Here is a 110,993-nt window from a genome sequence, read left to right on the forward strand (position 1 = left end):
GCGGAGATCGAGCGACTCGGCCTGCCGCAGGTACGCCGCGGGGTCCGCCGTACTCAGACCTGTCTCCAGCTTCAGCAACGCGCGGATCGTGGTGGTCAGGTCACCGCACGCCGTCAACGCGCCCCGGTCCGCGAACAACTCGGTCGCGAGCGACCAGCGGCGATGTGTCTCGAGGTACTGCGACGGGGTCCGCGCGTCGGCCGCTGCCGCGTCGAGCAGCCGGTCGACGGCCAGATACGCACCGCTGTCGGCCTGCCACAGGAGGCGATGCGCCAGCTCGTGCCCGATCACCGCGGTCAGCTCGTCCTCGTCGAGCCGGTCGAGCAACGCCCCCTGGAACAGGATCACGGCCTTGCCGGCCTGGTGCAGGTACGCCGCGTTGGGCTCGCCGCTGACCTGGAAGTAGTCGATGTCCGGATCCAGCTCCAGCGCCGCGGCTGCCCGCTGCCCGGCCCGAAACACCGCCGGATGTGCGTCGGCCTCCAGGCGATAGGCGTTCCGCAGGAGCAGCTCGTCGAGTGAGCCCTCCGGACCGCCGTGCAACGCCGTCCACGCGCGCTCGTCCACCTGGCGGACGACCGCCAAGACGGACCGGTGATACGCGAGCGCTGACAACATGCCCGCCACCATAACCACCCCGACCGACGAAAACCGATCCCGCCTTCTGCCGTACGAGGTGCGGCTACCCGGCGTACGCCCCGTCTGCGGCGCTATCGGTCGATGGGACGGCAGACGCCGTTGGCCGCGGCACTGGCTGCCAGCGCCGCTGCTGCCGGACTGGCCGGCGCGGTGTCCTGGACGGACTGGTGCCGGCCGATCGGCACCACCATCGGCGTACCCGCGACCGGATCGGGCACGACCTTGACGGCCAGCCCGAACACGTCCTGCACCACGTCCTCGGTGATCACCCGCGACGGGTTGCCCTCGGCAACGATTGCGCCGTCCTTCATCGCGATCAGGTGATCGCCGAACCGGCACGCCTGGTTCAGGTCGTGCAGCACCAGCACGATGGTCCGGTGCTGCGACCGGTTCAGGTCGACCAGCAGGTCGAGCACCTCGAACTGGTGCGTCAGGTCGAGGAACGTCGTCGGCTCGTCGAGCAGCAGGATGTCGGTCTCCTGCGCGAGCGCCATCGCGATCCACACCCGCTGCCGCTGCCCGCCGGACAGCTCGTCGATCGGCCGGTCGGCGATCGACAGCACGTCGGTCGAGGTCATCGCGGCCGCCACCGCCTCGTCGTCGGAGCGCGACCATTGCCGGATCCACCGGGTCCGCGGGTACCGCCCGCGGCCGACCAGGTCCGCGACCGTGATCCCCTCCGGCGCGGTCGGCGACTGCGGCAGCAGGCCGAGCTTGGTCGCCACCTGCCGGGTCGGGATCTGCTGGATGCTCTTCCCGTCGAGCAACACAGTCCCGCGCGAGGGCTTCAGCAGCCGCGCCAGCGTCTTCAGCAGCGTCGACTTGCCGCACGCGTTGGCGCCGACGATGACCGTGATCTTCCCGGTCGGGATGCGCACCGACAGGTCGTGGATGATCTCCCGCTGGTCGTAGCCGACCGCAAGACCGTCGGCGGCCAAGCTGTGCTGGATCAGGGGTTCCACGGACTTCTCCTCCATCTCAGCCACCACTCCCGACTCGGTTCGCCCGCGCCAGCAGGAACATCAGGTACGGCGCGCCCACCACACCCGTCACCACACCGACCGGCAGCTGGGTGTCTCCGAACGCGTGCTGCGCGACCAGGTCCGACAGGCCGACAACCAGTGCGCCGAGCAGACCGGACGCGATCATCGCCGGCCCCGGCGACCGGGTCAGCCGCCGCGCGATCGGCGGTGCGACGAACGCCACGAACCCGATCGGCCCGGCCGCCGCCGTCGCCACCGCGGCCAGCAGGACGGCGACCACGATCAGCCCGAGCCGCGCCCACTCCACCCGCAGGCCCAGCCCGTACGCCGTCTCGTCCCCGAGCTGCAGGATCCGCAGCTGCCGGACCAGGAACACCATCGCCGGCAGCAGGATGACGAACGTGACCGCCAGCGACCGTACGTTCGACCAGTCGCGCCCGTTCAGGCTTCCGGTCAGCCAGATCAGCGCCTGCTGCGCGATCTCCACCCGGGCCTTGGTCAGCAGGTACGACGTGATGCTGGTGGCGATCGCACCGATGCCGATCCCGATCAGGATCAACCGGTAGCTCGACACTCCGTGCCGCCACGCCAGCACGTACATGATGAACGCGGTCAGCACCGCGCCGACGATCGCGAACGCGGACACCGCGACTCCGGTCAGCCCGAGGGTGACGATCGCGAACACCGCGAACGCGCCGGCGCCGTACGTGACGCCGATGATGTCCGGGCTCGCCAGCGGGTTCCGCGCGATGCTCTGGAAGATCGCGCCGGACAGGCCCAGCGCCGTACCGACCAGCAGTCCGGTCAGCGCTCTGGGCAGCCGCAGCCGGTTGACGATGAACTCGGTCGCCCGGTCGCCGCCGCCGAACAGCGTCTTCACCACGTCGACCACCGGGATCTTGAAGTCCCCCAGCGACAGCGAGACGCAGAACGTCGCGAACGCCACGACCGCCAGGATGGCGATGGTGATCAGTGAACGGGTCTGCCGCGCGGTCCGCGCCCGGGCGATGACGTGAACCGCTTCGGCCGTCACAGGTCGGCCAGCTTCCGGCGGCGGACCAGCGCGATGAAGAACGGGGCGCCGATGACCGCGGTCACGATGCCGACCTGCAGCTCGCCCGGCTGCGCAACGACCCGGCCGATCACGTCGGAGCCGAGCAACAGGATCGGGGCGAGCAGGGCCGAGTACGGCAGGATCCAGCGGTAGTCCGGACCCGTCACGAGCCGTGCGACGTGCGGGATGGTCAGCCCGACGAACCCGATCGGCCCGGCTGCCGCGGTCGCCGCGCCACACAGCAGGACGACGACCACCGCGACGAACGCGCGGGCCAGCCCTACCCGCTGACCGAGTGACTTGGCCACGTCGTCCCCCAGCGACAACGCGTTCAGCACCCGCCCGCAGAACAGCGCCAGCACGATCCCGATCAGGATGAACGGCGCCACCTGGGCCGCGATGTCGGAGCCGCGGCCGGCGAACGACCCGACCGACCAGAACCGGAACTGGTCGAACGTGTCGACGTCGCCGATCAGCAACGCCGTCGTCAGCGACCCGAGCATCGCGGTCAGCGCCGCACCGGCGAGCGCCAGCTTGACCGGCGTCGCACCCTCCCGGCCGAGCGATCCGAGCAGGTACACCGCGACCGACGCCGCGGCCGCGCCGAGGAAGGCGAGCCAGACGTACGACGTCAGCGTCGACAACCCGAACCAGTAGATGCCCCCGACAACGAACAGCGCGGCGCCACCGTTCACGCCGAGGATGCCCGGATCGGCCAGCGGGTTCCGCGTCACGCCCTGCATCAACGTCCCGGACAGGCCGAGGGCGGCACCGACCAGGAGGCCGATCAGTGTCCGCGGGACCCGCAGCGACCGCACGATCACGTGGTCGGTGTCGGCCTCGTCGTAGTGGCGCAGTGCGTCGACGACCGTGGACAGCGGGATCTGCTTGGAGCCGATCGCGATGCTGAGCAGCGACACCACGACCAGGAGGGCGACGCAGCCGGCCAGCCCGAGGACCAGCGTGGTCCGCCGGGCCCGGCGCGGGCGTGACGGCGCAGCGGTCTCCGGGCCGGCGTCGACCGTGGCAGAGGGCGGGGGCATTGGACTTTCGGGATCCTCTTAGGTAAGGCTAACCTCTAGACGCCTCAGAATAACCCGACCGTCCACGGGTCCGCATCCGAGGTCCCCTGCCAAGTTGATGGAGAAACCACAGCATGACGACTGTGCTCGAGCGGCCGATCGTGTTCGACTCGCTCCTGGCCACCGTGGCGGCCGTTGACGATTTGAGCCCGCATCTGCGCCGCGTGACGTTCGTCGCACCGCGGATCGCAGAGGCCGTCACCGCCGGCCCGGACCAGCGCATCAAGGTCCTGCTGGCTCCCCCGAACGGCAGTGCGATCACGCTGCCCTCCGGAGCTGAGTGGTACACCGAGTGGTGCGCCCAGCCGGTCGACGAGCGTTTCATCATGCGGACCTATACCGTGCGGGCTCTCCGGCCAGAGGTGGCAGAACTGGACGTCGAGTTCGTGCTGCACGGAGTGAACGGCCCCGCGTCGGCCTGGGTCACTGAGGCCGAGGTGGGCGACCAGGTGGGCCTGTTGCTGCCGTTCGCGGTCGACAGGACCAGCACCAAGGGCTTGCTGCACTCCGGCGTCGACTATGTCCCGCCGGCGACCAGTGTGCGCCAGGTCCTGGTCGCGGACGAGACCGCGTTGCCGGCGGTCGCCGGCATCCTCGAGGAACTCCCGGCCGGAGTACACGCCACGGTCTTCATCGCCGTACCGGATGCTGCGGACATCCGCCCGCTGACCGGCGCGGCCGACGTCACCTGGGTGACCGACGGATCGCTGGTGGAGACAGTGAAGTCGGCAGCGCTGCCGTTCGACCTCGACTACGCCTGGGTCGCCGGTGAGTCCTCGATGATCAAAGAGGTCCGCCGGCACCTCGTGAACGCAGTCGGGATGCCCAAGAGCGCCATCTCCTTCCAGGGCTACTGGAAGCGCGGCGAAGCGCACTGCTGAGGGATCCGGGAGAGCTGGAGGGCAGAGTTTCCAGCCCTCCCGGAAGACTTGCTAGGACGGGTTCTCCGCGTGGGTCAGCGTCTCCCACGCGACGAACAGGTTGTTGGAGCCGGCCGGCCGGCGGGACTCGGTCAGCGCCTGGGTGTTCGTCATCGCGATGCCGAGGCGGGTGTGCAGCGCGTTGTAGCCGACCTCGGTGATCGGCCCGAGACCGCGGTGCAGCGTCCCCTGGCACAGCCACGACGGCACCGGCTCCAGGTTGCGCTCCCACTTGGACTGGAAGCCCAGCGCCTGGCGCAGCCGCTCACCGAACTCCGGGTACATGTCGATGCCCTGGATCCGCGCCGTCTCCAGTACGTGGGAGATCGACGAGATGCCGTAGCCGGTGTGCGTGAAGTCGCGGCAGGTCTCCTGAGTCAACCCTGTCACGAACGTCCCCTGGCCCTGCCAGTAGCTGACGATCTTGTCGCGGGTGTTGAGGTTCTGGCTCGGCACTGTCTTCGGCAACGCGCCGTCGGACTCCAGGTAGACGTACGCCGGGACGCGCAGCCGGTACAGCGCGATCGCCTTGTCGTAGATCGCCTTGTCCTCGAGGAACACCCCGATGCCCTGCAAGGCCTCGGTCATGCTCAGCTCCCAGTTCCCGTTGGAGTTCGAGCCATTGATGATCTCGGGGACGTACACGTTGCGGAGCATGGTGGCGAACCGGCCGGCGTTCGGCCAGTTGCCGTACACGTGCTTGATGATCTCCGCGGCCTTCGGCCACGACGACGCCGACCATGCGGTCTGCAGCGGCGCGTTGCTGTTGGTGTGGTCCTGGACGGTCGCGGACCACGCATCCATCAGCTGGATCGACTTCTGGGCGTACCGGTCGTCGCGGGTGAGGTACCAGAGCAGTGCGTCGGTGTACGCCGCGATGGCGTCCTCACGCTCGTCGGTGCAGCCGTAGTTCGGGTTCGAGTACGGACCGCATTCCACGACCGCGCGTGGTTTCGGCGTCCGGGACAGGGACGCGTACGCACTGTTCTTGGCCTGGTTGAAGGCATCGGTCCACGGCTGCGCGCCGGCCTGCACCTTGGCGCGGACGAAGTCGAGCTGGGCCACACTCACGCCCACCCCGGGATGGGTGAACGCCGCGGGCGCGTCGACGGCTTGGGATGAGGCGACAGCCGGAGTCGTGAGGGTCCCGGCAACCAGCGCGGTACAAGCCGCGGCCAGGACGAAGGGCATCTTTCGCATGGGCGGTGTCCTGTCTTCGGGGGCGGTAGGACAGCGGTTTCCACGGCAGTTTCACGACGCCCGGCAGCCGGGTCAAGACCCCGCCGGTACCGGAACTTCTTCTGGAACACAGCGCATTTCTGTCCCATTTTCCATGGAACAAAGGGCGTTCGTGTCCCGCTAGTGACCGAGCTGGCTGGTGATCCGGTCGACGATCACGCTCGTCGCGTACCGCGTCGTCCCCGGCGGTTCGACGTCCGACCAGCCGCCGGTGTACTTGCGGGCGACCGCCTGCTCCAGGGCCAGCTCCGGATCCGGGACCAGGTCGTCGATCCGGCCGCGCAGCTCGACGTAGTACGTCGGCCGCGCCGGGTCGACGACCACCAGCGAGATCCGCGGGTCGCGCCGCAGGTTCCGCAATTTCTGCCGCCCGTCGACGAGGCTGATGCGGACCCGCTCGCCGTCCCAGAGGAACCACAACGGCGTCACCTGCGGCTCGCCGGACCGGCCGATGGTGCCGACCATCGCGACAGCTTTCGACGACAGCAGGTCGTGGAACACCGCCGGGATCTCTGCCGAACCGCTCACCTGCGCGCTCACCGGAAGGCGAGTTCCGCGGCGTGCAGGCCGGCGGCCTCCAGGAGGGCGGCGGCGGTGACCGCGCCGATGCCGTTCAGCGGCTGGGCGCGGACGACCGCGCGGGCGGCGGCGCCGTCGAAGATCATCGTGAGCTGGACCGCCAGCGTCGCCGGGTCCTCCGCGCCGGCCTTCACCAGCTCGCGGTGGAAGAAGTCGGTGAGCTGTTGCTTGAAGTGCCGCGCGACCACCGACCCCGGGTGCTCGGGATTCTTCAGCTCCACCGCCGTACTCACGTACGGGCATCCGAGGTAATTGCCGCCAGCAACCATATCGTCCTGCCGCTCGAACACGGCCAGGATCCGCTCCCGCGGCGACCGATCGTCCTCCGGCCCCGGCTGCAACAGCGCCTGGTACGCCGGTCCGCGGCTGGCCAGGCTCTCCGCGATCAGCTCGTCCTTCGACCGGAACAACTGGTACATCGACTTCTTCGACACCCCGGCCGCCTTGCACAGCGCATCCACGCCGATGTTGACGCCGTCGCGGTAGAAGAGTTCCCCCGCGGCGTCCAGCAGCCGCTCGCGGGGTGTCGCCGAAGTACTCATGCACTGAAGCGTACCGGCTCGATTTGAATTCGGAAACCGATCGGTTTACGGTGGCTGAAACAGATCGGTTTCCAGCTTTCAGGAGTTCTCATGACCACACTCGAAGGCGCCGTCGTCCTGGTCACCGGCGGGCAGCGCGGGATCGGCAAGGCGATCGTCGACGACCTGCTCACCCGCGGCGCGGCCAAGGTCTACGCGACCGCCCGCGATCCGCGCCCGAGCACCGACCCGCGGGTCGTCCCGCTGCCGCTCGAGGTCACCGACCAGGCCTCGATCGACGCGCTCGCCGCGGCCGCACAAGACGTCACGGTGCTGATCAACAACGCCGGCGCGAGCTCGCCGAACAGCTACCTCGATGCCTCGATCGAAGACGTCCGCGCGGTCTTCGACGCGAACTTCTTCGGCCCGCTGCAGCTCACCCGCGCGTTCGTCCCGATCATCGAGCGCAACGGCGGCGGCCACATCCTGAACGCCCACTCGGCCCTGTCCTGGGTCGCCCGGCACGGCGCGTACTCCGCGACCAAGGCCGCGTTCTGGCTGCAGACCAACGCGATCCGTCTCGAACTGCTCGACCGCGGCATCGGCGTGACCGGCCTGCACATGGGCTATGTCGACACCGACATGGTGACCGCCGTGACCGCGCCGAAGTCGCGCCCCGAGGACATCGCCAAGCACGCGCTCGACGGCATCGAGTCCGGCGCGTTCGAGGTCCTCGCCGACGACACGGCTCGCGGCGCCAAGGCCGCCACGGCGCTGGACCTGACCGCCGTGTATCCCGAGCTAGCCCGCTGACCTGAAGACGTCGCGGTCGCGGGTGTACCCCCATGACACCCGCGCTTCGTCGTGGCCGGCCGGCCCTTCACCAGGCCGGCCTTGGCGAGCAGCATCGAGCCGGTGCAGACAGAACCGATCCACCGCAGCGACGGCGCCAGCTCGGCGATCCGTTGCGTCGTCCCGCCCCGACGCGGTTCCGGCCAACCTCTCGGCGCACGGTTCGGACCGCTGAGCGCTTATCGCTCGCACTCGGGGTGACCGAGCAGCTACATCTGGTGGAGACGCCCCCGCCGCCCCGGAGGTCCTCCCATGCGACCTGCTACCGCTGTTGCCCTGCTCCCGCTGTTCGCCGGCCTCACTCTCACCGGCGCTACTTTCACCGGCGCTCCGACCCAGGCCGCGGCAGTCACCGGCTGCGACGCGGCATCGGCCGGCTTCACGCCGGTGCTGCAACTGGATCTGCCCGAACGCGCGAACTACCTGAACACCACCCCGCCGTACAGCCTCGACCGGACCGCGGAGATCGGCACCGGCTTCGACCGTGTCGGGTACTGCCTTGAGCTGAACGGGCCGGACGGCCCGCAGTGGGTGTGGACCGCGATGGAACCGTTCAGCGCCGACGCCCGGCGGATCGGTCTGCCGACCAGGCCGGGCGAGATCGTGCGGCAGCGCGTCGGCGATCTCGACGTGAGCTCCAACGTGCCCGGCGTGACCCAGGGCACCGGCCAGTCCGGCTACCTGGAGATGTGGCCGAACCAGTACGCGAAGACCGCCAGCGCCCAAGTCGCCAACGGATCGGCCACGACGTACGACGCCGACGACAGCCCGACCACGCCGCTCGGCTACGGCTCGTTCCAGGTGTCGCAGGTCGGTGCGACGCGACCGTCGGGTGTGCCCGCGAAGCCGGTGTTCGCGATCAACACCTTCACCCAGTCGGACACCAGCCTGCTGTCGCTCGGCATCGGTGCTCGGCCGACCGCTGACCCGGACTGGACGTTCGCCGGCAACGCGGCGCAGTACACACAGCGCCGGCTGACGGCGTACGTCCGCAAGTCACTCGTCAGCCTCACGCAGGCTCCTCAGGACCGGCAACTGGTACCGCGCGACGCCAACAATCGCGCGACGGTGCCAGTTGCCGGACGCATGGCGGATCCGCGCGTCCAGAGCGTGCAGCTGACGGTGACCGGCAACGGCGAGACGGAGGTCTACACGTCTGCGTCACGGGACTTCCGCTTCACGCCGCGGATCAAGGCCGGACTGCACGAGTACACGTTCGAGCTGAAGGCCCTTGGCCGGGTCGTCGCACGACGCGAAGGCATCGTCGCCGGTGACGTGTACGTCGTCCACGGGCAGTCCAACGCCGAGGCGTCGATGTACAACGGGGCCGCGAGTGGCGAGGAATCGCCGTACCTGCGGAGTTTCGGCAGCCCTGTCTCCGATCCGTCGATCTCGGCGGCGGACCGAGTCTGGAACTACGCGACCGGCGACGTGTCGCGGCAGTCGGGCTCGGTCGGGCAGTGGGCGATCCGGATGGGTCGGCAGCTCGTCGACAAGTACAAGGTTCCGATCGCGCTGATCAACGGAGCGCACGGCGGGCAGCCGATCAGCTTCTTCCAGCGCAACGACGCGAACCCGGACGACATCACCACCAACTACGGCCGGCTCCGGCAGCGCCTGGTGGCCGCGGGCGTCATCGGCCACATCCGCGGCGTGCTCTGGTACCAGGGCGAGTCCGACAACGACAACGCGGCGGTGCACGTCAGCGGCTTCACGGCGCTTCTCCAGGACTGGCGCACCGATTTCGGTCCGACGCCGAGGTACTACGTCTACCAGGTGCGCACGTCGCCGTGCGGCAACTCGACGAGCACCAACCTGCGCGAGGCACAGCGCGAGATGGGTGACACTCTCGGCGTCACCGTCCTGTCGACCACGGGCCTGTCCGGTCACGACGGCTGCCACTACGCGTACGCCGGCGGGTACCGCGACATGGGCGACCACACGTACGCCGTCCTCGCGCGCGACCTGTACGGCGGGCCGTCAGCCGGAGTAGCTCCGCCGAACCCACGCACTGTCACGGCCAGCGGCTCACAGCTGATCGTCCAGCTTCGGTCCACCGATCCGCTCAGTGTGGAGGACGGCGTCGCTGCTGACTTCCGGGTGGACGGCGCGGTGGTCACGGTGACGTCGGTCGCCTACCAGTCGGGTCAGCTGGTCCTCCAGTTGTCAGGTCCGCCAACCGGAGCGACCAGCCTCACCTACCAGGCCCACCTGCGCGCCGGACCGTGGATCACGAACGCCGTCGGCGCGGGTCTGCTGACCTTCACGCTGCCGATCACCTGATTGGTCTGATGCCGACGTACCGTAGATGGCATGTCAGTCACAGGGGGACCGCCTTCCACCCGCGAGGAGGAGGTGGAAGAGCGGGTCGGGCCTTATCGGTTGATCCGGCGGCTCGGTCAGGGTGGCATGGGCGTCGTGTACCTCGCCGAGGGCGCCGAGCACCAAGAGGTCGCGCTGAAGGTCCTGCGGCCGCATGTTGCCCACGACCCGATCGCCCGCGCACGGTTGCAGCGTGAGGCGACCACGCTGCAGAAGGTGAACCACCCTGGTGTGGCCGGCATCCTCGACCATGACCTGGACGGCGAGCAGCCCTACCTGGTGACCCGCTTCGTCCCTGGCCGGCCACTGGACGAACAGGTGGACGAGCGCGGGCCGCTGACCCCGCGCAAGTGGCTGCCGCTGGCCGGGTGCCTGGCCGAGTCGCTGCAGGCGATCCACGCGGTCGGGGTGATCCACCGCGACCTCAAGCCCGGCAACGTGATGATGTGCAACGGCAAGCCGGTGATGATCGACTTCGGCATCGCCCAGGCCGCCGACGACCTGCGACTCACCCAGACCGGTCTGGTGATCGGTACGCCGGGTTACCTGGCGCCTGAGCTCATCGAGGGCGAGATGGTGTCGGAGTCCGCCGACTGGTGGGGCTGGGCGGCCACGGTCGCGTTCGCCGCGACCGGACGCCGCCCGTTCGGCAAGGGACCGTTCGAGGCCGTGCTGGCCCGGGTGCATTCCGGCCAGGCCGATCTGGACGGGCTGGACCCACGGCTGAAGCCCTTGCTCGCCGCGGCGCTCTCACCGAACAAGGCCGACCGGCCGACGCAGCAAGAGGTCATGACCGGTCTCAACCGGTACGCCGAGGGACGCGACGCGCTCCCCCCGCGTGAAACGCCGACCGTGGCCGCCGTACCGCCGACCAGGCTGGTTACCAAGGTCATGCCGACGGAGGAGCCTGCCGCCGCGGAGCCGGCAGGGCCGACGCCGACCGAGGTGGCGCAGCTGGTTCCGCCGGTGATCCCGCCGCTGTCCGCGTTCACTCCGATCCGGGACAAGCTCCGGGACGCCGCCGCGAAGAAGCCCGTCGCGGAGGCGCCGCCTGTGCAGCAGTACGGTCCGGCTTCTTACGTGGCCGCGCCGTACCAAGCTGGTGCGCCCTACCAGCAGCCGGTGCAGCCTTCTCAGCCTGCGCATCCGGTGCCAGTGCAGCCGACGCATCCGGAGAAGCCCGTCAAGGCTCCGCCGACCGGTCGCCGTACGGCGGTCATCGTCGGCTTCATGCTCGCGCTGACCGGCCTCGTCGCTCTGACGCCAGGACTCGGCACAGTCGTCGCGATCCTGTTGCTGGTGCTGGCCCGGACGGTCGACCGCTCGAGCACGGCGCTGATGCGTCGCCGTCAGGTCCGTGGCCGGTCCGGTCGGTCGGACGGCGTGGTCGCGTTTGCCGCCAGCCCTCTGCAGCTCGCCATCGCAGCCCTGATCACACTGCCCTGCTTGATCCTCCCGCTGCTGACAGCGGCGGTTGTCGGCGGCATCGTCACCGGCGTCGCCGCCTCGACGTACGGGCTCGACTGGCAGCCGCTGTCCGCCGTCGGGTTCGGCAGCGCGGCCCTGACCGCACTGTTCTGCTGCTGGTGGGGTCCGGGCGGTAGCTCGTTGCGCCGCGGCGCTCACATCACGGCACGCAACATCTTCCGGCCGCACTGGCTGTCCGCACTCGTCGCCGTCGTCCTGCTGGCCATCGGCGGCTTCACGTTCTACCAGGCGACACAGGGCGCCGGCGCCGACTGGGCGCGTTCGCCGATCCAGACGCCGAACATCCAGCGTCCGACCTTCGGTGACCTGCGGAACGCGCCGTTCATCCGCGACCTCCCCATCATCGGCAACTGACGACGGGGAGGTCTCCGGCTCGTCTCAGAGCTGGATGATCTGGCTGCGCTCCGGGCCGACGCCGATGGCGGAGATCCGGGCGCCGCTGAGCGACTCGACGGCGCGGACGTACGTCTGCGCCTCCTTGGGCAGCTCGTCGAACGTGCGGCAGCCCGAGATGTCGTCCGACCAGCCGTCGAACTCCTCGTAGATCGGCGTCGCGTGGTGGAAGTCGGTCTGGGTCATCGGCATCTCGTCGTGCCGGACGCCGTTCACGTCGTACGCGACGCAGACCGGGATCCGCTCGCGGCCGGTCAGGGTGTCCACCTTGGTGAGGACGAAGTCGGACACGCCGTTCACGCGCGCGGCGTACCGGGCGATGACCGAGTCGTACCACCCGCAGCGGCGCGGGCGGCCGGTGGTGACACCGAACTCGCCGCCCTGGGTCCGCAGCCACTCACCGTCGGCATCCAGCAGCTCGGTCGGGAACGGGCCCTCGCCGACCCGCGTGGTGTACGCCTTCACGACCGCGATCACGCGGTCGATCCGGGTCGGCGGGATGCCGGTGCCGGTGCAGGCGCCGGCGGAGATCGCGTTCGAGGAGGTGACGAACGGGTACGTGCCGTGGTCGACGTCGAGCAGCGTGGCCTGACCCGCCTCCATCAGCACGGTCTTGCCGTCGTCGAGTGCCTTGTTCAGCAGCAGGCTGGTGTCGGCGACCATCGGCTTCAGCCGGTCGGCGTACCCGAGCAGCTCGTCGAGGACCTCGCGGATCTCGACCGCGCGCCGGTTGTACACCTTCACCAGCAGCTGGTTCTTCTGCTCCAGCGCGCCGGTGACCTTCTGCTCGAGGATCTTCTCGTCGTACAGGTCCTGGATCCGGATGCCGATCCGGTTCATCTTGTCGGCGTACGTCGGGCCGATACCGCGGCCCGTCGTCCCGATCCGCCGGCTGCCCAGGAAGCGCTCGGTGACCTTGTCGAGCGTCCGGTTGTACGGCGGGATCACGTGCGCGCTCGCGCTCACCACCAGGCGCGACGTGTCCAGCCCGCGCGCCTGCAGCGCCTCGAGCTCCTCGAACAGCACGCCGAGGTCGACCACGACCCCGTTGCCGATCACCGGAGTCACACCCGGTGTCAGGATGCCGCTCGGAAGCAGGTGCAGCGCGTACTTCTCGGACCCGATCACCACCGTGTGCCCGGCGTTGTTGCCGCCGTTGAACTTGACCACGTAGTCGATGACCTCGCCCGTGTTACCGAGCAGATCGGTCGCTTTACCCTTGCCCTCATCGCCCCACTGGGCGCCGACGAGCACGATTGCGGGCATCTCAGCCCTCCTCTTTCACGCGCCGGCCTCACACCCCGTGGCGGCCCGCGCTGGAAACGGTGAAGCCCGGAGACGTTCACCGGACATTCATCCGGCGACGCATCCAGGCTCTTGCGACCAAAGCCTACCGGACACCGGCGCACTCGTTTCGGGCCTGTCCACAACCTCCAAGCGATCGTTTCAAGTCTCTGTTTCATCAGGTGACGGGTTGCCAATTTGCGTGATCGCGTGCACACTCTTAGTCAGCGGCCCGCCGAAACTGCCGCAGGGGACGGTTCCGGCGGGCCGCTTCCTCTTTTACTCGAGGCCCTCCGGGCTCGAGGCCAGCCACTCCTTCACCCGCCGGTCCGCCTCTTCGCGCGAGACGTCCTCGACCTTCGTCAGGATCGCCCACCGGTGCCCGAACGGGTCGATCACGGTGCCGAACCGGTCACCGGTCATGAAGGTCTGCACCGCCTCGACCGACGTGGCGCCGGCCTCGATCGCCTTCGCGTACGTCGCGTCCACGTCCGGCACGTAGTGCACCAGCGACGAGTGCACCCACTCGCCGTTCGGCGCCCGCAGTCCGATCTGCGGCATCTGGTCGCTGAGCTGCAGCATCGAATTGCCGAACCTGAGCTCGGCCTGTCCGACCCGCCCGTCCGGCATGTCCTGCCGGCTGACCACCTCGGCCCCGAACACCTCACGGTAGAACTCGATCGCCTTCGGGCCGTCGGAGACAGCCAGGTACGGGGTCAGCGAGTGATAACCGTCGGGGATGGGGTTTACCGTGTTCGTCGTCATGACGCTCAGTCAATCCGCTGCACGCCGCACGGTCTTGGAAGAAAGCGACAGCCCGCTGTGACCCAGCCACCCGACAGTGAGAAGGGCATCCTGCATCCGCAGGAGCAGGCCCGGCACCGCTCGCTGAGCCGGCTCGCGCCAGGGCCCGAGGCCGGGCGCTTCGTGGAGTGGTACTGGATCGTCGAGTGGGACCTGGACGAGCCGTACACGGCCGAAGTCCTGCCGTTCCCGAGTGTGAACGTGACGTTCGAGCAGCCGGGTGGCGCGTTCGTGCACGGTGTGTGCACCCGCAAGTTCGAGCGGGAGCTGCGCGGGCGGGGACGTGCCTTCGGGGTCAAGTTCTGGGCCGGCGGCTTCGGGGCGATCACCGGGCTCGACGTCGGGTCGTTCCGCGACGAGGTGCTGCCGCTGACCGCGGTGTTCCCGGACGGCGACCGGCTCGCGGATCTGATGTTCGAGTGCGAGTCCGACGTCCGGCGGCGTGCGGTGTTCGAGGCATTCCTGCGTGATCACCTGGCGCCGCCCGACCCGTCGTACGAGCTGGTCCGGGAGATCGTCACCACGATGGCCGCGGATCGCACGCTGGCCCGCGTGGACGAGATCACCGAGCGCTTCGACGTACCGATCCGAACGCTGCAGCGGCTGTTCCGCCGGTACGTCGGTGTCGGCCCGAAATGGGTGCTCCGGCGCTACCGACTGCACGACGGCGCGGAGCTGCTGGCCCAGGGCGAGGTCGCCGAGCTCGCGGAGCTGTCCGCATCGCTCGGCTACTTCGACCAGGCCCACTTCTCCAACGAGTTCAAGCAACAGATCGGCCTCACGCCGGCCGAGTACGCATCGCGCGCCGCGGCCGAGCGGCAGATCACCTATCGCTGACGGAACCCAGGTAGGAAATGAGGGTCAAGGCCACATCTTCGTGATCCGGCCTCCTGCATGCACGTGCCAAAAACCGACGCCGACGCGACGGGTGGCGGCAAGCATCGCGTTTTCGGCATTGACAAAACGCCGAGCCATCTCGTCCAGATCAAGATTCCCTGAAGCGAGGCAGAAGAGATGGCCCGCGTCCAAGGCACTCAGCTCGCGCTCCCGGTAACGGATTCTCTTGTCCTTGGTGAGCAGCAGCCAGCCGCGAGAGCAGCCTTCTGCGATCCACTCCTCGTCTGGAATCCGTGTCGCGTCGTCCTGGTAGAAGTCCGCGATCAGGTGGATGATCCAGCCTGATTCACGAAGTCGCGCGGCGGATGCTTTCCCAAGGCTGCGGTCGAAGAAGTATTCAGGCTGCTTGGCGGAGCACATCTTCGACCACGTCCGCAGGCAGGTCGTACTCCTCCGCAACGACACTGATCGGTTCCCCGGTGCGCCACAACGAGACCAGCGCGTCGACAGGGACCTTGCTCTTCGCGAGCACCGGCGCGCCCCAGCCAAAACTTGGGTCGATGACGACTTCGGCCCGCGCCGGATACTGCGGCAGACGTAGACGTGCCGGGTTTCCCTGTGCGTCCCAGCTGATGTACCTCAGGTACTCGGCGATGACCTCCGGGATGGCGATCTGGTCGTCCCGCGCATGGATGACCGACTCGTCCGCTACCCGGACAAACAGGCCAACCCCATCGGTCGCGATCCGTTCACGTGCCAACGCGTACGGATCCTGGAACTCGGAACGCACCAGGTCGGCAGCCCGCCGGATGTCGGGCATCGAAAAGCCCAGCTCACGCAGAGTCCGCAGAACAAAGGCTTCGACGACGCCCACGAACGGCACCCGCGGCCAGCCACGTCGCTCAGGATGAACGGCATGTACCAGTGATGGTCGCGAGCCGTCGGCGAGCCAAGCATCCAGAGTCGATTCGGGCATCTTGAGGGTCCTGGCCGCTTCGCGTGCGGTGAGGAGTGGTGTCGTGTAGATATCCGTCATTGACTTTCTCCTCTCCGATCCGCGGCCGATGGCACGTTCGAGAACGCTCTGTGATGAAGTCTCCCAGACCTCACCGACAAAACTCGTGCGGCTCAGCGGAGCGCCCGGTCAGGTACCGCTGAGCTTCACCGCGACCGCCATCGTCGTTGCCGTCAGCGCCGCACCCAGTGCGACGGCGAAGCCGTACTGGGTGCGGTGGCCGTCGACGACCCAGCCCGCGAAGGCGGAGCCCAGGGCGATGCCTGCCGCGCCGCCCGAGTTCAGCCAGGTGAAAGCCTGGGTCAGGACGGCGGAGTCGACGGTCGACTCGGTCAGCACCGCCGACAACGTTTGGAACGGCGCGATCGCGAGGCCCGGGAGCGCCAGCGCGACCGCCGTCATCAGCGGACCGTGCGCCGCGATCAGGGGCAAGCAGCTGAGAGACAGCCAGACGAAGGCGACGACAAACTGCGTCTCCGGAGCGGTCCGCCAACGCCTGGCACCGTACAGGAGTCCGGCGAAAAGGCTCACCAAGCTGGTGATGCTGTAGAGCGGCCCGGCCAGCCCCGGCGTACCTCGGGAGACTGCGAAGGCGGTGACGGAGACCTGCATGCTGCCGAAGAACAGGCCGATGCCGATGTTCGTACCCACCAGGCCTACGAATCGCTTGTGCAGCAGGCGTTTCGAGCTGCTGTGTCCACCACGTGCTGTCGGCGGTGGCGCCGTACCGCGTTGTGCTGCGAGCAGGAAGCCGCCTGCCAACAGCAGACTGGCCGCGAGGGTAGAGCCGGTCGCCGGACCAGTGGACGAGCTCACCAGGCCGATCAGCACCGGGCCGACCATGAAGGCGACGCCAACGCTGAGCGACTCCAGTGCGAACGCCGTCGCCAGGAGTGGCGTGTCCCGGAGCGCATGCGACCACCGGGCACCGGTCTGCGCGCTGACCTGCGGTAGCGCACCGCCGGCCAGCACTCCAGCTGCGATCAAGGCCGCGAGCGGTGCACCCGACAGTGTCAGGACGATCAGGAGCGCGACCGCCGCCGCGTGGGCGAGCAGCGTGACCGGCAACATGCGGGTCTGACCGAAACGGTCGATGAGCCGGGCGACCTGCGGCCCGGCGACCGCCTCGGCGACGGCGAAGCCGCCGGTGACGCTACCGGCCGCGGCGTACGAGCCGGTCGATCCGTGGACCAGCCAGACGATGCCGAGACCGGTCATCGCGATCCCGATCCGGGCCGGGGCCGCTGCGAGATAGAACTTCCACGCGCCAGGAGTACGCAGTACCTCTGCGTAGGTGTTGGCAGGCGCGTCGATCCGTCCGGTGAGAGCCGGCACGGGGTGACCTTCCGCTGCCCGATGGGGCGGGGACCCGACCGTGGGCGTCCAGCTTCACCGGTCTGTCCGTCCGCCTAGAACCGTCCATGTTCGGCAAGAAGCGGGGACGCTCGCCGCCTGCCGGCACTGTCAACGGGCAGAAACCTCGAAAGCTTCAAGTTGACCGGAACAGTCTACCGTCCCGGAGCACCGGCACGCTGCGGCTCTCGTCGACCTCCGCCGCGACCGCGACGTCCTCCGGAAAGCCGTACTGCGTGAGCTCGCGGCCGCCGGCGCACTCGTGCAGCATCCGGGGCAGCTCGTCTGCGACCGCCTCGTACGCCGCGGCCGCCGCCCTCGCCTCCGGCGACAGATCGTCGCGCTGCAGGGCGCTCAGGAAGCCACCCGCACCCCAGAGGTCCTCTACTGCCGGCCTGAGCGAGCCGTCCTTCCAGCGCTCGCCCGCCGCGATCGCCACGACCTTCGCCGCCGGGCGCTCGGTGAGCTGCTTCGTGACCCACGCGGCGGCCGCGGTCCGGTTACGCAGCGACACCGCGATCACCGTCGCGCCGGTCTCGCTGAGCTGTTCCGAGATCGTCGAACCGTTCGGCGACGGGAGGACCAGCTTGGTGATTCCCGTCACGCGCCTGATCGACCCTGGCGACAGGCTGACGCCGTCCGGCCCGGCCGCGGACCGCCCGACCGCGAGTGTCGCGCTGTTCTGCTCGGCGTACACGACCGCCGTCTCGTCACGCCACCGGTACGGGTACACGTCGATGCCGAGATCGGCTGCCACCGTCACCGCCGTCGTGAACGACAGCACGTCGACGACCGCGACGATGTCCCCGGCAACGACCTCTGCTCCGACCGGTCCCCAGTCGAACCCGACGCCGAATCCGTCCTGTGCGTAAGGGCTGGTCACCCGGCAGATCATTCCGCCGGACAACCAACCCCACAAGCAGGTTTCAGGCCAGCACGTCGGCGGCGGTCGGCGACGAGTCCCGCAGGAACGTGGCGCAGCGCTCGGCCTCGTCCTTCTCGTCGATGAGCGCCGCGGCCTTCCCGAGCGCGGCCAGCGCGCGCAGGAACCCGCGGTTCGGCTCGTGCTCCCACGGGACCGGGCCGTGGCCCTTCCAGCCGTTCCGCCGGAGCAGGTCCAGCGCGCGGTGGTAGCCGGTCCGCGCGTAGGCGTATCCCTCGATCGTGCGCCCGTCCGCCAGCGCGCCCTCGGCCAGCACGGCCCAGGCGAGCGACGACGTCGGGTACTTCGCGGCCACGTCCGCGGGAGCGGCCCCGTCGGCGAGTTCCGCCGCGGCCGGGTCGACCGGTAGTAGTGTCTCGGGTGGACCGGACAGCAGATTGTTCAATTCCATAAGCACATCTTCGCCGATCACGCATCCGTACCGGCACGTGACCGTCTGGCGAAATCCGTTGACCGTTCACCCGACGGCCACGGATGCTTGAGACCCTGCGTCAACCGCCGTGGTTCCCAGCTACGGCCGGAAGGAGGCACCGGATGAGCGTCATCGTCCTGAACGCGTCGTACGAACCGCTGCACACCGTCTCGATCCAGCACGCCATCCGGATGCTGGTCCGTGAGGTCGCAGTGGTGGAAGAGGCGCACGGAGAGCGAACCATCGGCCCGTTTCCGGTCCCCCGAGTCCTCCGCCTGGTCCGTTACGTCGTGACGCACTGGCGCTACGCGGCCGGCCGGATGAAGTACAGCAAGCACGGCGTCCTGCGGCGGGACAAGTTCCGGTGCGCGTACTGCGGCCTGGAGAACGCCGACACCATGGACCACGTCCAACCCAGGTCCAGGGGCGGCCGCACCGAGTGGCTGAACGCGGTCGCCGCCCACGCCTCGTGCAACGAGCGCAAAGGCAACCGCACCCCGTCCGAGGCCGGCATGCCCCTCCTCTGGCAACCCTGGGTACCAACCCGCGCGGAGCTCGTCATAGACACATGACGGGCCTTTTTTATGCCCGGAGTTCTCCACAGATCTGAAATCGCCGGCTCCGGGACGACCGGATCGCGGCACTTTCTGAGGCATGAATCCTCAGCTTGCCGTGATGGCGTCGATCCGGGGTGGCGTGTTCACCCGGGCCGACGCGCGTGCCTGCGGTTACCCCGACGCTGATATCGACTCCCTGCTCGACTCCGGCTCCTGGCGCCGGATCCGGCGGGGCACCTATGCCGCCCATCGCTCCCTCATGCTGGTCACCGACGAGGTCGTCTACCTGCGCCGGATCCACCAGGTCCTCCGGACCAGTGGGCCCAACGTCTTCGCGAGCCATCAGTCGGCCGCGGCGCTGCATGCTCTCCCCGTCTGGGGTCTCGACCTGACGCGCGTCCACGTGACCGCGCCGGACGGTCGCTCCGGCCGGCTGCGAGGCGTCCACCGGCACATCCGCGACCCAGTGGGACCCGGCCTCCAGTTGTGGAACAAGCTGCGTCTGGTCTCACCGGCCCGCGCGATCGCCGAGGTCGCCGCGACCGCACCAGCGGAGCCGGCGGTCGTGCTCGCCGACGCCGCGATGTATGCCGGACTCGTCGACCGGCGCAGGCTGAGCCACGCGGTGAGCAATCTCGATCACGGCAGCAGACGTGCCCTGCAGGTCCTCGGCCGGCTCACCGGATCGGCCTCGATCGCGGAGTCCCGGCTGCGCTTCATCCTCGGCGGCGCGGGGCTCCCGACTCCCAGCCCGTCACCGCCCCCGGACACCGAACCAGCAGATCCCGACGTCTCCGCAGCCCAAAGCCTCTGGTTTCCCGACGAGCGCACCGTCGTCGAGTTCGAGCCGCGTTTCCCCTTCTGGTGCGAGGAATTCGAGCCCTCCACCGAAGAGCCGCTCCCCGAGCCGATCGCCGCCGATCCCGACGGACCGCAACCCGTCGAGCACTGCTGGATCTCCTGGACCGACCTCACCGACCCGCCGACCGTGGCCGACCGCATCCGCACCACGTTCGCCCGGGCCGCCCGCCGGACCGGAATCCGTCCCTTCACCCTCGCCCGGATGTGACGAAGGGCCCACCGCCCGACCGCGGTGAGCCCTTCGCAGCCCCCTACAGGAGGACCAGATGATGTCAGGCGTTCAGCGACGTGCCCGTCGAGCGAAGGTCCTCGCACGCCTCGCCGACGCGCTTCGCCATACCCTCTTCAGCCGCCTTGCCCCACGCACGCGGGTCGTAGGCCTTCTTGTTGCCGACCTCGCCGTCGACCTTCAGCACACCGTCGTAGTTGGTGAACATGTGCGCCGCCGCCGGCCGGGTGAACGCGTACTGCGTGTCGGTGTCGACGTTCATCTTGATGACGCCGTTGTCGACCGCGGCCCGGATCTCCTCCAGCGTCGAGCCGGACCCGCCGTGGAACACCAGATCGAACGGGCGCTCTTTGCCGACCTTGGCGCCGACCGCGTCCTGGATCTCCGCGAGGATCTCCGGCCGCAGCTTGACCGCACCCGGCTTGTAGACGCCGTGGACGTTGCCGAAGGTCAGCGCGGTCAGGTAGCGGCCGTTCTCGCCGACACCGAGCGCCTCGACCGTGGCCAGACCGTCCTCGACGGTGGTGTAGAGCTTGTCGTTGATCTCGTTGGCGACACCGTCCTCCTCGCCGCCGACGACGCCGACCTCGATCTCCAGGACGATCTTCGCCGCGGCCGTCTTGGCCAGCAGGTCCTTGGCGATCTCCAGGTTCTCGGTCAGCGGCACCGCCGAGCCGTCCCACATGTGCGACTGGAACAGCGGGTTCTCACCGCGCGCGACGCGCTCGGCGGAGATCTCCAGCAGCGGCCGGACGAAGCCGTCGAGCTTGTCCTTCGGGCAGTGGTCGGTGTGCAGCGCGATGTTCACCGGGTAGCCCTTGGCGACCTCGTGCGCGTAGGCCGCCAGCGCGACGGCGCCGGAAACCATGTTCTTGACGGTCGGACCGGACAGGTACTCCGCACCGCCGGTGGAGACCTGGATGATGCCGTCCGAGCCCGCCTCGGCGAATCCGCGGATCGCGGCGTTCAGCGTCTGCGAGGAGCTGACATTGATGGCCGGGTAGGCGAAGCGGTTCTGCTTGGCCTTGTCCAGCATCTCGGCGTAGACCTCAGGGGTTGCAATAGGCATGTCTCGCGGTACTCCTCACAACACAGTTCTTGTGGGTTCGGCTTAGGGCGTGTCCTAAGTATTGCCGCCGGGTGCTTCGTCGGATCCGGCGGCCCACCTGCTGAACCGGCCCGGTGGCCGGGGAGCGATCGGCAGGGATGTAGACCAGTTCGTGAACAGGACCGATCCAGTTCGTTGCGTCCGGATGTCCTCCAGGGGCGAAGGACGCTCCGGGACTGGTCAGGCGGACCCGGTTCGCGGGCCGCGGGGAGTCAGGGCCATGTGCAGCCGGTAGCGGTCGGCGCGGTAGGCCGACCAGGACAGTTCGACGACCTTGCGGCCGGCGAAGGTGGTGCGCTCGAGGACCAGCAGGGGTGCCCGCCGGGCCACACCGAGCACCCGGGCGACGTGACCGTCGGCGTTGTCCGCCCGAACGGTCTGCTCACCGGAGGTGACGACGACGTCGTACTCGCTGGCGAAGACGTCGTAGAGAGTGCCGAGCTCACGGCCGAGCAGGCCGGGGAAGAGCGCGGACGGGTAGTAACCGACCTCGTAGGCCATCGGCGACGCGTCGGCTGTGCGGAGCCGCTCGACCCGGATCACCTTGGTGCCCTTCGCGACCCGCAGGCCCTTGGCGGTCTCCTCGGAGGCCTCGATCTCGCTCGCCGACAGCACCACGGTCCCCGGCTCGAGCCCGCGGGCCCGCATCTCCCGGGAGAACGAGGTGAGATGCAGCTGCGAGTCGACCTGGGGACCGGTGACGAAAGTGCCCTTGCCGTGCACCCGCTCCAGCGCACCGGACTCGACCAGGTCGCTGATCGCCTGCCGGACGGTCACCCGGGAGACGTTCAGTTTGTCCACCAGGGCCCGTTCGGAGGGGATCGGGTCCCCGGGATGCAGCTCGACGTCGATCAGCCGTTCCAGCACCGATCGGACCTGGGCCCGCTTCGTCGCCACCATGGAATCTCGATCCTCCAGACCTGGGCGGGCCTCGGGGGTGCCCCGGAGCGCCGCTCACTGCTATCGTGCGCAGCATACCTGTTAAGACCAGATAGGACCAGTGATCGCAGTGGTGTCTGTCCCCGCCCAGGAAACCCGGATGGCGGCCGAGATCGCCGAGCAGCCGGCCGCGCTCGCGGCGACGTTCGAGCACGTTCTGCCGCTGCGGCACGACATCACCCGGCTGGCCGCCGGGCGCCGGAACGTGATCTTCGTGGCCCGCGGCTCCTCCGACAACGCGGGCGTCTACGGCCGCTACCTGACCGAGATCCACGCCGGCCGGCAGGCGTCCCTGGCGGCGCCGTCGGTGGCCACGCTGTACGGCGCGAACCTCGACCTCTCGAACTCGCTGGTCGTCGCGGTCAGCCAGTCCGGCGCGACCCAGGAGATCGTCGACACGGCCGAGTGGGCCAAGCGCAACGGCGCGGCGATCGTCGGCATCACGAACGACGGCAACAGCCCGCTGGCGTCGACGGCCGACGTCGCCCTGATCACCCAGGCGGGCCAGGAGCTCGCTGTACCGGCCACCAAGACGTACACGACCCAGCTGGCCGCGATCACGGTCGCCGTGGACGCGCTGGCACCGCGGCCGGGGACGCTCGACGCCGACATCGCCCGGGTCCCGGACGCCGCGACCAAGATGCTGTCCGGCTCGGTCGACGCGGCCGCGGACCTGCTGGCGGGGGCGCACGACGTGCTCGCGAGCGCTCGCGGGCTGACGTTCGGGACGACGCTCGAGGTCGCGCTGAAGCTCGAGGAGACCTGCCTGCAGCCGGTCCGCGGACTCTCGTACGCCGACCTGAAGCACGGCCCGATCGCGGTCGTCGACGCCGACCTGGTGACGATCCTGGTCGCCGCCGGCGACGGACCCGCCCTGTCCGGTATGACCGAGCTGGCCGGCATCGTCCGCGAGAAGGGCAGCAAGATCCTCGGCATCGGCGGCGACCCCACGTTCGCCTCCCGCTGCGACGTGAACCTCGCCGGCCCCGACCTGCCCGAGACCCTGGCCCCGCTCGCCCTGGTCATCCCGGCTCAGCGCGCCATCGAGCTTCTGGCCCGCAAACTCGGCCTCGACCCCGACGCCCCGCGGGGCCTCCGCAAGGTCACCCAGACCGACTGAACAAAGTGCTCACTCGGTGAGCACTTTGGCTGGAAGTGTGGTGGTCATCGACCGGGGACACCTGAGAGAGGACCACCACGATGTTTCGAGGACTTGCCACCGTCAGCTTCTACGCGAGCGACGTGAAGGCGGCGCGGCGTTGGTACGAGGAGCTGCTGGGGATCGAGGCGTACTACGCGGTGCCGAGCGCGGAGCAGCCGGCGTACGTCGAGTTCCGGTTCGGGGATTTCCAGTGCGAGCTGGGAATCATCGATGCGAAGTACGCGCCGCACGCGGTCGGGCCGACGGCGGCGGGGGCGATCGTCAACTGGCATGTGGACGACCTGGAGGGCACGCTCGCGCGGCTGCTCGAGCTCGGCGCGACGCTCAACGAAGGAATCGTTGAGCGAGGCAACAACACGGGGTTCCGCACCGCGTCGGTCGTGGATCCGTTCGGCAACCTGATCGGCGTCATGACCAACCCGCACTACCTGCGGATCCTCGAAGAACTGAAGGGCTGAGGTTCAGAAGTCGATGCGCATCACGGCGCGGCGTCTGCCCGGACGGCTCGCCTCGGAGTAGCCGGCGTCGGCGAACGTGGCGAGCGTGCCGACGTACCCGCCGTCGACGAGGTCCGGGTAGCCCTCGACGGCGCGGGCGCCGCGGTCCCGGGCGAAGTCGGCCGCGGCACGGGCGAGGGCGCGGCTGATCCCACGGCGCCGGTAGCCGACGCGGGTGACGAAGCAGGTGACCGCCCAGATCGTCCGATCGGTCTTGTCCTCGGTCCGGTCCTGCCACGGGACGCGGAAGTCGCGGAGCAGCCTCGGGTGGTCTGCGCGGGGTGCGACCGCGCACCAGCCGACGGGTTCGCCGTCCAGGTAGGCGATCAGGCCGCTCGTTGTTTCGGCGTTCGGGTTTCCGCAGGCGGTCTGGTCGCGGAGCCGAGCGGCGAGTTCCTCGGCACCCTCCGAAGCCCACGACTCCTTGGGCAACATGCGAAACCGCTGACACCAGCAGCGCGCGCTGTCACCCCGCTCACCGAAAACCGCCCGGAGGTCTGAAGCGGCCGCCTGATTGGCCGGGACGATCTTGAGTTGTTCCGCGCCGACCGGCTCACGTGGCCCTGCCGAGCGAGGCGGGCGAGCCCGTGTGGACGCCGCAGCGTCGGACGCCCGCTTCACTTGGCGGGACTGCGGGTCGAAGGTGAGCTGGACGTCGACGGCGTCGCCGGCATCGAGGCCTTGGGGTTTGCGGACCGCGTCCTTGAGTGGGAGCAGATAGCCGCCGTCCTTCGGCCACAGCGATGTCTTCCACTCGGTGGTGCCGATGCGGGCGCGGATGGGCAGCATGCCCCAGCCGTAGCTGGCCGACAGCGCGACGGCACGCAGTGCTTCGCCGTCCTCCTCAGGCACGGAGACGAAGTAGTACGGCGCCGGTCCGCGCCATTCGATGACTTCGCCGGTGAAGAACTGGTCCATGGCCCGATGCTAGGCCCGGTTCCGGACACCTCACTTCCGGTTTGAGGTCAGAAGTGGCCGCGGTGTGTGAGGGCGGTCGTGATCTGCTGGGCCGCCTGCTGCAGGTGTGGAAGGAACTCCTCGCACAGCGACGTCGAGGTCGAGCGGGACGCATGGGCGGAGACGTTGAGGGCGGCGATGACGCGGCCGCGGGAGTCGCGGATCGGGGCGGCGATGGAGCGCAGGCCCAGTTCGAGCTCCTGGTCGACGAGGGCATAGCCGTCGGCGCGTGCCTGGATGACGGCGGCGCGGAGGTCCTCGGGAGCGGTGAGCGTGCGGTCGGTGAGCGACTCGGCTTGCAGCGTGGCGAGGTACGCCGTGAGGGCGCCGTCGGGCAGGCCGGCGAGCAGGACGCGGCCCATCGAGGTCGGGTACGCCGGCAGACGGGCGCCGACGCCGAGCGCGACGGTCATGATCCGGCTGGTCGGTACGCGGGCGACGTACACGATGTCCGGGAGGTCGAGCGTCGCGATCGAGCACGACTCGCGGGTCTTGGCGCTCAGCTCGTCCATGAACGGGCCGGCGAGTTCGCCGAGGTCGAGTGAGGACAGGTACGCCCAGCCGAGGGCGAGGACGCGTGGGGTGAGGGAGAAGCGGCGGTTTTCGCTGCGAACATAACCGAGCTCTTCCAGGGTGAGCAGGATCCGGCGGGCCGTCGCCGGAGTGATGCCGACCGCGCGGGCCACCTCGCTCAGCGTCAGGGACGGCGCCGCGGCGGAGAACGCGCGGATCACCGCGAGGCCTCGCTCCAGACCCTGCAGAAACGTGCCTGTAGACGCGTCACCCGGCATCGGCTAGCCTGCTTTTCGTTGAAAGAAGAACTATTCGCTCAGCGAAATCCTAGCGGAGCTGCCGATGCCACGTCCAGCCGAGCCCGAGGCGACAGCACCCAGGGGTGGGTTCGTCCACACGTTCCTGCCCGGGCGGGTGGTGTTCGGCGCCGGCTCGCTCCACCGGGTCGCGGCTGAGGTCGAGGCGCTCGGCGTACGGCGGGCGCTCGTGGTGGCGACGAACTCCGCGCGGGACGCGGCCGACGTGGTCGAACAGCAACTGGGCAGCCGCTTCGCCGGACGGATCGACGGCGTGGCACAACACGTCCCGACCGAGGTGGCCGAAGCCGCACGAGCCAAGGCCCAGGAGATCGGAGCGGACGCGATCGTCGCCATCGGCGGCGGCTCGGCCATCGGTCTCGCCAAGGCGATCGCTCTCACAGCAACCAGCACCGCCGAGGCGGCCGGTGGGGGCGTGGTGGTTGTGGCGGTGCCTACTACTTATGCGGGGTCTGAGATGACGCCGGTGTGGGGCGAGACCGCTGGGGGCAGTAAGACAGGACTGATGAGCGCGTGCTGCCTCGCGTGGTCGTTTACGACCCGGTTCTGAGTCGAGGGCTGCCGTTGAAGGTGACGGCGGCGAGTGTGGCTAATGCGGTCGCGCACTGTGTGGAGGCGGTCTGGACGCCTAGGGCCGATCCGATCACGGAGATGATCGCGGTTGAAGGGCTGCGGGCGTTGAGCAGCGGGTTGCGTGACGTGCTGGTCGAGGCCGACGACTTGGGTGCTCGGGAGAGGCTTCTGTACGGCGCCTGCTTGGCTGGATCTGCGCTGGCGACCGCCGGCACCGGGCTGCATCACAAGCTGTGCCATTTGCTTGGCGGCACCTACAACCTGCCGCACGCGGAGACGCACGCGGCCGTCCTCCCGCAGGTCACCCGGGTCAACGCTTCCTCAGTCCCCCGAGCCACAGCGCGACTGGAAGCCGCCCTGGGCACCGCGGACCTGGCGCAGGGCCTGTTCGACCTGTTCCAGGCAGCTGGCGTGCCCACGAGCTTGCGGGAGCTGGGGCTGACCGAGGCGCACGTCGCGGAAGCGGCCGCGAAGTTCAAGCCGACGGACAACCCGGTCCCGGTGACCGAGGACCTCGTGCGGGACGTCCTGACCCGCGCCTGGTCCGGTACTCGACCTTGATGAACGAGGAGATCGGATGGATCTGCAAGGCGACGACCTGACCGCTGCCGTGGTGGCCAGCTTCGACGACAGTCCGAGCGACCGCTACAAGGAGGTGATGGGCGCCTTGGTGCGCCACCTGCACGCGTTCGCCCGCGAGGTCGACCTCACCGAGGACGAGTACTTCACCGCGATCGACTTCCTCACCCGGACCGGCCAGATCTCGACCGGCACACGGCAGGAGTTCGTCCTGCTGGCCGACGTACTCGGGCTGTCGATGCTCACCGTGGGGCTGGGGAACCGGAAGCCGCCCGAGGCCACGCAATCCACTGTGTTCGGTCCGTTCTTCGTCGAGGGCTCCCCCGAGGCGCAGCTCGGCGACGACATCTCGAACGGCGCCCCCGGACAGCCGTGCCTGGTGAGCGGGCGTGTCCTCGACACGAAGGGCGAGCCGATCCCGGGAGCACTCGTCGAGACCTGGCAGGCCGACGAGGACGGCTTCTACGACGTGCAGAAGGATCTGGACGCGCCACAGAACCGCGCGCACCTCACAACCGATGCCGATGGCAACTACCGGTTCTGGGCCGTGAGGCCGGTCGCCTACCCGATCCCCGACGACGGACCGGTCGGCGAGCTGCTCCGGGCCGGCGGTCGCGGCCCGATGCGTCCCGCCCACATCCACTTCATGGTCACAGCGCCTGGCTACGCCCGGCTCATCACGCACGTCTTCGCGGCCGGCGACGAGTACCTCGACACCGACGCGGTCTTCGGTGTCAAGCAGTCGCTGATCGCGGACTTCACCGAACACACCGACGACGGCAAGACCTACTACGCCGTTCAGTACGACCTCGTGCTCGCCGCCACCGAGGAGACGCAGCAGTGATCACCACAGACGTCCTGATCGTCGGCAGCGGTCCCGCCGGCGGAGCCGCCTCGCTGTTCCTGTCGACGTACGGCATCGACAACATCGTCCTCACCCGGTACGGCTGGACCGCGAACACGCCCCGCGCGCACATCACCAACCAGCGCACGGTCGAGCTGATGCGCGACATGGGCATCGAGGACCAGGTCGTCGACAAGGGCACCGCCCACGACCTGATGGGGCAGACCGCGTTCTGCACGAGTCTCGCCGGAGAGGAGATCGGCCGGATCCGCACCTGGGGCACGCATCCGCGGCGCCTGGCCGACTACACGGAGGCGAGTCCGTGCCTGCCGATGGACCTCCCCCAGACGCTGTTCGAGCCGATCCTGGTCAGTACGGCGGCCAGTCGCGGCGCGCGGCTGCGCTTCAACACCGAGTACGAGAGCCTGGAGCAGGACGACGACGGCGTCACCGCCACGGTCCGGGACCGGTTGAGCGGTACGACGTACCAGATCCGCGCGAAGTACCTGATCGGAGCGGACGGCGGGCGGAGCAAGGTGGCCCAGGACATCGAGTTGCCGATGGCCGGCGCGATGGACATCGAGGGCTCGATGAACATCGTGTTCGAAGCGGACCTGAGCCGGTACGTCGCCCATCGGCCGAGCGTCCTGTACTGGGTGCTGCAGCCCGGCGCGCAGATCGGCGGCATCGGCGCGGGCCTGGTCCGCATGGTCCGCCCCTGGAACGAGTGGCTGATCGTCTGGGGCTACGACATCTTCCAGCCCGCCCCCGTGGTCGACGAGGCGATGGCGACCGAGATCGTGCACAACCTCGTCGGCGACGACACCATCGACGTGAAGCTGAAGAGTACGTCGGTGTGGAGCGTCAACCACATGTACGCCGAGAGGACGTCCAAGGACCGGGTGTTCTGTATGGGCGACGCGATCCACCGGCACCCGCCGAGCAACGGCCTCGGCTCCAACACCTCGATCCAGGACGCGTACAACCTGGCCTGGAAGCTCGCGCTGGTCCTCAACGGGCAGGCAGCGCCGAAGCTCCTCGAGAGCTACAACGACGAGCGAGCACCGATCGCACAGCAGATCGTTGACCGTGCCAACAAGAGCCGCACCCAGTTCGGGCAGATCTTCCGCGCGCTGGGGATGACGCCGGACGCCCCGGCCGGCCGCACGATCGACTCCCGCAAGGACGACACCCCGGCCGCGGCGGAGCAGCGCGAGGAACTGCGGAAGGCGATCGAGCTGAAGGACTACGAGTTCAACGCGCACGGCGTCGAGCTCGGGCAGCGCTACCGGTCGTCCGCGGTCGTCGACGACGGGACGCCGGAGCCGCCGTACGAGCGGGACCACGAGCTGTACTACCACCCGACGACATGGCCCGGCGCGCGGATCCCGCACTGCTGGCTGACGCGCGGATCGGACACCGTGAGCACGCTGGACGTGGTCGGAAAGGGCCGGTTCACATTGGTCACGGGCATCGGCGGCGACGCCTGGGTGAAGGCGGCGCAGTCGGTGTCCGAACAACTCGGCGTACCGATCGAGCCGGTCGTGATCGGGCCCGGCCGGGAACTCGACGACCTGTACGGCGACTGGGCGCGGGTGCGCGAGATCCCGGACGAGGGGTGTCTGCTCGTCCGGCCCGACGCGCACATCGCGTACCGCGCGTTCGACCAGCCCGATGACCCGACCGAAGCGCTGCAACAGGCCGTCAGCCAGCTGCTAGGCCGCTGACGTCGCGTCCGCGCGGAGGATCCGGTCGAGGATGGCCGAGATCTCCGCTGTCTCGGCGTCCAGCAGCGTGATCAGCGCGACCCGCGAGGTCTCCGAGCGCGCCTCCAGAGCCGCCGCGCTCAAGGCGCGCACGGTGCCCAGCTCGTGTATCAGTTCGTCCCACAGAGCGTTCATCAGCAAACCCCCATGATTCCCGTCGCAAAGGCAGTGCGACGAGAAGGCCTCACTTCTGTCTCACCGAGAACAACGGGCGCAAGCGCAAGGAGGTTACGGACTCGTCAATAACTTCCAGCTGTGGGCCGGAACCGCCGGTGTGTCGTCGAGCGGGAAGCGCTGCTCCGCGTCCGACACGTTCAGCAGGAGCAGGACCCAGTCGTCACCGTGCCGGCTCCGCAGCGCGATGGTCTCGTTGATCAGGTGCTCGACGGTCGTCCGGGCGCGGGTGAGCCACGCGTTCCGCCGCCGTAGGCCGATCAGCTCCTGGTGCAGGCGGTAGGTCGGCAGCCCGTACGGCGCGAGCTCGTCCGGCGATCCCGGGAACGCCGGGCGGATCGCGTCGTCGCCGCCGGCGCGGTCCTCCTTCAGCCCGCGGAACGCCTGCTCGTCGCCGGAGTAGATGCTCGGGACGCCGCCCACGACGAACAGGATCGCCAGCGCGTGACCGAGGTGGCGCTCGTCCTCGAGCCGGGTCGCGAGCCGGGTCACGTCGTGGTTGCCGACGAACGTCTGCGGGACGAACGTGTCGAGCAGCGCGTTGTGCCGGCCGAGGGCGTACGAGAGCTCGAAGAAGTTGCGATCGTTGAGCGAGCTCCAGATCGCCTTCCAGAGCTCGTACTGCGTGACGGAGTCGAGGCCGCTCTGTTCGACGTACGCGGCGTAGTCACCGTGGATGACCTCGCCGAAGTACCAGGTGTCGCGGTCCCGCGGCAGCGCAGCACGCCAGAACCCGGGCGGTACGGCGTACGCGGCATCCAGGCGCCAGGCGTCGACGCCACGGTCGTTCCAGAACCGGAGGACGTCGCCGACATAGGAAGCGACGTCGGGGTTCCCGTGGTCCAGCGCGACCAGATGCTCGTGCCCTTCGAACACGTCGCCACCGCGGAACCACTCCGGATGCGCGAACGACCGCGCGACGTGGTTGAAGACGCCGTCGAGCGCGATCCGCAGACCACGGGCGTGCGCGGCGTCCACCAGGCGGTCGAAGTCGGCCTCGTCACCGAGCCTCGGATCGATACGGAAGTGGTCGACGGTGTCGTAGCCGTGCGTCTCCGAGGCGAAGACCGGGCCCAGGAGCAGGCCCGAGCAGCCGAGCTCGATCACGTAGTCGAGCCAGTTCTCCAGCTGCGGCAGACGGTGGACGACAGCCGGCTGGGCGACGGACTCGGCCGCGGTGAAACCGAGCGGATAGACCTGCCACCAGATCGCGTGATCAGCCCACATGTTGACCGAAGGTGTGGTGGCGGATCCACGCGTGCATCGCGATGGCGGCCGCGGCGCCGGCGTTGATCGAGCGGGTGGAGCCGAACTGGGCGATCGAGAGGACCGCCGTGCAGATCTGGTGCGCCTCGTCCGTCAGCCCGGGACCCTCTTGACCGAAGAGCAGGACGCAGGCACGGGGCAGGTCGTAGGTTTCCAGCGGGACGGAGCCCGGCAGGTTGTCGATGCCGATGACCGGGAGTTGGTTCACAGCGGCGTACGACGCCAGGTCGGCGAGGGTCGGATGATGGCGGACGTGCTGGTAGCGGTCGGTGACCATCGCGCCGCGGCGATTCCACTTCCGGTTGCCGACGATGTGTACCTCGGCGGCCAGGAACGCGTTCGCGGTCCGGACGACCGAGCCGATGTTCAGGTCGTGCTGCCAGTTCTCGATCGCGACGTGGAACGGGTTCCGCTGCCGGTCGAGGTCCGCCACGATCGCGTCGAGCTTCCAGTACCGGTACCTGTCGACGACGTTGCGCCGATCGCCGGCCGCCAGCAGTTCCGGGTCCAGCCGCGGGTCGTCCGGCCAGTCGCCCTCCCACGGGCCCACGCCGACCTCGTTCGGGCCCACCATGTCCGCTCCCCGTAGGTCGCTGCTCAGCTCATGCACAGGTCGGGACGCTACCCTGTCCGCGTGCTTGCTCTCGTCGCGATGCTGATGCCCAACTGGATGGACCCGGAGTACCTGCTGCACTGGCTGGGTGACTGGGCCCTCTGGGGCACGCTGCTGGTGGTGTTCATCGAGTGCGGGCTGCTCTTCCCGATCCTGCCTGGCGACTCGCTGCTGTTCGCGGTCGGCCTGTTCATCGCACAGGGCAGCATCGACGTACCGCTCTGGCTGGCCTGCGTGTTGCTGACCGTCGCCGCATTCCTCGGCAATGTGTCCGGCTACTACATCGGCCGGGTGCTGGGGACGTCACTGTTCCGGAATCCGAACGCCCGGTTCCTGAAACCGAAGTACATCGAGCAAACGCATGAGTTCTTCGCGCGGTACGGCCCCCGCGCGCTGGTGATGGCCCGGTTCGTGCCGATCGTCCGGACGTTCATCACCGTCGTGGCCGGCGCCGGACGGATGGACGCGAAGAAGTTCTTCCTCTGGACCGGGATCGGCGCGGTGCTCTGGGCCTGCGGTATCACGCTGCTCGGGCACGCGCTCGGCAACGTGAAGTTCATCCACGACCACCTGGAGTCGGCGCTGATCCTGCTGGTGCTGGTCTCGCTGGTCCCGATGGTCGTCGAGTACCTCCTGGCGCGCCGCCGCAACCGCAACGGTCAGGCCGGCGACGCGCCGAAGCACGCCGCCCCCAAGCACCCGATCAGCAACGGTCAGTGACCGAACGGGAAGTGCGGGTCTGACCAGACCCAGTCGGCGCTGAGCAGCGACAGGTCGGCGATCTCGACCGGACCGGTCGGCAGCGGGCCGACCACCTGACCGGAGCCGAGCGAACAAGCCACCCGGATCCGGTCTGCCGCCTGGTACCAGACCAGCGCCCCCCGTGGCGCCGCCCCTTCACGGAGCAAGGCATGGTGGTCGAGCCAACGAACCGCGTCGGCCGCGTCGTGCCAGCCGCTGTCGTGCGCGTAGCCGAACGCCATCCGCTGGAACTTCAGCGGCCAGTCCAGCCACGCTGCGGAGCCAACTCGCTCCAGTTGCCAGTTCAGCGCCGCTTCGGTGTCCCGCGGGTTCGCGACCCGCGAGACGTCACGCCCCTCCACAGCAAGCTCCCCCCAGGCCATAGGTGTCCTCCCCCGATCCCCCGTCCTCGGCCTGCTTGCCGCGGCATGTTCACAGCGTGCTGGATCCGTATACAGCCGCCGTACATTCAGCCGGCAGCGACAGCGGCCTCTGACCCGGTCAGCAGCCGCCGGCACTCGGACGCGGCGGCGTCGTTCCCCGCCTGCTGCCACACCCGCGCGGCGCGTTCGAGGGTACGGCGAGCGTTGTCCAGGCTGCCCGTGGACAGATAGAGCTCGCCGAGGTGCTGTGCCGCGTCGCCCTCCACGCTCCGGTCGCCCAGGCGGTGACCGAGGTCGATCGCGTCCAGCAGGGTCTTCCGGGCCGCCGCCACCTCGCCACGCTCCATCAGCGCCCGTCCGAGCAGCGCCCGGGTGTACGCCGCGCAGTGGTCGTCGCCCATCCCGTCGAAGATCGCGAGCGCCTTGCGCAACTGCCGGACCGCCTCGTCGTGCCGTCCCTGGTTGACCCGGAGCGCCGCGATCCGGCGGCGCACCTTGGCCTCCCGGTGGGCGTCGGCCCGCCGGACGGCGATCAGGAACGCCTGGGCCAGGTACCGGCGGGCGGTGACGAGGTCGCCGCGGACCAGGTAGACGTTCGCGGCGGCGGTCCGCGCCAGCGCCTCGGCGTTCGCGTTGCCGACCTCGACGAACGCCTCGATCGCCTTCTCGTACTGCTCCAGGCCGCGCTCGCGTTCGCCGCGTTCCCGCAGCCAGGTGCCGAGGCCGACGGCGACGACTCCTTCACCGAGCCGGTCGCCGACCTCGGCGAACGCCTGCGCTGCCGCGTCGAAGTGCCGGCGCGCGTTCTCCCAGTCGTCCTGGTAGAGGGCCAGTTGGCCGAGGTTGCGGTGCATGATCGCCGCGCCGCGCCGATCCCCGCAGGCGATCGCGCTGAGCAGCCCTTGCTGGTGCGAGCCGTTCCAGTCGTCGAACCCGGCCCGGAGGTCGAGATACGGGCCCCAGGCGGCCGCGATCCGCCAGGCGTGCTCGTGCAATCCGTTCTGCGCCGCGGCACGGATCGCCGGCACGAAGGTGCTGCGCTCGCTGTCGAACCAGGCGATCGCGTCGGTCTCGGTGAACGGCGACGGATCGGGCGCGGTCAGCGGACCGGTGTGCTCCAGGACGCCGAAGTACTCGAAGGACAGCGCGTTGTTGGCCCGCCGGATCTTGTTCAGGATCGCGTCGACCACCGCCTCGACGTCCCGCACCGCCTGCGCCTTCTGCTCGTCGTCGCCGACGCCGAGCGCGTGCAGCCGGAGCAGGTCGTGGACGCGGTAGCGCGCCGTACCGCGGTGGTCCACCGAGCTGATCCGGACCAGGTTGACCTCGATCAGCCGGTCCAGGCTGCGCCGTACGGCGGCCGGCGAGGCGACGGACTCGAGCGCACGCGCGGAGAAGACCCCCACGGCGAAGTGGCCGATCAGCCGGTACAGCCGGGCCTCCTCGGGGCTCAGCGCGTCGTAGCTGAGGTCCGCGCTCGACCGTACGGCGAGCTCGCCGATGCTCAGCTCGTCGAGCCGCGAAGTCTCGTCCCGCAACCGCCGCGCCAGCTCCCGCGCGCTCAGGTCCGGCCGCTGCGCCAGCCGGCTGCCGACGATCCGGATCGCCAGCGGCAGGTTCGCGCACGCGGACAGGATCTCCTCGGCCTCGGGTGACGACGGGTCGATCCGGCCCGATCCGGCGACCGACGACAGCAGCAGCGCGGCCTCCCGGTCGTCGAACGTGTCCAGCGGCGTACTGTCCGCGCCGGCCAGGTCGATCAGCCGGTTGCGGCTCGTCACGACCACTGCCGACGCGCCGGTACCGGGCATCAGCGGCGTCACCTGACCCGCGGTGGCCACGTCGTCGAGGAGGATCAGCACCCGCCGGCTCGCCAGCTCGGACCGCAGCATCGCCGACCGCCGCTCCGGGTCGGTCGGGATCGCGTAGTCGGGCAGGTTGAGGCTGAGCAGCAGATCGGTCAGCGCGGCGGCCGGATCGCGCGGCTGCGTCGCGCCGTGCATGTCCAGATAAATCTGCCCGTCCGGGAAGTGCTCACGGACCAGATGGCCGAGCCGGACGGCCAGCGAAGTCTTCCCGGTCCCCGGTGCGCCGGAGATGACGGCGATCGGCGGCCGCACCGGATCCCGGCCGCAGACCAGGTCCCGCAGCTTCTCCAACTGGTCCTGCCGGCCGCTGAAGTCAGCCAGGTCGAGCGGGAGCTGGCTCGGCGGCCGCAGTGGATCGGTCAGCTCGGGCGCGGCCATCGGACCGGGCTGGACGCTTGGTTCCGGGCGGTCCGCCGTAGCGTCGGCGGGGACGCCCGGGTTGGGCCAGTTGGCCGAGCGGCCCTTCTCGGCGCGGGCGCCGGCAGCCTCCAGCTCCGGACCGGGCTTGATGTCCAGCTCGTCGGCGAGCGTCTGCACCGCCTTCGCGTACGCCGCGCGCGCCTCGCCCACCCGGCCGGCCGCCACCAGCGCGTCGACGAGCCGCCGCCAGAGCTGCTCGTCGTACGGGTCCTCGGTGAGGCGGGCGCTGAGCAGTACGGCGGCACCGCCGGCGTCGCCGTACTCGAGCCGGAGATCCAGCAGGCTGTCGACGAGGCCGCGGTGCTGCGCCTCGAGCCGGGAGATCGTGCCCTCCCACGCGGCGGGCATCGGCAGGTCCTCGAGCGGACGGCCCTGCCACAGCGAGTAGGCACGGGACAGGACCCGCATCGCCTGCCGGCCGTCACCCACGTCCCGCAGGTGACCGCCCTCGGCGAGCAGGGACTCGAACAGGCTGGCGTCGAGCTCGTCGACGCCGACCTCGATGCTGTACCCGGCGGCCGACGTGTCGATCGGCGCCGGCAGCCCGGCCTCCTGCAGCACACTGCGCAGGGCGCGGACGTACGTGCGGATGTTCGCTGTGGCCGACCGCGGCGGGTTGTTCTCCCAGAGCGCGTCCGCGATCAGATCGGTCGAGACGAACCGGTTGGGGTGCAGCAGCAGCGTGGCGAGCAGCTGACGCGGTTTGGCGGCCTTGAGCGGCTGGCCCTGGACATGGACGAGCCGCAGAGGTCCGAGGATCCCGTACCTCAGACTGTCCACTCGTTCGACCTCTCCACTCTGGAAACCGCCCTATCGTGGCATCCGCCTGTACCCGCCGGGAAGGCCGATGTACGCCGGATGTATCTCGGTGCGGCACTGTTGACACAGGTACCGGGGGGAGGGCAGGCCCGGAGGTGGCGACTTGACCGCCGTCACACCGGGCCTGGCACTGGGAGAGAGTCCGGGGTCGGGGGTCCTGGACTACGGGGACCGGTGCCTACTGGCCACCGGTGAATGGCGGCTGACCGTCCTGTGGCGCGGGGGAACCCGCAGGCGGCCCGCCCACCGGTGGCTCTCCGTGGTACTGCCCCGGGTACTGGCCGGGCTGACCCTGGTACGGCGGCTGCTGCTGCGGCTGCTGGTACCCGCCCGGGATCTGCTGCTGCGGGTAGCCCTGCTGGTAGTTGCCCTGGTCACCCGGCATCTGCGGGTGGATCTGCCCCGACGACGGCGCCCCCGGCTGCATCTGCGGCGGCGCCTGCTCACCGGCGACCGACCCGATGGTGCCGAACGAGACCTGCGGCACCGCGCGCACCTGCTCGTCCTTGACCTCGAAGTAGCCGGCCTTCTCGAACTTGAAGCCGCTCGCGATCAGGTTCGACGGGAACGCCTCGATCCGGGTGTTGTAGTCGCCGACGTTCGCGTTGTAGAACCGGCGGCCGGCCGCGATCCGGTCTTCGGTGTCGGTCAGCTCGCGCTGCAGGCCGAGGAAGTTCTGGTTCGACTGCAGCTGCGGGTAGGCCTCCACCGAGATCATCATCTGACGCAGCGCGCCGGACAGCTCACCCTCCGCCGCCGCCCGCTGCTCGGGGGTCGTGTTCTGCACGTTCACCGCCTGGGTGCGCAGCCGGGCGACCTCCTCGAACACGTGCCGCTCGTGCGCGGCGTACGCGCGAACGGTCTCGACCAGGTTCGGGATCAGGTCGTACCGGCGGTGCAACTCGACGTCGATCTGCCGCCACGACTCCTGGATCAGGTTCCGTTGCTTGACGAACCGGTTGTACGACGTGATCAGCATGATCGCCGCAACGACGATCACCGCGACGATCACGATGATGACCCAAACCATGACGAGCTCCCGAGAGTTGGCAGTACTGACAGCGCTGACAGCGACTCTACGGCCAGCCGGGTCCGCCCGGTGGTTACCGCAGGCGGGGGTCGACGCCGGCGTAGTCGCGCCAGACGTACGGCGGAACGTTCAGCACGACCTGCTCGAGCAGCGCGAGCCGGTTCAGCACCTCGGTCGGGTCGTGCGCGCCGCTGTCCCAGCCGACCAGCGAGTTGCCCTCGACCCGCCAGCCGATCTCGCCGCGGGCGAGCAGCATCTCCATCATCCGCGGCGTCACCACCGCGTGCCCGAACCGTTCGTCGTCGGCCTTGACCCGGAACGCCCGGTTGAACTGCTCGCTCTCGAATTGGAGGTCGCGGAACCCGAGCGCGTTCGCGACCGCGCCGCCGAAGATCCCCTCGTGCGTCACCTCGAGGTGCGGCAGCGCGCCCGGCAGCTGCAGCACGACCACGCCGAAGTTGTGGGTGGTCGTCCGGCGCTGGCCTTTCCCGTTCGTGGTGTGGGTCTGGTAGCTGTAGTCGAAGGCAACCATCTGGTGCCCGTTGTAAGGCCCGGACAGCACGTTCTTGACGCGCCAGTTGTCCCCGGTGCGGAACGGTGTACCGGCCCATTGCCCGGCCAGCGAGTGGTTGGCCGGGACGTACGACCAGCCGTGCTGGGCGGCGAAACCGGCGAACAGCTCCCGGCGCTTCTTCGCGCGGTAGTAGTTGAACCAGGCAAGGCCGACGCCGACGACGATCGCCAGCAGGACGATCAGCAGGGTGCTGCTCTGCATCAGCCGAGCCCCAGGTCCTCGAGACCGAACACCGACCGGTACTCCAGACCCTCCGCCTCGACCCGCTCCTGCGCCCCGGTCGACCGGTCCACGATCACCGCGACCGCGACGACCTCGGCACCGGCCGCACGCAACGCCTCGACGGCGGTCAACACCGATCCGCCCGTCGTCGACGTGTCCTCGACCGCCAGCACCCGCCGGCCCGTCACGTCCGGCCCCTCGATCCGCCGCTGCAGACCGTGCGTCTTCTCGGCCTTGCGGACGACGAACGCGTCGAGCGTCCGGCCCTGCTGGGCGGCTGCGTGCAGCATCGACATCGCGACCGGGTCCGCGCCGAGCGTCAGCCCGCCGACCGCGTCGTACTCCAGGTCCTTGGTCAGCTCGAGCATCGCCGGGCCGATCAGCGGCGCCGCGGCGGCGTCGAGGGTGATCCGGCGCAGGTCGACGTAGTAGTCGGCTTCCTTGCCCGACGCCAGCGTCACCCGGCCGTGCACGATCGCCTTGCTCTTGACCTGCTCCAGCAGTCCGTCCCGGTCGTAGCTCATGAGCCTTGAGCTTAGATCACCGGCGGGGCGCACCTACTTCTTGCTCACGCGCACCAGTTGGCGGTCAGGTCGCGGGGCGAGGCGTCGAGTTCGTAGGTGTAGACGGCGTCCTGGGTCTCGACGACGACCTGGTCGCCCTTCTCGAGCTCGAGCAGCTTGCGGAACGGCGAGCCGTGCGTGACGCGGTGTCCGGCGATTTCGGCGCCCGCGACTGATCGCGCAGCGAGCTCTCGGCCTTGTCCATCTGCCGGTTCGCGGTGATCCCCGTCCCGAAGTACTGCCAGCCGACCCAGCCGAGCAGCCCGGCCCCGGCCACGAGGAACACGATTCCGAGTCCCCTGACTACTCCCCGCATACGCCCAAGTATGCAGTTCGGCTGCAAAGGCTGTGCACGACGTGTCGATGGACGCCGATGGTTGCCCCGGACGACGATGTGGGCATGAAGGCGCTCGTGAAGGCCGAGGCGAAGCCAGGCCTGTGGTTGCAGGACGTACCGGAGCCGAAGATCGAGGCCGACGAGGTCCTGATCAAGGTGCTCCGGACCGGGTTGTGCGGCACCGACCTGCACATCCAGAGCTGGGACCACTGGGCGCAGAAGAACGTGCCGGTGCCGATGGTCACCGGGCACGAGTTCTGCGGCGAGGTGGTCGAGATCGGCGTCGGGGTCCGCGACGTCGCGGTCGGCGACCTGGTCAGCGGCGAGGGGCACCTGGTGTGCGGCCGCTGCCGCAACTGCCGCGCCGGACGCCGGCACCTGTGCATCAAGACCCGCGGCCTCGGCGTCCATGTGCCGGGCGCGTTCGCGGAGTACGTCGCGCTGCCGGCCACGAACGCGTGGGTGCACAAGGACGACAACGGCACCGTCGACCTCGACGTCGCCGCGATCTTCGATCCGTTCGGCAACGCCGTCCACACGGCGCTGTCGTTCCCGCTCGTCGGCGAGGACGTGCTGATCACCGGCGCCGGTCCGATCGGGGTGATGGCCGCCGCGGTCGCGCTGCACGCCGGCGCCCGGAACGTGGTGATCACCGACCTGTCGGAGTACCGCCTCGACCTGGCCCGCAAGATCGGCGTGACCCGCGCGGTGAACGTGGCCGAGCAGTCCATCGCGCAGGCCCAGCAGGGCCTCGGAATGCGCGAGGGCTTCGACGTCGGGATGGAGATGTCCGGGCAGCCGGCCGCGCTGCGGGACATGATCGCGAACATGAACCACGGCGGGAAGATCGCGATGCTCGGCCTGCCGTCGGACGAGATCGCGATCGACTGGGGCACGGTGGTGCTGAACATGCTGACCATCAAGGGCATCTACGGCCGGGAGATGTTCGAGACCTGGTACTCGATGTCGGTGATGCTGGAGCGCGGGCTCGACCTGACGCCGGTGATCACGCACCGGTTCGGGTACGGCGACTTCGAGCGCGCCTTCGACGTTGCGCGCCAGGGGCAGTGCGGCAAGGTGATCATGGACTGGACGGCTGAGACGCTGGAGGAGAAGCACTGATGTTCGGGCGGATGCGGGACGACCTGTTGGCGACCATCGGCGACATCCGGGACGCCGGGCTGTACAAGTCCGAGCGGGTGATCACCTCACCCCAGCAGGCCTTGATCTCTGTTGCTACCGGCAACGAGGTGCTGAACTTCTGCGCCAACAACTACCTGGGCCTGTCCGACCACCCGGAGGTGGTCGCCGCCGCCAAGGAAGCCCTCGACCGGTGGGGCTTCGGCCTGTCCTCGGTGCGCTTCATCTGCGGCACGCAGCAGATCCACAAGGACCTGGAAGCTGCCCTGAGCACCTTCCTCGGCACCGAGGACACCATCCTCTACAGCTCCTGCTTCGACGCCAACGGCGGCCTGTTCGAGACCTTGCTCGGCGCCGAGGACGCGATCATCTCCGACGAGCTGAACCACGCCAGCATCATCGACGGCATCCGCCTGTCGAAGGCCCGCCGGTACCGGTACAAGAACCGCGACATGGCCGACCTGGAAGCCCAGCTGAAGGACGCCGCCGACGCGCGCTACCGGCTGATCGCCACCGACGGCGTGTTCTCGATGGACGGGTACGTCGCGCCGCTCGACGAGATCTGCGACCTGGCCGAGCGGTACGACGCGCTGGTGATGGTCGACGACTCGCACGCGGTCGGTTTCGTCGGCCCGGACGGCGCCGGTACGCCGTCGCTGTTCGGCGTGAAGGACCGCGTCGACATCGTCACCGGCACTCTCGGCAAGGCCCTCGGCGGCGCGTCCGGCGGCTACGTGTCCGCCCGCCGCGAGATCGTCGAGCTGCTGCGCCAGCGCTCCCGTCCGTACCTGTTCTCGAACTCGCTGGCGCCGGCGGTCACCGCGGCGTCGCTGAAGGCGCTCGAGCTGATCGGCGGGTCGAGCGACCTGCGCGACAAGCTCGCGGCCAACACCAAGCTCTTCCGGACCAAGATGACCGAGGCCGGTTTCGACGTCCTCCCCGGCGACCACCCGATCTCCCCGGTGATGATCGGCGACGCCGCCGAAGCCGGGCGGCTGGCGGACAAGCTGCTCGACCTCGGGATCTACGTGATCGGGTTCTCGTATCCCGTCGTACCGCAGGGCAAGGCACGCATCCGCGTCCAGTTGTCGGCGGCTCACTCCACCCAGGACGTCGAAACCGCGATCGCGGCGTTCATCGAGGCTCGGGACGCCCTCGCAGGCTGACTCAGTCCAACGGGGGCTCCGGTGGCCGCAAGGCCTGCTCGAGGTCGGCGGCCACCGCGTCCAGGCCCTGCGACACCAGGACCGGGACGGCGGATGTCAGCAGGCCGTCGATGCGTGCCCGCGCCGTTCGTACGGCGTCGCGCAGCGACCGGGCGCGGTTCTGCGCGGCATCGTCCGGGGCCGACGGCTCGAGCGCGGTCAGCTTGTCCTCCAGCGCGGTGATCCGGCTCGCTGCGATGTTCCAGCCGCCGGTCACTTCTGCCGGTGAGCCCAGCCGGCGGAGTTCGGGGATGAGACTGCGGGAGAACCACGCCACCTCGCCCTCGGCGGATGCGAGGTCGGCCCGCCAGAACTTGGCACGGCGGCGCGACCGCACCAGCAGCGGAACTCCGATGACGAGCGCGAGCACGACGACCGCCCCGAGCACCCACCACAGCCACGAAGGCGGGCCACTCGACTCGGACGACGACGGCTGCACGGACGGCGAGACCGTCGGGGCCTGCGTGGCCGCTGTCCGGGCCGGCGAGGTGGGCGGCGCCGTCTGCGTCGGCGAGGTTCGCGGCGCCGTCTGCGTCGGCGAGGTTCGCGGCGCCGTCTGCGTCGGCGAGGTGCGCGGCGCCGTCTGCGTCGGCGTCGGGGCCACCACGATCACCGACGACTCGGCGGGGGTCGGCTCTGCCTGCGCCGGCGCGGACGTCCGGGTGGGAGCAGGCGGGGACGGCGTCTCGGTGTCGTCCGGCGTACGGGTTCCCGGCGCCGGCGTCCGACTGGATTCCGCGGACGCCGGCGTGCGGGTCGGTTCCGGGACCGTCGCCGTGGGGGACGGCAGCCCGCTGGCCGTGCGCGTCACCGTCGGAGAGGGCAGGCTGACTCCTCCGTTCCCTCCACAGGAACCGAGGAGCACGGCCGCCAACGCCACCCCGACGATCCGCACCGTCAGCGGCAACGAGCCGGCGCTGCCGGATCCCGCTCGCCTGGCCACCGCGTCCCCGCCCGCGTTCGGCTAACCGGCCGCAGAGGCAGCGCCCGCGGCGCGGGCGTCGCGTTCGATCTCGGCGGCGTCGGCCTTGATCTGCTTCGCCTCGGTCTTCTTCGCGTGCTTCATCGATTCTTCGATCTTGGCGCCCATGTCGGACACGCCGACGACCACCAGCCCGGCCTGGCCGGCGTCGAGGCTCTCGCCGAGCTCCTTCAGGTCGCTCCGGCTCATGCCCGCGGAGGCATGTCCCGCGACCGCGCCCAGGACGGCTCCGCCCGCGGTCGTGGCCGCGAGCAACCCGCCGCCGATCGCCGCGAACGGAAACAGCGCGACGACCAGGCCGGTGGCCAGACCCACGCCGCCACCCAGGACTCCGCCGGCCCGGGTCGGTGTCTCGTGCTTCTTGGTGATCTTGACCTTGCCGTCCTCGCGACGCTCGATGACGGCGGCGTCGTACGCGTCGATCAGGTTGGCTTTGGTGTGCAGCTCCTTGACGAGCTGGTAATCCGCCTCTGCGTCGGCGACGTCGTCGTACACCCCGACGTAGGCCATGAAGGTGTCAAAGGCCATGACTCCTGCTCCCTCGTTCGCTCGGGTCTTTCAGGAGCAAGATCGCACCCGCGGTGACCGCTCGGAATCATCCGCGAGGGGCGAGATCCGCGGGAACCGAAGGATTCAGGGGCCGGGGCGCGAAGGACAGCCGTCGCCGCTAGGGTTGTCCGGTTCGCACTGGGTGAGGAGCTTTATGCGCCAGATGCTGGCCGTTGTCGGGGTGCTGTGTTCGACGTGCTTGACGTGTGTGGCCGGATGCGGGGCCGATGACGGGACGGGGGCGACGGCGCCGTCGCCGGCGTTGTCGAGTGGGCCTTCGGTGACTCCGTCGGCGCCGGGCGGGGCTTATGCGCCGCCGACTCCGGCGCGGAGTGTCCCGGTCGTGCGGTCGTCGTCGCCGGCGATGACGGTCGCCGCCGCCGGTGCGAAGTACCTGCAGATCACCCGGGCGTACAACGTGGCGCTCGAGCGGTTCGAGAAGGCCGCGAACGAGAACATGTCCCTCGAGACGTTGCAGAACAGGGCCAAGGCGGTGGCCGCGGCGAACCTCGCGGAGTACACCGCGCTGCGGTCGACAGTCTGGCCGGCCCGGGTCTCGACGCAGATGCGGGCCCTGGCGAAGGCGGACGCGGCCGCGCGCCCGCACTGGCTCGAGGTCGCGGCCAGCGAGAGCAAGTCGGAGATGGCGGACCACCTGAAGCTCGCGACGGCCGCGGGCGGCAAGGCCCCGTCCGCGCAGATCCGCCGGCTTCTCGGCCTCCCGAAGTACGACGAGAAGGACTACAGCTGAAGTTGTCGGCGCCGTACGCGAAGATGCGTGCATGGCGGTGATGAGCGGGCGGGCGATCAACAGGGCGACGTTGGCGCGGCAGCTTCTGCTGGACAGGGAAGCGGTGCCGGCCGTCGACGTGGTCGGCCGGCTGGTGGGGATGCAGGGCCAGGAGGCCAAGCATCCGTACGTCGGGTTGTGGTCGCGGATCGACGGGTTCGAGGAGTCCGAGCTGGATCGCGCCGTCCAGGAGCGGGACGTCGTGCGGGGCACGCTGTTCCGCGGGACGCTGCATCTGGTGACCGCAGCGGACTACCTGCGGTTCCGTGTGACGGTCGCGCCGGTGCTCGAGGCCGGCTTGAAGGTGCTCGGCGATCGTGGCGCCGGGCTGGAGCCGGCGAAGGTCGTTGCCGCGGCGGAGAAGCTGCTCGCGAAGGAGCCGCTGACGTTCACCGAGGTGCGGGACGCGTTGCAGCAGCAGTTCCCGGACGTGAACGAGCGGGCACTCGGGTTCTGCACGCGGATGCTGGTGCCCTTGGTGGTGTACCCAACGGATGTCCGCTGGTCCTGGGCGGCGAACTCCAAGTTCACGCCGGCCGAGGAGTGGATCGGGAAGAAGCTGCACCGCCGCGCCCAGACCAAGGAACTCGTCACGCGGTACCTGCAGGCCTTCGGACCGGCCACCCCCGCGGACTTCCAGACCTGGTCGGGACTGCAGAAGGCGAAGCCGCTGTTCGACGAGCTGGAGCTCGAGACCTTCACGGACGAGGCGGGCAAGACGCTGTACGACGTACCCGACGCGCCCCGCCCCGATCCGGAGACGCCGGCGCCGGTGCGGTTCCTGCCGGAGTTCGACAACGTGCTGCTGTCGCACGCGAAACGCGAGCGGATCATCGCCGACGAGCACAAGCCGGCCGTGTTCACGAAGAACCTCCGGGTCAAGGCGACGTACACCGTCGACGGTCTGGTCGCCGGGCTGTGGACGACCGAGAAGAAGCGTGGTGTGGCCACTCTCACGCTGGCGCCGTTCGGCCGGACGCTGAAGAAGACGCAGGCCGAGCTGGAGCGGGAGGGCGCCGGGCTGGTCCGCTTCCTGGAGCCCGATGCCAAGTCCTACGCAGTGGTTACTACCGGTTAATGAGGTTGTTGTCACACGTCGGATGACTGGGCCAGAAACCCTTTGCCGGGTGGAATGGGTGGATGAGCACAGTCCCCTCCATCACTCTGGACAACGGCGTCGAGATTCCGCAGCTGGGCCTGGGGGTCTGGCAGGTCGAGGACTCGATCGTCACCGACGTCGTGACGACGGCGTTCGAGACCGGCTACCGGCACATCGACACCGCCGCGATCTACGGGAACGAGGAAGGCGTCGGCCGCGCGATCGCCGCGTCGGACATCCCGCGTGACGAGTTGTTCATCACCACCAAGCTGTGGAACTCCGACCAGGGGTACGACAGCACGCTGAAGGCGTTCGACCAGAGCCTGGCCAAGCTCGGCCTCGAGTACGTCGACCTGTACCTGATCCACTGGCAGTCGCTGCAGCGGGACCTGTACGTCGACACCTGGAAGGCCTTCGAGCAGCTGTACGCCGACAAGCGGGTCCGCGCGATCGGCGTGTCGAACTTCCACGAGCCCGCGCTGCGGCGGATCTTCGAGGAGACCACGATCCGTCCGGCGGTGAACCAGATCGAGCTGCACCCGGCGCTGCCGCAGGACGAGCTGCGCGCGTTCAACGCCGAGAACGACATCGTCACGCAGGCGTGGAGCCCGCTGGCCTCCGGCGAGCTGATCGGCAACCCGGTGCTGAAGACGATCGGCGACAAGTACGGCAAGTCCCCGGCCCAGGTGATGATCCGCTGGCACCTGCAGCTCGGCAACGTGGTGATCCCGAAGACCGTCACGCCGAGCCGGATCAGGGAGAACTTCGAGGTCTTCGACTTCCGGCTGGACAACGACGACATGGCCGCGATCGCGGACCTGGAGACCGGCGTCCGGACCGGCGGCGACCCGGACGTCTTCGGCTAGGACCTAAACCAGTTCCAGGAAGCGGGCGAGGACCGGGGAGCGGTTGTCCGGGGACCAGGCTACGGAGAGTTGCCAGGGTGGCAGGTCGTCGGACAACTCGCGGTACGCGACTGCGTCGGGGTTGGACGGCGGCGTCGGGCCGATCAGCAGCGAGACGCCGAGTCCGGCCGCGACCAGCGACACGATCGTCTGGACGTCGACCGCTTCCTGCTCGATCCGCGGCGTGAAGCCGGCGGCGCGGCAGTACCCGACGATCGTGTCGTGCACGACCGGCCCGCTCGGCCGCGCATAGAAGACGAACGGCTCCTCCGCGAGGTCGGCCAGCCGCAGCCGCTTGCGCCGCGCCAGCCGGTGCTGTGCCGGCAACGCGACCACCAACGCGTCCTCGGCAACCACCCGCGACGTCAGCTTCGGCGCGAGCTGAACGACGGCGCTCGCACCGGCGGGCGTGCTGGGCCGTAGCAGCCCCACGTCGATCCGCCCGTCGCGCAGCGCCTCGGTCTGCCGCAGGGTCGTCCACGACTCCAGGTCGAGCACCACCTCCGGGTACGCCTGCCGGAAGGCGCCCAGCAGCCGCGGCAGCACCTCGAACGTCGCGGACTGCACGAACCGCAGCCGCAACGTCCCGAGCTCACCGCGCTGCGTCCGCTGCGCCGCCCGGACCGCCTCCTCGGACCGCCGCAGCAGGTCCCGTGCATCGGCCAGGAACGTCTCCCCCGCGGACGTCAGCACGAACCGGCGCTTCACCCGGGCGAACAGCTCCACGCCCAGACCGTGCTCGAGCGCCGCGATCTGCCGGCTCAACGACGGCTGGGTGAGGTGCAGCCGCGTCGCCGCCCGCCCGACGTTCATCTCCTCGGCCACCACCACGAACGACCTGAGCTGCCGCAGTTCCATGACACCAATCATGCACCACACACATCAACTCTGCGCAGAACTTTCATTGGACGTATCAACGTGCGCTTCCTACTGTCGAAGGCAGAGGAAAGGAACACCGATGTACGTCTTCCCGACAGAAGTCATCAAGAAGGTTCACGACGAAGTCCACTCGGCCTGGCCCAACGCCCCGGTCGTCCCGCACCGCCCGCCCCGCCACCCGCTGCGCGAGTTGCTGCGGCCGCTGCGAGCAGTACGCCGCCACGCCAGGTCGCGTCCGGCCGCGGACGCTTGCCACCCCACCCCGTGTCTCACAGATGTTGCGAGCTGAGCATGTACATCCCATATACCGTCCTCAAGACGATGCACGAGCAGACCCACTCCGCCATGCCAACTGCTCCGCTGCGTCCCTTCGTCCCGAAACGCCACCCGATCCGCGACGCCGTACGCCGTTGGCGCGAGCGGCGCGTGCCGGCGCCGCCGGCTGTCGCGCTGAAGCTCGTCCCGACCGACCTGTGCGAAGCTGAGGTTCGTGATCGAGGTACGACGGCTGCGGGTGTTGCGCGCGCTTGCTGACCACGGGACTGTGACCGCGGCCGCCGAGGTGCTGCACCTGACGCCCTCGGCGGTCTCACAGCAACTCGCCGCGCTGGAGTCCGAGGTCGGTCAGGAGCTGCTCGAGCGCCGCGGCCGCCGGGTGGCGATCACCTCGGCGGGCCGCCTGCTGCTGGCCCACACCGATACCATCCTCGCCGAGGTCGAGCGGGCCGAGGACGCGATGCGACTGCACGCGAACGGCGCCAACGGCGAGGTCCGCGTGGTCGCGTTCGCGACCGCGATCACGCTGCTGGTAGCACCGGCGCTGACCCGGCTCCGCGAGACCAGCCCCGGCCTCGACCTGGTCGTCCGCGACGCCGAGGGCCACCAGGGCATCACCCACCTGCTCGACGGCGACGCCGACCTCGCGATCGCGGTCGAGCACCGCGGCTCACCGCGTCCCGACGACCGCCGCCTGGCCCGGATCCCCTTGTACGCCGAGCCGTTCGTCGCCGTCCTGCCGCCGGCGCATCCGGCCGCGGACCGGGACCCGCTCGAGCTGAGCATGCTCGCCCACGACGACTGGGTGATGACCGCGCCCGGCAACCCGATCCGCGACGTCGTCCTGCTCGCCTGTGAGCAGGCGGGCTTCCAGCCGCGGATCGTCCACCAGTCCGACGACTTCCGCGCCGTCGCCGCCCTGGTCGCGGCCGGCGGCGGCGTCTCCCTCGTCCCGCGCCTCGCCGTACCGGAGTCGACGCTCGCGCTCACCCGCCCCCTCACCGAGCCCGCCCCGACGCGCCGCGTCTACGCCGCGGTCCGCGCCAGCCGCGCCGACCACCCCCTGATCACCGCCACCCTCGCCGTCCTCACCGAGGTCGCCGAGAAGCTCTGACTCACTTCTCGGCGATCGCGACCTCGTGGTTGGGCACCGCGATCCGCAACTCGGGCGCGGCCGCGCCTCCCGGAACCGTGATCGTCCCGCGGCTGACCCAGGAGGTGACGTTGGTGACCATCGTGGTCACCACCCGCCGGGACGCGACCGACTGCGCAGGCATCCCCAGGTTCGAAGGGCACCGGCGAACGAGGAAACAGCCGTAGGTGAAGGTCGATCCGTTGAACACCCGAGCGCCGGACGGCGCGACGAACACCGTGACGTGCATCGGTGTCGACCGGCCCGTCGTCCGGCAGATGGCGCTGCCGCCGCCGAGAATGCCCAAACCGGGATGCTTGTACAGCCCTGGCCAGAGGTAGTCGACCTCGCCGGCGAGGAACCCCGGTACGACGGTGCCGGCCGGAATGCCACGGAACAGCCAAGTGCTTCCGGTCCTCAGGCTCGCCGCCGAGATGCCGCATCCGTACTCGGCGCCGAGGAGCGGTTGCGACGCGTACGCGTCTCCCAGGTAGCGCCACAGCGTCGAGTTCCCGCCGGCGGTGTACCGGTCGACGTCCCAGTACCGCCGGGTGCTGTCGGTGAAGGTGATCCGCCGGTACGACGCGTTCGCGCCGAAGCTGGCCACATTGACGCCGCGCTTGATCGCCTGACTGATCGATGCCCGCATCCGCAACGAGTAGTACTCGTCGTGCCCGGGCAGGAAGATGGTCCCGGCCCGGGCGGCCAGCTGACCGCCGTACACGTCGAGGTCGTTGTCGGTCCAGTAGGTGACGTCCAGCCCCATCGATTCCGCCCACAGGATCAGCCCCTGCTCCAGCGGCAGGAACTGGCCCGACCCCTGCCCCTCGGCGTACGGACGGTCGAACGTCAGCCGGCCGGAACCCGTCGTCGCGCTGCTGTAGAAGCTCCGGCCGCCGTACCAGTTGTAGGCCTCCCACGTCGTGGTGGCCTGCTGGATGAGCAGGCTGTGTTTGCGGCCCGTGTCGTCGCGCACCGTCAGCGGCGCGTAGGCGGCGTACCTGCCGTCGCTCACCTTGATCAGGTAGGTGCCCGGGATCCAGTTCCGGTCGATCGGGATGGTCAATGTCTTCGACCAGTTCGCCGCGGACGCCATCCGCAGCGGGTGACCGTTGGCCGTCCCACCGATCGTCGGAGCGGGCTGCACCACAGTGGGTACGCCGTCGCGACGCCAGACCTCACGCCCGCCGAGCCCTTGGTAGTACCCGATCCGGTAGGCCACCACGCTGACCGGCCGGCCGGACGTGACCTTCAGGTCGACCGTGGCGCCACAGGTCGCGGAGACCTTGGTCAGGTACGCCGCCAGTGGCCCGTTCATCGTGGTGGGGATGACCCACGCGCCGGTGCCCGGTTTCGCGTTCTCGGCGACCGTCGTCGGCCAGGCGGTCGGGCATCCGGCCGGTCGTACCGGGAACGAGCCGGCAAGGATCGTCGGCATCGGTGCGGGCGGTGCGATCAGCGCGAGGCTTCCGGTCCCCGCCATCAGTTGCAGGCCGGTGGACGCGGTGGCGGTCATCCCGAGCCGGAAGATCCCGCCGTACTTGGACAGCACGGCGCCGTAGATCGGGATCGCCAGCCGGTCGCCGCCGCGCACGCTGAGCTGCGAGCGCGGCCTCCAGGTCGCGTAACCGCTCGCGAGCGTCAACGTCCCGTTGACGCTCGTCAGCGTTCCCCGGACTCCGGTGGGCAGCTTCATCCGGACGAACGCCAGGACGCCCGGGCGGCCGACCGTGCCCGCGTACGTGAGCGTGCTCCGCTGCGCCGGGATCGGGTTGCTCGCCGTGATCCGGACGTTCGCCGGGCGGATCAGCGTGCCGGTGCCCGCGGACAGCGCGGCTCCGGTGGTCCCGATCGCCCGGAAACTCAGCGTCCACGGCCCCCCGCTCGGGAGCAGCACGCCGTAGAACGGAATCGAGAAGCGGGCGCCGACGGCGACGGTCAGCGTCCTGGCCGGACGCCATTGCAGCACGCCCGGCGACACCGTGCGCACCGCGCCGTTGACCGACGTGATCCGGCCGCCGGACCCCGGCGGAATCGAGACGAGGACGTAGCGCAGGGTCCCCGCCCGGGTCACCGTGGCCCGATAGCTCAAGGTCGTCGTACCGTTCGATGCCGTGGCCGCCGAGATCGCGACATTGGCCACCACCGCCGCAGTTGCCGGCGGAGCGACCGTCAGCGGTGCCGACGCGAGCGAGAGCGCCACCGTCGCCACGACATGCTTGCGCAGTCTGTTCATCATGCCTCCCCCGCCGGCACCTGCCCGCCCACCCCAGGCGCCCCCCAGGTGCCGACAGACAGCAAGATCCCACGCGCAAGCGTTTCCGCCTAGGGGCGTTGGACCCTTGCTGCGGTCAGGAGCGGCGGCGGCCGTCCAGGCCGACGGTGGAGACGCGGGCGATCAGAGCTCGGGGGGTGAAGCGGGCGGCGAGGACCAGCAGCTTGTAGCGGCGGCTCGGGATCGAGATCGCCTTGCCGCGCATCAGGTCCTTCCAGGCCTCGTCGACCAGGTCGGCCGCGTCGAGCCACAGGAACGACGGGATGAGCGACTTGTCCATCCCCATCCGCTCGTGGAACTCGGTGTGCACGAAGCCGGGGCACAGCGCCATCACCGCGACGCCCTGGGCGTGCAGGCCGGTCGCCAGGCCGGCCGAGAAGCTCGTCACCCAGGCCTTGTGCGCGCTGTAGATGTTGCGCTGCAGGAATCCGGCCACCGAGGATACGTTGACCACCGCGCCCGAGCCGCGCTCGATCATCGGCTGGACGGCGGCGTGGGTCAGCCGCATCACGACGCGGACCAGCAGGTCGAACTGCTTCTCCGCGACCTCGATCGGGGTCTCCCAGAACGGCTTCTTCTGCCCGAAACCGGCGTTGTTCACCAGCACCTCGATCGGCCCGGTGCGGAAGCGCTCCTCGACCCGCGCCAGGTCGGCCGCGTCGGTCAGGTCGGCGGCCAGCACTTCGCACTCGACACCGTGCAGTCGCGTGATCTCGGCAGCGACCTCCTTGAGGTGCGCCTCGTCCCGCGACACCAGCACCAGGTCGTAGCCCTCCCGCGCCAGCTTGTCCGCGAACGCCCGGCCGATCCCGGTCGCCGGCCCGGTGACGAGGGCAGTCGGCCTCTTGGGCATGGGTGGTGTCCTCCCGTCGATGACGCCCCCAGTGTGTCACCTACGCTGGCCTGATGCTGGCGGACATCGACACCTGGGTGCTGGATCTCGACAACACCTTGTACCAGCCGCAGGTCGGTCTGGCCGACCAGATGAACGTCCGGATCCGCGCCTACCTCGCCAACCTGTTCGGCACCGGCGAAACCGAGGCGCTCCGGCTGCAGAAGCAGCTTGTGGCCGACCACGGCACGACCCTGCGCGGCCTGATGAACACGCGTTCGATCGACCCGCACGACTACCTCGCGTGGGAGCACACGATCGACTACTCGGTCCTCGGCCCCGATCCGGTGCTGGCGGAGGTGCTCGGCGGGCTGCGCGGCCGACGGTACGTGTACACGAACGGGTCGGCGTACCACGCGGACCAGGTGCTCGGACGGCTCGGGCTGACCGGCTGCATCGACGGCGTCTTCGACATCCTCGCGGCCGAGCTGATCCCGAAACCGTACGCCGAGAGCCTGGACGCGTTCCTGTCGTCCTTCGGGATCGACCCGGCCCGCGCCGCGATGTTCGACGACCTCGAGGTGAACCTGACCGAACCGCACGAGCGCGGGATGACGACCGTCTGGGTGACCGGCGGGACGCCGTCCGGGCAGTTGGCGGCGCGGCGCTGGCGAACCAGTGATCTGCCGGGGTTCCTGCGCGCAAACATCTGATGAATTGCCATCGTGACTTGGGAGTGCAGGACTGCTGCAGGCGCGATGTGCCAGAAATGGTCTGATGACTTACGCTTCGTGAGGAGGTGAGGGGATGGCTGCTACGGATAAGGCGCTGGCCGGGTTGCGGCAGATGATCGCGTCCGGGGAGCTCGGGCCGGGGGCGAAGTTCCCGCCGGAGCCCGAGTTGTGCGACCACCTGGGGGTGTCCCGGAGCTCGCTGCGGGAGGCCGTGCGGTCGCTCGGCGCGCTCGGCGTGATCGAGTCCCGGCACGGGTCGGGCACGTACGTCTCGGCCCTGGACCCGGCGGCGATCATCAGCAGGTTCTCGCTGTCGGTCGAGCTGATCCCGCTTGAAGGCGTCCTCGAACTGCTCGAGGTACGCCGCGTGCTCGAGTCGCATGCCACCGCCGCCGCGGCGGCCCGGCAGGACCCGGAGCTGGCCCAGCGGCTGGGCGCGATCCTCGACCGGCTCGAGTCGACCACCGACGCGACCGAGATCCAGCACCTGGACGCCGAGTTCCACGGCGCGATCTGCACCGCCGGCGGGAACTCGACCGTCACCGCGCTCACCGGCGTGATCCGCGGCCGCGGCGGGCACTACCGGATCTTCGAGCCGGGCGCGGACTTCGACGCGATCAAGCGGACCAGCGACCGCGGCCACCGGGCGATCCTGGATGCGATCACCACTCGCGATCCCGCGGCTGCCGCGACCGCCGCCTCCGCCCACATCGCGCAGACCGAACTCTGGCTCCGCGCCCTGCGCCCCGATCCCCAACCGGAACTGCCGTGAACTGGACCTTGAGGCCCGCGACGCACGAGGACCTCGAAGAGCTCGCCGAACTCCGCGCCGTCGTCATGCGCCCGGACCTGGAACGCCTCGGCCGGTACGACGAACACCGCGTCCGGCAGCGCCTGCGCGACGCCTACGCGCCCGAGCACACCCGGATCATCGAGGTCGACGGCGAATTCGCGGGCTCCGTCAGCGTCCGCCCGGCGACCGCCGACGTCCGGTGGCTCGAGCACTTCTACCTGAACCCGCGCCACCAGGGCCGGGGCCTCGGCACCGCCGTTCTGCGAACCGTGCTCAGCACCGCCGACGCGGATCGTGCGACCGTCAGGCTGAACGTTCTCCAAGGCAGCCCGGCCCGCAAGCTGTACGAGCGGCACGGGTTCATCGTCGAGGACGAGGATCCAATCGACGTCTTCATGGTCCGGAAATTTCTCTGACCTGTCGAGATCTTGCGCACCGGCCGTCGGCTGCATAACCTCCAGACACTTCGTCCGGAGGGGATCCGCCAATGTCCCGTTCACGCCTGCTCGCGGTCGCGCTGACCACCGCGCTCCTCGGTGCCACACTCACCATCCAGCCGGCCGCTGCTGCCCCGGCCGCACACATCACCCGGGCCGGGCTCGACCCGGCGCTCGTGGCCGGCCGCGGCGCCGACGTACCGTTCGTCGAGCAGGAGGCGGAGAACGCCGCCTTCACCGGCGAGAAGATCGGCCCGGGGCGGGACGCGTACACGCTGCCGGCCGAGGCCTCCGGGCGCACCGCCGTACGGCTGCAGCCCAAGCAGTACGTCGAGTTCACGCTGACGCAGCCCGCGAACGCGTTCACCCTGCGGTACAGCATCCCGGACGCACCGGCCGGCGGCGGGATCACGGCACCGCTGGACGTGACCGTCAACGGGAAGCGCAAGCACACCATGACGCTGACCTCGCAGTACGCCTGGCTGTACGGGATGTATCCGTTCTCGAACGACCCGAACGTCGACCCGATCCCGGGCTGGTGGAAGCCGGAGCCGGACCCGGTCGCGAAGCCGTTCCGGCCGAACCACTTCTACGACGAGCAGCGCGTGCTGCTGGACCGGACGTACCGGGCCGGTGACCGCGTCCGGTTCGCCGTACCGCGGACCACGCCCGCCGCGTGGACCGTCCTCGACGTCGCGGACTTCGAGCTGGTCGATGCTCCGTTGAAGCAGCCCGACAAGTCCCTCGACGTCCGGCTGTTCGGCGCCGACCCGACCGGCCGGCGGGACGCCGCGCCAGCGATCGAACGCACCATCGCGGCTGCCCAGCGGATCGGCTGGTCGGTGTTCATCCCCGCCGGCACGTTCCAGGTGAACCGGCACATCGTCGTCGACCGGGTGACGGTCCGCGGCGCCGGGAACTGGTGGACGATCATCAAGGGCCGCGTCCTGCCGCTCGCGCAGCCGGCGCCGGACAAGTCCGTGCACAGCGCGCCCGGCTTCTACGGCAAGTACGCCGCGGACGGCGGGAGCACCGGCGTACACCTGTCGGACTTCGCGATCGAGAGCGACGTCCGCGAACGCATCGACACCGACCAGGTGAACGGGATCGGCGGCGCGATCGGCGGCGGCTCCACGATCGAGAACCTGTACCTGCACCACACCAAGGTCGGCATCTGGCTCGACGGGCCGATGGACGGCCTGCTGATCCGCAACAACGTCGTCACCGACGCGATCGCCGACGGCATGAACCTGCACCTCGGGGTGTCGAACGTCCGAGCCACCAACAACTTCGTCCGCAACAGCGGCGACGACGGGCTCGCGATGTGGTCGGAGGCCAACGCCGCCGGGCTGGCGAACCACAACAACGTCTACGACCACAACACCGTGCAGACGCCGGTCCTGGCGAACAACATCGCGATCTACGGCGGCCGCGACAACGCCGTCACCGACAACCTGGTCGCCGATCCGATCCGCGAGGGCAGCACGTTGCACGCCGGCTCGCGGTTCGGCGCGACGCCGTTCGAGGGCACGCTGACCTTCGCCCGCAACACCACGGTTCGGGGCGGCCCGCGCGATCTCAACTGGGACATCGGTCTCGGCGCGATCTGGCTGTACGCGTTGCAGTCCACGATGTCCGCCTCGATCGAGATCACCGACAGCTCGTTCCTGGACTCGACGTACAACGCGATGATGTTCGTCGTCGACTGGCCGGTGAAGGACGACTACGCGATCACCGGGGTCGCCGTCCGCAACATCAAGGTCGACGGCACGGGGACCAACGTGGTCAACGCCCGGGTCGGCGGCTGGGCGACGTTCGAGAACGTCGACGCCCGCAACGTCGGGGCGCCGTTCGTGAACAACTGCGGCACGTTCCACTTCGACGGCCCGCCGGAGTTCGACGTCCGGCTCCTCGGCGGGAACGACGGCGGCTGGACCGGCGCGACCTGGTGCGAAGACCGGCCGGCCGTCGTACCACCGCCGCCACCGTCCCCGTGGAACTGAACACGCAGCGGAGGCCTGCACCAACGCCGTCGCCGTACCTCCGGACCCCCAGGCCATCACAATGACCCGATGCCTGCGCGCTCCGGCGTGACTCCTTCCGGATCCGCGGATTGTGATGGCCTGGGGGTCCGGAACGCTGCCGCGAGGACGACCGCGCCGACGAGGACGATGCCTGCCGCGACGAGAGCGGCGACGTGCATCGCGTGCACGAAGGTGTCGTTCGCGACCTGTACCAGGTCCGGCCGGTGCAGGACACCGGCCGCGTGCCGGGTCGCCTCGGCCGACGTACCGATCGCTTCCGAATTCGGCAGGCCGGTCAGCTCCGGAGCGATCCGGTGCTGGTACGTCGACGACACGACGGTCCCGAGGACGGCGACGCCGAGCACGCTGCCGACCTGGCGCAGCGCGTTGCTGACCGCGGAACCTGCGCCGATCCGGTCCATCGGGAGCGTCGCCATCACCGCCGCGGTCGTCGGCGCGACGGTCAGGCCGATCGCGAGACCGGCCAGCCCGCCGATGATCCCGATCACCACGAGGGACGTGCCGACGTCGTACGTGAGGTTGAGCGCGAAGCAGGCCGCGAGCGTGAGGACCGCCGTCCCCGAGACCTTGGCGACGCCGAAACGGGCCGCCAGCCGGGCGCCGAGCGGTGCGCCGACGATCACGCCCATTGCCCCGGGCAACGACATCAGGCCGGCGTCCAACGCGCTCATGCCGCGCGTGCCCTGCAGGTAGAACGCCAGGTAGAAGCTCTGCCCGGTGAGCGTCAGGAAGACCGCGGCGAGCGAGAAGTTGCCCGCCGCGAACCGGCGGTTGCGGAACAGTCGCGGGTCGAAGCTCGGCTCGTGCTCACGCGCCTCGGAGAACAGGAAGCCGGCGAGCAGCACCAGGCCCGCACCGATACTCGCCCAGACCTGCCAGCGGTCCCAGCCGCCTTGGTGACCGCCCTCGATCAAGCCGTACGACAGGCCGAGCAGCCCGAGCGTGGACAGGCCGAGGCCGAGCGGATCGAGCCGGCGGCGCTGCGGGCTGCGCGGGTTCGGCAGGACGACGGCCGCGCCGATCAGGCCGAACACGACGATCGGCAGGTTGATCGTGAAGACCGAGCCCCACCAGAAGTGGTCGATCAGCACGCCGCCGAGGACCGGCCCGACGGCGACGCCGACACCGGCCGAGGACGACCAGATCGCGATCGCGCCGGCCCGGCGCTCGGGCGGGAAGGTCCAGCCGATGATCGCCATCGAGGTGGGCATGATCAGCGCGCCGCCGAGACCCATGGTCGCGCGGGCGAGGATCAGGCCGACCGGATCGGTGGCCCAGGCGGCCCAGGCCGAGGCGATGCCGAAGATCAGCAGGCCGAGCATCAGGATCGTCCGGTGGCCGTAGCGGTCGCCGAGGGCGCCGGCCAGGAACAGGGCGGTGGCGAACAACAGCGAGTAGATGCCGACGGCCCACTGCAGTTGGCCGGGCGTGGCGCCGAGGCCCTGCACGGGGTCGGCGAGGCGTTCGAGAGCGATACCGAGGACGGTCGAGTCGATCCAGATCAGGACGGCCGAGACGACCAGGATCGCGAGGATGCGGCGCTGGTGGAGTGGACCTTGCGGGGGGTCGATCGCAGACACGAAGTCTCCTATGATTGACAGGACCCTGACGAGGTTTCCCATCGTCATAGATTGACAGGTTCCTGTCAATCTCTTTTTCGGCAGAATGTGGTGCATGGACGTCAATGACGAGACCGGGTGTGTGACTTTCCTGGTGCGGCACGCCTGGCTGAGCATGCGGTCCGCGCTCGCGGTCGCGCTCGACGAGCACGGGCTGTCGGTCCAGCAGTACGGCACGCTGCTCTGCGTCCGGGAGTCGCCGGGACTCACCGTGGCCGAGGTCGGCCGCGTGGTCGGGACGACGCGGCAGTCCGCCAACGAGCTGATCGCCGGGATGGAGCGCGCCGACCTGGTCGAACGGCGGCCGAACCCGAAGGACCGGCGTACCCAACAGGTCCACCTCACCGTCGGGGGCGAACGCCGGCTGGCCGAGGCGGCCCCGGCGATCCGCAAGGTCGAGGAGGACCTCGAGGCCTCCTTCACCGCGACCGACCGCGCCACCGCGCGCGCCTGGCTTGCGCACATGGTCACCGCGGTCGAGGGTTAGGCGATGCGCGGACATGCTGAGCGGTTGGACGGTCTCGGTACGACGATCTTCGCGGAGATGTCCGCGCTGGCGCTGGCGACCGGGTCGGTCAACCTCGGGCAGGGCTTCCCGGACCGGGACGGCCCGGACTCACTGCTCGAGGACGCGATCGCCGCGATCCGCGCGGGCGCGAACCAGTACGCGCCGGCGCGCGGCGTGCCTGCTCTGCGGCAGGCGATCGCCGACCACCAGACGCGCTTCTACGACCTGACGTACGACCCGGACACGCAGGTCCTGGTCACCACCGGCGCGACGGAAGCGGTCGCCGCCGCACTGCTCGCGTTCGTCGAGCCGGGCGACGAGGTGATCGCCCTGGAGCCGTACTACGACTCCTACGCGGCCGGCATCGCGTTCGCCGGCGGCCGACGCGTACCGGTGACGCTGCGCGCGCCGTCGTACCGGCTGGACCTCGACGAGCTGCGCGCCGCGGTCACGCCGCGGACGAAGGTGCTGCTGATCAACTCACCGCACAACCCGACCGGCACGGTCCTCACCGACGACGAACTGCGCGGCATCCGCGACGTCGCGGTCGAGCACGACCTGGTCGTCATCACCGACGAGGTCTACGAACACCTGGTGTACGACGGGGCGCACCGGCCGCTGGCGTCGTACGACGGGATGGCGGAGCGGACCGTGTCGATCAGCAGCGCCGGAAAGACGTTCGCGGTCACCGGCTGGAAGATCGGGTGGGTGACCGGATCGCCTTCGGTGGTGACCGCGGTGACTACCGCCAAACAGTTCCTCACCTTCACCTCCGGCTCCCCCTTCCAGCCCGCCGTCGCCAATGCACTTGCCCTGGGCAACGACTACTACGACGCGCTGCGCGCCGACCTGCGCGCCCGCCGCGACCTGCTGGCCGACGGCCTGGCCGACCTCGGCTTCGAGGTCCACCGCCCGGCCGGCACCTACTTCGTCACCACCGACATCCGCCCCCTCGGCCACACCGACGGCATCGAGTTCTGCCGCATGCTCCCCGAACGAGCCGGCGTCGTCGCCATCCCCCACCAGGTCTTCTACGACAACACCGAATCCGGCCGCCCCCTGGTCCGCTGGGCCTTCTGCAAACAACCCGAGGTTCTCGAGGAAGCCCTCGACCGCTTGCAGAAGCTCAGGGAATGAACCTGGCGACGGTTTCGGGGTCCTGGCGTCAGCGGTGGGTGAACCAGAGTCTCGTGGGTCGCTGGAGCATCAGGAAAAGCAGGGTCGCGTGGATGGCGAGACCGAGCAGGCTGGCCGGGAGGGCCATGATCCCGCCCGCGATGCCCATGGCGGCGACGGCGATCAGCACGTACCGTGCCCAGGCGCGGCGCTTGCGGAGGTAGAGCCCGGGGACCAGGTAGACGACCGCGCAGACGAGGGTGGCCGCGACCGCGACCGGTGTGTTGCCCTGAGAGCCGGTGAGCACTTCGGAGATCTGGTCGCCGGCCGATGTGAGCGTGAGAGCCGCCAGCAGCAGGCACAGCGCGCCGAGCCCGATCGCGATGACCGACGCGACGGTGACGTGCTTCGGCGTCGCCGTCTGGTAGCCGTACGTATCCGGAGCGGAACCGAACAACCCGCTGTACGGACCCGGCCCGTCCCGCACCGGCTCGTCACCACGCTGCCCAGTCATCCAACGTCCTTCCACGACCCCTGCTCCGATCCTCCCAGATCGGCCAAACAACGCCGCCGAGCCGGGCCGGTCCGCACGACCGGCCCGGCTCGGGCGGCGAGCCTCAGGAGGTGGTGCGCCTGCGGAGCAGACTGGTGGCGCCGATGGCGACACCGAACACGGCCAGGCCGGCGAGCAGACGGATCCAGCTGCGGTCGCCTTCACCGGTGGCCCCGGCCAGCTTGAGCGAGTACGCCGTCGCGCCGGTCGCACCCTCGGGAGCACCGAACGGCATCGACTCGGTCTTGGCGCGGTCTGCGGCAGCGGAGAGCAGGCTGTAGCGGCGGCCGAAGTCGACTGCGGTGTCGGCGCCGTTCTTGGTCAGCACCTTCGCACCTTCCTTCGAGAGCCGGCCGGCGCCGTCGGGGACGGCGGGCGCTTGTTCGGTGGCAGTGTTGAGGCCCTCCGACAGCTTGCCCGACCCCTCGGCCGCGGCGCCGATGCCGGTCGCCAGGTCCTTGGAGCCCTGCGCCAGCTGGTCCGAGCCCGTCTTGGCCTGGCCGACGCCGTCGGCCAGCTTGCCCGTACCGCCGGCCAGCAGGCCGAGCCCTCTGTCGAGCTGACCGGTGCCGTTCACCAGCACGCCGACACCCGCCTTGAGCTTGCCGGTCCCGGTGGACAGCGCACCGGCGCCCGTGTCGAGTTGGTCAGCGCCGTCCGACAGCTGGTTGAGGCCGGCCAGCAGCGTCTTGCCACCCGCCTGGATCTGTCCGACACCGGTCTGCAGCCCGTTGACCCCACCACGCAGGGTCTTGCTGGCCGGCGTGTCCTTCGAGGTGCCGACGCCGCCCTGGACGCTGGCCACCACACCGGACACCAGCTTGGCCACGCCGGCATCCAGCGCCACGAGGCCCTGCATCAGACCAGGCTCCGAGTCCGGACAGCCCGAGACCCGGTTGTCGAGCCCGCACTGCAGCTGCGCGATCCCTGGTACGGCGCGCTGGGTCAGCCGGCCCTTCAGGTAAGCGAGCGCAACCTGCAGCTTGGCGGAATCCGGCAGCGGCTTGTCCAGATCGGGCACGGGGTCGCCCATCGAGCCCATCTGGGCGATCACCGAGTCGAGGATCATCTTCTTCACCGGGTTGGTCTCCGGCCCCACATTCGACGCCCCGGCCGGACCGTTCAGCACCGCGGCAGCAGCGCCGTAGCAAGCCTCGCTGTACTTTCCTTCCGGCTTGCCGTTGCTGACCGCATCGAGCGCATCCGCCGCGCAGTACACGCCACCGCGCATCTTGTCGATTCCCGGACCAGCGGCGGCGAGCTGCTTCTTCAGGCTCTCCAGTCCGCCGAGCAGCGTTCCCTCGGTTCCGACCGAGCCGATCCCGGCGCGGAGCTGCGCCACGCCGTCGTGCAGGGGTTTCGCCTTGCCGGGCAGCTGGCCGATGCCGCCGTACATCTGACCGAGCCCGTCCTCGACGCTCTTCAGGCCGCCGCTGACCTGGTTCAGCCCGTCGATCAGGGCCGGAGCCTTGCCGGTCGCCTCGTCCAGGCCGGAGGCGAGCTTGCCGGTGCCGGTCTTCAGCTTGCCGGCACCCGCGGCGAGATCCTTCGCGCCTTTCTGCAGTTGGCCCGCGCCCTTGTCCAGCTTGTTCGCGCCCTTGGCGGCCTCGCCGGTCTTCGTGCGCAGGACAGAGGCGCCCGACTCGAGCTCGGCCATGCCGCCGGCCAGCTGCGACGCACCGCTGGAGAGCTTCGTGGCACCAGGCGCGGCCTGGTTGGCGAGGCCTTCGTTCAGAGTCTTCGCACCGGCGTTCAGCTGGAGCAGGCCGGTGAGCAGCTTCTGCGCGCCGTCCCGCAGCCGGATCAGGTTCGAGTCGAGCGTCGTGCCGCCCTCGACCAGGTCGGCGCCCTTCGCCGCGCCGCTCTCGTATCCAGTGACCGCGGTCTTGAACGCCGGGCTCTCCAGCGGGCTGACCGGCAACGCGGTCAGCTCGGCCTCGGGGACGATCGCGTCCTTGACCTCGGCCGACCAGCCGAACTCCGCGGTCGCTGCGCCGACGGGCGGGAACAGCGTCGCGGTGAAGCTCAGCTTCGTACCGCCCTTGCCGTCGCCGGCCTTGTTCGCCTCGGCCGAGGTGACATCGCCGAACTCGGGCGGCAGCACCGTGGTGAGCTGACCGACCATCGGAATGACGACGTCGGCCTGTTCGACGACCTGCTTGCCGTACCCGTCGGTGATCGTCACCGACTCGGTCTTGGCCGAGGTGTTCTCCACGACGTAGTGCGCCTCCAGCCGGCCCTTCTTGCCGACGACGTCACCGGGCTTGGACAGCTTCTTGCCGTTCAGGGTGTAGGTGACGGCGACCTTGATCGGCAGCTTCTTCTTGTCGAAGTCGCTGACGGTGCGAATCCGCTGCTCGCCGTCCACCGACAGGTCGACGGCCATCTTGCCGTCCTTGACCGCGAAGCCGCCGAAGCTGTCCAGGTTGCGCAGGCTGTCGGTCGACACCGGGTTGGCGACCTTCACCTTTCCGGTGCCGACGAAGGCGAGCTGCTCGTAGATACGGGCGCCTTCGACCTTGCCGCTGGGGTCGAGCCTGGCCTGCACCGTCTCGGTGTTGGTGACCGTGACGGGTCCGGCCGAGAGTGCGCTCGAGGTGGCCAGCGCCTGGGACGTCGACAGGACGAAAGCGGACGGGACGGCGACGGCGACAGCCAGTCCCCGGGTGATGCGTCGGGCGGTCACGCACGGTCTCCTTCGGTCGAGGCAAACTCACGGGTGTCGTCGGCAGGAACCCAGGCGTCTTCTTCGGCCGGCTCGTCGGGCGGAACCTCGGATCGCTCGGCCGGGGGCGCCGGCTGCGGCCGCCGCAGCGACGTCGCCAGGAACCCGATCCCGGCCGCCAGCAGTACGCCGGTGGCCGCCGACGGCGACTGGGCCAGGAAGGCCGGACTGTCCGCGGTGTAAGTCTCCTCGTACACGGCGACCATCGCGGCCGCGCCGAGCAGCAGCGTCCACAACGGGATCTTTTCGCCCGAACCGGCCGTGAACGCCACGCAGACGGCTACCACGGCGACGGCCGCGACGGCCCGTCCGGATGCCGAGTCCGGCAGATAGAGCGCCCGGACGGCGAATCCGAGCCAGGCGATGAACAACCCGATCAAGAAGCCGGTCGCGCGCATCGCCGGAGTGCGATCCTGCACCAGCCCCACCACACCCCCCAGGGCCCCGCCGACCAGCGCCACGTGCTGTGTGTTCAGACCGAGAGCTTCTCCGACCAGACACAACAGACCCGCGACGACGGCCAGCAGCGCACCGGATAGCAAGGTACTGCGCTGCATTGAGTCCTCCACTCACTGCCGGACTCCGGGGACCCCCCGCCGGAAAATCCAAGTTTCAGGTACCTGAACTACTGTTCAGTACTCAGCTGACGGACGTTCCTACCAAGCAGTAACCCTTGGTTTCAAGAGCGGAGAGATACCGACTGTTCACAGCCGGAAGTTCAAGTGTTTGAAGGCATTCCCGGCCGATACAAAACCGGGCCCGAGATCCCGCAAAACTCCCTTGCCGGGTCGCGTCCGTGGGATCGGTAGTGCACTGCCGGCCACGCGGACTACTTCTTCCGCAAGGAGCTCTCAGCCGAAGAGCGGGGCCAGGTGTGGCAACGGGAGGAAGTGGACCGTGGTGCCGGTGGTGCCGTCCGTGGGGATCGGCTCGAGGTCGGTCACGGGGACGCCGAGCTCGTAGCGCTGGGTCCACGAACCGTTGGTCCGCCGGTTGGTGTGCACCAGCCACTCGCTCGAAGCAGCCACGACGGACATGCCGCGGCGCGGGTGACCGTCCGGAAGCAGCGGCGCCTGCGGATCCTCGAAGAAACGCAGGTCCTTGGTCGCCATGATCGGCTTCTTCACGACTTTGCCGTGCTCGTCGACGCGGGTGTCCGTGCCGCGCCCGTAGTCGGTGACCGCGATCGACCCGTCAGCGTGCAGCTCGACCGAGCACTCCGGGCGGCTCCCCGTCGACTCGGCTTCGTCGCCGGGGTACGCGAGCACCTCCAGCAGCAGGTGGAGCACTCCGCCCGGCGCGTACAGCTCGGGCTTCGCGCGAACCAGCTCCAGGTGCTCGTGATCGACCGAAGCAGCCCAGTCGTGGGTGGTGTTGATCCAGTCGGCGCGCGAAGTCACCCGGCCATTCTCCCCGACCGACGCACGGAAGCCGAAGGGCCCGGTCGTGAATGACCGGGCCCCAGCCAACCGCTCAGACAGTGACGTCCAGCGCGTCCTTCGACTCGTTGAGGGTGACCTTGACGGTCTCGCCGTCGCGGATCGAGCCGTTCAGCAGGCCGCGGGCGAGCTCGTCGCCGATCGCGGACTGCACCAGGCGGCGCAGCGGGCGGGCGCCGTACACCGGGTCGTACCCGGTCATCGCCAGCCACTCCATCGCGCCCTCGTCGACCGCGAGCGTGATCCGCCGGTCGGTCAGACGGCGCTGCAGCGCGTTGATCTGCAGCCCGACGATCTGCGTCAGCTCCTCGCTGCCGAGCGCGTCGAACAGCACGATCTCGTCCAGCCGGTTGATGAACTCCGGCTTGAACGACTGCCGCACGGTGGCCATCACCTGGTCGCGCTTGATCTTGTCGTCGAGCGTGACGTCGGCCAGGTACGCCGACCCCAGGTTGCTGGTCAGGATCAGGATCACGTTGCGGAAGTCGACCGTGCGGCCCTGGCCGTCGGTCAGCCGACCGTCGTCGAGCACCTGCAGCAGGATGTCGAAGACCTCGGGGTGCGCCTTCTCCACCTCGTCGAGCAGGATCACCGAGTACGGACGGCGGCGGACCGCCTCGGTCAGCTGGCCGCCCTCCTCGTAGCCGACGTAGCCGGGCGGGGCGCCGACCAGCCGCGCGACGCTGTGCTTCTCGCCGTACTCCGACATGTCGATGCGGACCATCGCCCGCTCGTCGTCGAACAGGAAGTCCGCGAGCGCCTTCGCCAGCTCGGTCTTACCCACACCGGTCGGGCCGAGGAACAGGAACGAACCCGTCGGCCGGTCCGGGTCGGAGATGCCCGCGCGCGCCCGCCGGACGGCGTCGCTGACGGCCTTGACCGCCTCACGCTGACCGATCAGCCGGCGGCCGAGCTCGTCCTCCATCCGGAGCAGCTTGCCGGTCTCGCCCTCGAGCAGCCGGCCGGTCGGGATCCCGGTCCACATCGCGATCACCTCGGCGATCTCGGTCGGGCCGACCTCCTCGTTGACCATCGCTTCGGGGCCTTCGGCAACCTCTTCCTCGGCGTCGGCCTCCTCGAGCTCCTTGCTGAGCTGCGGGATCTCGCCGTACAGCAGCCGGGACGCGGTCTCCAGGTCGCCGTCGCGCTGGGCGCGCTCGGCCTGGCCGCGCAGCTCGTCGATGCGCTCCTTGATCTCACCGACCCGGTTCAGGCCGGTCTTCTCCCGCTCCCAGCGGGCCTCGAGCGCGCGCAGCTCCTCCTCGCGGTCGGCGAGGTCGGCGCGCAGCCGCTCCAGCCGCTCCTGCGACGAGGCGTCGTCCTCGCGGGACAGCGCGAGCTCCTCCATCTTCAGCCGGTCCACGGTCCGGCGCAGCGAGTCGATCTCGACCGGGGACGAGTCGATCTCCATCCGCAGCCGGGACGCGGCCTCGTCGACCAGGTCGATCGCCTTGTCGGGCAGCTGGCGACCGGTGATGTACCGGTTGGACAGCGTCGCCGCGGCGACCAGCGCGGAGTCGGAGATCGCGACCTTGTGGTGCGCCTCGTAACGCTCCTTCAGGCCGCGCAGGATCGCGATCGAGTCCTCGACCGACGGCTCGCCGACGAACACCTGCTGGAAACGACGCTCCAGCGCCGGGTCCTTCTCGATCCGCGTGCGGTACTCGTCCAGGGTCGTCGCACCGATCATCCGCAGCTCGCCGCGGGCCAGCATCGGCTTCAGCATGTTGCCGGCGTCCATCGCGCCCTCGCCGCTCGCACCGGCGCCGACGACGGTGTGCAGCTCGTCGATGAACGTGATGATCTGACCATCGGATTCCTTGATCTCGGTCAGCACGGCCTTCAGCCGCTCCTCGAACTCACCGCGGTACTTCGCGCCCGCGACCATCGCTCCGAGGTCCAGGCTGATCAGCCGGCGGCCACGCAGCGACTCGGGCACGTCACCGGCCACGATCCGCTGGGCCAGCCCCTCGACGACGGCCGTCTTGCCGACGCCGGGCTCACCGATCAGGACAGGGTTGTTCTTGGTCCGGCGGGACAGCACCTGGACCACGCGGCGGATCTCGGAGTCCCGGCCGATCACCGGGTCGAGCTTCCCGTCCCTGGCGCGCTCGGTCAGGTCGACGCCGTACTTCTCCAGCGTCTTCGTGGTGCCCTCGGCCTCCGGCGAGGTGATCCGGCGGTTGCCGCGCATCTGGTCGAACGCCTGCAGCAGCGCGTCGGCGGTCACGCCGAGCGCGGTCTTCGCGGCGCCCTCCACGGTCGCCAGCGCGATCAGCAGGTGCTCGGTGGAGACATACTCGTCCCCGAGCCCGAGGGCCCGCTGCTCCGCCTGGTTCAGCACGTCACCGGTCTTCCCCGACAGGCTCGGAGCCTGCACGCTGCCACCGCTCGCCTTCGGGAGCCGGCTCAGCTGCTCGGCAGTCTTCCGGCGGACGGCGTCCAGGTCGCCCCCGGCCGCCTCGAGCAGACCGATCGTCGTGCCCTCGGGCTGCGCGAGCAACGCGGACAGCAGGTGAATCGGTTCCACGGTCGGGTTGCCCGCCGCGGAGGTCTGACGGATCGCGACCGACAGGGTTTCCCGGGCCAGCGTCGTCAACCGCTGAACATCCATCTGGTTCCAGCCTTTCAAGTTCCAGCAACAACAGTCACTGGGTACAACCTATCCAAAGTTGAGTGCATTCCACTCAACTCTGAAAAAGCTGGGGGAAATCTCAGGGTCCTCCGAGCACGACGAACCCCGCCCGGTCCGCGGGGACAGGACGGGGGTCGGCGGCCGGCCGCTCAGGCCGGCGGAGCGTCCTCCGATACGCCGAGGTCTCCCCCCACCCCGGTCGGGCGGACGATCAGCACGTCACATCCGGCCCGTTTGGTCACCTCGGTGGCGACCGTGCCGAGCAGCCGGTCGATCAGGGAGCGGTCCTGGATCGCGCCCAGCACGATCAGGTCGGCCGACCGCTCCTCGGCGGTGGTGAGCAGCGCCATGGCGGGCTCGCCATCGACCAGCAACGCCGCCGCGACACTCGCGCCCTCGTCCCGGGCGGTGACGGTCGCCGCCTGCAGCGCCTGTCCGGCCGCCGCCCGGCCGAGCACCTGCCCGAGCCGCGCGTCACCGCCGAGCGTCGCCATGTTCCGGGCCTCGGTACGGCGAGGAAGCTCGCTGAACGCGCACACGACGACCAGGTCCGCGTCGTCGCGGACGGCCAGCCAGGCGGCCCGGGCGATCACCTGATCCGCCAGGCCGGAACCGTCCGTGCCGGCGACGATGGTGTGGTAGTCCTTCATGCTCATCGCGGACCTCCTCAGTGCCCGGCGGCCGGCAGGTAGCCGACCTCGTCGACGTCACGGACGATCGGCGGCTCCTTGATCCAGAGCATGACGGCCGCGGCGAGCCCGAGACACACCCCGGCGAACCGGATCGCGTTGTTCGGGTTCTCGCCGAGCACGCCGGAGTAGATCGCACCGAAGGTGACTGACTGGATCAGCATCGGGATCACGATCATCATATTGATGATCCCCATGTAGACGCCGTACCGGGTGGACGGGATCATCCGGACGGCCATGATGTAGGGCACACCCATGATCGAGGCCCAGGCGATGCCGAGGCCGATGATCGGCACGAACAACAGGTACTTGTTCGTCACCGACGGGAAGACCAGCAGCCCGACGGCCGCCAGCAGCAGGCAGAAGCAGTGCACGAGCTTCGCCCCGCGCTTGCGGGCGAAGGCGACCAGGCTGAACGCCACGCTGAAGGTGACGATGTTGTACCAGCCGTTCACCAGGCCGGTCCAGGCGACCGCGTCCTCCTTGCCCTCAGGAGTCGGCGGGAACACCGACTTCGCGATCGACAGCGCGACGAACTGCCAGTAGCAGACCATCCCGTACCACTGAAACAGGTAGACCAGTCCGAGTTTGCGCAGCTCCGGCGGCATCTCGACGATCGCCTCGCCGATCTCCTTCAGGGCCGGGCCGAAGCCGCCCTTCTTCGCCCGCAGCTGGGCGAGTTCCGCCTCGGTCGGCGGGATCTCGGGGGTCCGCAGCACGGAGACCAGCACCGACCCGATCGAGCAGACGGCGCCGAGCATGAAGGATCCGAGCACCCAGTACGGGATGCCGGCCTCGGTGCCACCTTCGATCAGCTGCTGGAACACGTACAGCGACACGTTCGCCAGCGTGATGCCCAGGCCGGTGAAGAACGACTGCGCCAGGAATCCCTTGCCCAGCTGGGACGGCGGCAGCTTGTCCGCGATGAACGCCCGGTACGGCTCCATCGCGGTGTTGTTGCTCGCGTCGAGCAGCCACAGCAACAGGACCGCCATCCAGACTGCGGTGACGAACGGGAACAGGAACAGACACACGCTGCAGCCGATCGCGCCGAGCACGAAGAACGGCTTGCGCCGGCCCCAGCGCGGGCTCCAGGTCCGGTCCGACAGCGCGCCGATCAAGGGCTGGATGAGCAGGCCGGTGATCGGCCCGGCGAGGTTCAGGATCGGCAGGTCGGCCGGATCCGCCCCAAGGAATTCGTACACCGGGTTCACGGCGGTCTGCTGCATGCCGAAGCTGTACTGGATGCCGAAGAAGCCCAGGTTCATCACCAGGATCTGCGGCATCGTCATCAAGGGCTTCTGCCGGACGATGGCCGTGTGCTGCAGGTCGGTCCGGCCTTCGACCGTGGTCATGCCACTGCTCCGTGCCCGTTGGCGCTCACCAGATAGGCCTGCAGCCGGGTGAGCTCGCGCTCCCAGCCCTCCCCGTGCCAACCGGCCACGTCGGGCTCGTACGGCCCCTGGATGACCCGGACCAGCGTGCCGTCCCGCCCGGTCTTCGAGAACTCGACCCGCAACTCGAGCGGTACGTCGGGATCGATCCCCGGATCGCCCGTGATCCGCTCGCGGGACACGAACACGTCGGGCTCGAAGTACTCGGTGTAGACGCCGTCGGTGCCGACCCGCGTCCCCGGATCGCTGTCGCGCACCTTGACGTGGTGGTGGCGGCCGCCGAGCCGCAGGTCGCCGCTGACCGAATTCAGTTCCACGTGCCAGCCGGGCGAACCACGCCAGCGCGCGAGTTCGGCCGGCTCGGTCCAGGCCTTGAAGACCTGGGCACGGGGGAAGTCGAACTGGCGCTCCACCGTGACGATGACATTGGCAGTCACAGCTCCTCCTCGGGAGAGTACGGTAAAAGCGTTTTCATCCGGAGTGTGACATCCATCACTTGCGTCGACAAGGGCGTGTCGACTTGACGGCCAAAGGCGTTATTTTCTGATGCTTTCCCGGGCGTTACGCTGGAAAGAACTGCGATGCAAGCGTTTTCACAAGGAGGAGTTCGTGAGCCCGGACCGGCCCAGCATCCTCGACGTCGCCGCGCGTGCGGGAGTGTCCCCCGCGACGGTGTCCAGGTCGCTGCGCGGGCTGGCGAAGGTCGCCCCGCAGACCCGCCGCCGGGTCCTCGACGCCGCCGCCGAACTCTCGTACGTCGCCTCGCCGCAGGCGGCCGGACTGGCCTCCGGGCGCACCGGCGCCGTCGCCGTGGTGGTCCCGTTCATCACCCGCTGGTTCTTCAGCACGGTCGTCGCCGGCGTCACCGACGCGCTCCGGGAGTCCGGGTACGACACCGTGCTCTACCACCTCGGCGGCGCGGACCACCGGGACCGGTTCTTCGAGCAGATGCCGCTCGCCCGGAAGGTCGACGGCATCCTGTCGCTGTCGATGCCGCTGACCGAGGACCACACCCTGGCACTGCGCGCCCTCGACCTGCCGCTGGTCAGCGTGGGCTCGCACATCCCGGGCTCGCCGTCGGTGCGCATCGACGAGGTCGCGGCCGCGCGGACGGCGGTCAACCACCTGCTGAACCAAGGTCACGAGCGGATCGGCTTCATCGCCGGCACCCCCGACGACCCGCGGTTCGGTTTCGCGTCCTCCGAGCTCCGGCGCCAGGGCTACGAGTCCGCGCTGAGCGCGGCCGGCCTCACCCAGGACCCCGAGCTCGTCGCGAGCGGACCCCATGGGCTCGATGGCGGATCGGCCGCGATGACCCAGCTCCTCACCGGCTCCGTGCTGCCGACCGCCGTTTTCGCGGAGTACGACGAGTTGGCGCTGGGAGCCTTGTGGGCGTTACGGCGTGCGGGAATGCACGTGCCCGAAGCGATGTCGATCGTGGGCATCGACGACCACGAAATGGCTCCGCTCGTCGAACTCACCACGGTCGCGCAGGACGCACACGAGCAGGGCAGCGTCGCCGCACACCTGCTCCTCCAGGCGCTCGGCGCACCGGCCGCCGACCTGGCCGGCACCGACCTCGTGCTGCCCACCCGGCTGGTCCTGCGCAGCAGCACCGCGCCGCCGCGACAGTTCCGCTGACCGCTACCTGGTTCGTCAGCTGAACTCGGAGGCGCGGATGCGGTACACCTGCAGGTTCAGGTCGTAGTACTTGTCGGTCTCGCCGACCCACTCCATCCCGAGGCGGCGTGCGGTGGCGATCGCGCGCTGGTTGGCCGGTCGCGCGACCGCGAACAGCTCGTCGACCTCGCCGCCACTGAACGCCCAGCGCATCAGCGCGCGGCTGGCCTCGGTCGCATATCCGTGACCCCAGGCGCTCGGCCGCAGCTGCCAGCCGATCTCGAGATCCTCCTCGTACGGCGGCAGCAGCCGGATCAGCAACGCGCCGACGACCTCGTGGTCGGTCCGGCGCTCGACCGCCCAGCGGCCCGCCGGGACGACGAAGTTCGGCTGGGCCTCGATCCAGGACTGCAGGATCATTCGCATGGTCGCGGTGTCCGGCACCTTGTCGATGGCCGGTGACAACCAGGGCGCCACGTCCGCGGAACCGAAAATCTCCAGCGCGGCGTCGGCGTCGTCTTCCTCCCAGTCCCGGATCAGCAGCCGGTCCGTCTCCAGCTTCAGGGTCACCCCGCCAGGGTATGCGGTGTGCGATCGGGCACAAGAGCACGAAGAGAGCCGCAGGGCGGTCCTGGAACGGACCACCCTGCGGGGGCCGAGGGCGCTGGGGGGATAGCGCACCCTCGACTCGTGGAGGCGTCGTGGGGGAACGTCGACCTCCACCTGGCCGGAGGATCCGAGGAGTGGGTTTCGGAGAACCTCCGGCGGCTTGGTGGGCGGGGGATCAGCGCGAGCCGAGTTCCAGAGGCTGGGTGCGGATCCACCGGGTCGTGGTCTGCTGCCGGCCCATGGCGATCACGTCGCCGGCGGGACCGGCAGAGAAGACCCGGCTGGCGGCGGGACGCCGGGAGGCGCCGACACCGCGCTGGACCTCTGCCAGTAGCTGGTTGACCCGCGTGCGCAGGTCCTCCACTTCGGACTGTAGCGCGAGAATGTGCCGAATGCCCGCCAGGTTGACACCTTCTTCCTGGCTGAGGTGCTGCACGTAGCGCAGCTTCGCCACGTCGTACGCCGAGTAGCGCCGGCCGCGGCCGGACGCCCGGCTCGGCACCACCAGGCCGAGCCGGTCGTACTGGCGCAACGTCTGCGGGTGCATACCGGCCAGCTGGGCTGCCACCGAGATCACATAGATCGGGGTGCGGTCGTCCCAGGTCGGCACCTGGCTGAACGGGATGCCCATCACGAACTCCCGAACAACCCGGCCCGCAGGTCAGGCTGGTCCGACGCGGAGCTGAACTCCTGCAGCTTCTCCTTCTGCTCGTCGGTCAGCTCGTGCGGCACCTGCACCTCGAGGGTGAGCAGCAGGTCGCCCTTGGTCCCGTCCCGCCGGACCGATCCCTTGCCGCGAACGCGCAGCTTGCTGCCGTTCGCCGTACCGGCCGGGATCCGGACGGTGACGGGCATGCCGTCCAGGGTCGGAACCTTGATCTCGGCACCCAGCGCCGCCTCGGTGAAGCTCACCGGGACGTTCAGCGTCAGGTGCTCGCCCTGCCGGCCGAAGATCCGGTGCGGCTTGACGTGCACGGTGACGTAGAGGTCGCCCGCGGGGCCACCCCGTTCGCCGGCCGCGCCCTTGCCCTTCAGCCGGATCCGCTGACCGTCCTGCACGCCCGCGGGGATGCGGACCTGCATGGTCTTGCTCGACGTACCGCGGCCGGAGCCGTGGCAGGTCTCGCACGGCTGGTCGACGACCAGGCCGCGCCCCTTGCACTCGGTGCACGGCTCGGTCATCGCGAAGACGCCGCCCTGCACCGAGGTCTGCATACCGGTGCCCTCGCACTTGAGGCAGACCTTCGGGACGGTGCCGTACTTCGCGCCGGTCCCGCGACACGTCGGGCACGGCTCGTCGCTGGTCATCCGGAGCCCGACCGTGACACCGTTCACGGCCTCGGCGAACTCGATCGTCGCCTCGGTCTCGATGTCCTGACCGCGCCGCGGACGGGCGGTGGTGCTGGTCGTGGTCCGGCCGCCACCGCCGAACATACCGCCGAGGATGTCGCCGAGCCCGCCGCCGGCACCCTGGCCGCCGCGGTTGAACAGGTCGCCGACGTTGAAGTCGAAGCCGCCGCCCTGACCGCTGCCGCCCGGCATCCGGAAGCCGCCGCTGCCGAACAGCCGCCGCGCCTCGTCGTACTCCTTGCGCTTCTTCGGGTCACCGACGACGTCGTACGCCTCGGAGACCTCCTTGAACTTGGCCTCCGCCTTGGTGTCCCCGGCGTTGGAGTCCGGGTGGTACTGCCGGGCCAGCTTGCGGTACGCCTTCTTGATCTCGTCGGCCTCGGCGGTCTTGGAGACGCCGAGAACCTTGTAGAAGTCCTTCTCGATCCAGTCCTTCGTGCTCATCCGACGCCTCCCCTCCCGTCGTGGTCGTTACTCCGCGGACCGTTCCGCGTCTTCATCTGTGGTCTCCACCGGTACCTCGGCCTTGGCGGCGTCGGCCGGTAGTTGTTCGGTCGGCTCCGACACGGCCACCCGGGCCGCCCGGAGGATCCGCTCACCGTGCCGGTAGCCCGGTTGCATGATCATCGTCGCGGTCGGGCCGTCGACCTCGTCGGAGTAGTTGTGCAGCAGGGCCTCGTGGATCCGCGGGTCGAAGGGGTCGCCCTTCTCGCCGTACTTCACCAGGCCGAGCTTCTCGGTGACCCGCTCCAGCGATTCGGCGACCGCCTTGAACGCGCCGTCCAGTTCACCCGCGTCGCGGGCCCGGCCGATGTCGTCCAGGATTCCGAGCAGCTCGGTCAGCACGGTGCCGATGACGAGCTCCCGGGACGCTTCCCGCTCCCGGTCGACGCGGCGCTTGTAGTTCACGTACTCGGCCTGCAGTCGCTGCAGGTCCGCCGTACGCTCCGCGAGCGCCTCGGTCAGCAGGGCCTCCTGGGCGGACGGGCCGATCAGGTCCGACGGGTCGCGCGGCGGCTGTCCGGCCGGGCCGGCCGCCGCGGGCGCCGCGGACTGCTCCGCAGGCTCCCGCAGCTTGCCGGTCTCCGGGTCGATCCGGCGCTTGTCGCGGATGACGGGCTCCCCGTCACCGAACTCGCTGCCAGTCGGTCGATCCGTCACTTGTCCTCCGTCTTGTCCTGCGGCCGGTCCTCGTCCACGATCTCGGCGTCGACGACGTCGTCGTCGTTGCTGCTGCTCGAGCTCGCGTCCTCGGAGGTGGCGCCGTCGGCCGAGCCGCCGGCGGCCTGGGCGTTCGCGTACATCGCGGCGCCCATCTTCTGGCTGGACTGGGCGAGCTTCTCCGAGGCGGCCTTGATCGCCTCGGCGTCGTCACCCTCGAGCGCCTTCTTCAGCTCGGCGACGCCGTCCTTGACCTCGGTCTTGACGTCGTCGGGGACCTTGTCCTCGTTCTCCTGCAGGAACTTCTCGGTCTGGTAGACGAGGCTCTCCGCCTGGTTGCGGCTCTCCACCGCCTCGCGGCGCTTGCGGTCCTCCTCGGCGTACTGCTCGGCGTCGCGGACCATCTGGTCGATGTCGGTCTTCGGCAGCGCGGAGCCGCCGGTCACCGTCATCCGCTGCTCCTTGCCGGTGGCCAGGTCCTTGGCGTTCACGTGCACGATGCCGTTCGCGTCGATGTCGAAGGTGACCTCGATCTGCGGCACGTTCCGCGGCGCCGGCGGCAGGCCGGTCAGCTCGAAGTTGCCGAGCGACTTGTTGTCGCGGGCCATCTCGCGCTCGCCCTGGTAGACCTGGATCATCACCGACGGCTGGTTGTCCTCGGCCGTGGTGAAGATCTCCGAGCCCTTGGTCGGGATCGTGGTGTTGCGCTCGATGATCTTGGTGAACACGCCGCCCTTGGTCTCGATACCGAGGCTCAGCGGGGTCACGTCGAGCAGCAGGACGTCCTTGACCTCACCCTTCAGCACACCGGCCTGCAGGGAGGCGCCGACCGCGACGACCTCGTCCGGGTTCACACCCTTGTACGCGTCCTTGCCTGCGGTGAGCTCCTTGACCAGGTCGGCCACCGCGGGCATCCGGGTCGAACCGCCGACCAGGATCACGTGGTCGATCTTCGACACGTCGATGCCGGCGTCCTTGATGACGGCCTTGAACGGGGCGCGGGCGCGCTCGAGCAGGTCGCTGGTCATCTTCTGGAACTCGGCCCGGGAGAGCTTCTCCTCCAGGTGCAGCGGGCCGGACTCGGTCAGGCTCAGGTACGGCAGGTGGATCGTCGTCTCGGCGGTGCTGGACAGCTCGATCTTGGCCTTCTCGGCGGCCTCGTTGAGGCGCTGCATGGCCATCTTGTCGCCGGACAGGTCGGTGCCGTTCTTGTTCTTGAACTGGGTCACCAGCCACTTGACGATCCGGTTGTCCCAGTCGTCACCACCGAGGTGGTTGTCACCGCTGGTCGCCTTCACTTCGAAGACGCCGTCACCGATCTCCAGCAGGGAGACGTCGAAGGTACCGCCGCCGAGGTCGAAGACCAGGATGGTCTGCTCGGCTCCCTTGTCCAGGCCGTAGGCGAGCGCGGCCGCGGTCGGCTCGTTGACGATCCGGTGCACCTTCAGGCCCGCGATCTCGCCGGCCTCCTTGGTCGCCTGGCGCTGCGCGTCGGAGAAGTAGGCCGGCACGGTGATGACCGCGTCGGTGACCTGCTCCCCGAGGTACGCCTCGGCGTCCCGCTTCAGCTTCTGCAGCACGAACGCGCTGATCTGCTGCGGGGTGAACTTCTTGCCGTCGATGTCCACGCTCCAGGCCTCGCCCATGTGGCGCTTGACCGAGCGGATGGTGCGGTCGACGTTCGTGGTGGCCTGGCGCTTGGCCACCTCGCCGACCAGGACCTCGCCGTTCTTGGCGAAAGCCACCACCGAGGGCGTCGTGCGCGCTCCCTCGGCGTTGGGGATGACGGTGGGCTCGCCACCTTCCAGTACGGCGATGACGGAGTTCGTCGTACCGAGATCGATACCGACCGCGCGGGCCATGCTTTACCTCCACAGAGTTGAGTGATGCAGACTCAATGTTGCCGTTCGTCCGCCTCGGTTTCAAATCCGTGACTGAACAAACTTGAGTTCACTGGACTCAACATTGCACACCCGTCAGGTCATTCCCAAGGGCGGCCCCCGATTTCGGGGTCCCGGCCAGGGTGGGGCCAGGGCCGGGCCCCAGGAAGACCCTCCCGAAGCAAACGTTTACCGTGCGATCCTGATCACTGTGAAGCTTCGCCCGATGACCGCCGCCGACGTCGCCGCGGTCCTCGCGCTGAACGCCACCGCCGAAGGTCTCGTCGAGCCCCTGGGCGCCGACCGCCTGGACTGGCTCCGGCTGATCGCCGCGCACGCCGTCGTGGTCGACCTGGACGGCGCCCCGGCCGGCTTCGTGCTCACGTTCACGCCCGGTTCGGCCTACGACGGGCTCGCCTTCGAGGCGTTCACGCAGATCTACGCCGACCGCTTCCTGTACGTCGAGCGGATCGTGATCGCCGCCGAGCACCGCCGCCAGGGCATCGCCTCGACGGTGTACCGCGCGATCGAGCGCTCTGCCCGGCCCTTCGACCGCACCGTCGCCGCGGCCCCGACCGGCACTCCGGCGTACGCGTTCCACACCGCGCGCGGTTACGAGGAGGTCGGCAAGCAGCGCCTGCCCGACAGCACCACGACGGCGCTGCTGTCGAAGGACCTCGCCGCCTGAGCCGCTAGCCTCGATGTGATGAGCCTCGCGATCGATGTCTCGTCCGGCAACAACCGCACGATCGTCAAGGGCATCGTCGGCCTGGCCGTGGCCGCGGCGATCTGCCTGGTCCTGGCGGTCCTGGCCGGCGGCGGCGTCCGGATCACGTTCCTGGTCCTCGCCGTGATCCTGCTCGCCGTCGCCGGCCTCCCCGCGCTGAAGCTGCGGACGCTGCTCCGGCCCAGGCGCATCCTGTTCGACCCCAACGGCCTGCGGTACCAGGACCCGGCCGGGCCCTGGGCCTGTGCGTGGAGCGAGCTCGCCGCCCTCGTCGTACAGACGTCGGGCCACCAGGTCCGCAACGCGCAGACGCAGCTGGTGCAGGCCTATGGCCCGACGATCAACCTGCTCCTGGTGCCGGCCGGTCCGGAGTTCGCCAACCGGCACCCCGAGCTCGCCGGCCGCCGGGACGCGGACGGTCAGTTCGCGATCCCGCTCGGCCCGAACCCCGAGCTCGTCCCGGCGCTGGACGAGGCGGCCCGACAGTTCGCCCCGCCCGGCCTCTACCAGGGCGTGCGCTGATCAGAGCTGGCGTACGTCGAGGAGTGAGCGGACCGGGAGGTCGTGCCGGAGCCGTGGATCGGTGAGCGCGTCGACGATGCAGGCCGCGCCGACCCAGTGCGCGCCGCAGTCCTCCACCAGCGCCCGCGCCGCCCGCGCCGTCGCCCCGGTGTCGACCCAGTCGTCGACCATCAGCACGCGATCCCCGGCCCCGATCAGCTTCCGCCGGAACCCGAACACCACGTGCCGGTCCTGGTAGTCGGGCGCCGTCGTACGCCGTACCCACCGATCACTGTCGACCGACGAGCCCGCGCGCTTCCGCATCTCCACGAACCCGACCCCGAGCGCGGCCGCCGTCAACGCCCCGACCAGCGACCCCCGCGACACCGGCCCGAGCACCACCGTCGGCTCCACGTCGTACAGCCCCGCGAGCGCCGGCCCGATCTCCCGCAACAACTCCGCGTCCCGCCACCACCCGGTGACGTCCGCACAACTACTTCAGACGCCCCGATCCGTCTGCCACCGAAACGCGCCCCGAAGCCGTGCTCTCGTGTCCATGTCTCCAGAGTGCCTTGTCCGTGGGCTTGGCGCATGTGGTTTGCGGACCGCCATCCCATCACAGGTGCGATCCCGGCGCCCCCGCACGGGAAATGGGCCAGGCGGCCGCCGGTTGTGATGGCCTGGCGGTCCGGCTGTGGACAACGACCGACGCCGTCCGGACCTTTCCGCCAGCATGAACACATGCCTCAGGTCGTTGACGTACTGCTCCGAAGGGAGGGCATGGCGACGTTCGGGGAACTGCGCGCAGTGGTCTCCGGCCGTTCGATTCGCGCGGCTCTGTCCGCCGGATCGATCCGCCGGATCGCGAAGGGCGTCTACGCCTTGCCGGCAGCGCCCGACCCGATCGCCGCCGCACGTGCCCAAGGTGGGTTGGTCTCGCATGTCAGCGCCGCTGTGCTGCACGGGTTCGATGTGCTGAAGCTACCGGACAAGCCACAGGTCACAGTCCCCCGCGGGCAGCACCGGCGGCTGAGCCCGCTGAACTGCGAGCTGCACTGGGCCGACGACGTCCCAGCCGACGGCCCGTGCACGAGCAGACTTCAGACGGTCCTCGACTGCGCACGAACGTTGCCGTTCGCGTCCGGCCTGACGATCGCGGACTCCGCGCTCCGCGGACGCCTGCTGGACCGATCCCGGCTCATGGCCGCCGCCGCCGCCCTGACCGGCCCCGGTTGCCGGCGGGCGCGACGGGTCGCCGCGGCCGCTGACGGACGGGCCGAGTCGCCACTCGAGTCTGCGCTCCGTGCGATCCTGATCGAGGCAGGCATCCCCGGGTTCGAGCCACAGGTCGTGGTGCGCGACGGTGGCTTCTCGGCGCGGATCGATCTGGCCAACGCGGCCCTGATGATCGCCCTCGAGGCCGACAGCTTCGCCCACCACGGCACCCGCCTCGCGCTCACCCGGGACTGCCGGAGGCACGTCAGCCTCACCGTGCGGGGCTGGCAGCTCTTGCGGTTCTCCTGGGAGGACGTGATGTTCGACCCCACGTGGGTCGTCCACGCGATCCGCGCTGCCGTTGCCGGATCCGCAGGCCATCACAATGTTTCGCTTGCGCCCACCGGCACGCTCGCAGCCGCCGAGCGGACGCATTTGTGATGGCCTGGCGGTCCGCCTACACCGGCCGACCGCCGATGAAGGTCTGGCTGACCAGCGGGACGGCGGGGCGGTAGGCGAGGTGCAGGTAGGACGGGGCGTCGAGGACGGCCAGGTCGGCTCGGGCGCCGGGGGTCAGGTGGCCGACGTCGGTGCGGCGGAGGGAGGCGGCGCCGCCGGCGGTGGCGGACCAGAGGGCCTCGGCGGGGGTCATGTGCATTTCGCGGACGGCCAGGGCGATGCAGAACGGCATCGAGGACGAATAGCCGGAGCCGGGGTTGCAGTCGGTGGCGAGGGCCACGGTGACGCCGGCGTCGAGGAGACGGCGGGCGTCGGGGTACGGCGACCTGGTGGAGAACTCGATCGCCGGGAGCAGACCGGCGACGACGCCGCTCGAGGCGAGCGCGTCGACGTCCGCGGCGGTGAGATAGGTGCAGTGATCCGCCGAGGCGGCGCCGACCTCGGCGGCGAGCTGGACGCCCGGGCCCTCGCCGAGCTGGTTGGCGTGCACCCGAGCCTGCAGGCCCCGCGCCAGCCCGGCCCGGAGGATCGCCCGTCCTTGGTCCGCGTCGAACGCTCCCCGCTCCACGAAAACGTCGACCCACGTCGAGTGCTCGGCCGCGGCGTCGAGCATCGGCCCGGTCACCAGCGCCACGTACCCCGCCGGGTCGTCGGCGTAGTCGGCCGGTACGACGTGGGCGCCGAGGTACGTCGTGTCGTCGGTGAACTGCCGCGCGATCCGCAGCGCCCGCGCCTCGTCGGCGACCGTCAGCCCGTAGCCGGACTTGATCTCGACGGTGGTCGTGCCCTGGCGGCGCATTTCGGTCACCAGACGGGCCACGTTCGCGGTCAGCTGCTCGTCAGTGGCCTCGCGGGTCGCCGCCACCGTGGTCCGGATCCCGCCGGCCGAGTACGGCGTACCGGTCATCCGCGCCGCGAACTCCTCGGCGCGATCGCCTGCGAACACCAGGTGTGAGTGCGAGTCGACGAAGCCCGGGATCACCGCCCGGCCGCCGAGGTCGATCGTTGCGTCGGCCGCCGGGGCCGTGGTTCGCCCGCCGGTCCAGGCGACCGTGCTGCCGTCGATCACCAGCGCCGCGTCGTGAAGCTCACCGAGCGGGCCGCCGTGCGTGGGGTCGTTGGTGACCAACGAGGTGATGCCGGTCAGGAGCAGCGAGGTCATCGGGTCACCGCGGCGATCGAGGCGGCCAACCGCGCGGGGACGTCCAGACGACTGTGCTTGCCGTTGGCAACCACATGGTTGCCCGAGACGATCACATCCGAAACATCCGCGGCAGCTGCGGCGAAGACCGCGGTTTCCACTGAATCGCCGGTGCCTGCGGTGCGGACGGTGTCCGTGCGGACGGCGACGAGATCGGCGCGGGCGCCGGGAGCGATGACGCCCGCGTCCTCGAAGCCGATCGAGCGGTGGCCGTCCGTCGTCGCTGCTCTGAGGAGCTCGGCCGCCGACCAGTGACCGCGCTCCTGCGAGGCGAGGCGTTCGTCCAACTCGACGGCGCGCATCTCCTCGAACAGGTCGATCACCGCGTGACTGTCGGACCCGAGCGTCAACGCCGACCCCGCGTCCCGCAGCGCCACCGACGGCCCGATTCCGTCCGCGAGATCGCGCTCGGTGGTCGGGCAGAAGCAGGAGTACGTCGCGGAGCTGCCGAGCAGACCGATGTCGACCGGCGTCAGATGGGTCGCGTGCACCGCGCTCGTCCGTCCGCTGAGGAAGCCGGTCTCGTCGAGGATCTGCGCCGGCGTCCGGCCGTACGCCTCGAGACAGGCCGCGTTCTCGGCGACCTGCTCGGACAGGTGGATGTGCAGCGGTACGTCGGGGAACGCCGACGCGACCGCGCCGAGTTGGTCGTGCGGTACGCCGCGCACCGAATGCGCCGCCGCGCCGATCACGACGTCCTCTGCGCCCTTGAGCTGCGCGACCCGGGCGGCCCAGGCGGTCGCGTCGCCGTCGCTGAAGCGTTGCTGGACCTCGTTGAGCGGCTGGTCGATTCCGCCGGCGACGTAGCAGGTGTCGAGCAGCGCGATCCGGAGGCCGGCATCCCGGGCGGCCTCGATCAGCGCCGTACCCATGGCGTTGGGGTCGTCGTAGCGGCCGCCGCCGGGGGCGTGGTGCAGATAGTGGAACTCTCCGACCGCGGTGATGCCGGCGAGCAGCATTTCGGCGTACACGGCGCGGGCGAGCTCGTAGTACGTGTCGGGAGTGAGCGCGGCGGCGACGGAGTACATCTGGTCGCGCCAGGTCCAGAACGTGCCACGCTCCGCCTGCGTGCGGCCGCGGAGCGCGCGGTGGAACGCATGGCTGTGGCAGTTCGCGAGACCGGGGATCACCAGGCCGTGCAGCACCTGCGCGTCGCCGGGGTCCACAGCGGTCTCCACCGTCGCGAACCGGCCGTTCTCGACGGTCACCAGGACGCGCGCTGCGAGGCCGGTGGGGAGCAGAGCGGTCGAGCACCAGTACGACGTCACGTGGCGAGGTCCTTCAGTACGGCGGCCAGCGCGTCGACGCCGGCCAGGCAGTCGTCCAGCTCGGCGAACTCGGCCGGCGAATGCGAGACGCCGGTCGGGTTGCGCACGAACAGCATCGCGGTCGGGATCCCCGCGTCCGAGAACACGCCCGCGTCGTGCCCGGCGCCGGTCGGCAGCACCGGGGCGCCGTCGAGCACGTTCACCAGGCGGTCCCGCAGGCCGGCCGGGAAGTCCACGATCGGCGACACCGACTCGGGCGTCACCTCGAGGGTGGTGCCGTCCCGCTCGGCGCGCTCGGTCGCCTGCTTGGTGATTGCTGCGAGCAATGATTCGAGGGTGGCGGTGTCGGCGGCCCGGGCGTCCAGCCAGGCGGTGACCCGCGACGGTACGGCGTTGGTGCCGTTGGGCTCCACCGACAGGCGGCCGAAGGTCGCGCGGGCACCGGCGAGCCGGGCCTGTTTGTTCGCGGCGAGGGCCGTCATCGCGTACGTCAGCATGGGGTCGTGCCGGTCCTCCATCAGCGTGGTGCCGGCGTGGTTGGCCTCACCACCGAACGTGAACCGGTACCGCCCGTGCGGCCAGATCGAGCTGGCCACACCCACCGGCGCGGTCAGCCCTCTGCCTTGCTCCACATGCAGCTCGACGAAGGTCCCCATCCGCTTCAGCAGCGGCGACGGCCCGACCCCGGCCGGATCGATCCCGGCCTTCTCCAAAGCCTCGGCGAGCCCGACGCCGGCGCGGTCCTTCAAGGCCAGCGCCTTCTCAGTCGGCAGCACCCCGGCCGCGACCCGAGACCCCAGACAGGGCATCCCGAACCGCGACCCTTCTTCCTCCACGAAGGCCCCCACCCCGATGGGGACCGCAGGCTCGAACCCCTCCGCCCGCAACCGATCCACAGCCGCCAGCGCCGACACCACCCCCAGAGGCCCGTCAAAAGCTCCACCGTCAATCACCGAATCCAGATGACTACCGGTCACCACACCCGGGCGGAGCGCCGACTGTTCGGGCGGCTGCCACCAGGCGATCAGGTTGCCGATGCCGTCGGATTCGACGGTGAGGTTGCGGGCGGCGCACTGGTCGAGGAACCAGTGCGTCGCCTCGCGTTCGGTGGGGGTCCAGCCGCCGCGGGTGTAGCCGCCGGTGTCGGGGTCGCGGCCGATGGCGGACTGGTCGGCCCAGAGGGATTCGAAGCTCAAGACAGTGGGTTCTTCGCCAGCCAGTCCTTGGCGACCGCGTCCGCGCTCTCCTTGCCGGCGTCGATCCGCTTGACCAGGTCGGTCAGCGCGTCGGTGGTCAGTTTGGCGTCGACGGCGTTCAGCGTCGCCACGATGTCGTCGGACTTGTGGTCGGTCCGGATCAACGGAACGATGTTGTTCGGCGGCAGGATGTTCTCCGGGTCGTCCAACTGGACGAAGCCCTGCTCCTTGATCACCGACTGGGTGGTGAACAGGTTCGTCACCTGGATCTGGTTGTCCTCCAGCGCCTTGATGCTCAGCGGGCCGCCCGCGTCCAGCGTCTTGTACTCCTTGAACTCGACGCCGTACTTCTCCTTCAGACCCTTCAGACCCGCCGACCGGACCTTGAACTCCGAGCTGCCGCCCGCGATCAGGTTCTTGTCCTTCAGGTCACCCAGCGACTTCAGGCCGTACTTGTCCGCGGTCGCCTTGGTGACCACGATCGTGTCCTCGTCGGCGGCCGGCGACTTGTCCAGCACCTCGAGCCCGGGCGTGAGCGCCTTCTTCAGCGCCTCGTACGCCTTGTCCGGGTCGGTCTCGGTGGAGTTCTTGTCGAAGTACGCCAGCGCGGCGCCGGTGTACTCCGGCACCAGATCGACGGACCCGTCCTTGATCGCGGCCATGTAGGTCTCGCGGTTGCCGATGTTCGGCTTCTTCTTCACCTCGATGCCCTTGGCGGCCAGGGCCTGGCCGTAGATCTCCGCCAGCAGCTGGCTCTCGGAGAAGTCGGCGGACCCGACGGTGATGCTGCTCACTTTCGACGGCGCGGGCGAGGACCCCGCGTTGTCGTTGCCGAGCTGGTCGCCCCCACCCCCGCAACCGGCCAGGCCGAGCACCGCCACCCCGGCGATCGCAGTACGGATGAGTGTGGATCTCAACACGAGAGCCTCCAGTGTTCTCGTTCAGCCACCGGCCGGTGCCGATGGATGTGTCTCAAGTTCATCAGGTACCCCGGACAGTTCAGCCGATCTTGAGCCCGGGTGAGACGGTGATCCGTCCGATCAGCGCGAACAGCGCGTCGAGCAGCAGCGCCAGCAGCGCCACCAGCAGCGCGCCGGTGAACATCTGCGGGAAGTCGCGCAGCTTCAGCCCGTCGATGACGTACCGTCCGAGGCCGCCGAGCGACACCAGCGCCGCGATGGTCGCGGTCGACACGATCTGCAGGGTCGCGCTGCGGATCCCGGAGATGATCAGCGGCATCGCGATCGGGATCTCCACCTTGGTCAGGATCTCCTGTCCGGTCATCCCCATCCCCCGGGCGGCGTCGATCGTGGCCGGATCGACACCCGAGATCCCGGCGTACGTCGACGCGAGGATCGGCGGGATACCGAGCGCGACCAACGCGATCAGCACCGGCAGGAACCCGATCTGGTCGGTCAGCAGCACCGCCAGCATCAGCAGCCCCAGGCTCGGCAGCGCCCGCGCCGCGTTGCCGGTGTTGATGGCCAGGAACGCGCCGCGCCGGGTGTGCCCGATCCGCAGCCCGATCGGCAGCCCGATCGCGGTCGACAGACCGAGCGCGGCAAACGTGTACCAGAGGTGTTCGATGATGCGCGCCCAGATACCTTCGGGGCCGGACCAGTTGTACGAGTCGGTCAGGTACTCCCACATGTCAGGCCACCTCTCCCACCGGGGTTGCGATGCGGGCCCACGGGGTCAGCACCCGCTGCAGCGTCACGAGGACGAGGTCGGCGAGCAGCGCCAAGGCCAGCGACAGCACGACGCCAACCACGACCGGGGTCAGGAAGTCCTTCTGGAAGCCGAGCGTGAACAGCTCCCCCAGGCCGCCGATCCCGATCACCGCGCCGACGCTCACCATCGAGATGTTCGCGACCGTGACGACGCGCAGCCCGGTGAAGATGACCGGTACGGCGATCGGCAGGTCGATCGCGACCAGCCGGTGCAGCGCGCCGTACCCGACCGCGATCGCGGACTGCCGGACGTCGGGCGGCACGGAGCGGAGTCCGTCGATCACGTTCCGGATCAGCAGCGACACCGTGTAGATGGTCAGTGCCACGATGATGTTCACCGTGGACAGCACCTTGGTGCCGAGGATCGCGGGCAGCACGATGAACAGCGCGATCGACGGCAGCGAGTAGAGGATGCCGCCGAACGCGATCAGCGGGTTCGCCAGCCACGAGTAGCGCGTCGCCACGTACCCGAGCGGCACCGCGATGATCAGCCCGAGGATCACCGGAATGATCGCCAGGTACAGGTGCTCGACCAGCTGGTCCCAGATCAGCCCGAGGTTGTCCGCTATCCAGCTCATGAGCGGAGCGCCTCGGCGACCGTGCCCTGGTCGATGACGCCGATGGCCTTCCCGTCCTCGTCCACGCAGACACCGTTGCCGGTCGGCGAGGTGAGTACGGCGTCCAGTGCCGCGCGCAACGAGTCGCCGCGCTTGAACACCGCCCCGAGCGGCAGCAACTCCTGCGACCCGTTGCGCCATCCGAGCGGTACGCCGTCCTGCAGCGCGAGCTCGTCCGGCAACGGCCGCACCGGCAGCTCTTCGGGGTGCACGAACGTCAGCGCCCGGTAACCGCGGTCCCGCCCGACGAAGTCCCGGACGAACTCGTCGGCCGGGTGGGCGAGCAGCTCGGCCGGCGGCGCGAACTGGGCCAGCTTGCCGCCGACCCGCATCACCGCGATGGTGTCGCCGAGCTTGATCGCCTCGTCGATGTCGTGGGTGACGAACACGATCGTCTTGCCGATGTCGCGCTGCAGCCGGAGCAACTCCTCCTGCAGCTGGTTGCGCACGATCGGGTCGACGGCGCTGAACGGCTCGTCCATCAGCATGATCGCCGGGTCGGCCGCCAGCGCGCGGGCGACGCCGACTCGTTGCTGCTGGCCACCGGACAGCTGTGCCGGATACCGCTCGGCGAGCTTGAGGTCCAGGCCGACGCGTTCGAGCAGCTCCATCGCCGTACCGTGCGCCTTGCGCTTGTCCCAGCCGAGCAGCTTGGGCACGGTCGCGACGTTCTCCACGACGGTCTTGTGCGGGAACAGGCCGGCGTTCTGGATCACGTACCCGATACCGCGCCGCAGGGCGACCGGGTCATGGGAGTTGATGTCCTCGCCGTCGATCGAGATGGTCCCGCCGGTCCGCTCGATCGTGCGGTTGATCATCCGCAGCGACGTGGTCTTCCCGCAGCCGGACGGGCCGACGAACACGGTGATCTGGTTGCTCGGGATCCGCAGGGACAACGCGTCGACGGCGACGGTGCCGTCCGGATACCGCTTGGTGACGTCCTCGAACTCGATCATGGCGCCCCTTCGCGCTCGTTGGTCGCCCAGTTGACCCTAGCGGAACGAAAGACCGAATCCACGCGGTAGCGCGGTCTCTCACCCTGTGGGAAAGTGCACCGTAGCACTACAGATTGCCACGGTCGCAGACAGTTAGCTCTCGCGCATCGGAACCCGGACACCGCGCTCGTCCGCGACCTCGACGGCCTTGTCATAGCCCGCGTCGACGTGCCGGATGACGCCCATCGCCGGGTCGTTGGTGAGCACCCGCTCCAGCTTCTGCCGGGCCAGGTCGGTGCCGTCGGCAACCGATACCTGGCCGGCGTGGATGGACCGGCCGATGCCGACGCCGCCGCCGTGGTGGATCGACACCCAGGACGCGCCGCTGGCCACGTTCACCATCGCGTTCAGCAACGGCCAGTCCGCGATCGCGTCCGAGCCGTCCAGCATGCCTTCGGTCTCCCGGTACGGCGACGCGACGCTGCCGGTGTCCAGGTGGTCGCGACCGATCACGATCGGCGCCTCGAGGTCTCCGGAGGCCACCATGTCGTTGAACCGGACGCCGGCCTTGTCGCGCTCACCCTGGCCGAGCCAGCAGATCCGGGCCGGCAGGCCCTGGAACGCGACCCGCTCGCCGGCCATCTTGATCCACCGGCCGAGGTGCTCGTTGTCCGGGAACAGGTCCAGGATCGCCTGGTCGGTCTTCGCGATGTCGGCCGGGTTGCCGGACAGCGCCGCCCACCGGAACGGGCCCTTTCCTTCACAGAACAACGGCCGGATGTAGGCCGGCACGAAGCCGGGGAACTCGAAGGCGCGGCTGTAGCCCGCCTTCCGGGCCTCGTCGCGGATCGAGTTGCCGTAGTCGAAGACCTCGGCGCCCGCGTCCTGGAAGCCGACCATCGCCGCGACGTGTCGCGCCATCGAGGCCTGCGCGCGCTCGGTGAAGCCCTTCGGGTCCTTCTCACGGGCGGTCGCCCAGTCCGCGAAGTCGATGCCCACCGGCAGGTACATCAACGGGTCGTGCGCCGAGGTCTGGTCGGTGACGATGTCGATCGGCGCCCCCAGTTCGAGCAGCTCGGGAACGATCACCGCGGCGTTGCCGAGGACACCGATCGACAGCGGCCGGCGCGCCTTCTTGGCCTCTTCCGCCAGCCGCAACGCCTCGTCCAGGGAGGACGCCCGGACGTCGAGGTAGCGGTGCTCGATGCGGCGCTGGATGCGCGACTCGTCGACGTCGATGCAGATCGCCACGCCGTCGTTCATCGTGACCGCCAGGGGCTGCGCGCCACCCATGCCGCCAAGACCGGCGGTCAGCGTGATCGTCCCGGCGAGCGAGCCGCCGAACTTCTTCTCCGCGACCGCGCCGAACGTCTCGTACGTGCCCTGCAGGATGCCCTGCGTGCCGATGTAGATCCACGACCCGGCCGTCATCTGGCCGTACATCGTGAGGCCCATCGCCTCGAGCTTGCGGAACTCCTCCCAGGTCGCCCAGTCGCCGACCAGGTTCGAGTTCGCGATCAGCACCCGCGGCGCCCACTCGTGCGTCTGCATCACGCCGACCGGGCGGCCGGACTGGACCAGCATCGTCTCGTCGTCCTTCAGCGTGGTCAGCGTGCGCACCATCGCGTCGAACGAGTTCCAGTCCCGGGCGGCCTTGCCGGAGCCGCCGTACACGACGAGTTCGTCCGGGTGTTCGGCGACCTCCGGGTCGAGGTTGTTCTGCAGCATCCGCAGCGCGGCCTCCTGCTGCCAGCCGCGGGCGGTGAGCGTGGTGCCGCGGGGTGCGCGGACGGGACGTGGTCCGGACATGGGTGATCCAGCCTCTCTAGGACAGCGGGCCGGTGACGGCCTCGGCGGCGGTGACATAGGTGCCGTCGGCAACAAGCCGGACGGAGTGCTCGAGCTCGGGCGCGAGGAAGCGGTCGGTGTCCGGCCCTTCGACGTGCTCCCGGAGGGCTGCTCTGGCCGCAGCCGTGGCCGGGGCGGGCGTCAACGGCGCACGCAGGTCGAGCGCCCGCGCGGCGGTGAGGATCTCGATCGCCAGCACCCGCTGCAGGCCGTCGACGGCCCGGCGCAGCTTGCGCGCGGCGGACCAGCCCATCGAGACGTGGTCCTCCTGCATCGCGCTGCTCGGGATCGAGTCGACGCTGGCCGGGACCGCCAGGCGCTTCAGCTCGGAGACGATCGCGGCCTGCGTGTACTGCGCGATCATGTGACCGCTGTCCACGCCCGGGTCGTCGGCCAGGAACGCGTTCAGCCCATGGTTGCGGGCGACGTCCAGGAACCGGTCGGTACGGCGTTCGCTGATGCTTGCCAGGTCCGCGACGGCGATCGCGAGGAAGTCGAGCACGTATCCGACCGGGGCGCCGTGGAAGTTGCCGTTGGACTCGACCCGGCCGTCCGGGAGCACGACGGGGTTGTCGATCGCGGCGGCGAGCTCACGGCCCGCGACGGTCGCCGCGTGCGCCGCGGTGTCGCGGGCGGCGCCGTGGACCTGGGGCGAACACCGCAGGGAGTAGGCGTCCTGCACCCGGTTGCAGTCCGGGCCGCGGTGGCTGGCGACGATCGCGCTGTCCTTGAGGATCGCGCGCAGGTTGGCGGCGGCCTTCGCCTGACCGGGATGGGGCCTCAGGGCTTGCAGGTCCTCGGCGAAGACCCGGTCGGTGCCCAGCTGCGCTTCGACGCTCATCGCAGCGGCCAGGTCGGCGGTCTTGAACAGCCGGTCGAGGTCGGCGAGCGCGAGCAGCAGCATGCCGAGCATGCCGTCGGTGCCGTTGATCAGCGCGAGGCCTTCCTTCTCGGCCAGCACGACCGGCCGCAGGCCGTGCGCCTGCAGCGCTTCACCGGCGTCGCGAAGGTTGCCGTCGGCGTCGCGGACGGTGCCTTCACCCATGATGGCGAGGGCCACATGGGACAGCGGTGCGAGGTCGCCCGAGCAGCCGAGGCTGCCGTACTCGTGGACCACCGGAGTCAGGTGCGCGTTCAGCAGACCGGCGTACGCCTGGGCGGTCTCGACCTTCACGCCGGTGCGGCCGGTGGCGAGCGTCGACAGCCGCAGCAGCGCCAGTGCCCGGACGACCTCGGTCTCCACCTCGGGGCCCGAGCCGGCCGCGTGCGAGCGGATCAGGCTGCGCTGCAGCTGCGTCCGGAGCTCCGGCGCGATGTGCCGCGTCGCGAGTGCGCCGAATCCCGTCGAGACGCCGTAGTGCGGGGTGTCCGCGTGGGCCAGCGCCTCGATCGCGGCGCGTGACTTCGCGATCTCCTCGAGTGCCTGGTCGTCGATCCGTACCTGCGCGCCGGACCGCGCGACCGCGACCACTTCGGCCGGGGTCAGCGGTCCGGTGCCGACATTCACTGTGTGTTCCACCCGAACATTGCACCGCGCGGGAACGATCCCGGACAGCAGCGCCGCAGACTTTCCGTCTCGGATCTGAGACAGCATTCGCGACCCTCGGTAGCCGTAGAGTCCTGCCATGGTGTTCGAGATCCGGACGGCGCGGCCGGAGGATGCGGTGGGGGTCGCCCGGGTCTGGGCAGCGGTGATGCCGCAACTGGTGAAGACCGCGCGCGCGATCGAGTTGCAGCTGCGGCACGCCCACAGCCAAGAGGTGCTGATCGCCGTCGACGGCCCGGACGTGGTCGGGTACGCGAACATCTACCTGCCGCCGCCGGACGCGGAGGCGCCGCGGGTGCGGGTCACGAACCAGGTGCCGCCGGAGTACCGCAGACGCGGGATCGGGAGCGCGTTGACCGACGCGATCACGGCCCGGGCCACCGAGCTCGGCGCCGCGCGATTGCTGGTGGTCGTGGCCGACGACGAGGACTCCCAGGCGTTCGCGACGAAGCGCGGATTCGTGATCGGCCGCCGGATGTCGCACTCCGCCGCCGACCTGACCACCGCGCGCGAGCCACTCGCTCCGCCGGAGGGATTGCGCGTGGCGACGTACGACGCGTTGGACCCGCGGCAGCTGTACGACGCCGAGGTCCAGGTCCGCGACGACGACCCGAGCGGACTGTCCGGCGGACCGGCGTACGAGGAATGGGTGCGGACGTCGTGGGACAACCCGGACATCCGGTACGACCTGAGCATCGCTGTCCTCGACGGGGACCAGGTGTTGTCGTTCGTGACCACGACCGCGGACCCGGACCGGCGAGTGATCTGGTCGAACCTGACCGGCACGATCCCCTCGGCGCGCGGCCGTGGGCTGGCGAAGGTGGTGAAGTCCGTGGCGCTGACCCGCGCGCGGGATGCCGGGTTCACGGTCGCGTCGACCGGGAACGACGCGGCGAACGAGCCGATGCTCGCGGTGAATCGCTGGCTCGGCTACCGGGAGACCTCGGGCGCCTGGACCGCGGAGAAGGCGCTGTGAAGCGGCTCGCGATGTCGCTGACGTTCTTCCTGGTGCTGTCGCTGGTCATCGGCTACCTGGTGTCCGGGCCCGCGTTCATGGACTGGGGTGTGGCCGGCGGGCTGTTCGCGGTCGCGATCGCCGGTGAGGGCTTCCGGTTCTGGTTGCGCCGGAACCGGGCGAAGAAGCGGGACTCGTCGAGCGTGTGAGGTTACGCTGCCGTTGTGAGCGGCAACGTTCCCGCGTCGACCCGCACGTTGCGTGTGCTGACGTTCCTGGCCACCCAGCCGGGTCCGGTACCGATGGAGCGCATCGCGTCCGCGGTCGGGCTGCCGCGCTCGTCGACGTACCACTTGCTGCGGGCAATGATCGACGAGGGATTCGTCGTCCACCTGCCCGAGGAGAAGCGGTACGGGCTCGGCGTGGCGGCCTTCGAGATCGGGTCCGCCTACCTGCGGCATGACCCGTTGGAGCGGTTGGCGCGGCCGTTGCTCGCGCAACTGGTGCACGAGGTCGGGCAGACGGCGCATCTCGGCGTACTGCACGGGCGGGAGCTGGTTTACCTTCTGAAAGAGCAGCCGCCGCGGCCCGTCACGCTGGTCACCGACGTCGGCGTACGGCTGCCTGCCACGCTCACCGCATCCGGCCGGGCGCTGCTGGCGGAGCTGCCGCCGGCCCAGGTACGGGCGCTCTTCCCCACCCCTGAGTCCTTCGTCCGCCGCACCGACCTCGGCCCGCAATCCCTCACCCAACTCCGCCGTCTCCTCGCCGACGAGAAACGCCAGGGCTATGCGGTCGAGGACTCCTTCATCACCCCCGGCGTCGCGTCCGTCGCCAGCGCCGCCGTGGACCACGCCGGCCATCCCGTCGCCGCCATCAGCGTCACGTTCCGCACCGACACCGTCCCCACCACGGAACGCCCCGGCCTGGCCCACAAAGTCCGCCAGGCCGCCAAGGCACTCACCCGACGGCTGCACGGGTAAGCAAGACAGAGGACCCTCCGATCCACCTGGATCGGAGGGTTCTATCTGAGGGCTACCAGGACGACTTGGTGATGCCAGGGAGTTCGCCTCGGTGGGCCATGGTGCGGAAGCGGATTCGGGAGATGCCTGCCTTGCCGATGTAGCCGCGGGGGCGGCCGTCGACGGCGTCGCGGTTGCGGATTCGGACGGGGCTGGCGTCTCGGGGGAGCTTCTGGAGCCTGAGTTGAGCTTCGGCGCGCGCGGGCGCGCTGGAGTGCGGATCGGCGAGGATCGCCTTCAGGGTGGACCGGCGCTCGGAGTAGTGGGCGGCGGTGCGGCGGCGGTGGTCGTTGCGGGCGATCTTCGCCGTCGTCGCCATCAGCGCTCTTCGCGGAAGTCGACGTGCTCGCGCAGCGTCGGGTCGTACTTGCGGATCACCAGCCGGTCGGGATTGTTCCGGCGGTTCTTCCGCGTTACATAGGTGAAGCCGGTGCCCGCCGTGCTGCGGAGCTTGATGATCGGGCGGAGGTCGTTGCGCTTGGCCATGCTGTCCTTTCTCTTACTCAGCTGAACGCCGGCCGGGTGGCGGCTATTCCGCCCGCCAGGGTAGTTTGCACTGGTTATCGTTTTCAACAAGACGGGAGAGTCGATGCTGCCGGTGACCTTGGTGACAGGCCTCGACGACGGGTTCCGCGGCGCCGTGGCGGGCAATCTGCTGGCCGCCGCCGGGCCGTCCGGCGTCCTCGTGGAGTACGACGTGAGCAGCCTGAGCAGCGGCGACGTCGTGCGGACGGCCCGGACCGCCGCCGGGGTGATCGACCGCGAGGTGATCACGATGGAGCACCCGTGCGTCTCCTGTGCGATGCGCGGCTCGCTGGTGCAACTGCTGGCGAGCATCGCCGCCGTCGAGCGGTACGGCGTCGCGATCGTCAACGTGCCCGCGGCCGGCGACACGCACGCGATCGCGGCCGAGATCGACCGCGACACCGACCTGCTCGTCGACGCCGTCGTCAGCACCGTCGACACAGCCACCGTGACGACCGACCTCACCGGCGACCAGCTGATCCGGGAGCGGGGCGTCCCGACCGCGGCCGAGGACGGTCGCGCGATCGCCGAGGTCGTCGTACGGCAACTGGAGTCCGCGAACGCCGCAGTCCTGAGCACCGACGACGACACGGTCCGGGACCTGCTGCGGGCGATCAACCAGCAACTGCTGGTCAGGACCACGACAACCGGCCTGATCGGCCTCCACCGCACGGTCCCCGCCGTCGAACCGGGCTCGATTGCAGCCCCGACGGAGCGAACCTTCATCTGGCAGTCGGCCCGGCCCTTCCACCCCGAGCGGCTGTACGACGCCCTCGAGGACCTGGTCGCCGGCACGGTCCGTGGCCGCGGGACGCTCTGGATCGCGACGCAGCACCGCAACCGGCTGAGCTGGGACAGCTTCGGCACGAACATCTCGATCGGCGTCCTCGGCCCCTGGCTCGCCGACCTCCCGGCCGATCGCTGGGCGAGCGTCGGGCAGCAGCACCAGACCCGCTCAGCCCTCGAGTGGCACCCCGAGCACGGCGATCGCGCGTCGTACCTGTCCTTCACCGGCGCCGATCTGGACGCCCGGGAATTACAGGAGCGCCTCGACGGTTGTGTCCTGCGTGCGGACGAAGCGGTCCACCCCCTGACCGATCCGTTCGCCCCCTACTTGGAAGGAAGTACCGCAGCATGAAGAAGGACATCCACCCCGACTACCGCCGGGTCGTCTTCCGGGACAAGTCCGGCAACTTCAGCTTCCTCACCGGTTCGACCCGCGAGAGCAACGAGACCGTCGTCTGGGAGGACGGGAACACCTATCCCGTCGTCGACGTCGAGATCTCGTCCGCGAGCCACCCGTTCTACACGGGCCAGCAGCGCGTGATGGACACCCAGGGCCGCGTGGAGAAGTTCAAGAGGCGCTACGGCCAGTCGTAAACCCTGGCAACACCACCAGCCCGTCACCCCCACCGAGGGTGACGGGCTGTTTGCTTGCCACTCAAGCAGCAGCCGTCGCCTTGTGGCAGAACGCCTGCAGCCAGCGGCCATCCGAGCGAACGTAGACCTGGCTGATCCACTCTTCGATCTCGTACGGCGTCGCGTCCCAGGTGCCGGAGCTCGCCTTCCGGGCGGTGAGGACGACGGTGTCGCCCACCCGGGCGAGCCGCTGGCCGCCGACAGTGGTCATCGTGTGATGCTGCAGCCGGCCTGACGCGATCCAGCCGATGATGTCGGCCTTGGAGGTGACTCCGGTGCCGTCGACGGCCACCCAGTCGTCGGTCCAGCAGCTCGCGATCAGCTCGGCGTCGTTGCCGATCAGCACCGCGTCCGACGACGCTGCCTCGGCGCGTACTTCGTCCTCGACTGTCATGCACCCGATTCTCACCCGGCCGGAGCGCGCGGGCGCGGCGCCTGCTCTACAGGTCTGGGGAGGATTTGCTGCCCGATTCGGCACGCGATCCTCCCTACGCCGGACGTGTCTCGGATGCGAGACGGCGGATCGGCGGCGGTGCTGTCGGACAGCGGGTGGGCGGATCACACTGTGCGCATGGAACCGGTGGAGCTCACGGGCGCCGGGCTGTCGCCGTTGGAGGCGGTCGCGCTCGGTCAGCGGCGTACGGCGGTGCGGCTGAGTGACGACGCCCGGAAGCGGATGTACGAGTCCGCGCAGGTGGTCGTCGACGTGGCCGGACGGCGGCCGGTGTACGGGCGGACCACCGGCGTCGGGGCGAACCGCGACGTGCTGACGTCCGACCCGGAGCACGGCGCCCGGCTGCTCGGATCGCACTCCACGACCGGTACGACGTCGTACCCGAAGGACGTCGTCCGCCTGGGGCTGCTGATCCGGGTCAACCAGCTCGCGGCGGGTGGATCCGGGCTCGAACCGGCAGTCGCCGACGCGATCGTCGACCTGCTCAACGACGACGATCTGCCGGACCTGCACCGCGGCGGCGCGATCGGGACCGGCGACCTCGGCCCGCTCGCCGAACTCGGACTCGCGCTCGGCGACGTCATCGACGGAACCAGCGCGCTCCCGCTGCTGTCGAGCAACGCGCTCACGCTGGCCGAGTGCTGCCTCGCGTACGTCGAGGCGTCCACGCTGATCAACGTCGTACCGCTGGTCGGCGCCCTGTCCCATGTCGCCCTGCGCGGCAACGCCGAGGTGTACGACGTCCGGGTGCACGAGGCCCGTCCGCAGCCCGGCCAGGTCCGGGTCGCGCGCCGGATGCGCGAGCTGCTCGACGACCTGCCGATCACTCCCGCGCGGGTCCAGGACCCGTTCGGGCTCAGAGCGTTTGCGCAGGTGCTCGGCCCGGCCGTCGACCATTCCGATGCCCTCGGCAACAGTGTGCGGATCGACATCAACGCTGCCGCGGAGAACCCGTTGGTGGCCGGCGACACCGTGCTGCACAACGGCAACTGGCACGCGATGCCGATCGCACTCGCGCTGGACTCGCTGCGGCTCAGCCTGCACAGCGTCGCGACGCTGTCGACGACCCGGGTGGCGAACCTGGTCGACCCGGACTACACCGGTCTCAGCCGGTTCCTCGCCAGCGGGGCGGAGGCGAGCTCGGGCGTGATGATGATCGAGTACGTCGCGCACGACGCACTCGCCGCGGTCCGCTCGGCCGCGCAGCCCGCGACCCTCGGTACGGCGACCCTGTCCCGCGGTGCCGAGCTGCACGCCAGCTTCGCCCCGCAGGCCGCCGTACTCACCAAGCAGCTCCTCGACGCCCTCCGCGAGGTCATCGCCAGCGAACTCGTCACGGCCGTCCGCGCGATCCGCCTGGCCGGCCTGACCCCGGACGACCTCGCCCCGGCCGCCGTCGGCCCTTGGCTGGCGGACGCGTTGGCAGCACTCCCGGGGGATCTGGCCGACCGATCCCTCCGAGAGGACCTGGAGATCGCTCGCGGTCTCCTCACCCAGTGGGGCGACCGCCAGGTCGAGCACCCGGCCGAGTCCGGCTAGCTGGCCGTCGGGGATCCTCAGAGCCGGTTGTAAGCCTTCAGGGTGCGGAGGGCGCCGACGGTCACGCTGCCGCGGTATTCGAGGGTCGCGGCCGGGCCCGGCGGCTCCCAGGTGATGGCCCAGCCCCCATCGTCCTGCTGGTCCTCGATCAGGCGGTCGAGGTGGGCCTCGAGTTGGGCTTCGGTGAAGAGTGGGCGCCAGAAGCTGTCCGGCGTCGGCGCGAACTGCAGCGGCGTCACGCCGTACGTCGGGTCGGCCGCGTCGGCACGGAACCACTGGAGCTTGGGCAGCCAGTCGCGCACGCGATCGAGGTCCACGTCGGGGGTGTGTTCGAGGAATTCCAGCGCCTCGTGCAGGCCGTGCGCGTCCTCCGGGAACCCGTTCGCCAGCTCGGCGGCGCACCAGGCGCCGGCGCGATCACGCCACGGGTGCTCGACGCCGAGCTTGTGCAGCCGGCCGACCAGGCCCGCGGTCGGGTTGATGCCGGGCTGGTAGGTCCACTCGGTGATGTGCTCGGCGCGCGGGTAGCCCTCGACTGCCGGACCGCACAGCGGCACCGCGCCGTCGGGGGTCGCGACCGAGTCGAGCCAGTCCACCGCCCGCTGGATCATGTCCTCGTCCCGCGCACCGGCCGCGAGCATCGTGTCGAACGCGACCTCCACGTCCAGCGGCAGGCTGTCCGGACACCGCTTGTCCGGCTCCAGCCCCTGCCCGAAGCCGCCGTCGGCGTTCTGGAACCCGCGCAGCGCGTCGACCACCCCCTGCGGGTCAGCCCCTTCGAACACCGAGGCGAAGAGCCGCCGCTCGAGCACCCGAGCGTCGCGCCGTACGAAGTCCCGTCCTGCCGTGAAGATGTCCATGCCCCCACCTTGACCCATCCGCACCGGCAGGTCTTGAACGAATCGGACGTCAGGGTTCGAAGCGGTAGCCCATGCCGGGCTCGGTGAGCAGGTGTTTGGGGCGGGCCGGGTCGGGTTCGAGTTTGCGGCGGAGCTGGCCCATGTAGAAGCGGAGGTTGCCGCCGGCCGTCTCGTAGCCGGGACCCCAGACCTCGGTGAGGAGCTGGCGCTGGGACATCAGCTTGCCGGGGTTGCGGACCAGAACTTCGAGCAGGTGCCACTCGGTGGGAGTGAGGCGGATGTCCTCGCCGTTCTCCAGGGTGACGCGCTTCGCGGCCAGATCGACGACGGCGCCGCCGACCGTGACGACCGGCTGGTCCTGGGCGACGTTGCTGCGGCGGAGTACGGCGCGCATCCGGGCCAGTAACTCGTCGATCCCGAAGGGTTTCGTCACGTAGTCGTCGGCGCCGGCGTCCAGCGCCTCGACCTTGTCGGTCTGGTCGGTCCGCCCGGACAGCACCAGGATCGGCGCGTCGGTCCAGCCGCGCAGCCCGCGGATCACGTCGACGCCGTCGAAGTCCGGCAGTCCGAGGTCGAGAATCACCAGCTCCGGCGGATGCTGCGCGGCGACCTTCAGCGCCGACGTACCGGTGCCGGCCAGGTGCACTTCGTACCCGCGTGCCTTCAGGTTGATCTGCAGCGCCCGCACGATCTGCGGCTCGTCGTCAACCACCAATACCCGAGTCACCTTGCTCCGATCGTTCACGGCTGCCGGGGACCGGCACGTCAGCCGGGGCAGTCGGGATGGCGACCACCATGGTCAGTCCACCACCTGGCGTGTCCTCGGGCTGCAAGGTGCCGTGCATCGCCTCGGCGAGTCCCCGCGCGAGCGCCAGACCGAGTCCGACGCCGACCGTGTTGTCGGTGTCGCCGAGCCGCTGGAACGGCGCGAACACCCGGTCCCGGTCCGCCCGCGGGATGCCCGGCCCGCGGTCGACCACGCGGACCTCGACGGTGTCGCCGAGCGCGCTCCCGGTGATCAGCGGCGCCCGGCCGGGCGGCGAGTAGCGGATCGCGTTCGCCAGCAGGTTCGCCACCACGCGCTCGAGCAGCGCCGGGTCCGCCTCGACCAGCGGCAGCGTGTCGGGGACGTCGACGGTCACCTGGTCCGCGTCGTCGCCCAGCTCGGACAGCACGCCGGGGAGGATCTCGTCGAGCGCCATCGGCCGGGGGAAGACCGGGAGGACGCCGGCCTGCAGCCGGCTCAGGTCGAGCAGGTTGTCGACCAGCCGCGACAACCGGTCGAGCGACTCGTCCGCGGTCTCCAGCAGCTCCGCCCGCTCGGACTCGCTCCACTCGACGTCGTCGCTGCGCAGCGAAGTCACCGACGCCTTCGCCGACGCCAACGGGGATCGCAGGTCGTGGCCGACGGCCCGCAGGAGCGCCGTACGCAGCTTGTCGGCCTCGGCCAGCGGCTTCGCCTCGGCGGCCGCCTCGCTCAACCGGGCCCGATCGACGAGGGCTGCCGCATGTGCCGCGAACGCCCCGACCAGCCGCCGCTCGTCAGCCTCCAACTGGTGGCCCTGCAGCACCAGCACCAGGTCGTCGCGGGCCGGGATCTCCGCGTCGGCCTCCTCCGGCCGGGTGCACGTGAGGGTCCCGGCCGAGGCCAAAGGGCGCCAGACTTCGGTCAGCTCGTCGTCGTCCACGCGCTCCATCAGGCACGCCCCGGTCATCCCGAACGCCTCCCGGACCCGCTCCAGCAGGGCCGGCAGCGCGGTCTCGCCTCGCAGTACCGATCCGGCCAAGGTCGCCAGCGTCTCCGACTCCGCGGCCGCCCGGGCCGCCTGCCGGGTACGACGGGCGGCGCGGTCGACGACCGAGCTGACCATCGCGGCGACCATCACGAAGATCGCCAGCGCGAGGGCGTTGTTCACCTCGGCGATCGTGAACGTCCGGGTCGGCGGCGTGAAGAAGTAGTTGAGGACCAGTGAACCGCCGATCGCGGTGACCATCGCCGGCCACATGCCGCCGACCAGCGCGACCACGACCACCGCGAACAGGAACGCCAGCACGTTGCTCGTCAGGTTCAGCGTGTCGCCGCCGAGGCCGAGCAACAGCGCCAGCAGCGGCGGCAGGACGACGGACAGCACGAAACCCTGGATCTTGCGGCGCCGGGAGAGCGCGCCGCGCTGCCGCGGCAGCCGCCCGCGGCCCATCTGCGAATGGGTGACGATGTGTACGTCGATGTCGCCGGAATCGCGGATCGTGGTGGCACCGATCCCGGGGCCGGTGAACAGCGAACCGAGCCGGGACCGGCGACTGCCGCCGAGCACCAACTGGGTGGCGTTCTCCGCCCGCGCGAAGGTGAGCAGCGCGGCCGGGATGTCGTCGCCGACCACCTGGTGGTAGGTCCCGCCGATCTTCTCGACGAGGTTGCGCTGTTCGGCGAGCTTGGTCGGGTTCGCGCCGGTCAGGCCGTCGGAGCGCGCGACGTGCACCGCGAGGACGTCGCCGCCGGCGGACCGGGCGGCGATCCGGGCGGCACGCCGGATCAGCGTCTCGCCCTCGGGTCCACCGGTGAGCGCGACCACGACCCGCTCCCGGGTGTCCCAGGTCGAGTCGATGTCGTGCTGGGCGCGGTACTGCTGCAGGCCGGCGTCGACCCGGTCGGCGAGCCACAGCAGCGCCAGCTCCCGCAGCGCGGACAGGTTGCCGACCCGGAAGTAGTTGCCCAGGGCAGCGTCCACCTTGTCGGCCGCATAGACGTTGCCGTGCGCCATCCGCCGGCGCAGCGCCTCCGGGGTCATGTCGACGAGCTCGATCTGGTCCGCGGCCCGCACCACGCGGTCCGGAACCGTCTCCTGCTGCGGTACGCCGGTGATCTTCTCGACCACGTCGTTGATCGACTCGAGGTGCTGGATGTTCAGCGTCGAGATCACGTCGATCCCGGCGTTCAGCAGCTCCTCGATGTCCTGCCAGCGCTTCTCGTTGCGGCTGCCCGGCACGTTGGTGTGCGCCATCTCGTCGATCAGCGCGACCTCCGGCCGCCGGGCCAGCACCGCGTCGAGGTCCATCTCGGTGAAGCTGGCGCCGCGGTGGTCCAGGATCCGCCGCGGCACCGTCTCCATAGTGCCGAGCATCTCTTCGGTGTACCTGCGGCCGTGGGTCTCCACCAGCCCGACCACGACGTCGGTCCCCCGGGCATGCCGGCGACGCCCCTCGCCCAGCATCTTGTAGGTCTTCCCAACGCCGGGCGCGGCCCCCAGATAGATCCGCAGATGCCCGCGGCCGCTCCTGCTCATACGTCCATGCTCTCAGAGTGCGGCGAGCGCGCTGTTGAGCTTCACCACGTTCACGCGAGGCTCACCCAGGAAGCCCAGGGTGCGACCCTCCGTGCTCTCCTTCACGAGCTCCTGCACCTTCTCCACCGGCAGGCCCCGCTCCCGCGCGACGCGGTTGACCTGCAGGGCGGCGTACGCCGGGCTGATGTGCGGGTCGAGCCCGCTGCCGCTGGCCGTGACCGCATCCGGCGGGACCTGGGACGGGGCGACGCCCTCCAACGCCGCGACCGCCTGACGCCGCTCGTCGACCGCGGCGACCAGGTCCGCGTTGTTCGGACCGAGGTTCGACCCGCCGCTGGCGGCCGCGTCGTAATCGCTCGCGGACGGGCGGGTCTGGAACCACTTCGGGTCGGCGACCATGATCGGCTGCCCGTCGGCGTCCTTCTTGCCGCTGTCCATGGTGTACGCCTGGCCGATCAGGTCCGAGCCGACGGCCTTGCCGTCGACCTTGACGATCGACCCGTTCGCGTTCCCGTGGAACAGCACCTGCGAGACGCCGGTCATCACCAGCGGATAGGCGAGGCCGAGCACCGCGGTGAACACCAGCAGGGCGCGGATCGCGACCCCGAACTGCCGCACCGAGCCCGGGAGATTGCTTGCCATTACCAACTACCTTTCAGCGGAGACCGGGGATCAGCGAGATCACCAGGTCGAGGAGCTTGATGCCGATGAACGGGCTGACCAGGCCACCGACGCCGTAGACCAGCAGGTTGCGGCGCAGCATGGCCGACGCGGACGACGGCTTGTACTGCACACCGCGCAGCGCCAGCGGCACCAGGCCGACGATGATTAGGGCGTTGAACACGATCGCGGACACGATCGCCGACTGCGGCGAGTGCAGCCCCATGATGTTCAGCTTGTCCAGCCCGGGATACGCGGCCGCGAAGAGCGCCGGCAGGATCGCGAAGTACTTCGCCACGTCGTTGGCGATCGAGAACGTGGTCAGCGAACCGCGGGTGATCAGCAACTGCTTGCCGATCTCGACGATCTCGATCAGCTTGGTCGGGTTCGAGTCGAGGTCGACCATGTTGCCGGCCTCCTTCGCGGCCGACGTCCCGGTGTTCATCGCGACGCCGACATCGGCCTGCGCCAGCGCCGGGGCGTCGTTGGTGCCGTCGCCGGTCATCGCGACCAGGCGACCGCCCTCCTGCTCCTTCTTGATCAGCGCCATCTTGTCCTCGGGCGTCGCCTCGGCCAGGAAGTCGTCGACCCCGGCCTCGTCGGCGATCGCCTTCGCGGTCAGCGCGTTGTCGCCGGTGATCATCACGGTCCGGATGCCCATCGCGCGCATCTGGTCGAACCGCTCCCGCATACCCTCCTTGACGACGTCCTTCAGGTGGATCACGCCCAGCGCGCGCGCCGCCCCGTCGATGCTCTCGGCAACGACCAGCGGTGTGCCGCCGGAGGCCGAGATCCCGTCGACGATCTCGCCGAGCCGCCCGTCCGTCGTACCGCCGTGGTGGCCGATCCAGTTGTTCACCGCGCCCGCGGCGCCCTTGCGAACCTGCCGCCCGTCGACGTCGACGCCGCTCATCCGGGTCTGCGCGGTGAACTCCACAAAGGTTGCGTGCGGCAACTCGCCGGTGTGGCGTTCGCGCAGCCCGTAGCCCGTTTTCGCGAGTACGACGATCGACCGGCCCTCCGGCGTCTCGTCGGCGAGGCTGGACAGCTGCGCCGCGTCGGCCAGCTCGGTGTCGGTCACGCCCTCGACCGGGATGAACTCGGCCGCCTGCCGGTTGCCCAGCGTGATGGTGCCGGTCTTGTCCAGCAGCAGGGTGTTCACGTCCCCCGCCGCCTCGACCGCACGGCCGGACATCGCCAGCACGTTGCGCTGCACCAGCCGGTCCATACCCGCGATACCGATCGCGGACAGCAGCGCGCCGATCGTGGTCGGGATCAGGCAGACCAGCAAGGCCACCAGGATCACCAGGCTCAGGTTCGTGTGCGCGTAGTTCGCGAAGGTCGGCAGCGTCACGGTCGCGATCAGGAACACGATCGTCAGGCTGGCCAGCAGGATGTTCAGCGCGATCTCGTTCGGCGTCTTCTGCCGTGACGCGCCCTCGACGAGCGCGATCATCCGATCGATGAAGCTCTCACCGGGCCGGGTCGTGATCTTCACGACGATCCGGTCCGAGAGCACCTTCGTACCGCCGGTGACCGCGCTCCGGTCGCCGCCGGATTCGCGGATGACGGGCGCCGACTCGCCGGTGATCGCCGACTCGTCGACCGACGCGACACCCTCGACGACGTCACCGTCGCCGGGGATGATCTGGCCGGCCTCGACCACCACCAGGTCGCCGAGTCCCAGCTGGGTGGCCGGTACCTGTTCCTCGCCGCCGTCCGCGGTCAGGCGGCGCGCGGTGGTCTCGGTCTTGGCCCGGCGCAGCGTCTCGGCCTGGGCCTTGCCGCGGCCTTCCGCGACCGCCTCCGCGAGGTTCGCGAAGATCACGGTCAGCCAGAGCCAGACCACGATCCACCAGACGAACACGCTGGAATCGGTGACGGCGAAGATCGTCGACGCGACCGCGCCGACCTCGACCACGAACATCACCGGGTTCCGCACCATCACCCGCGGGTCGAGCTTGCGCAGCGCGTCCGGCAGCGAGGTGAGCAGCATCTTCGGGTCGAACAGGCCTGAAGCTGCCTTCTTCGCGGCCGCCGGTGTCGCGACGGGCGGCCTGGGTGGGGTGGTCAGGGTGGTCACAGTCCCTCCGCGAGGGGTCCAAGAGTCAGAGCGGGGAAGTAGGTCAGGCCGGTCACGATCACGACGACGCCGACGAGCATCGTCACGAAGAGGGCCTTGTGGGTGGGCAGCGTGCCCTGGGTCACCGGCACCGGCTGCTGCCGGGCGAGCGACCCGGCCAGGGCCAGCGCCAGCACGATCGGTACGAACCGGCCGAGAAGCATCACCAGGCCGAGCGCGGTGTTGTAGAACGGGATGTTCCCGCTCAGGCCGGCGAACGCGCTGCCGTTGTTGTTACCGGCCGACGTGAACGCGTACAGCACCTCGGAGAATCCGTGCGGGCTGTCGGTGTTGAGGATCGAGGCCCGCGCGGCCGCGAGTCCCATCGCGAGCGACGCGCCGACCAGGACGACGGTCGGCGTCGCCAGGATGTACATCGAGACCAGCTTCATCTCGCGGGCGGTGATCTTCTTCTTCAGGTACTCCGGGGTGCGCCCGACCATCAGACCCGCGACGAACACGGTGAGGATCGCCAGGATCAGCATCCCGTACAACCCGGTCCCGGTGCCGCCGGGCGACACCTCGCCGAGCATCATGTGGAACAGCGCCGTCCCGCCGCCGAGAGGCGTGAACGAGTCGTGCATCGAGTTCACCGCGCCGGTCGACGTACCGGTCGTCGAGGTCGCGAACAGCGCCGACGCCCACTCGCCGAACCGGGTCTCCTTGCCCTCCATCGCGGCGCCGGCGGCCTGGGTCGCCGTACCCGCTCCCTGGGTCTCGAAGAACGTCGCGGAGAAGGTGAAGGCGGCCCAGAGCGTGCCCATCACGCCGAGGATCGCGTACCCCTGCCGCTTGTCCTTCACCATCAGGCCGAAGGTCCGGGTGATGCACACCGGGATGACCAGCAGCAGGAAGATCTCGAACAGGTTCGACAGCGGGTTCGGGTTCTCGAACGGGTGCGCGGAGTTGGCGTTGTAGAAGCCACCGCCGTTCGTGCCGAGCTCCTTGATGACCTCCTGGCTGGCCACCGGGCCGCCCGGGAGGTGCTGGCCCTGGCCGACCACCGAGGTGACCTCGTGCCCGCCGGAGAAGTTCTGGACGACACCCATGGCGACCAGCACCAGGGTGCCGACGACCGCGATCGGCAGCAGGATCCGCAGCGTGGTCCGGGTCAGGTCGACCCAGAAGTTGCCGAGCCGGTCGGTCTTCGCGCGGGCGAAGCCGCGGATCAGCGCGACCGCGACGACCATGCCGACGGCTGCCGACAGGAAGTTCTGGACGGCGAGACCGGCGAACTGGACCAGGTGGCCGAGGACCGCCTCGGGCACGTAGTTCTGCCAGTTGGTGTTCGAGACGAAGGACGCGGCGGTGTTGAACGCCAGTCCGGACTCGACGTTCGGCAAGCCGAGCGACAGTGGCAGCCAGTGCTGGAGGCGCTGGAGCAGGTACAGCAGGACGACGCTGACCGCGGAGAACGCGAGCAGCGACCGGGCGTACACGGCCCACGTCTGGTCGGCCTTCGAGTCGACGCCGAACAGCTTGTACGTCGCCCGCTCCACCCGCAGGTCCTTGTCGGAGGTGTAGACGCGAGCCATGTACCCGCCCAGCGGCCGGTAGACCGCCGCCAGGCACAGGATCAGGAGGCCGACCTGCAACAGGCCGGCCGCGGTGTCGGACATCAGAACCTCTCGGGGAAGATCAGGGCGGCGATCAGATAGAGGACCAGAGCAGCGGCCACGACCAGGCCCGCGATGTTCTCGGCGCTCACAATTTCTCCACTCCGCGCAGCGCGGACCAGACGGCCGCGAACACGACGACGATGAGTGCGAGGTAGACGACGTCACCCATGACGGCGACACCTCACGACGAATGTGCTCATGAGCTCAACTGGACACCGCTAGCTGCCCGGTCAGGAGGGTTCTCGCAGGGCTCTCACACCCGCTGACACAGCTCTCACAGGCTTCTCACATACTTACGCCTGGCATTCCCACCGACAGACAAGGGAAGAACACGCACGTGACTGAACTGGACACCCCCGCCACCGCCGAGCAGTTCTTCTCCGCGGAGACCCGGACCGCGCTCGCCGAGGCGAGCCGCAAGCTCGCCGAGCGGCTCCAGGCACACACCGACGCCCTGCTCGCGATGACGGGCGACGAGGACCACACCACGCTGTTCGAGCACAACGCCGCGCTCGAGGGCGTGGTCGAGGACTGGAACGACGCGGTCTTCGAACACACCGGTACGGCGCCGCTGCTGCTGGACGACGCGGTCGACGACGAGGACGAGGAGGTCGAGCAGGACCAGGTGATCAGCGTCGTCTCGCGGTTCGACCTGCGCGTGGTCGACCTGGACGCGCTGCTGGAGGCCGGTCGCGCCGCGCAGGAGCGGCACCCGGCCGAGCTGGACGAGTCCGGCGACCGGGAGCCGGTCGACTCCGCCGAGCAGGCGATCTACGAGATCAGCCGCGAGGTCGGCGAGGCCTGGTTCGAGCTGCCCGGTATCGAGATGGTCGCCGGCGCCCGGGCGTACGTCGTACCCGAGCCGCCGTTCGAACCGCTCGACGCGGACGCCGAGGACGTCGTCACCGAACTGATCGCCCCGAACGGCGTGGCCACCCACGCCGAGACCTGGGCCTAGACCTGGGCCTAGACCAGCAGTTCACCGTCCAGCACCGTGACGGCCCGGCCCTTCAGGTAGACGCGGTCGCCTGACGGCACGACCTGGACGACACCGCCTCGGGCGGACGCCTGGTAGCCCACCAGTTCGTCCCGCCCGAGGCGCTCGGCCCAGTACGGCGCCAGGCTCGTGTGCGCACTCCCCGTCACCGGATCCTCCGGGATCCCGCTCGCGGGCGCGAAGAAGCGCGACACGAAGTCGTACTCCGTCCCCTGCGCGGTCACGATCAGTCCGCGCAGGTTCTCGCGCTGGGTGATCCCGGCGATCGCGTCGTGGTCGGGCACGACCGCGAGCACCGTCGCCTCGTCCTGGACGACGACCAGCAGGTCACGGAGTTCGCCGGTGACGTAGACCCGCTGCGGCTCGACCGCCAGCGCAGCGGCCAGCCCCTCCGGCACCGGCTCCTCGATCGGCCGGTTCACCGGGAAGTCCAGCGTGATCCCGTCGGCGGCGACGTCCGCCACCAGGACTCCGCTCAGCGTCGCGAACGAGGTCTTCCCGGACACCTTCCCGTCCGCGGCCAGCACGTGGGCGGTCGCCAACGTCGCGTGCCCGCAGAGCACCACTTCCTTGGTCGGCGTGAACCAGCGCAGGTCCCACTCCGCCCCGGCGCCCGCCGACGGCCGGACGAACGCGGTCTCCGCGTGCTTCATCTCGGCGGCCACGGACCGCATCCAGCCCTCGTCGGGCCAGTCCCCGGCCTCGAGCACACAGACCCCGGCCGGGTTCCCGGTGAAGGGCCGGTCGGCGAACGCATCAACCACGCGGATCCTCATACCCCGACGCTAACGATTCCGGCGGGATCCGTTCCATAACCACTTTTCGGTCGAGTGGCCTTGAACCGCATCGCCGATCCAGGCGTATCGAAGGGTGTCCCGCACACACCTATCGAGGGGGAAGTGTCATGTCACTGCGCTCGAAAGGCCGGCCACTCGCGGTCGCGACGGCGCTGGTCAGCGGTCTTGCGCTGATCGCCCCGGCCACGGCCGACGCGCACCGGTCGCATTCACCGCTCGTCGTACAGCAGGTGAACCTCGTGTCCGACCAGGCCGGCAAAGCCGCACTCCAGGACGCCGACCTCGTCAACCCGTGGGGTCTGTCGCTCGGCGCGACCACCCCACTGTGGTCGTCGAACAACGGTACGTCGTCATCCACGCTCTACTCGTCCGCACCAGGTGCCAACACCGCGACCAAAGTGCCTACCGTCCGGGTGACCATGCCGGCGCCGACCGGGCAGGTGTCGAACCCGGGCACCGGCTTCGTGCTCAGCAACGGCACCACCAGCGCGCCGGCCCGGTTCATCTTCGCCACCGAAACCGGTCAGATCGCCGCCTGGAGCCCGCAGGTCGACGCGTTGATCGGCCCGGCGGAGATCAAAGCCACGACGCCCGGGGCGGTCTACAAGGGGCTGGCGCTCGCGACAACCAGATCAGGGGACCGGTTGTACGCCGCCAACTTCGCGCAGAAGCGGATCGACGTGTTCGACAGCTCGTTCCACCCGGTGAAGCTGCCGCGCTGGGCGTTCCGCGACGCACGGCTGCCCCGGGGCTACGCACCGTTCAACGTGCAAACGCTGAACGGGCGGATCTTCGTCGCCTACGCGCTGCTCGACCCCAAGACGAACGACGAGATCGCCGGCCCGGGCCGGGGGTTCGTCGACGTCTACACGGTCGGCGGCCGGCTGATCACCCGCGTCGCGTCCCGCGGCACACTGAACGCTCCGTGGGGTCTCGCGCTGGCCCCCGCCGCCTGGGGCCTGCCGGCCGGCACGCTGTTCGTCGGCAACTTCGGCGACGGGCACATCAGCGTGTTCCGCCCGTCGTACGGCCGTTATCACTTCGCCGGCCAACTGCGCGGCAGCAACGGCAAAACGCTGGCGATCGACGGCCTCTGGGCTCTGCTTCAAGGCACCGCCACGACCGGGGGCACCAACGTCCTGTGGTTCTCCGCAGGCCCCGACGACGAGTCGCACGGTCTCCTCGGTCAACTCAGGCGTTGAGAGACTTCTCGAACCAGAGGTGGGCGTAGGGCTCGGCGTTGAAGGCCGGAACCTCCTGGTAACCAGCTGACCGGTAGAGCGCGATGGCTTCGGTCAGGTTGTGATTGGTCTCCAGACGTACGGCGGGTGCGTGGTGCGCAGCCGCCGTACGTTCGAGCTCGGCCAGCAGGCGGCGGCCGAGCCCGAGGCCCCGTGCGTCCGGCGACACCCACATGCGCTTGATCTCGGCCGGTTCGTCGCCGTGCAGCTTGAGTGCACCGCAGCCGACCGGCTCTCCGTGAAGTGTTGCCAGCAGCAACGAACCGGCCGGCGGTGTGAGCTCGGCGTTGTCCGCCGAGATGCTGCGCGCCGGGTCGAAGCCGGCGTCGAACCGTCGCCCGAGCTCGGCGAAGTACTCTGTCAAGCAGTACTGCGCCGCCGGCAGCCGCGGGTCCACCAGCTCCACCCTCACCATCGACGCCGTCAGCAGCCGCGTGACGTCGTCCATCGCCGCGATCAACCGCTCCCGCTGGCCCTCGCTCAAGGGCTCCAGAATCGCGGCGGCGAGCTCGTCGGAGCGTGCGTCCAGCACCCGCCGCTCGGCAAGGCCGCCGGAGGTCAACCGCGCCATCCGGACCCGCCCATCCGTCACGCCGGGCTCGACCCGGACCAGTCCGGCGCGTTCGAGCGACCGCAGCAACCGGCTCACGTACCCGGAGTCGAGATCGAGCCGGGCGCGCAACGAACGCACGTCACACCCGTCCGGCCCGATCTCCCACAGCAGCCGGTCCTCCCCGAGCGGCCGGCCGCGCGCGAGGTAGTCCTCCTGCAGGGCGCCGACCCGCTGGGTCACCAACCGGTTGAACCGCCGTACCTCCGTCACACCCATTCTCTGACTTTAGTCAGGTATTTCTTCGGACGACAGCTTGGGTCGCCCGCACGCGGCCGTCGGTCAGTGCAGCGGTCAGGTTCTCGAGACGCTCTCGGAAGTCGGGAACGAACGCCTGCAGACCGAGCGGGGCGGGCGGGAGCGACTGGATCGTTTGCATCACGGGTGCGATCGTGTCGGTCAGGTCCGCCCAGTGCTCGACGGTGAGCCCCGCGGTTTCGAGCACCTTGCGCAACTCGTCCGCCGCGGCGAGGTGGGAGTGCTCGGCTCCGTCCGCCCACGGCATCGGGTAGTCGATCTCGCGCCCGTCGCCGGCCGTGATGTCCCACAGCGCCAGGCGACCGCCGATCCGCAGAACGCGCCGCGCTTCGCGGTAGAGACGACGCTTGTCGGCCACGTTCATCTGGACGTGCTGGCTGAACACGACGTCGAACTTCGAATCGTCGTACGGCAGCGCGGTCACGTCTGCCTGGCGTACGGCGATCCTGTCGTCGAGGCCGACCAGGCGGTTGAGCCATCCGGCGATCTCGCAGTACTCGTCCGACAGGTCGACGGCCGTCACCGGACAGCCGAAGGTCGACGCGACGTATCGCGCCGTGCCGCCGATGCCGGCGCCCGCATCCAGCACCGCGGTGGTCTCGGTGATGCCGAGCAGACCGGCGAGCTGGACGGTCGCGAGCCGTCCGCCGGTGTGGTAATCCTCCAGCAGCGCGAGATCCTCGGCACGCAAGCCGTCCAGGTCTTTGCCTGCGGCAACCAGCGCCTGTTCGATGCCTCGCCGGGCCGCGCCCGTCCGGTACGGAATCATGGTCTCCCCTTTTGTGGACACTGTCCACATTAGCTCGCCTTAGTGGACAGTGTCCACATTGTTATCCTGAGCCGGTGAACCACCCCGGAGCAGCGCTCCCGCGACGACGGCGCCCGCGCGGCGACGTCCGCGCCGGCCTGGTCGCCGCCGGTCTCGAGCTCGCGCGGACCGGGGGTCCGGACGCCGTGGTACTGCGGGAGGCGACGCGGATCGTCGGCGTCGTACCGAACGCGGCGTACCGGCATTTCGCCGATCGGGACGAACTGCTCGCCGAGGTGTGCGCGGCAGCGATGAACGCGCTGGCCGAGCGGATGACCGCGGGAATCGGCCGGGTCCGCGGCGGGGCCGGCGCGCCGCAACGCCGGCTGGCCGCGATCGGGACGGCGTACCTCGAGTTCGCTCGCGAAGAGCCCGGTCTGTTCGCGACGGCGTTCGCGGTCCCGCAGCAGCATGGCTACAACGAGCGGGACGAGACGGCACGTACTCCTCTGGGCCTGCTCCGCGACGCGCTCGACGAACTGGTAGCGGCGGGCGTCCTCGATCGGCAGCGACGCGAGGGCATCGAGTACCCGATCTGGTCGATCGTCCACGGCACGGCCGTCCTCACCGGCCAGGGACCGCTCCGCGATGCGCCCGCGGCCGAGCTCCGCCGGATCGAGGCTCGGACGCTGGCGTTCATCAACAACAGCCTCACGTGAACGAGGCCGGACCCAGTGGGGCCCGGCCTCGGTGTTCTGTTCCTGTCAGTCGATGGGGCGGAGCTCGTCGGCGTACGAAACCGAGACCCGGCGCAGCACGCCGTCCTTCACCGAGTACTGCCCCATCCGCCACAGCGGCGGGCTGTAGGCGTGCACCGTGACGCTGCCCTTGTCGAGACCGGTCAGGCGGTGGATGTGGTCGGGGCCGAAGCCGTACACGTCACCCGCCTCGACCTCGGTCTCGATCGAGTCGGTGCCGATCGCGAGGTTGTGCTCGACGAGCTTGCCGCGGGCGACGGCGACCGCACCGGAGGAGACGTCATGGTCGTGCCAGCCGGTGTCGTTCACGGGGGTCCAGCAGATCAGCCACACGTCGACGTTCGCGTCCCGGTGCAGCGAGGCGAAGACGCGCTCCTCGTCGCTGTACGCGACCTGGTCCTCCCACAGGTGCGGCTGCGCGGCGATCGACGCGGCGAGCTCGGCCAGCTCCGCGGGCGTCAGGTCGCGGCCCGGAAGGTCGTCCAGCGACAAACAGTTGTTGAGCTCCACGAGCCGGCTGGCCTGGCGCGCCGGGACGTCGGGTACGTCGATTGGCTGGGCAGTCACTGCACTCCCCTCTCAGGAGTAGTTCCACAGCTGCCGAAGAGCAGCCGGTGCGGATTGTCGTGGCGGATCACCGCGGTCGCGGCGTCGCCCTGGCGGAGGTCGGCGGCGTCGGCGTACGGCCGGTCGGTGCCGTGCACCACCTGGTCGATGCCGAGCACCCGCGCGACCGCGTCGATCCCCTGCGGGCCGTAGCTCGAGGTGTCGACGTACAGATTCGGGTCGATGGTGCCGAGCCGGCCGCCGCGCGCGGTCAGCCGCTCGTGGTGCACCGGCGCGAGACCTGCCGCCGCCGCGAAGCACAGCCGCAGCTCGGGGAACTCGCGTCGCCCACCGAACGCGTGCCATGCCCACCACGCGGCCTGCAGTTGTGCGGTGTAGTCGACGACGGGCGCCCACCAACCTGGCGCCTCGGTCGACCGCGCCTTGCCGGGGTGCACGAGGATCGGCTTGTTCTTGCGCTCGGCGGCGCGGAGCGACTCCCCTTGCACCTCCCAACCACTCGGGGTGGTGAGCACGTGCGCGGGCAGCTGAAGTCCCAGGAATCCCTTGTCGAGCAGGGTTTCCAACCCTTTGACATCCGGGTCTCGCAGGTCGGCGGACGCCCAGGCGCGGAACGGCTCGGGAAACTCCGCGGCCCCGTCGTGCCAGGCTTGCAGCAGTTCCGCGTCGCCCAGCTCCTCCACACCCAGCGGGCTCGACAGCGACACGGCGGCCAGCGCCGTACCGGCGTCCTGCTCGATCGCGACCCGCTTGCCGAGCTCGTGCGCGGCCGGATCCACCTCGTACGGCGCTTCGGTCGCGCAGTGCAGCGTCCAGCCGTCGAGGTACGGCGGCTGACGACGGGCCCGCAGCCGGTCCACGAAGGCCTCCGGCCAGAGGTGCTGATGAACGTCGATCATCGAACCCTCCTCACGCCGGTTTGATCAGATTGAAGCGCTTCAGTGTGACTAGAGTGAAGCGCTTCAACGGACCATCTGTCAAGTCCAGCACCCACCCGCCGGACACCAACCGCCCCATCCCCGTCACCGCTCCACCCACCGCTCGTTTGCCCGCGGTCCCCGCATCCCCGGCGCCACCCGGCCGTTCGAGTGGTCAACCCTCGAGGTTGCCCGTTCCCCCACCGGCATCACACTGCCAACCGGCGAACTGAGGGGTGAACGTCGGGGCCGGTCGGCGGCGTCGTCTGGATTTGTCCGTGGCGGCGGCTAGGGTCGTGGGCATGTCCGGAACAGGCCGGAGGCCAACCCTCAAGGACATCGCCGCCGAGACCGGGCTCTCGATGGCCGCAGTGTCGTACGCACTGCGCGGTCTGCACGGCACACCAGAGACCCGCCAGCGAGTCCAGGACGCCGCCGAGCGCCTCGGCTACCAGGCCGACCCCGTCGCCCGCGCGCTCGCCTCGGGCCGCAGCGGCTCGATCGGCGTACTGTGCGCTTCGCTCGAGGATCTCTGGCAACAACGCGTCGCCGCCGCCCTCGGCCGCGAGCTCCTGGCGCCCGACCGGAACGCCTGGATCATCGACTCCGCCGGCGACGCCGGCCGCCAACTCGAGCTCGCCCAGCACCTGGTCGACCATCGCGCCGACGCGATCGTGGTGATCCCGATCGACCCGGCCGCGAAGGCCTGGGCCGAGATCGCCCGGGAGGTCCCGGTGATCGCGATCGGCGACGAACTGCCCGGCGCGAAAGCGAAGTCCGAGGTGATCCTCGACAACGAGACCGGCGTGACCACCGCCCTGCGCCGCCTCGCGGACGCCGGCCACCGCGACATCGCCGTTCTGAGCCCCACCCGCCGCCTCGAGGTCGAGCGCCCCGCCGAGGTGATCGCGCAGCGAGTAGCCATCGACCTCGGCCTGAAGCTCCGCCTGCTGCAATGCCCGCATGACTTGACCGGCGCGACCGACGTCGCCCGTGCCTTGCTCGCTGACGACGGCCGCCCGACCGGCATCCTCGCCCTCGCCGATTCGATGGCCTTCGGCGTGTACGCCGCCAGCCGCGAGCTCGGCCTCCACATCCCGACGGACCTGTCCCTGCTCGGCTACGACGACCAGCCGATGTCCCAACTCCTCACGCCGCCCCTGTCGACCTTCCACTGGCCCCTCGACGACCTGGTCAGCCATGTCGTCTCGCGCGTCACCTCCGCCGTCGACACCAACCGCCGAGTCCGCCGCACCACCCTCACCCCCACGCTGATCGAACGCGGCTCGGTAGCCGCCCCGCCCACCTGAGCAGGGCAGCCACCGATACGCGACAGGTTCCACGCGATCGAAACTAGACTAAATCACTGGACTTACTTCCCGATGTCCAAGATCCGGGCAAGTGCGTGAACTGTGCTCACCCTCACCCGCGGCTCGGCCGCGCCACTGGCGCCCTGACGCGGCAGCTGCTCATCCGAGGTGGGCCACTACTCGGCACGTGAACCCACGTGTACGAACCGCCGGCTCGAGTGTGGAACGAGGTAGGAACGTCGTGCTGCGCGACGACGGGCGCGGCCGCCGCGTCATACGTGGTCGACGCGCGAGCGTGTGCGTCCGAGCTGCCGGCCCGACCGTCGCCCGTGGCCGGAAAGCCATGCCGCCGTGCTCGGCACGACAGCCACAGCCGCTGCGTCGTACCTGGTCGACGCGTGAGCGTGCGTCCACGAGGCGCAGCCCCGCCCGTCGCACGAGGCCGAAACGTGGTGCTGCCAGCTTGTGGCGCGACGGGCACGGCCGCTGCGTCGAACGTGGTCGGCGCGTGCGTGTACGAGTCGCCGGCTCGGGTGTCGCGAGGTAGGAACGTCGTGCTGTGGGACGACGGGCGCGGCCGCTGTGCGTCGCACGTCGTCGACGCACGAGCGCAGACGTACGAGCACGAGCCCGGAACGTGGTGCTGCCAGCTTGCCGCGCGACGGGCACGACCGCCGCGTCGAACCTGGTCGGCACGTGAGCGTCTGTCTACGAGCCGCCGGCTCGGGTGTGACGAGGTAGGAACGTCGCGCTGTGGGACGACGGGCGCGGCCGCTGTGCGTCGTACGTCGTCGACGCGCGAGCGCAGACGTACGAGGCGCCGGCTCAACGTCGTACGAGGCAGGAACGTGGTGCTGCCGGGTTGTGGCGCGACGGGCACGGCGGCTGCGTCGTACGTGGTCGACGCGCGAGCGTGCGTGCACGAGCCGGCTCGAGTGTGAACAGGCAGGACATCGTGCGGTGGGACGACAGGCCCGGCCGCTGCGTCGTAGGTGGTCGGCGCGTGAGCGTGTGTGTACGAGCTGCCGGCTCGAACGTCGCACGGGCCGGAAAGTCATGCGACCGTGGTTGGCATGACGGCCACG

110 protein-coding genes and 1 pseudogene (1 of these 111 running past the window's edge) are annotated in these 110,993 nt (G+C 69.7%); 40 read left to right on the forward strand and 71 right to left on the reverse strand.

Going from position 1 to position 110,993, the window contains the following annotated elements; translation table 11 throughout:
* The 4 genes from ABZX12_RS20625 to ABZX12_RS20640 form a co-directional block, all read right to left on the reverse strand.
* Positions 1 to 618, reverse strand: the 5' portion of a protein-coding gene (locus ABZX12_RS20625; protein ID WP_355695247.1) for a M48 family metalloprotease. 546 nt of this gene lie to the left of the window's left edge; only the first 618 of its 1,164 coding nucleotides appear in the window; the start codon lies at positions 616 to 618; its stop codon lies off the left edge, out of view.
* A gap of 92 nt (positions 619 to 710) precedes the next feature.
* Positions 711 to 1,616 carry an ABC transporter ATP-binding protein gene (locus tag ABZX12_RS20630; protein WP_355695249.1) on the reverse strand — a complete coding sequence of 302 codons (906 nt, stop codon included), beginning with the start codon at positions 1,614 to 1,616 and terminating at the stop codon, positions 711 to 713.
* Between the two features lies 1 nt (position 1,617).
* Positions 1,618 to 2,655: an iron chelate uptake ABC transporter family permease subunit gene (locus tag ABZX12_RS20635; protein WP_355695251.1), complete on the reverse strand. Its 1,038-nt coding sequence runs from the start codon at positions 2,653 to 2,655 to the stop codon at positions 1,618 to 1,620.
* The gene (locus ABZX12_RS20640) at positions 2,652 to 3,719 is read right to left on the reverse strand and encodes an iron chelate uptake ABC transporter family permease subunit (protein ID WP_355695253.1); all 1,068 of its coding nucleotides are present in this window, start codon (positions 3,717 to 3,719) and stop codon (positions 2,652 to 2,654) included. The genes ABZX12_RS20635 and ABZX12_RS20640 overlap by 4 nt, the downstream gene beginning before the upstream one ends.
* Positions 3,720 to 3,832: 113 nt before the next feature.
* Between ABZX12_RS20640 and ABZX12_RS20645 the strand changes: the two genes are divergently transcribed.
* Positions 3,833 to 4,639 (forward strand): siderophore-interacting protein, encoded by an 807-nt coding sequence (locus ABZX12_RS20645; RefSeq protein ID WP_355695255.1) that lies wholly within the window; start codon positions 3,833 to 3,835, stop codon positions 4,637 to 4,639.
* A gap of 51 nt (positions 4,640 to 4,690) precedes the next feature.
* Here the strand turns inward: ABZX12_RS20645 and ABZX12_RS20650 are convergent, their stop codons facing one another.
* The 3 genes from ABZX12_RS20650 to ABZX12_RS20660 all read right to left on the reverse strand — a co-directional run bounded on the left by ABZX12_RS20650 (position 4,691) and on the right by ABZX12_RS20660 (position 7,038).
* Positions 4,691 to 5,878, reverse strand: coding sequence for an alginate lyase family protein (locus tag ABZX12_RS20650; protein ID WP_355695256.1), 1,188 nt, complete (start codon positions 5,876 to 5,878; stop codon positions 4,691 to 4,693).
* A gap of 159 nt (positions 5,879 to 6,037) precedes the next feature.
* On the reverse strand, positions 6,038 to 6,445 hold the full coding sequence (locus ABZX12_RS20655; protein ID WP_355695258.1) for a PPOX class F420-dependent oxidoreductase: 408 nt from the start codon (positions 6,443 to 6,445) through the stop codon (positions 6,038 to 6,040).
* 8 nt (positions 6,446 to 6,453) lie between these two features.
* Positions 6,454 to 7,038, reverse strand: a complete 585-nt coding sequence (locus tag ABZX12_RS20660) for a TetR/AcrR family transcriptional regulator (RefSeq protein ID WP_355695260.1) — start codon at positions 7,036 to 7,038, stop codon at positions 6,454 to 6,456.
* Between the two features lie 90 nt (positions 7,039 to 7,128).
* On the opposite strand from ABZX12_RS20660, the gene ABZX12_RS20665 reads away from it, so the two are divergent.
* From ABZX12_RS20665 to ABZX12_RS20675, 3 genes are all read left to right on the forward strand, one after another.
* Complete coding sequence (locus ABZX12_RS20665; protein ID WP_355695262.1) at positions 7,129 to 7,830, forward strand: SDR family oxidoreductase; 702 nt, start codon at positions 7,129 to 7,131, stop codon at positions 7,828 to 7,830.
* A 291-nt stretch (positions 7,831 to 8,121) separates the two neighbouring features.
* The gene (locus tag ABZX12_RS20670) at positions 8,122 to 10,152 is read left to right on the forward strand and encodes a sialate O-acetylesterase (RefSeq protein ID WP_355695264.1); all 2,031 of its coding nucleotides are present in this window, start codon (positions 8,122 to 8,124) and stop codon (positions 10,150 to 10,152) included.
* A gap of 30 nt (positions 10,153 to 10,182) precedes the next feature.
* Positions 10,183 to 12,033: a protein kinase gene (locus ABZX12_RS20675; RefSeq protein ID WP_355695266.1), complete on the forward strand. Its 1,851-nt coding sequence runs from the start codon at positions 10,183 to 10,185 to the stop codon at positions 12,031 to 12,033.
* A 24-nt stretch (positions 12,034 to 12,057) separates the two neighbouring features.
* Here the strand turns inward: ABZX12_RS20675 and ABZX12_RS20680 are convergent, their stop codons facing one another.
* Both ABZX12_RS20680 and ABZX12_RS20685 read right to left on the reverse strand, forming a co-directional pair.
* Positions 12,058 to 13,338 (reverse strand): adenylosuccinate synthase, encoded by a 1,281-nt coding sequence (locus ABZX12_RS20680; protein WP_355695268.1) that lies wholly within the window; start codon positions 13,336 to 13,338, stop codon positions 12,058 to 12,060.
* A 297-nt stretch (positions 13,339 to 13,635) separates the two neighbouring features.
* Positions 13,636 to 14,121 carry a VOC family protein gene (locus ABZX12_RS20685; protein WP_355695270.1) on the reverse strand — a complete coding sequence of 162 codons (486 nt, stop codon included), beginning with the start codon at positions 14,119 to 14,121 and terminating at the stop codon, positions 13,636 to 13,638.
* A 57-nt stretch (positions 14,122 to 14,178) separates the two neighbouring features.
* On the opposite strand from ABZX12_RS20685, the gene ABZX12_RS20690 reads away from it, so the two are divergent.
* Positions 14,179 to 14,997 carry a helix-turn-helix domain-containing protein gene (locus ABZX12_RS20690; RefSeq protein ID WP_355695272.1) on the forward strand — a complete coding sequence of 273 codons (819 nt, stop codon included), beginning with the start codon at positions 14,179 to 14,181 and terminating at the stop codon, positions 14,995 to 14,997.
* A gap of 24 nt (positions 14,998 to 15,021) precedes the next feature.
* Here the strand turns inward: ABZX12_RS20690 and ABZX12_RS20695 are convergent, their stop codons facing one another.
* From ABZX12_RS20695 to ABZX12_RS20715, 5 genes are all read right to left on the reverse strand, one after another.
* Positions 15,022 to 15,417, reverse strand: a complete 396-nt coding sequence (locus ABZX12_RS20695; protein WP_355695274.1) for a hypothetical protein — start codon at positions 15,415 to 15,417, stop codon at positions 15,022 to 15,024.
* Positions 15,395 to 16,033 carry a DUF433 domain-containing protein gene (locus tag ABZX12_RS20700; protein ID WP_355695276.1) on the reverse strand — a complete coding sequence of 213 codons (639 nt, stop codon included), beginning with the start codon at positions 16,031 to 16,033 and terminating at the stop codon, positions 15,395 to 15,397. Before ABZX12_RS20700 ends, ABZX12_RS20695 begins: the two co-directional genes overlap by 23 nt.
* Positions 16,034 to 16,141: 108 nt before the next feature.
* Positions 16,142 to 17,347 carry an MFS transporter gene (locus ABZX12_RS20705; protein WP_355695278.1) on the reverse strand — a complete coding sequence of 402 codons (1,206 nt, stop codon included), beginning with the start codon at positions 17,345 to 17,347 and terminating at the stop codon, positions 16,142 to 16,144.
* 154 nt (positions 17,348 to 17,501) lie between these two features.
* Entirely contained in the window at positions 17,502 to 18,248 is a 747-nt protein-coding gene (locus tag ABZX12_RS20710) for a 2-phosphosulfolactate phosphatase (RefSeq protein ID WP_355695280.1), read from the reverse strand.
* Between the two features lie 43 nt (positions 18,249 to 18,291).
* Positions 18,292 to 18,699, reverse strand: a complete 408-nt coding sequence (locus tag ABZX12_RS20715) for a DUF3151 domain-containing protein (RefSeq protein WP_355695282.1) — start codon at positions 18,697 to 18,699, stop codon at positions 18,292 to 18,294.
* A 143-nt stretch (positions 18,700 to 18,842) separates the two neighbouring features.
* Between ABZX12_RS20715 and ABZX12_RS20720 the strand changes: the two genes are divergently transcribed.
* Together ABZX12_RS20720 and ABZX12_RS20725 are read left to right on the forward strand one after the other, a co-directional pair.
* Entirely contained in the window at positions 18,843 to 19,292 is a 450-nt protein-coding gene (locus tag ABZX12_RS20720) for an HNH endonuclease (protein ID WP_355695284.1), read from the forward strand.
* A gap of 82 nt (positions 19,293 to 19,374) precedes the next feature.
* Positions 19,375 to 20,346 (forward strand): type IV toxin-antitoxin system AbiEi family antitoxin domain-containing protein, encoded by a 972-nt coding sequence (locus tag ABZX12_RS20725; RefSeq protein WP_355695285.1) that lies wholly within the window; start codon positions 19,375 to 19,377, stop codon positions 20,344 to 20,346.
* A gap of 64 nt (positions 20,347 to 20,410) precedes the next feature.
* Here the strand turns inward: ABZX12_RS20725 and fbaA are convergent, their stop codons facing one another.
* Together fbaA and ABZX12_RS20735 are read right to left on the reverse strand one after the other, a co-directional pair.
* On the reverse strand, positions 20,411 to 21,436 hold the full coding sequence (gene fbaA / locus ABZX12_RS20730; protein ID WP_355695287.1) for a class II fructose-bisphosphate aldolase: 1,026 nt from the start codon (positions 21,434 to 21,436) through the stop codon (positions 20,411 to 20,413).
* Between the two features lie 219 nt (positions 21,437 to 21,655).
* Positions 21,656 to 22,375 carry a GntR family transcriptional regulator gene (locus ABZX12_RS20735; protein ID WP_167204857.1) on the reverse strand — a complete coding sequence of 240 codons (720 nt, stop codon included), beginning with the start codon at positions 22,373 to 22,375 and terminating at the stop codon, positions 21,656 to 21,658.
* Between the two features lie 139 nt (positions 22,376 to 22,514).
* Between ABZX12_RS20735 and ABZX12_RS20740 the strand changes: the two genes are divergently transcribed.
* Positions 22,515 to 23,534, forward strand: a complete 1,020-nt coding sequence (locus tag ABZX12_RS20740) for an SIS domain-containing protein (protein WP_355695289.1) — start codon at positions 22,515 to 22,517, stop codon at positions 23,532 to 23,534.
* Between the two features lie 80 nt (positions 23,535 to 23,614).
* Positions 23,615 to 24,034, forward strand: a complete 420-nt coding sequence (locus tag ABZX12_RS20745) for a VOC family protein (protein ID WP_355695291.1) — start codon at positions 23,615 to 23,617, stop codon at positions 24,032 to 24,034.
* Between the two features lie 3 nt (positions 24,035 to 24,037).
* Here ABZX12_RS20745 and ABZX12_RS20750 read toward each other — a convergent pair whose 3' ends face one another.
* Together ABZX12_RS20750 and ABZX12_RS20755 are read right to left on the reverse strand one after the other, a co-directional pair.
* On the reverse strand, positions 24,038 to 24,991 hold the full coding sequence (locus ABZX12_RS20750) for a DUF1905 domain-containing protein (protein ID WP_355695293.1): 954 nt from the start codon (positions 24,989 to 24,991) through the stop codon (positions 24,038 to 24,040).
* A gap of 47 nt (positions 24,992 to 25,038) precedes the next feature.
* Positions 25,039 to 25,821, reverse strand: a complete 783-nt coding sequence (locus ABZX12_RS20755) for an IclR family transcriptional regulator C-terminal domain-containing protein (protein ID WP_355695295.1) — start codon at positions 25,819 to 25,821, stop codon at positions 25,039 to 25,041.
* A 64-nt stretch (positions 25,822 to 25,885) separates the two neighbouring features.
* Here ABZX12_RS20755 and ABZX12_RS20760 point away from each other — a divergent pair.
* From ABZX12_RS20760 to ABZX12_RS20770, 3 genes and pseudogenes are all read left to right on the forward strand, one after another.
* A pseudogene (locus ABZX12_RS20760) lies at positions 25,886 to 26,994 on the forward strand (maleylacetate reductase).
* A 16-nt stretch (positions 26,995 to 27,010) separates the two neighbouring features.
* Entirely contained in the window at positions 27,011 to 27,856 is an 846-nt protein-coding gene (locus ABZX12_RS20765) for an intradiol ring-cleavage dioxygenase (RefSeq protein ID WP_355695296.1), read from the forward strand.
* On the forward strand, positions 27,853 to 29,583 hold the full coding sequence (locus ABZX12_RS20770; RefSeq protein ID WP_355695298.1) for an FAD-dependent monooxygenase: 1,731 nt from the start codon (positions 27,853 to 27,855) through the stop codon (positions 29,581 to 29,583). Before ABZX12_RS20765 ends, ABZX12_RS20770 begins: the two co-directional genes overlap by 4 nt.
* Here ABZX12_RS20770 and ABZX12_RS20775 read toward each other — a convergent pair.
* The 3 genes from ABZX12_RS20775 to ABZX12_RS20785 all read right to left on the reverse strand — a co-directional run bounded on the left by ABZX12_RS20775 (position 29,572) and on the right by ABZX12_RS20785 (position 31,636).
* The gene (locus tag ABZX12_RS20775; RefSeq protein ID WP_355695300.1) at positions 29,572 to 29,757 is read right to left on the reverse strand and encodes a hypothetical protein; all 186 of its coding nucleotides are present in this window, start codon (positions 29,755 to 29,757) and stop codon (positions 29,572 to 29,574) included. The two genes, ABZX12_RS20770 and ABZX12_RS20775, sit on opposite strands and share 12 nt — an antisense overlap.
* Positions 29,758 to 29,850: 93 nt before the next feature.
* Positions 29,851 to 31,023 (reverse strand): alpha-amylase family glycosyl hydrolase, encoded by a 1,173-nt coding sequence (locus ABZX12_RS20780; protein WP_355695302.1) that lies wholly within the window; start codon positions 31,021 to 31,023, stop codon positions 29,851 to 29,853.
* Positions 31,013 to 31,636 carry a TrmH family RNA methyltransferase gene (locus ABZX12_RS20785; protein WP_355695304.1) on the reverse strand — a complete coding sequence of 208 codons (624 nt, stop codon included), beginning with the start codon at positions 31,634 to 31,636 and terminating at the stop codon, positions 31,013 to 31,015. Before ABZX12_RS20785 ends, ABZX12_RS20780 begins: the two co-directional genes overlap by 11 nt.
* Before the next feature lie 60 nt (positions 31,637 to 31,696).
* On the opposite strand from ABZX12_RS20785, the gene ABZX12_RS20790 reads away from it, so the two are divergent.
* Positions 31,697 to 32,395, forward strand: a complete 699-nt coding sequence (locus tag ABZX12_RS20790) for a DedA family protein (protein ID WP_355695306.1) — start codon at positions 31,697 to 31,699, stop codon at positions 32,393 to 32,395.
* Here ABZX12_RS20790 and ABZX12_RS20795 read toward each other — a convergent pair.
* The 6 genes from ABZX12_RS20795 to ABZX12_RS20820 form a co-directional block, all read right to left on the reverse strand.
* On the reverse strand, positions 32,389 to 32,778 hold the full coding sequence (locus tag ABZX12_RS20795; RefSeq protein WP_355695308.1) for a hypothetical protein: 390 nt from the start codon (positions 32,776 to 32,778) through the stop codon (positions 32,389 to 32,391). The genes ABZX12_RS20790 and ABZX12_RS20795 overlap by 7 nt on opposite strands.
* Before the next feature lie 107 nt (positions 32,779 to 32,885).
* Positions 32,886 to 35,867 (reverse strand): BTAD domain-containing putative transcriptional regulator, encoded by a 2,982-nt coding sequence (locus ABZX12_RS20800; RefSeq protein ID WP_355695309.1) that lies wholly within the window; start codon positions 35,865 to 35,867, stop codon positions 32,886 to 32,888.
* A 217-nt stretch (positions 35,868 to 36,084) separates the two neighbouring features.
* The gene (locus tag ABZX12_RS20805) at positions 36,085 to 36,936 is read right to left on the reverse strand and encodes a LemA family protein (protein ID WP_355695311.1); all 852 of its coding nucleotides are present in this window, start codon (positions 36,934 to 36,936) and stop codon (positions 36,085 to 36,087) included.
* 73 nt (positions 36,937 to 37,009) lie between these two features.
* Positions 37,010 to 37,711 carry a hypothetical protein gene (locus tag ABZX12_RS20810; protein ID WP_355695313.1) on the reverse strand — a complete coding sequence of 234 codons (702 nt, stop codon included), beginning with the start codon at positions 37,709 to 37,711 and terminating at the stop codon, positions 37,010 to 37,012.
* Complete coding sequence (gene pyrE, locus ABZX12_RS20815; RefSeq protein ID WP_355695314.1) at positions 37,711 to 38,256, reverse strand: orotate phosphoribosyltransferase; 546 nt, start codon at positions 38,254 to 38,256, stop codon at positions 37,711 to 37,713. The genes ABZX12_RS20810 and pyrE overlap by 1 nt, the downstream gene beginning before the upstream one ends.
* 44 nt (positions 38,257 to 38,300) lie before the next feature.
* Positions 38,301 to 38,729, reverse strand: a complete 429-nt coding sequence (locus tag ABZX12_RS20820) for a sortase (protein WP_355695457.1) — start codon at positions 38,727 to 38,729, stop codon at positions 38,301 to 38,303.
* On the opposite strand from ABZX12_RS20820, the gene tdh reads away from it, so the two are divergent.
* Positions 38,696 to 39,754: an L-threonine 3-dehydrogenase gene (tdh, locus tag ABZX12_RS20825; protein ID WP_355695316.1), complete on the forward strand. Its 1,059-nt coding sequence runs from the start codon at positions 38,696 to 38,698 to the stop codon at positions 39,752 to 39,754. The two genes, ABZX12_RS20820 and tdh, sit on opposite strands and share 34 nt — an antisense overlap.
* Positions 39,754 to 40,938, forward strand: a complete 1,185-nt coding sequence (locus ABZX12_RS20830; protein WP_355695318.1) for a glycine C-acetyltransferase — start codon at positions 39,754 to 39,756, stop codon at positions 40,936 to 40,938. The genes tdh and ABZX12_RS20830 overlap by 1 nt, the downstream gene beginning before the upstream one ends.
* A gap of 1 nt (position 40,939) precedes the next feature.
* Here the strand turns inward: ABZX12_RS20830 and ABZX12_RS20835 are convergent, their stop codons facing one another.
* The gene (locus tag ABZX12_RS20835; protein WP_355695320.1) at positions 40,940 to 41,347 is read right to left on the reverse strand and encodes a hypothetical protein; all 408 of its coding nucleotides are present in this window, start codon (positions 41,345 to 41,347) and stop codon (positions 40,940 to 40,942) included.
* Between ABZX12_RS20835 and ABZX12_RS20840 the strand changes: the two genes are divergently transcribed.
* Complete coding sequence (locus ABZX12_RS20840) at positions 41,331 to 41,945, forward strand: hypothetical protein (protein ID WP_355695322.1); 615 nt, start codon at positions 41,331 to 41,333, stop codon at positions 41,943 to 41,945. The two genes, ABZX12_RS20835 and ABZX12_RS20840, sit on opposite strands and share 17 nt — an antisense overlap.
* Here the strand turns inward: ABZX12_RS20840 and ABZX12_RS20845 are convergent.
* Positions 41,942 to 42,487 (reverse strand): hypothetical protein, encoded by a 546-nt coding sequence (locus ABZX12_RS20845; protein ID WP_355695324.1) that lies wholly within the window; start codon positions 42,485 to 42,487, stop codon positions 41,942 to 41,944. The genes ABZX12_RS20840 and ABZX12_RS20845 overlap by 4 nt on opposite strands.
* Positions 42,488 to 42,851: 364 nt before the next feature.
* On the opposite strand from ABZX12_RS20845, the gene ABZX12_RS20850 reads away from it, so the two are divergent.
* The 3 genes from ABZX12_RS20850 (at position 42,852) to ABZX12_RS20860 (ending at position 45,263) form a co-directional block, all read left to right on the forward strand.
* On the forward strand, positions 42,852 to 43,259 hold the full coding sequence (locus ABZX12_RS20850; RefSeq protein WP_355695326.1) for a hypothetical protein: 408 nt from the start codon (positions 42,852 to 42,854) through the stop codon (positions 43,257 to 43,259).
* A 31-nt stretch (positions 43,260 to 43,290) separates the two neighbouring features.
* On the forward strand, positions 43,291 to 44,376 hold the full coding sequence (locus tag ABZX12_RS20855; RefSeq protein WP_355695328.1) for a winged helix DNA-binding domain-containing protein: 1,086 nt from the start codon (positions 43,291 to 43,293) through the stop codon (positions 44,374 to 44,376).
* A 62-nt stretch (positions 44,377 to 44,438) separates the two neighbouring features.
* Complete coding sequence (locus tag ABZX12_RS20860; protein ID WP_355695330.1) at positions 44,439 to 45,263, forward strand: aldo/keto reductase; 825 nt, start codon at positions 44,439 to 44,441, stop codon at positions 45,261 to 45,263.
* 3 nt (positions 45,264 to 45,266) lie between these two features.
* Here the strand turns inward: ABZX12_RS20860 and ABZX12_RS20865 are convergent, their stop codons facing one another.
* Positions 45,267 to 46,160, reverse strand: coding sequence for a LysR family transcriptional regulator (locus tag ABZX12_RS20865; protein WP_355695331.1), 894 nt, complete (start codon positions 46,158 to 46,160; stop codon positions 45,267 to 45,269).
* Between the two features lie 511 nt (positions 46,161 to 46,671).
* Here ABZX12_RS20865 and ABZX12_RS20870 point away from each other — a divergent pair.
* Positions 46,672 to 47,571: a LysR family transcriptional regulator gene (locus ABZX12_RS20870; protein ID WP_355695333.1), complete on the forward strand. Its 900-nt coding sequence runs from the start codon at positions 46,672 to 46,674 to the stop codon at positions 47,569 to 47,571.
* Position 47,572: 1 nt separating this feature from the next.
* On the opposite strand, the gene ABZX12_RS20875 is transcribed toward ABZX12_RS20870, so the two are convergent.
* Together ABZX12_RS20875 and ABZX12_RS20880 are read right to left on the reverse strand one after the other, a co-directional pair.
* The gene (locus ABZX12_RS20875) at positions 47,573 to 49,825 is read right to left on the reverse strand and encodes a N,N-dimethylformamidase beta subunit family domain-containing protein (RefSeq protein ID WP_355695335.1); all 2,253 of its coding nucleotides are present in this window, start codon (positions 49,823 to 49,825) and stop codon (positions 47,573 to 47,575) included.
* Between the two features lie 115 nt (positions 49,826 to 49,940).
* On the reverse strand, positions 49,941 to 50,717 hold the full coding sequence (locus tag ABZX12_RS20880; protein ID WP_355695337.1) for an SDR family oxidoreductase: 777 nt from the start codon (positions 50,715 to 50,717) through the stop codon (positions 49,941 to 49,943).
* Between the two features lie 53 nt (positions 50,718 to 50,770).
* Between ABZX12_RS20880 and ABZX12_RS20885 the strand changes: the two genes are divergently transcribed.
* From ABZX12_RS20885 to ABZX12_RS20900, 4 genes are all read left to right on the forward strand, one after another.
* The gene (locus tag ABZX12_RS20885) at positions 50,771 to 51,409 is read left to right on the forward strand and encodes a pyrimidine 5'-nucleotidase (protein ID WP_355695339.1); all 639 of its coding nucleotides are present in this window, start codon (positions 50,771 to 50,773) and stop codon (positions 51,407 to 51,409) included.
* Between the two features lie 94 nt (positions 51,410 to 51,503).
* On the forward strand, positions 51,504 to 52,202 hold the full coding sequence (locus ABZX12_RS20890) for an FCD domain-containing protein (RefSeq protein WP_355695340.1): 699 nt from the start codon (positions 51,504 to 51,506) through the stop codon (positions 52,200 to 52,202).
* Positions 52,199 to 52,639, forward strand: coding sequence for a GNAT family N-acetyltransferase (locus ABZX12_RS20895; protein WP_355695342.1), 441 nt, complete (start codon positions 52,199 to 52,201; stop codon positions 52,637 to 52,639). Before ABZX12_RS20890 ends, ABZX12_RS20895 begins: the two co-directional genes overlap by 4 nt.
* A gap of 71 nt (positions 52,640 to 52,710) precedes the next feature.
* Entirely contained in the window at positions 52,711 to 54,663 is a 1,953-nt protein-coding gene (locus ABZX12_RS20900) for a glycosyl hydrolase family 28-related protein (protein ID WP_355695344.1), read from the forward strand.
* Between the two features lie 56 nt (positions 54,664 to 54,719).
* On the opposite strand, the gene ABZX12_RS20905 is transcribed toward ABZX12_RS20900, so the two are convergent.
* Positions 54,720 to 56,285 (reverse strand): MFS transporter, encoded by a 1,566-nt coding sequence (locus ABZX12_RS20905; protein WP_355695346.1) that lies wholly within the window; start codon positions 56,283 to 56,285, stop codon positions 54,720 to 54,722.
* Between the two features lie 94 nt (positions 56,286 to 56,379).
* Between ABZX12_RS20905 and ABZX12_RS20910 the strand changes: the two genes are divergently transcribed.
* Positions 56,380 to 56,811, forward strand: a complete 432-nt coding sequence (locus ABZX12_RS20910; RefSeq protein WP_355695347.1) for a MarR family transcriptional regulator — start codon at positions 56,380 to 56,382, stop codon at positions 56,809 to 56,811.
* A 3-nt stretch (positions 56,812 to 56,814) separates the two neighbouring features.
* A complete protein-coding gene (locus tag ABZX12_RS20915; protein ID WP_355695349.1) occupies positions 56,815 to 57,969 on the forward strand; it encodes a pyridoxal phosphate-dependent aminotransferase in 1,155 nt (384 codons plus the stop codon).
* 28 nt (positions 57,970 to 57,997) lie between these two features.
* Here ABZX12_RS20915 and ABZX12_RS20920 read toward each other — a convergent pair whose 3' ends face one another.
* The 8 genes from ABZX12_RS20920 to ABZX12_RS20955 form a co-directional block, all read right to left on the reverse strand.
* On the reverse strand, positions 57,998 to 58,462 hold the full coding sequence (locus ABZX12_RS20920) for a hypothetical protein (protein ID WP_355695351.1): 465 nt from the start codon (positions 58,460 to 58,462) through the stop codon (positions 57,998 to 58,000).
* 103 nt (positions 58,463 to 58,565) lie between these two features.
* A complete protein-coding gene (locus tag ABZX12_RS20925) occupies positions 58,566 to 61,187 on the reverse strand; it encodes a hypothetical protein (RefSeq protein WP_355695353.1) in 2,622 nt (873 codons plus the stop codon).
* Positions 61,184 to 61,783 (reverse strand): hypothetical protein, encoded by a 600-nt coding sequence (locus ABZX12_RS20930; protein ID WP_355695355.1) that lies wholly within the window; start codon positions 61,781 to 61,783, stop codon positions 61,184 to 61,186. The genes ABZX12_RS20925 and ABZX12_RS20930 overlap by 4 nt, the downstream gene beginning before the upstream one ends.
* Before the next feature lie 294 nt (positions 61,784 to 62,077).
* The gene (locus tag ABZX12_RS20935) at positions 62,078 to 62,626 is read right to left on the reverse strand and encodes a hypothetical protein (RefSeq protein ID WP_355695357.1); all 549 of its coding nucleotides are present in this window, start codon (positions 62,624 to 62,626) and stop codon (positions 62,078 to 62,080) included.
* Positions 62,627 to 62,699: 73 nt separating this feature from the next.
* Positions 62,700 to 65,279, reverse strand: coding sequence for an ATP-dependent chaperone ClpB (gene clpB, locus ABZX12_RS20940; protein WP_355695358.1), 2,580 nt, complete (start codon positions 65,277 to 65,279; stop codon positions 62,700 to 62,702).
* A gap of 170 nt (positions 65,280 to 65,449) precedes the next feature.
* Positions 65,450 to 65,956 carry a universal stress protein gene (locus ABZX12_RS20945; RefSeq protein WP_355695360.1) on the reverse strand — a complete coding sequence of 169 codons (507 nt, stop codon included), beginning with the start codon at positions 65,954 to 65,956 and terminating at the stop codon, positions 65,450 to 65,452.
* Positions 65,957 to 65,967: 11 nt separating this feature from the next.
* The gene (locus ABZX12_RS20950) at positions 65,968 to 67,344 is read right to left on the reverse strand and encodes an MFS transporter (RefSeq protein ID WP_355695361.1); all 1,377 of its coding nucleotides are present in this window, start codon (positions 67,342 to 67,344) and stop codon (positions 65,968 to 65,970) included.
* Positions 67,341 to 67,820 (reverse strand): SRPBCC domain-containing protein, encoded by a 480-nt coding sequence (locus tag ABZX12_RS20955; RefSeq protein ID WP_355695363.1) that lies wholly within the window; start codon positions 67,818 to 67,820, stop codon positions 67,341 to 67,343. Before ABZX12_RS20955 ends, ABZX12_RS20950 begins: the two co-directional genes overlap by 4 nt.
* Before the next feature lie 172 nt (positions 67,821 to 67,992).
* On the opposite strand from ABZX12_RS20955, the gene ABZX12_RS20960 reads away from it, so the two are divergent.
* Positions 67,993 to 69,024: a LacI family DNA-binding transcriptional regulator gene (locus tag ABZX12_RS20960; RefSeq protein ID WP_355695365.1), complete on the forward strand. Its 1,032-nt coding sequence runs from the start codon at positions 67,993 to 67,995 to the stop codon at positions 69,022 to 69,024.
* 15 nt (positions 69,025 to 69,039) lie between these two features.
* Here the strand turns inward: ABZX12_RS20960 and ABZX12_RS20965 are convergent, their stop codons facing one another.
* From ABZX12_RS20965 to dnaK, 5 genes are all read right to left on the reverse strand, one after another.
* The gene (locus tag ABZX12_RS20965; RefSeq protein WP_355695367.1) at positions 69,040 to 69,573 is read right to left on the reverse strand and encodes a GNAT family N-acetyltransferase; all 534 of its coding nucleotides are present in this window, start codon (positions 69,571 to 69,573) and stop codon (positions 69,040 to 69,042) included.
* A gap of 214 nt (positions 69,574 to 69,787) precedes the next feature.
* Positions 69,788 to 70,243, reverse strand: a complete 456-nt coding sequence (locus tag ABZX12_RS20970) for a helix-turn-helix transcriptional regulator (protein WP_355695369.1) — start codon at positions 70,241 to 70,243, stop codon at positions 69,788 to 69,790.
* A complete protein-coding gene (gene dnaJ, locus ABZX12_RS20975) occupies positions 70,243 to 71,406 on the reverse strand; it encodes a molecular chaperone DnaJ (RefSeq protein WP_355695371.1) in 1,164 nt (387 codons plus the stop codon). The genes ABZX12_RS20970 and dnaJ overlap by 1 nt, the downstream gene beginning before the upstream one ends.
* A gap of 27 nt (positions 71,407 to 71,433) precedes the next feature.
* Positions 71,434 to 72,123, reverse strand: coding sequence for a nucleotide exchange factor GrpE (grpE, locus tag ABZX12_RS20980; protein WP_355695372.1), 690 nt, complete (start codon positions 72,121 to 72,123; stop codon positions 71,434 to 71,436).
* Entirely contained in the window at positions 72,120 to 73,985 is a 1,866-nt protein-coding gene (gene dnaK, locus ABZX12_RS20985; RefSeq protein ID WP_355695374.1) for a molecular chaperone DnaK, read from the reverse strand. Before dnaK ends, grpE begins: the two co-directional genes overlap by 4 nt.
* 229 nt (positions 73,986 to 74,214) lie before the next feature.
* Here dnaK and ABZX12_RS20990 point away from each other — a divergent pair, with 229 nt between their 5' ends.
* On the forward strand, positions 74,215 to 74,691 hold the full coding sequence (locus ABZX12_RS20990; RefSeq protein WP_355695375.1) for a GNAT family N-acetyltransferase: 477 nt from the start codon (positions 74,215 to 74,217) through the stop codon (positions 74,689 to 74,691).
* An 18-nt stretch (positions 74,692 to 74,709) separates the two neighbouring features.
* Entirely contained in the window at positions 74,710 to 75,252 is a 543-nt protein-coding gene (locus ABZX12_RS20995) for a hypothetical protein (RefSeq protein ID WP_355695377.1), read from the forward strand.
* On the opposite strand, the gene ABZX12_RS21000 is transcribed toward ABZX12_RS20995, so the two are convergent.
* Entirely contained in the window at positions 75,253 to 75,687 is a 435-nt protein-coding gene (locus ABZX12_RS21000; RefSeq protein ID WP_355695379.1) for a phosphoribosyltransferase family protein, read from the reverse strand.
* Between the two features lie 285 nt (positions 75,688 to 75,972).
* On the opposite strand from ABZX12_RS21000, the gene ABZX12_RS21005 reads away from it, so the two are divergent.
* Positions 75,973 to 76,887 (forward strand): DUF559 domain-containing protein, encoded by a 915-nt coding sequence (locus tag ABZX12_RS21005; protein WP_355695381.1) that lies wholly within the window; start codon positions 75,973 to 75,975, stop codon positions 76,885 to 76,887.
* 16 nt (positions 76,888 to 76,903) lie between these two features.
* Here the strand turns inward: ABZX12_RS21005 and hutI are convergent, their stop codons facing one another.
* From hutI to hutH, 9 genes are all read right to left on the reverse strand, one after another.
* On the reverse strand, positions 76,904 to 78,067 hold the full coding sequence (gene hutI / locus ABZX12_RS21010) for an imidazolonepropionase (protein ID WP_355695383.1): 1,164 nt from the start codon (positions 78,065 to 78,067) through the stop codon (positions 76,904 to 76,906).
* Entirely contained in the window at positions 78,064 to 79,374 is a 1,311-nt protein-coding gene (locus tag ABZX12_RS21015) for a formimidoylglutamate deiminase (protein WP_355695384.1), read from the reverse strand. The genes hutI and ABZX12_RS21015 overlap by 4 nt, the downstream gene beginning before the upstream one ends.
* Positions 79,371 to 80,570: an allantoate amidohydrolase gene (locus ABZX12_RS21020; protein ID WP_355695386.1), complete on the reverse strand. Its 1,200-nt coding sequence runs from the start codon at positions 80,568 to 80,570 to the stop codon at positions 79,371 to 79,373. Before ABZX12_RS21020 ends, ABZX12_RS21015 begins: the two co-directional genes overlap by 4 nt.
* Positions 80,567 to 81,490: an ABC transporter substrate-binding protein gene (locus ABZX12_RS21025; protein WP_355695388.1), complete on the reverse strand. Its 924-nt coding sequence runs from the start codon at positions 81,488 to 81,490 to the stop codon at positions 80,567 to 80,569. The genes ABZX12_RS21020 and ABZX12_RS21025 overlap by 4 nt, the downstream gene beginning before the upstream one ends.
* Positions 81,491 to 81,569: 79 nt before the next feature.
* Positions 81,570 to 82,220, reverse strand: a complete 651-nt coding sequence (locus ABZX12_RS21030; RefSeq protein WP_355695390.1) for an ABC transporter permease — start codon at positions 82,218 to 82,220, stop codon at positions 81,570 to 81,572.
* 1 nt (position 82,221) lies between these two features.
* Positions 82,222 to 82,878, reverse strand: coding sequence for an ABC transporter permease (locus tag ABZX12_RS21035; protein WP_355695392.1), 657 nt, complete (start codon positions 82,876 to 82,878; stop codon positions 82,222 to 82,224).
* Complete coding sequence (locus tag ABZX12_RS21040; protein WP_355695394.1) at positions 82,875 to 83,873, reverse strand: ABC transporter ATP-binding protein; 999 nt, start codon at positions 83,871 to 83,873, stop codon at positions 82,875 to 82,877. Before ABZX12_RS21040 ends, ABZX12_RS21035 begins: the two co-directional genes overlap by 4 nt.
* Positions 83,874 to 84,005: 132 nt before the next feature.
* Positions 84,006 to 85,661, reverse strand: coding sequence for a urocanate hydratase (gene hutU / locus ABZX12_RS21045; RefSeq protein ID WP_355695396.1), 1,656 nt, complete (start codon positions 85,659 to 85,661; stop codon positions 84,006 to 84,008).
* 16 nt (positions 85,662 to 85,677) lie between these two features.
* A complete protein-coding gene (hutH, locus tag ABZX12_RS21050; RefSeq protein ID WP_355695398.1) occupies positions 85,678 to 87,219 on the reverse strand; it encodes a histidine ammonia-lyase in 1,542 nt (513 codons plus the stop codon).
* A 106-nt stretch (positions 87,220 to 87,325) separates the two neighbouring features.
* Here hutH and ABZX12_RS21055 point away from each other — a divergent pair, with 106 nt between their 5' ends.
* The 3 genes from ABZX12_RS21055 to ABZX12_RS21065 are packed head-to-tail and all read left to right on the forward strand — an operon-like array spanning position 87,326 to position 89,184.
* A complete protein-coding gene (locus ABZX12_RS21055; protein WP_355695400.1) occupies positions 87,326 to 88,222 on the forward strand; it encodes a GNAT family N-acetyltransferase in 897 nt (298 codons plus the stop codon).
* Positions 88,219 to 88,410, forward strand: coding sequence for a hypothetical protein (locus ABZX12_RS21060; protein WP_355695402.1), 192 nt, complete (start codon positions 88,219 to 88,221; stop codon positions 88,408 to 88,410). Before ABZX12_RS21055 ends, ABZX12_RS21060 begins: the two co-directional genes overlap by 4 nt.
* A gap of 15 nt (positions 88,411 to 88,425) precedes the next feature.
* Positions 88,426 to 89,184, forward strand: coding sequence for an IclR family transcriptional regulator (locus ABZX12_RS21065; protein WP_355695404.1), 759 nt, complete (start codon positions 88,426 to 88,428; stop codon positions 89,182 to 89,184).
* A gap of 52 nt (positions 89,185 to 89,236) precedes the next feature.
* Here the strand turns inward: ABZX12_RS21065 and rpsN are convergent, their stop codons facing one another.
* Both rpsN and rpmG read right to left on the reverse strand, forming a co-directional pair.
* Complete coding sequence (gene rpsN / locus ABZX12_RS21070) at positions 89,237 to 89,542, reverse strand: 30S ribosomal protein S14 (protein ID WP_355695406.1); 306 nt, start codon at positions 89,540 to 89,542, stop codon at positions 89,237 to 89,239.
* On the reverse strand, positions 89,542 to 89,709 hold the full coding sequence (rpmG, locus tag ABZX12_RS21075; RefSeq protein ID WP_355695408.1) for a 50S ribosomal protein L33: 168 nt from the start codon (positions 89,707 to 89,709) through the stop codon (positions 89,542 to 89,544). Before rpmG ends, rpsN begins: the two co-directional genes overlap by 1 nt.
* 103 nt (positions 89,710 to 89,812) lie before the next feature.
* Here rpmG and ABZX12_RS21080 point away from each other — a divergent pair, with 103 nt between their 5' ends.
* Together ABZX12_RS21080 and ABZX12_RS21085 are read left to right on the forward strand one after the other, a co-directional pair.
* The gene (locus tag ABZX12_RS21080) at positions 89,813 to 90,886 is read left to right on the forward strand and encodes a GTP-binding protein (RefSeq protein WP_355695410.1); all 1,074 of its coding nucleotides are present in this window, start codon (positions 89,813 to 89,815) and stop codon (positions 90,884 to 90,886) included.
* A complete protein-coding gene (locus ABZX12_RS21085) occupies positions 90,883 to 91,128 on the forward strand; it encodes a type B 50S ribosomal protein L31 (protein WP_355695412.1) in 246 nt (81 codons plus the stop codon). Before ABZX12_RS21080 ends, ABZX12_RS21085 begins: the two co-directional genes overlap by 4 nt.
* A gap of 61 nt (positions 91,129 to 91,189) precedes the next feature.
* Here ABZX12_RS21085 and ABZX12_RS21090 read toward each other — a convergent pair whose 3' ends face one another.
* On the reverse strand, positions 91,190 to 91,561 hold the full coding sequence (locus ABZX12_RS21090; RefSeq protein WP_355695413.1) for a nuclear transport factor 2 family protein: 372 nt from the start codon (positions 91,559 to 91,561) through the stop codon (positions 91,190 to 91,192).
* A 177-nt stretch (positions 91,562 to 91,738) separates the two neighbouring features.
* Between ABZX12_RS21090 and ABZX12_RS21095 the strand changes: the two genes are divergently transcribed.
* Positions 91,739 to 93,160 carry an aromatic amino acid lyase gene (locus tag ABZX12_RS21095; RefSeq protein WP_355695415.1) on the forward strand — a complete coding sequence of 474 codons (1,422 nt, stop codon included), beginning with the start codon at positions 91,739 to 91,741 and terminating at the stop codon, positions 93,158 to 93,160.
* Positions 93,161 to 93,177: 17 nt separating this feature from the next.
* Here ABZX12_RS21095 and ABZX12_RS21100 read toward each other — a convergent pair whose 3' ends face one another.
* The 7 genes from ABZX12_RS21100 to kdpF all read right to left on the reverse strand — a co-directional run bounded on the left by ABZX12_RS21100 (position 93,178) and on the right by kdpF (position 101,794).
* Positions 93,178 to 94,020 carry a hypothetical protein gene (locus ABZX12_RS21100; protein ID WP_355695417.1) on the reverse strand — a complete coding sequence of 281 codons (843 nt, stop codon included), beginning with the start codon at positions 94,018 to 94,020 and terminating at the stop codon, positions 93,178 to 93,180.
* A 49-nt stretch (positions 94,021 to 94,069) separates the two neighbouring features.
* Positions 94,070 to 94,747 carry a response regulator gene (locus ABZX12_RS21105; protein WP_134012015.1) on the reverse strand — a complete coding sequence of 226 codons (678 nt, stop codon included), beginning with the start codon at positions 94,745 to 94,747 and terminating at the stop codon, positions 94,070 to 94,072.
* Positions 94,725 to 97,304 carry a DUF4118 domain-containing protein gene (locus tag ABZX12_RS21110; protein WP_355695419.1) on the reverse strand — a complete coding sequence of 860 codons (2,580 nt, stop codon included), beginning with the start codon at positions 97,302 to 97,304 and terminating at the stop codon, positions 94,725 to 94,727. Before ABZX12_RS21110 ends, ABZX12_RS21105 begins: the two co-directional genes overlap by 23 nt.
* 12 nt (positions 97,305 to 97,316) lie before the next feature.
* Positions 97,317 to 97,946, reverse strand: coding sequence for a K(+)-transporting ATPase subunit C (gene kdpC, locus ABZX12_RS21115; RefSeq protein ID WP_355695421.1), 630 nt, complete (start codon positions 97,944 to 97,946; stop codon positions 97,317 to 97,319).
* Between the two features lie 13 nt (positions 97,947 to 97,959).
* Positions 97,960 to 99,975, reverse strand: coding sequence for a potassium-transporting ATPase subunit KdpB (kdpB, locus tag ABZX12_RS21120; protein ID WP_355695459.1), 2,016 nt, complete (start codon positions 99,973 to 99,975; stop codon positions 97,960 to 97,962).
* Positions 99,976 to 100,043: 68 nt separating this feature from the next.
* Entirely contained in the window at positions 100,044 to 101,705 is a 1,662-nt protein-coding gene (kdpA, locus tag ABZX12_RS21125; protein ID WP_355695423.1) for a potassium-transporting ATPase subunit KdpA, read from the reverse strand.
* The gene (gene kdpF, locus ABZX12_RS21130; protein WP_137256202.1) at positions 101,705 to 101,794 is read right to left on the reverse strand and encodes a K(+)-transporting ATPase subunit F; all 90 of its coding nucleotides are present in this window, start codon (positions 101,792 to 101,794) and stop codon (positions 101,705 to 101,707) included. The genes kdpA and kdpF overlap by 1 nt, the downstream gene beginning before the upstream one ends.
* Positions 101,795 to 102,042: 248 nt before the next feature.
* On the opposite strand from kdpF, the gene ABZX12_RS21135 reads away from it, so the two are divergent.
* Positions 102,043 to 102,663: a hypothetical protein gene (locus ABZX12_RS21135; RefSeq protein WP_355695425.1), complete on the forward strand. Its 621-nt coding sequence runs from the start codon at positions 102,043 to 102,045 to the stop codon at positions 102,661 to 102,663.
* Positions 102,664 to 102,671: 8 nt separating this feature from the next.
* Here ABZX12_RS21135 and ABZX12_RS21140 read toward each other — a convergent pair whose 3' ends face one another.
* Positions 102,672 to 103,478 carry a PhzF family phenazine biosynthesis protein gene (locus tag ABZX12_RS21140; RefSeq protein ID WP_355695427.1) on the reverse strand — a complete coding sequence of 269 codons (807 nt, stop codon included), beginning with the start codon at positions 103,476 to 103,478 and terminating at the stop codon, positions 102,672 to 102,674.
* Positions 103,479 to 103,606: 128 nt separating this feature from the next.
* On the opposite strand from ABZX12_RS21140, the gene ABZX12_RS21145 reads away from it, so the two are divergent.
* On the forward strand, positions 103,607 to 104,701 hold the full coding sequence (locus tag ABZX12_RS21145; RefSeq protein WP_355695428.1) for a TIGR03118 family protein: 1,095 nt from the start codon (positions 103,607 to 103,609) through the stop codon (positions 104,699 to 104,701).
* On the opposite strand, the gene ABZX12_RS21150 is transcribed toward ABZX12_RS21145, so the two are convergent.
* Both ABZX12_RS21150 and ABZX12_RS21155 read right to left on the reverse strand, forming a co-directional pair.
* On the reverse strand, positions 104,691 to 105,569 hold the full coding sequence (locus tag ABZX12_RS21150) for a bifunctional helix-turn-helix transcriptional regulator/GNAT family N-acetyltransferase (protein WP_355695429.1): 879 nt from the start codon (positions 105,567 to 105,569) through the stop codon (positions 104,691 to 104,693). The genes ABZX12_RS21145 and ABZX12_RS21150 overlap by 11 nt on opposite strands.
* Positions 105,570 to 105,582: 13 nt before the next feature.
* A complete protein-coding gene (locus ABZX12_RS21155; RefSeq protein ID WP_355695430.1) occupies positions 105,583 to 106,377 on the reverse strand; it encodes a methyltransferase domain-containing protein in 795 nt (264 codons plus the stop codon).
* Between the two features lie 74 nt (positions 106,378 to 106,451).
* On the opposite strand from ABZX12_RS21155, the gene ABZX12_RS21160 reads away from it, so the two are divergent.
* Entirely contained in the window at positions 106,452 to 107,075 is a 624-nt protein-coding gene (locus ABZX12_RS21160; protein WP_355695432.1) for a WHG domain-containing protein, read from the forward strand.
* Between the two features lie 45 nt (positions 107,076 to 107,120).
* On the opposite strand, the gene ABZX12_RS21165 is transcribed toward ABZX12_RS21160, so the two are convergent.
* Positions 107,121 to 107,681, reverse strand: a complete 561-nt coding sequence (locus ABZX12_RS21165) for a cysteine dioxygenase family protein (RefSeq protein ID WP_355695433.1) — start codon at positions 107,679 to 107,681, stop codon at positions 107,121 to 107,123.
* Positions 107,678 to 108,580 (reverse strand): amidohydrolase family protein, encoded by a 903-nt coding sequence (locus ABZX12_RS21170; RefSeq protein WP_355695435.1) that lies wholly within the window; start codon positions 108,578 to 108,580, stop codon positions 107,678 to 107,680. Before ABZX12_RS21170 ends, ABZX12_RS21165 begins: the two co-directional genes overlap by 4 nt.
* Before the next feature lie 320 nt (positions 108,581 to 108,900).
* On the opposite strand from ABZX12_RS21170, the gene ABZX12_RS21175 reads away from it, so the two are divergent.
* Positions 108,901 to 109,908, forward strand: a complete 1,008-nt coding sequence (locus tag ABZX12_RS21175) for a LacI family DNA-binding transcriptional regulator (RefSeq protein ID WP_355695437.1) — start codon at positions 108,901 to 108,903, stop codon at positions 109,906 to 109,908.
* The last annotated feature ends 1,085 nt before the right edge of the window (positions 109,909 to 110,993 follow it).

This window comes from Kribbella sp. NPDC003505 (assembly GCF_040610875.1).
Lineage (GTDB): Bacteria > Actinomycetota > Actinomycetes > Propionibacteriales > Kribbellaceae > Kribbella.

What these genes read in the sequence shown, in the direction of transcription:
- ABZX12_RS20630 (WP_355695249.1), bottom strand. Translation starts at nt 1,616, where the DNA reads ATGGAGGAGAAGTCCGTGGAACCCCTGATCCAGCACAGCTTGGCCGCC.
- ABZX12_RS20640 (WP_355695253.1), bottom strand. Translation starts at nt 3,719, where the DNA reads ATGCCCCCGCCCTCTGCCACGGTCGACGCCGGCCCGGAGACCGCTGCG.
- ABZX12_RS20645 (WP_355695255.1), top strand. Translation starts at nt 3,833, where the DNA reads ATGACGACTGTGCTCGAGCGGCCGATCGTGTTCGACTCGCTCCTGGCC.
- ABZX12_RS20650 (WP_355695256.1), bottom strand. Translation starts at nt 5,878, where the DNA reads ATGCGAAAGATGCCCTTCGTCCTGGCCGCGGCTTGTACCGCGCTGGTT.
- ABZX12_RS20660 (WP_355695260.1), bottom strand. Translation starts at nt 7,038, where the DNA reads ATGAGTACTTCGGCGACACCCCGCGAGCGGCTGCTGGACGCCGCGGGG.
- ABZX12_RS20665 (WP_355695262.1), top strand. Translation starts at nt 7,129, where the DNA reads ATGACCACACTCGAAGGCGCCGTCGTCCTGGTCACCGGCGGGCAGCGC.
- ABZX12_RS20670 (WP_355695264.1), top strand. Translation starts at nt 8,122, where the DNA reads ATGCGACCTGCTACCGCTGTTGCCCTGCTCCCGCTGTTCGCCGGCCTC.
- ABZX12_RS20675 (WP_355695266.1), top strand. Translation starts at nt 10,183, where the DNA reads ATGTCAGTCACAGGGGGACCGCCTTCCACCCGCGAGGAGGAGGTGGAA.
- ABZX12_RS20680 (WP_355695268.1), bottom strand. Translation starts at nt 13,338, where the DNA reads ATGCCCGCAATCGTGCTCGTCGGCGCCCAGTGGGGCGATGAGGGCAAG.
- ABZX12_RS20685 (WP_355695270.1), bottom strand. Translation starts at nt 14,121, where the DNA reads ATGACGACGAACACGGTAAACCCCATCCCCGACGGTTATCACTCGCTG.
- ABZX12_RS20695 (WP_355695274.1), bottom strand. Translation starts at nt 15,417, where the DNA reads ATGTGCTCCGCCAAGCAGCCTGAATACTTCTTCGACCGCAGCCTTGGG.
- ABZX12_RS20700 (WP_355695276.1), bottom strand. Translation starts at nt 16,033, where the DNA reads ATGACGGATATCTACACGACACCACTCCTCACCGCACGCGAAGCGGCC.
- ABZX12_RS20715 (WP_355695282.1), bottom strand. Translation starts at nt 18,699, where the DNA reads ATGGAATTGAACAATCTGCTGTCCGGTCCACCCGAGACACTACTACCG.
- ABZX12_RS20720 (WP_355695284.1), top strand. Translation starts at nt 18,843, where the DNA reads ATGAGCGTCATCGTCCTGAACGCGTCGTACGAACCGCTGCACACCGTC.
- ABZX12_RS20725 (WP_355695285.1), top strand. Translation starts at nt 19,375, where the DNA reads ATGAATCCTCAGCTTGCCGTGATGGCGTCGATCCGGGGTGGCGTGTTC.
- fbaA (WP_355695287.1), bottom strand. Translation starts at nt 21,436, where the DNA reads ATGCCTATTGCAACCCCTGAGGTCTACGCCGAGATGCTGGACAAGGCC.
- ABZX12_RS20735 (WP_167204857.1), bottom strand. Translation starts at nt 22,375, where the DNA reads ATGGTGGCGACGAAGCGGGCCCAGGTCCGATCGGTGCTGGAACGGCTG.
- ABZX12_RS20740 (WP_355695289.1), top strand. Translation starts at nt 22,515, where the DNA reads ATGGCGGCCGAGATCGCCGAGCAGCCGGCCGCGCTCGCGGCGACGTTC.
- ABZX12_RS20745 (WP_355695291.1), top strand. Translation starts at nt 23,615, where the DNA reads ATGTTTCGAGGACTTGCCACCGTCAGCTTCTACGCGAGCGACGTGAAG.
- ABZX12_RS20750 (WP_355695293.1), bottom strand. Translation starts at nt 24,991, where the DNA reads ATGGACCAGTTCTTCACCGGCGAAGTCATCGAATGGCGCGGACCGGCG.
- ABZX12_RS20755 (WP_355695295.1), bottom strand. Translation starts at nt 25,821, where the DNA reads ATGCCGGGTGACGCGTCTACAGGCACGTTTCTGCAGGGTCTGGAGCGA.
- ABZX12_RS20765 (WP_355695296.1), top strand. Translation starts at nt 27,011, where the DNA reads ATGGATCTGCAAGGCGACGACCTGACCGCTGCCGTGGTGGCCAGCTTC.
- ABZX12_RS20775 (WP_355695300.1), bottom strand. Translation starts at nt 29,757, where the DNA reads ATGAACGCTCTGTGGGACGAACTGATACACGAGCTGGGCACCGTGCGC.
- ABZX12_RS20780 (WP_355695302.1), bottom strand. Translation starts at nt 31,023, where the DNA reads ATGTGGGCTGATCACGCGATCTGGTGGCAGGTCTATCCGCTCGGTTTC.
- ABZX12_RS20785 (WP_355695304.1), bottom strand. Translation starts at nt 31,636, where the DNA reads ATGGTGGGCCCGAACGAGGTCGGCGTGGGCCCGTGGGAGGGCGACTGG.
- ABZX12_RS20805 (WP_355695311.1), bottom strand. Translation starts at nt 36,936, where the DNA reads ATGGTTTGGGTCATCATCGTGATCGTCGCGGTGATCGTCGTTGCGGCG.
- ABZX12_RS20810 (WP_355695313.1), bottom strand. Translation starts at nt 37,711, where the DNA reads ATGCAGAGCAGCACCCTGCTGATCGTCCTGCTGGCGATCGTCGTCGGC.
- pyrE (WP_355695314.1), bottom strand. Translation starts at nt 38,256, where the DNA reads ATGAGCTACGACCGGGACGGACTGCTGGAGCAGGTCAAGAGCAAGGCG.
- tdh (WP_355695316.1), top strand. Translation starts at nt 38,696, where the DNA reads ATGAAGGCGCTCGTGAAGGCCGAGGCGAAGCCAGGCCTGTGGTTGCAG.
- ABZX12_RS20830 (WP_355695318.1), top strand. Translation starts at nt 39,754, where the DNA reads ATGTTCGGGCGGATGCGGGACGACCTGTTGGCGACCATCGGCGACATC.
- ABZX12_RS20840 (WP_355695322.1), top strand. Translation starts at nt 41,331, where the DNA reads ATGACGAGCGCGAGCACGACGACCGCCCCGAGCACCCACCACAGCCAC.
- ABZX12_RS20845 (WP_355695324.1), bottom strand. Translation starts at nt 42,487, where the DNA reads ATGGCCTTTGACACCTTCATGGCCTACGTCGGGGTGTACGACGACGTC.
- ABZX12_RS20855 (WP_355695328.1), top strand. Translation starts at nt 43,291, where the DNA reads ATGGCGGTGATGAGCGGGCGGGCGATCAACAGGGCGACGTTGGCGCGG.
- ABZX12_RS20860 (WP_355695330.1), top strand. Translation starts at nt 44,439, where the DNA reads ATGAGCACAGTCCCCTCCATCACTCTGGACAACGGCGTCGAGATTCCG.
- ABZX12_RS20865 (WP_355695331.1), bottom strand. Translation starts at nt 46,160, where the DNA reads ATGGAACTGCGGCAGCTCAGGTCGTTCGTGGTGGTGGCCGAGGAGATG.
- ABZX12_RS20875 (WP_355695335.1), bottom strand. Translation starts at nt 49,825, where the DNA reads ATGAACAGACTGCGCAAGCATGTCGTGGCGACGGTGGCGCTCTCGCTC.
- ABZX12_RS20880 (WP_355695337.1), bottom strand. Translation starts at nt 50,717, where the DNA reads ATGCCCAAGAGGCCGACTGCCCTCGTCACCGGGCCGGCGACCGGGATC.
- ABZX12_RS20885 (WP_355695339.1), top strand. Translation starts at nt 50,771, where the DNA reads ATGCTGGCGGACATCGACACCTGGGTGCTGGATCTCGACAACACCTTG.
- ABZX12_RS20890 (WP_355695340.1), top strand. Translation starts at nt 51,504, where the DNA reads ATGGCTGCTACGGATAAGGCGCTGGCCGGGTTGCGGCAGATGATCGCG.
- ABZX12_RS20900 (WP_355695344.1), top strand. Translation starts at nt 52,711, where the DNA reads ATGTCCCGTTCACGCCTGCTCGCGGTCGCGCTGACCACCGCGCTCCTC.
- ABZX12_RS20910 (WP_355695347.1), top strand. Translation starts at nt 56,380, where the DNA reads ATGGACGTCAATGACGAGACCGGGTGTGTGACTTTCCTGGTGCGGCAC.
- ABZX12_RS20915 (WP_355695349.1), top strand. Translation starts at nt 56,815, where the DNA reads ATGCGCGGACATGCTGAGCGGTTGGACGGTCTCGGTACGACGATCTTC.
- ABZX12_RS20920 (WP_355695351.1), bottom strand. Translation starts at nt 58,462, where the DNA reads ATGACTGGGCAGCGTGGTGACGAGCCGGTGCGGGACGGGCCGGGTCCG.
- ABZX12_RS20930 (WP_355695355.1), bottom strand. Translation starts at nt 61,783, where the DNA reads ATGCAGCGCAGTACCTTGCTATCCGGTGCGCTGCTGGCCGTCGTCGCG.
- clpB (WP_355695358.1), bottom strand. Translation starts at nt 65,279, where the DNA reads ATGGATGTTCAGCGGTTGACGACGCTGGCCCGGGAAACCCTGTCGGTC.
- ABZX12_RS20945 (WP_355695360.1), bottom strand. Translation starts at nt 65,956, where the DNA reads ATGAGCATGAAGGACTACCACACCATCGTCGCCGGCACGGACGGTTCC.
- ABZX12_RS20950 (WP_355695361.1), bottom strand. Translation starts at nt 67,344, where the DNA reads ATGACCACGGTCGAAGGCCGGACCGACCTGCAGCACACGGCCATCGTC.
- ABZX12_RS20970 (WP_355695369.1), bottom strand. Translation starts at nt 70,243, where the DNA reads ATGGGCATCCCGTTCAGCCAGGTGCCGACCTGGGACGACCGCACCCCG.
- dnaJ (WP_355695371.1), bottom strand. Translation starts at nt 71,406, where the DNA reads ATGAGCACGAAGGACTGGATCGAGAAGGACTTCTACAAGGTTCTCGGC.
- dnaK (WP_355695374.1), bottom strand. Translation starts at nt 73,985, where the DNA reads ATGGCCCGCGCGGTCGGTATCGATCTCGGTACGACGAACTCCGTCATC.
- ABZX12_RS20995 (WP_355695377.1), top strand. Translation starts at nt 74,710, where the DNA reads ATGAGCCTCGCGATCGATGTCTCGTCCGGCAACAACCGCACGATCGTC.
- ABZX12_RS21005 (WP_355695381.1), top strand. Translation starts at nt 75,973, where the DNA reads ATGCCTCAGGTCGTTGACGTACTGCTCCGAAGGGAGGGCATGGCGACG.
- hutI (WP_355695383.1), bottom strand. Translation starts at nt 78,067, where the DNA reads ATGACCTCGCTGCTCCTGACCGGCATCACCTCGTTGGTCACCAACGAC.
- ABZX12_RS21030 (WP_355695390.1), bottom strand. Translation starts at nt 82,220, where the DNA reads ATGTGGGAGTACCTGACCGACTCGTACAACTGGTCCGGCCCCGAAGGT.
- ABZX12_RS21035 (WP_355695392.1), bottom strand. Translation starts at nt 82,878, where the DNA reads ATGAGCTGGATAGCGGACAACCTCGGGCTGATCTGGGACCAGCTGGTC.
- ABZX12_RS21040 (WP_355695394.1), bottom strand. Translation starts at nt 83,873, where the DNA reads ATGATCGAGTTCGAGGACGTCACCAAGCGGTATCCGGACGGCACCGTC.
- hutU (WP_355695396.1), bottom strand. Translation starts at nt 85,661, where the DNA reads ATGTCCGGACCACGTCCCGTCCGCGCACCCCGCGGCACCACGCTCACC.
- ABZX12_RS21055 (WP_355695400.1), top strand. Translation starts at nt 87,326, where the DNA reads ATGGTGTTCGAGATCCGGACGGCGCGGCCGGAGGATGCGGTGGGGGTC.
- rpsN (WP_355695406.1), bottom strand. Translation starts at nt 89,542, where the DNA reads ATGGCGACGACGGCGAAGATCGCCCGCAACGACCACCGCCGCCGCACC.
- rpmG (WP_355695408.1), bottom strand. Translation starts at nt 89,709, where the DNA reads ATGGCCAAGCGCAACGACCTCCGCCCGATCATCAAGCTCCGCAGCACG.
- ABZX12_RS21080 (WP_355695410.1), top strand. Translation starts at nt 89,813, where the DNA reads ATGCTGCCGGTGACCTTGGTGACAGGCCTCGACGACGGGTTCCGCGGC.
- ABZX12_RS21085 (WP_355695412.1), top strand. Translation starts at nt 90,883, where the DNA reads ATGAAGAAGGACATCCACCCCGACTACCGCCGGGTCGTCTTCCGGGAC.
- ABZX12_RS21090 (WP_355695413.1), bottom strand. Translation starts at nt 91,561, where the DNA reads ATGACAGTCGAGGACGAAGTACGCGCCGAGGCAGCGTCGTCGGACGCG.
- ABZX12_RS21095 (WP_355695415.1), top strand. Translation starts at nt 91,739, where the DNA reads ATGGAACCGGTGGAGCTCACGGGCGCCGGGCTGTCGCCGTTGGAGGCG.
- ABZX12_RS21100 (WP_355695417.1), bottom strand. Translation starts at nt 94,020, where the DNA reads ATGGACATCTTCACGGCAGGACGGGACTTCGTACGGCGCGACGCTCGG.
- ABZX12_RS21110 (WP_355695419.1), bottom strand. Translation starts at nt 97,304, where the DNA reads ATGAGCAGGAGCGGCCGCGGGCATCTGCGGATCTATCTGGGGGCCGCG.
- kdpC (WP_355695421.1), bottom strand. Translation starts at nt 97,946, where the DNA reads ATGGCAAGCAATCTCCCGGGCTCGGTGCGGCAGTTCGGGGTCGCGATC.
- kdpA (WP_355695423.1), bottom strand. Translation starts at nt 101,705, where the DNA reads ATGTCCGACACCGCGGCCGGCCTGTTGCAGGTCGGCCTCCTGATCCTG.
- ABZX12_RS21140 (WP_355695427.1), bottom strand. Translation starts at nt 103,478, where the DNA reads ATGAGGATCCGCGTGGTTGATGCGTTCGCCGACCGGCCCTTCACCGGG.
- ABZX12_RS21145 (WP_355695428.1), top strand. Translation starts at nt 103,607, where the DNA reads ATGTCACTGCGCTCGAAAGGCCGGCCACTCGCGGTCGCGACGGCGCTG.
- ABZX12_RS21150 (WP_355695429.1), bottom strand. Translation starts at nt 105,569, where the DNA reads ATGGGTGTGACGGAGGTACGGCGGTTCAACCGGTTGGTGACCCAGCGG.
- ABZX12_RS21155 (WP_355695430.1), bottom strand. Translation starts at nt 106,377, where the DNA reads ATGATTCCGTACCGGACGGGCGCGGCCCGGCGAGGCATCGAACAGGCG.
- ABZX12_RS21170 (WP_355695435.1), bottom strand. Translation starts at nt 108,580, where the DNA reads ATGATCGACGTTCATCAGCACCTCTGGCCGGAGGCCTTCGTGGACCGG.
- ABZX12_RS21175 (WP_355695437.1), top strand. Translation starts at nt 108,901, where the DNA reads ATGTCCGGAACAGGCCGGAGGCCAACCCTCAAGGACATCGCCGCCGAG.